The 112,534-nt window shown below is 67.2% G+C and carries 97 protein-coding genes and 1 tRNA gene; 46 read left to right on the top strand and 52 right to left on the bottom strand.

Features of this window, described 5'->3' with window-relative positions; translation table 11 throughout:
- Window positions 1-6: 6 nt before the first annotated feature.
- The 6 genes from ATO4_RS14370 to ATO4_RS27745 form a co-directional block, all read right to left on the bottom strand.
- Window positions 7-288 (bottom strand): hypothetical protein, encoded by a 282-nt coding sequence (locus ATO4_RS14370; RefSeq protein WP_083592227.1) that lies wholly within the window; start codon window positions 286-288, stop codon window positions 7-9.
- A 389-nt stretch (window positions 289-677) separates the two neighbouring features.
- Window positions 678-2,150: a calcium-binding protein gene (locus ATO4_RS28705; protein WP_083592228.1), complete on the bottom strand. Its 1,473-nt coding sequence runs from the start codon at window positions 2,148-2,150 to the stop codon at window positions 678-680.
- 194 nt (window positions 2,151-2,344) lie between these two features.
- Window positions 2,345-2,776, bottom strand: a complete 432-nt coding sequence (locus ATO4_RS14380; protein WP_083592229.1) for a helix-turn-helix transcriptional regulator — start codon at window positions 2,774-2,776, stop codon at window positions 2,345-2,347.
- Entirely contained in the window at window positions 2,757-3,032 is a 276-nt protein-coding gene (locus ATO4_RS27135; RefSeq protein ID WP_139802454.1) for a hypothetical protein, read from the bottom strand. The genes ATO4_RS14380 and ATO4_RS27135 overlap by 20 nt, the downstream gene beginning before the upstream one ends.
- Window positions 3,033-3,070: 38 nt before the next feature.
- Window positions 3,071-3,316, bottom strand: coding sequence for a hypothetical protein (locus ATO4_RS14385; RefSeq protein ID WP_083592230.1), 246 nt, complete (start codon window positions 3,314-3,316; stop codon window positions 3,071-3,073).
- The gene (locus ATO4_RS27745) at window positions 3,313-3,477 is read right to left on the bottom strand and encodes a hypothetical protein (RefSeq protein WP_176222993.1); all 165 of its coding nucleotides are present in this window, start codon (window positions 3,475-3,477) and stop codon (window positions 3,313-3,315) included. The genes ATO4_RS14385 and ATO4_RS27745 overlap by 4 nt, the downstream gene beginning before the upstream one ends.
- 632 nt (window positions 3,478-4,109) lie before the next feature.
- On the opposite strand from ATO4_RS27745, the gene ATO4_RS14400 reads away from it, so the two are divergent.
- From ATO4_RS14400 to ATO4_RS14440, 9 genes are all read left to right on the top strand, one after another.
- Window positions 4,110-5,945: a PAS domain S-box protein gene (locus tag ATO4_RS14400; protein WP_083592233.1), complete on the top strand. Its 1,836-nt coding sequence runs from the start codon at window positions 4,110-4,112 to the stop codon at window positions 5,943-5,945.
- Window positions 5,932-6,555, top strand: coding sequence for a response regulator FixJ (fixJ, locus tag ATO4_RS14405; protein WP_139802462.1), 624 nt, complete (start codon window positions 5,932-5,934; stop codon window positions 6,553-6,555). Before ATO4_RS14400 ends, fixJ begins: the two co-directional genes overlap by 14 nt.
- A 146-nt stretch (window positions 6,556-6,701) precedes the next feature.
- Window positions 6,702-7,049 carry a response regulator gene (locus ATO4_RS14410; protein WP_245308759.1) on the top strand — a complete coding sequence of 116 codons (348 nt, stop codon included), beginning with the start codon at window positions 6,702-6,704 and terminating at the stop codon, window positions 7,047-7,049.
- Between the two features lie 328 nt (window positions 7,050-7,377).
- Window positions 7,378-8,142, top strand: a complete 765-nt coding sequence (locus tag ATO4_RS14415) for a helix-turn-helix domain-containing protein (protein WP_083592236.1) — start codon at window positions 7,378-7,380, stop codon at window positions 8,140-8,142.
- A gap of 98 nt (window positions 8,143-8,240) precedes the next feature.
- Complete coding sequence (locus ATO4_RS14420) at window positions 8,241-9,944, top strand: HAD-IIB family hydrolase (protein WP_083592312.1); 1,704 nt, start codon at window positions 8,241-8,243, stop codon at window positions 9,942-9,944.
- Between the two features lie 5 nt (window positions 9,945-9,949).
- A complete protein-coding gene (locus tag ATO4_RS14425; protein WP_210191078.1) occupies window positions 9,950-12,781 on the top strand; it encodes an HAD-IC family P-type ATPase in 2,832 nt (943 codons plus the stop codon).
- Complete coding sequence (locus ATO4_RS14430; protein WP_176222994.1) at window positions 12,778-13,845, top strand: AI-2E family transporter; 1,068 nt, start codon at window positions 12,778-12,780, stop codon at window positions 13,843-13,845. Before ATO4_RS14425 ends, ATO4_RS14430 begins: the two co-directional genes overlap by 4 nt.
- Window positions 13,846-13,985: 140 nt before the next feature.
- Window positions 13,986-14,390 carry a host attachment protein gene (locus ATO4_RS14435; protein WP_083592238.1) on the top strand — a complete coding sequence of 135 codons (405 nt, stop codon included), beginning with the start codon at window positions 13,986-13,988 and terminating at the stop codon, window positions 14,388-14,390.
- A 38-nt stretch (window positions 14,391-14,428) separates the two neighbouring features.
- On the top strand, window positions 14,429-14,740 hold the full coding sequence (locus ATO4_RS14440; RefSeq protein WP_083592239.1) for a hypothetical protein: 312 nt from the start codon (window positions 14,429-14,431) through the stop codon (window positions 14,738-14,740).
- 228 nt (window positions 14,741-14,968) lie between these two features.
- Here ATO4_RS14440 and ATO4_RS14445 read toward each other — a convergent pair whose 3' ends face one another.
- Window positions 14,969-15,787, bottom strand: a complete 819-nt coding sequence (locus ATO4_RS14445; protein ID WP_083592240.1) for a tetratricopeptide repeat protein — start codon at window positions 15,785-15,787, stop codon at window positions 14,969-14,971.
- 290 nt (window positions 15,788-16,077) lie between these two features.
- Here ATO4_RS14445 and ATO4_RS14450 point away from each other — a divergent pair, with 290 nt between their 5' ends.
- From ATO4_RS14450 to ATO4_RS14460, 3 genes are all read left to right on the top strand, one after another.
- The gene (locus tag ATO4_RS14450) at window positions 16,078-17,499 is read left to right on the top strand and encodes a leucyl aminopeptidase family protein (RefSeq protein ID WP_083592314.1); all 1,422 of its coding nucleotides are present in this window, start codon (window positions 16,078-16,080) and stop codon (window positions 17,497-17,499) included.
- Window positions 17,500-17,622: 123 nt separating this feature from the next.
- A complete protein-coding gene (locus ATO4_RS14455) occupies window positions 17,623-18,492 on the top strand; it encodes an NlpC/P60 family protein (RefSeq protein WP_083592241.1) in 870 nt (289 codons plus the stop codon).
- Window positions 18,493-18,766: 274 nt separating this feature from the next.
- A complete protein-coding gene (locus tag ATO4_RS14460) occupies window positions 18,767-19,513 on the top strand; it encodes an SDR family oxidoreductase (protein WP_083592242.1) in 747 nt (248 codons plus the stop codon).
- Window positions 19,514-19,592: 79 nt separating this feature from the next.
- Here ATO4_RS14460 and ATO4_RS14465 read toward each other — a convergent pair whose 3' ends face one another.
- Together ATO4_RS14465 and ATO4_RS28710 are read right to left on the bottom strand one after the other, a co-directional pair.
- Window positions 19,593-20,078 (bottom strand): chemotaxis protein CheW, encoded by a 486-nt coding sequence (locus ATO4_RS14465; protein WP_083592243.1) that lies wholly within the window; start codon window positions 20,076-20,078, stop codon window positions 19,593-19,595.
- A complete protein-coding gene (locus ATO4_RS28710) occupies window positions 20,078-21,940 on the bottom strand; it encodes a PAS domain-containing methyl-accepting chemotaxis protein (RefSeq protein WP_083592244.1) in 1,863 nt (620 codons plus the stop codon). Before ATO4_RS28710 ends, ATO4_RS14465 begins: the two co-directional genes overlap by 1 nt.
- Before the next feature lie 356 nt (window positions 21,941-22,296).
- On the opposite strand from ATO4_RS28710, the gene ATO4_RS14475 reads away from it, so the two are divergent.
- Complete coding sequence (locus ATO4_RS14475) at window positions 22,297-23,475, top strand: GNAT family N-acetyltransferase/peptidase C39 family protein (protein WP_083592245.1); 1,179 nt, start codon at window positions 22,297-22,299, stop codon at window positions 23,473-23,475.
- Window positions 23,476-23,484: 9 nt separating this feature from the next.
- On the top strand, window positions 23,485-24,939 hold the full coding sequence (locus ATO4_RS14480) for a RimK family protein (protein ID WP_083592246.1): 1,455 nt from the start codon (window positions 23,485-23,487) through the stop codon (window positions 24,937-24,939).
- A 55-nt stretch (window positions 24,940-24,994) separates the two neighbouring features.
- Here ATO4_RS14480 and ATO4_RS14485 read toward each other — a convergent pair whose 3' ends face one another.
- Window positions 24,995-26,842, bottom strand: coding sequence for a DUF2793 domain-containing protein (locus tag ATO4_RS14485; RefSeq protein WP_083592247.1), 1,848 nt, complete (start codon window positions 26,840-26,842; stop codon window positions 24,995-24,997).
- 664 nt (window positions 26,843-27,506) lie between these two features.
- Here ATO4_RS14485 and ATO4_RS14490 point away from each other — a divergent pair.
- Window positions 27,507-29,384, top strand: coding sequence for a calcium-binding protein (locus ATO4_RS14490; RefSeq protein ID WP_083592248.1), 1,878 nt, complete (start codon window positions 27,507-27,509; stop codon window positions 29,382-29,384).
- A 186-nt stretch (window positions 29,385-29,570) separates the two neighbouring features.
- Here the strand turns inward: ATO4_RS14490 and ATO4_RS14495 are convergent, their stop codons facing one another.
- Window positions 29,571-30,293 (bottom strand): LrgB family protein, encoded by a 723-nt coding sequence (locus tag ATO4_RS14495; RefSeq protein WP_083592249.1) that lies wholly within the window; start codon window positions 30,291-30,293, stop codon window positions 29,571-29,573.
- A gap of 5 nt (window positions 30,294-30,298) precedes the next feature.
- On the bottom strand, window positions 30,299-30,661 hold the full coding sequence (locus ATO4_RS14500) for a CidA/LrgA family protein (RefSeq protein ID WP_083592250.1): 363 nt from the start codon (window positions 30,659-30,661) through the stop codon (window positions 30,299-30,301).
- A gap of 224 nt (window positions 30,662-30,885) precedes the next feature.
- On the opposite strand from ATO4_RS14500, the gene ATO4_RS14505 reads away from it, so the two are divergent.
- The 6 genes from ATO4_RS14505 to ATO4_RS14530 all read left to right on the top strand — a co-directional run bounded on the left by ATO4_RS14505 (window position 30,886) and on the right by ATO4_RS14530 (window position 38,856).
- On the top strand, window positions 30,886-32,106 hold the full coding sequence (locus ATO4_RS14505) for a cation:proton antiporter (RefSeq protein WP_083592251.1): 1,221 nt from the start codon (window positions 30,886-30,888) through the stop codon (window positions 32,104-32,106).
- Between the two features lie 65 nt (window positions 32,107-32,171).
- Window positions 32,172-34,157, top strand: coding sequence for a DNA primase (gene dnaG, locus ATO4_RS14510; protein WP_083592252.1), 1,986 nt, complete (start codon window positions 32,172-32,174; stop codon window positions 34,155-34,157).
- Between the two features lie 334 nt (window positions 34,158-34,491).
- A complete protein-coding gene (rpoD, locus tag ATO4_RS14515) occupies window positions 34,492-36,468 on the top strand; it encodes an RNA polymerase sigma factor RpoD (protein ID WP_083592253.1) in 1,977 nt (658 codons plus the stop codon).
- Window positions 36,469-36,499: 31 nt separating this feature from the next.
- Window positions 36,500-37,138 carry a Uma2 family endonuclease gene (locus ATO4_RS14520; protein WP_083592254.1) on the top strand — a complete coding sequence of 213 codons (639 nt, stop codon included), beginning with the start codon at window positions 36,500-36,502 and terminating at the stop codon, window positions 37,136-37,138.
- A gap of 309 nt (window positions 37,139-37,447) precedes the next feature.
- Window positions 37,448-37,741, top strand: a complete 294-nt coding sequence (locus ATO4_RS14525) for an HlyU family transcriptional regulator (RefSeq protein ID WP_083592255.1) — start codon at window positions 37,448-37,450, stop codon at window positions 37,739-37,741.
- Between the two features lie 707 nt (window positions 37,742-38,448).
- Window positions 38,449-38,856 (top strand): TIGR02300 family protein, encoded by a 408-nt coding sequence (locus ATO4_RS14530; RefSeq protein ID WP_083592315.1) that lies wholly within the window; start codon window positions 38,449-38,451, stop codon window positions 38,854-38,856.
- A 546-nt stretch (window positions 38,857-39,402) separates the two neighbouring features.
- On the opposite strand, the gene ATO4_RS14535 is transcribed toward ATO4_RS14530, so the two are convergent.
- The gene (locus ATO4_RS14535; protein WP_083592256.1) at window positions 39,403-40,641 is read right to left on the bottom strand and encodes an MFS transporter; all 1,239 of its coding nucleotides are present in this window, start codon (window positions 40,639-40,641) and stop codon (window positions 39,403-39,405) included.
- A 68-nt stretch (window positions 40,642-40,709) separates the two neighbouring features.
- Here ATO4_RS14535 and ATO4_RS14540 point away from each other — a divergent pair, with 68 nt between their 5' ends.
- Window positions 40,710-41,135 carry a helix-turn-helix domain-containing protein gene (locus ATO4_RS14540; protein WP_083592316.1) on the top strand — a complete coding sequence of 142 codons (426 nt, stop codon included), beginning with the start codon at window positions 40,710-40,712 and terminating at the stop codon, window positions 41,133-41,135.
- Window positions 41,136-41,290: 155 nt separating this feature from the next.
- Here the strand turns inward: ATO4_RS14540 and ATO4_RS14545 are convergent.
- The 8 genes from ATO4_RS14545 to ATO4_RS14580 form a co-directional block, all read right to left on the bottom strand.
- Window positions 41,291-41,380 (bottom strand) — tRNA-Ser (locus ATO4_RS14545).
- Window positions 41,381-41,469: 89 nt separating this feature from the next.
- Window positions 41,470-42,417: a sugar kinase gene (locus tag ATO4_RS14550; RefSeq protein ID WP_083592257.1), complete on the bottom strand. Its 948-nt coding sequence runs from the start codon at window positions 42,415-42,417 to the stop codon at window positions 41,470-41,472.
- Window positions 42,418-42,428: 11 nt separating this feature from the next.
- Window positions 42,429-43,502: an ABC transporter ATP-binding protein gene (locus ATO4_RS14555; RefSeq protein WP_083592258.1), complete on the bottom strand. Its 1,074-nt coding sequence runs from the start codon at window positions 43,500-43,502 to the stop codon at window positions 42,429-42,431.
- A complete protein-coding gene (locus ATO4_RS14560) occupies window positions 43,495-44,643 on the bottom strand; it encodes an ABC transporter ATP-binding protein (protein WP_083592259.1) in 1,149 nt (382 codons plus the stop codon). The genes ATO4_RS14555 and ATO4_RS14560 overlap by 8 nt, the downstream gene beginning before the upstream one ends.
- A 3-nt stretch (window positions 44,644-44,646) precedes the next feature.
- Window positions 44,647-44,931: a hypothetical protein gene (locus ATO4_RS14565; RefSeq protein ID WP_083592260.1), complete on the bottom strand. Its 285-nt coding sequence runs from the start codon at window positions 44,929-44,931 to the stop codon at window positions 44,647-44,649.
- Window positions 44,932-44,935: 4 nt separating this feature from the next.
- On the bottom strand, window positions 44,936-45,763 hold the full coding sequence (locus ATO4_RS14570; RefSeq protein WP_083592261.1) for a carbohydrate ABC transporter permease: 828 nt from the start codon (window positions 45,761-45,763) through the stop codon (window positions 44,936-44,938).
- Window positions 45,760-46,710, bottom strand: coding sequence for a sugar ABC transporter permease (locus ATO4_RS14575; protein WP_083592262.1), 951 nt, complete (start codon window positions 46,708-46,710; stop codon window positions 45,760-45,762). The genes ATO4_RS14570 and ATO4_RS14575 overlap by 4 nt, the downstream gene beginning before the upstream one ends.
- A gap of 170 nt (window positions 46,711-46,880) precedes the next feature.
- Window positions 46,881-48,368 (bottom strand): extracellular solute-binding protein, encoded by a 1,488-nt coding sequence (locus tag ATO4_RS14580; RefSeq protein ID WP_083592263.1) that lies wholly within the window; start codon window positions 48,366-48,368, stop codon window positions 46,881-46,883.
- Between the two features lie 243 nt (window positions 48,369-48,611).
- Between ATO4_RS14580 and ATO4_RS14585 the strand changes: the two genes are divergently transcribed.
- Together ATO4_RS14585 and dhaL are read left to right on the top strand one after the other, a co-directional pair.
- Window positions 48,612-50,618: a bifunctional sugar-binding transcriptional regulator/dihydroxyacetone kinase subunit DhaK gene (locus ATO4_RS14585; protein ID WP_245308760.1), complete on the top strand. Its 2,007-nt coding sequence runs from the start codon at window positions 48,612-48,614 to the stop codon at window positions 50,616-50,618.
- Between the two features lie 43 nt (window positions 50,619-50,661).
- Window positions 50,662-51,306, top strand: coding sequence for a dihydroxyacetone kinase subunit DhaL (dhaL, locus tag ATO4_RS14590; protein ID WP_083592265.1), 645 nt, complete (start codon window positions 50,662-50,664; stop codon window positions 51,304-51,306).
- A 34-nt stretch (window positions 51,307-51,340) separates the two neighbouring features.
- On the opposite strand, the gene ATO4_RS14595 is transcribed toward dhaL, so the two are convergent.
- Window positions 51,341-52,108: a triose-phosphate isomerase gene (locus ATO4_RS14595; protein ID WP_245308761.1), complete on the bottom strand. Its 768-nt coding sequence runs from the start codon at window positions 52,106-52,108 to the stop codon at window positions 51,341-51,343.
- Between the two features lie 767 nt (window positions 52,109-52,875).
- On the opposite strand from ATO4_RS14595, the gene ATO4_RS14600 reads away from it, so the two are divergent.
- Both ATO4_RS14600 and ATO4_RS14605 read left to right on the top strand, forming a co-directional pair.
- Entirely contained in the window at window positions 52,876-54,426 is a 1,551-nt protein-coding gene (locus tag ATO4_RS14600; RefSeq protein ID WP_083592267.1) for an HWE histidine kinase domain-containing protein, read from the top strand.
- Between the two features lie 64 nt (window positions 54,427-54,490).
- Window positions 54,491-54,802: a response regulator gene (locus tag ATO4_RS14605; protein WP_245308762.1), complete on the top strand. Its 312-nt coding sequence runs from the start codon at window positions 54,491-54,493 to the stop codon at window positions 54,800-54,802.
- Between the two features lie 94 nt (window positions 54,803-54,896).
- Here ATO4_RS14605 and ATO4_RS14610 read toward each other — a convergent pair whose 3' ends face one another.
- Complete coding sequence (locus ATO4_RS14610) at window positions 54,897-55,298, bottom strand: hypothetical protein (protein ID WP_083592269.1); 402 nt, start codon at window positions 55,296-55,298, stop codon at window positions 54,897-54,899.
- A 645-nt stretch (window positions 55,299-55,943) separates the two neighbouring features.
- On the opposite strand from ATO4_RS14610, the gene ATO4_RS27750 reads away from it, so the two are divergent.
- Window positions 55,944-56,303 carry a helix-turn-helix transcriptional regulator gene (locus ATO4_RS27750; protein ID WP_176222995.1) on the top strand — a complete coding sequence of 120 codons (360 nt, stop codon included), beginning with the start codon at window positions 55,944-55,946 and terminating at the stop codon, window positions 56,301-56,303.
- Between the two features lie 324 nt (window positions 56,304-56,627).
- Window positions 56,628-57,635: a tRNA dihydrouridine(20/20a) synthase DusA gene (gene dusA, locus ATO4_RS14620; RefSeq protein ID WP_083592271.1), complete on the top strand. Its 1,008-nt coding sequence runs from the start codon at window positions 56,628-56,630 to the stop codon at window positions 57,633-57,635.
- Window positions 57,636-57,715: 80 nt separating this feature from the next.
- Here dusA and ATO4_RS14625 read toward each other — a convergent pair whose 3' ends face one another.
- Entirely contained in the window at window positions 57,716-57,913 is a 198-nt protein-coding gene (locus ATO4_RS14625; protein WP_083592272.1) for a hypothetical protein, read from the bottom strand.
- Between the two features lie 209 nt (window positions 57,914-58,122).
- A complete protein-coding gene (locus tag ATO4_RS14635; protein WP_083592274.1) occupies window positions 58,123-59,667 on the bottom strand; it encodes an undecaprenyl-phosphate glucose phosphotransferase in 1,545 nt (514 codons plus the stop codon).
- Window positions 59,668-59,964: 297 nt separating this feature from the next.
- Here ATO4_RS14635 and ATO4_RS14640 point away from each other — a divergent pair, with 297 nt between their 5' ends.
- Together ATO4_RS14640 and ATO4_RS14645 are read left to right on the top strand one after the other, a co-directional pair.
- Complete coding sequence (locus ATO4_RS14640) at window positions 59,965-60,528, top strand: FecR domain-containing protein (protein WP_245308763.1); 564 nt, start codon at window positions 59,965-59,967, stop codon at window positions 60,526-60,528.
- 1 nt (window position 60,529) lies between these two features.
- Window positions 60,530-62,431, top strand: coding sequence for an adenylate/guanylate cyclase domain-containing protein (locus ATO4_RS14645; protein ID WP_083592275.1), 1,902 nt, complete (start codon window positions 60,530-60,532; stop codon window positions 62,429-62,431).
- On the opposite strand, the gene ATO4_RS14650 is transcribed toward ATO4_RS14645, so the two are convergent.
- From ATO4_RS14650 to uvrB, 5 genes are all read right to left on the bottom strand, one after another.
- Window positions 62,355-63,002 carry a hypothetical protein gene (locus ATO4_RS14650; protein ID WP_083592276.1) on the bottom strand — a complete coding sequence of 216 codons (648 nt, stop codon included), beginning with the start codon at window positions 63,000-63,002 and terminating at the stop codon, window positions 62,355-62,357. The genes ATO4_RS14645 and ATO4_RS14650 overlap by 77 nt on opposite strands.
- Window positions 63,003-63,792: 790 nt before the next feature.
- Entirely contained in the window at window positions 63,793-64,851 is a 1,059-nt protein-coding gene (locus ATO4_RS27145; RefSeq protein WP_139802456.1) for a hypothetical protein, read from the bottom strand.
- A 107-nt stretch (window positions 64,852-64,958) separates the two neighbouring features.
- Entirely contained in the window at window positions 64,959-65,987 is a 1,029-nt protein-coding gene (locus tag ATO4_RS27150; protein ID WP_139802457.1) for an ATP-binding protein, read from the bottom strand.
- Window positions 65,984-66,607 (bottom strand): NYN domain-containing protein, encoded by a 624-nt coding sequence (locus ATO4_RS27155; RefSeq protein ID WP_139802458.1) that lies wholly within the window; start codon window positions 66,605-66,607, stop codon window positions 65,984-65,986. Before ATO4_RS27155 ends, ATO4_RS27150 begins: the two co-directional genes overlap by 4 nt.
- Window positions 66,608-66,610: 3 nt before the next feature.
- Window positions 66,611-69,967, bottom strand: coding sequence for an excinuclease ABC subunit UvrB (gene uvrB / locus ATO4_RS14655; protein WP_083592277.1), 3,357 nt, complete (start codon window positions 69,965-69,967; stop codon window positions 66,611-66,613).
- A 402-nt stretch (window positions 69,968-70,369) separates the two neighbouring features.
- Here uvrB and ATO4_RS14660 point away from each other — a divergent pair, with 402 nt between their 5' ends.
- Window positions 70,370-70,912 carry a DUF1097 domain-containing protein gene (locus tag ATO4_RS14660; RefSeq protein WP_083592278.1) on the top strand — a complete coding sequence of 181 codons (543 nt, stop codon included), beginning with the start codon at window positions 70,370-70,372 and terminating at the stop codon, window positions 70,910-70,912.
- A gap of 244 nt (window positions 70,913-71,156) precedes the next feature.
- A complete protein-coding gene (locus ATO4_RS14665; RefSeq protein WP_176222996.1) occupies window positions 71,157-72,116 on the top strand; it encodes a CAP domain-containing protein in 960 nt (319 codons plus the stop codon).
- 514 nt (window positions 72,117-72,630) lie between these two features.
- Here the strand turns inward: ATO4_RS14665 and ATO4_RS14675 are convergent.
- The 5 genes from ATO4_RS14675 to ATO4_RS14695 form a co-directional block, all read right to left on the bottom strand.
- Window positions 72,631-72,816, bottom strand: a complete 186-nt coding sequence (locus ATO4_RS14675) for a hypothetical protein (RefSeq protein WP_083592280.1) — start codon at window positions 72,814-72,816, stop codon at window positions 72,631-72,633.
- Between the two features lie 176 nt (window positions 72,817-72,992).
- Window positions 72,993-74,219, bottom strand: coding sequence for an ImmA/IrrE family metallo-endopeptidase (locus ATO4_RS28800; protein WP_176222997.1), 1,227 nt, complete (start codon window positions 74,217-74,219; stop codon window positions 72,993-72,995).
- A gap of 2 nt (window positions 74,220-74,221) precedes the next feature.
- Window positions 74,222-74,515, bottom strand: coding sequence for a type II toxin-antitoxin system HigB family toxin (locus ATO4_RS14685; RefSeq protein ID WP_083592282.1), 294 nt, complete (start codon window positions 74,513-74,515; stop codon window positions 74,222-74,224).
- A 261-nt stretch (window positions 74,516-74,776) separates the two neighbouring features.
- A complete protein-coding gene (locus ATO4_RS14690; RefSeq protein WP_083592283.1) occupies window positions 74,777-76,174 on the bottom strand; it encodes a HAMP domain-containing sensor histidine kinase in 1,398 nt (465 codons plus the stop codon).
- On the bottom strand, window positions 76,171-76,848 hold the full coding sequence (locus ATO4_RS14695) for a response regulator transcription factor (RefSeq protein ID WP_176222998.1): 678 nt from the start codon (window positions 76,846-76,848) through the stop codon (window positions 76,171-76,173). The genes ATO4_RS14690 and ATO4_RS14695 overlap by 4 nt, the downstream gene beginning before the upstream one ends.
- Window positions 76,849-77,100: 252 nt before the next feature.
- On the opposite strand from ATO4_RS14695, the gene ATO4_RS14700 reads away from it, so the two are divergent.
- On the top strand, window positions 77,101-77,826 hold the full coding sequence (locus ATO4_RS14700; RefSeq protein ID WP_176222999.1) for a phosphatase PAP2 family protein: 726 nt from the start codon (window positions 77,101-77,103) through the stop codon (window positions 77,824-77,826).
- Window positions 77,827-77,974: 148 nt separating this feature from the next.
- Here the strand turns inward: ATO4_RS14700 and ATO4_RS14705 are convergent, their stop codons facing one another.
- The gene (locus ATO4_RS14705; RefSeq protein ID WP_083592285.1) at window positions 77,975-78,595 is read right to left on the bottom strand and encodes a TetR/AcrR family transcriptional regulator; all 621 of its coding nucleotides are present in this window, start codon (window positions 78,593-78,595) and stop codon (window positions 77,975-77,977) included.
- Between the two features lie 79 nt (window positions 78,596-78,674).
- Here ATO4_RS14705 and ATO4_RS14710 point away from each other — a divergent pair, with 79 nt between their 5' ends.
- Window positions 78,675-79,781, top strand: coding sequence for an aldo/keto reductase (locus ATO4_RS14710; protein WP_083592286.1), 1,107 nt, complete (start codon window positions 78,675-78,677; stop codon window positions 79,779-79,781).
- 81 nt (window positions 79,782-79,862) lie between these two features.
- Here the strand turns inward: ATO4_RS14710 and ATO4_RS14715 are convergent, their stop codons facing one another.
- Window positions 79,863-82,124, bottom strand: a complete 2,262-nt coding sequence (locus tag ATO4_RS14715; RefSeq protein ID WP_083592287.1) for a pyrroloquinoline quinone-dependent dehydrogenase — start codon at window positions 82,122-82,124, stop codon at window positions 79,863-79,865.
- 40 nt (window positions 82,125-82,164) lie between these two features.
- Window positions 82,165-82,638 (bottom strand): hypothetical protein, encoded by a 474-nt coding sequence (locus ATO4_RS14720; RefSeq protein ID WP_210191079.1) that lies wholly within the window; start codon window positions 82,636-82,638, stop codon window positions 82,165-82,167.
- A 391-nt stretch (window positions 82,639-83,029) separates the two neighbouring features.
- Between ATO4_RS14720 and ATO4_RS14730 the strand changes: the two genes are divergently transcribed.
- Window positions 83,030-84,286, top strand: a complete 1,257-nt coding sequence (locus tag ATO4_RS14730) for an AGE family epimerase/isomerase (protein WP_083592289.1) — start codon at window positions 83,030-83,032, stop codon at window positions 84,284-84,286.
- Window positions 84,287-84,505: 219 nt separating this feature from the next.
- Window positions 84,506-85,573, top strand: a complete 1,068-nt coding sequence (locus ATO4_RS14735; protein ID WP_083592290.1) for an aldo/keto reductase — start codon at window positions 84,506-84,508, stop codon at window positions 85,571-85,573.
- Window positions 85,574-85,712: 139 nt separating this feature from the next.
- Here ATO4_RS14735 and ATO4_RS14740 read toward each other — a convergent pair whose 3' ends face one another.
- Entirely contained in the window at window positions 85,713-86,312 is a 600-nt protein-coding gene (locus ATO4_RS14740) for a hypothetical protein (protein ID WP_139802460.1), read from the bottom strand.
- 354 nt (window positions 86,313-86,666) lie between these two features.
- On the opposite strand from ATO4_RS14740, the gene ATO4_RS14745 reads away from it, so the two are divergent.
- The 3 genes from ATO4_RS14745 (at window position 86,667) to recQ (ending at window position 90,129) form a co-directional block, all read left to right on the top strand.
- Window positions 86,667-87,629 carry a helix-turn-helix domain-containing protein gene (locus ATO4_RS14745; protein ID WP_083592292.1) on the top strand — a complete coding sequence of 321 codons (963 nt, stop codon included), beginning with the start codon at window positions 86,667-86,669 and terminating at the stop codon, window positions 87,627-87,629.
- A gap of 151 nt (window positions 87,630-87,780) precedes the next feature.
- Window positions 87,781-88,242 carry a hypothetical protein gene (locus ATO4_RS14750; RefSeq protein ID WP_083592293.1) on the top strand — a complete coding sequence of 154 codons (462 nt, stop codon included), beginning with the start codon at window positions 87,781-87,783 and terminating at the stop codon, window positions 88,240-88,242.
- A gap of 84 nt (window positions 88,243-88,326) precedes the next feature.
- Window positions 88,327-90,129 (top strand): DNA helicase RecQ, encoded by a 1,803-nt coding sequence (gene recQ, locus ATO4_RS14755; RefSeq protein ID WP_083592319.1) that lies wholly within the window; start codon window positions 88,327-88,329, stop codon window positions 90,127-90,129.
- Between the two features lie 29 nt (window positions 90,130-90,158).
- On the opposite strand, the gene ATO4_RS14760 is transcribed toward recQ, so the two are convergent.
- From ATO4_RS14760 to ATO4_RS14775, 4 genes are all read right to left on the bottom strand, one after another.
- Complete coding sequence (locus tag ATO4_RS14760; protein WP_083592294.1) at window positions 90,159-91,325, bottom strand: MFS transporter; 1,167 nt, start codon at window positions 91,323-91,325, stop codon at window positions 90,159-90,161.
- 240 nt (window positions 91,326-91,565) lie between these two features.
- Window positions 91,566-92,429: a PRC-barrel domain-containing protein gene (locus tag ATO4_RS14765; RefSeq protein WP_176223000.1), complete on the bottom strand. Its 864-nt coding sequence runs from the start codon at window positions 92,427-92,429 to the stop codon at window positions 91,566-91,568.
- Window positions 92,430-92,783: 354 nt separating this feature from the next.
- A complete protein-coding gene (locus tag ATO4_RS14770) occupies window positions 92,784-95,123 on the bottom strand; it encodes a DUF2610 domain-containing protein (protein WP_176223001.1) in 2,340 nt (779 codons plus the stop codon).
- A 168-nt stretch (window positions 95,124-95,291) separates the two neighbouring features.
- The gene (locus tag ATO4_RS14775; protein WP_083592297.1) at window positions 95,292-96,083 is read right to left on the bottom strand and encodes a DUF3108 domain-containing protein; all 792 of its coding nucleotides are present in this window, start codon (window positions 96,081-96,083) and stop codon (window positions 95,292-95,294) included.
- 276 nt (window positions 96,084-96,359) lie between these two features.
- Between ATO4_RS14775 and rpmB the strand changes: the two genes are divergently transcribed.
- From rpmB to ATO4_RS14790, 3 genes are all read left to right on the top strand, one after another.
- On the top strand, window positions 96,360-96,665 hold the full coding sequence (gene rpmB / locus ATO4_RS14780) for a 50S ribosomal protein L28 (RefSeq protein ID WP_083592320.1): 306 nt from the start codon (window positions 96,360-96,362) through the stop codon (window positions 96,663-96,665).
- Between the two features lie 100 nt (window positions 96,666-96,765).
- On the top strand, window positions 96,766-97,203 hold the full coding sequence (locus ATO4_RS14785) for a hypothetical protein (protein WP_083592298.1): 438 nt from the start codon (window positions 96,766-96,768) through the stop codon (window positions 97,201-97,203).
- Window positions 97,204-97,240: 37 nt separating this feature from the next.
- On the top strand, window positions 97,241-97,924 hold the full coding sequence (locus tag ATO4_RS14790; RefSeq protein ID WP_083592299.1) for a queuosine precursor transporter: 684 nt from the start codon (window positions 97,241-97,243) through the stop codon (window positions 97,922-97,924).
- A 587-nt stretch (window positions 97,925-98,511) separates the two neighbouring features.
- Here ATO4_RS14790 and ATO4_RS14795 read toward each other — a convergent pair.
- Entirely contained in the window at window positions 98,512-99,531 is a 1,020-nt protein-coding gene (locus tag ATO4_RS14795; protein ID WP_083592300.1) for a heme-binding protein, read from the bottom strand.
- A 731-nt stretch (window positions 99,532-100,262) separates the two neighbouring features.
- On the opposite strand from ATO4_RS14795, the gene ATO4_RS14800 reads away from it, so the two are divergent.
- Window positions 100,263-100,526 (top strand): hypothetical protein, encoded by a 264-nt coding sequence (locus tag ATO4_RS14800; protein WP_083592301.1) that lies wholly within the window; start codon window positions 100,263-100,265, stop codon window positions 100,524-100,526.
- 206 nt (window positions 100,527-100,732) lie between these two features.
- On the top strand, window positions 100,733-101,218 hold the full coding sequence (locus ATO4_RS14805) for an SRPBCC family protein (RefSeq protein ID WP_083592302.1): 486 nt from the start codon (window positions 100,733-100,735) through the stop codon (window positions 101,216-101,218).
- A gap of 33 nt (window positions 101,219-101,251) precedes the next feature.
- On the opposite strand, the gene ATO4_RS14810 is transcribed toward ATO4_RS14805, so the two are convergent.
- From ATO4_RS14810 to trxB, 3 genes are all read right to left on the bottom strand, one after another.
- Window positions 101,252-102,052: a metallophosphoesterase gene (locus ATO4_RS14810; protein ID WP_176223002.1), complete on the bottom strand. Its 801-nt coding sequence runs from the start codon at window positions 102,050-102,052 to the stop codon at window positions 101,252-101,254.
- A gap of 88 nt (window positions 102,053-102,140) precedes the next feature.
- The gene (locus ATO4_RS14815) at window positions 102,141-103,037 is read right to left on the bottom strand and encodes a LysR family transcriptional regulator (protein WP_083592304.1); all 897 of its coding nucleotides are present in this window, start codon (window positions 103,035-103,037) and stop codon (window positions 102,141-102,143) included.
- A 64-nt stretch (window positions 103,038-103,101) separates the two neighbouring features.
- Window positions 103,102-104,076: a thioredoxin-disulfide reductase gene (gene trxB, locus ATO4_RS14820; RefSeq protein WP_083592305.1), complete on the bottom strand. Its 975-nt coding sequence runs from the start codon at window positions 104,074-104,076 to the stop codon at window positions 103,102-103,104.
- A 264-nt stretch (window positions 104,077-104,340) separates the two neighbouring features.
- Here trxB and ATO4_RS14825 point away from each other — a divergent pair, with 264 nt between their 5' ends.
- Together ATO4_RS14825 and ATO4_RS14830 are read left to right on the top strand one after the other, a co-directional pair.
- The gene (locus ATO4_RS14825; protein WP_083592321.1) at window positions 104,341-105,726 is read left to right on the top strand and encodes a TrkH family potassium uptake protein; all 1,386 of its coding nucleotides are present in this window, start codon (window positions 104,341-104,343) and stop codon (window positions 105,724-105,726) included.
- A 9-nt stretch (window positions 105,727-105,735) separates the two neighbouring features.
- The gene (locus tag ATO4_RS14830) at window positions 105,736-106,605 is read left to right on the top strand and encodes a glycosyltransferase family 25 protein (RefSeq protein ID WP_083592306.1); all 870 of its coding nucleotides are present in this window, start codon (window positions 105,736-105,738) and stop codon (window positions 106,603-106,605) included.
- Here ATO4_RS14830 and ATO4_RS14835 read toward each other — a convergent pair.
- From ATO4_RS14835 to carB, 5 genes are all read right to left on the bottom strand, one after another.
- Complete coding sequence (locus ATO4_RS14835; RefSeq protein WP_083592307.1) at window positions 106,575-107,627, bottom strand: glycosyltransferase family 4 protein; 1,053 nt, start codon at window positions 107,625-107,627, stop codon at window positions 106,575-106,577. The two genes, ATO4_RS14830 and ATO4_RS14835, sit on opposite strands and share 31 nt — an antisense overlap.
- A 10-nt stretch (window positions 107,628-107,637) precedes the next feature.
- Window positions 107,638-107,853: a ribbon-helix-helix protein, CopG family gene (locus ATO4_RS14840; protein ID WP_083592308.1), complete on the bottom strand. Its 216-nt coding sequence runs from the start codon at window positions 107,851-107,853 to the stop codon at window positions 107,638-107,640.
- On the bottom strand, window positions 107,840-108,103 hold the full coding sequence (locus tag ATO4_RS14845) for a BrnT family toxin (RefSeq protein WP_083592309.1): 264 nt from the start codon (window positions 108,101-108,103) through the stop codon (window positions 107,840-107,842). The genes ATO4_RS14840 and ATO4_RS14845 overlap by 14 nt, the downstream gene beginning before the upstream one ends.
- 31 nt (window positions 108,104-108,134) lie before the next feature.
- The gene (gene greA / locus ATO4_RS14850) at window positions 108,135-108,608 is read right to left on the bottom strand and encodes a transcription elongation factor GreA (protein WP_083592310.1); all 474 of its coding nucleotides are present in this window, start codon (window positions 108,606-108,608) and stop codon (window positions 108,135-108,137) included.
- A 212-nt stretch (window positions 108,609-108,820) separates the two neighbouring features.
- Window positions 108,821-112,315 (bottom strand): carbamoyl-phosphate synthase large subunit, encoded by a 3,495-nt coding sequence (gene carB, locus ATO4_RS14855; RefSeq protein WP_083592311.1) that lies wholly within the window; start codon window positions 112,313-112,315, stop codon window positions 108,821-108,823.
- Window positions 112,316-112,534: the final 219 nt, after the last annotated feature.

Raw genomic sequence — 112,534 nt, forward strand, 5'->3', positions numbered from 1 at the left:
CGCTCCTCACGGAGCGGCGGGCTTGTTTGTGTTTGCGCCGGCAGCCGAAAGCAGTCCAACCTGCACTTCGTTCTCTTCGATGAAGGGTGCCCCGCTGCCGAGCTGAAGGTGAGGCCCGATCAGTCTCATCAGCGCCCACAGCTGAATGTCGCACGCGCCGTGTGATTTGGAAGCTTGTGCGATCTGTTCAGAGGCAATCTCCACCGTCTGGGGATCATCCATAGCCCGTTTCAGGAGCCACAGACCGGCGTCGGTCCATCGGACTGTGACTAGTTCGCTGAGGTTCATCTAGATCCCGTTCTGCAGATCACCCCATCGTCGGGCATAGCCGCGAACTTCGGCCCGGGCAATCGCCTGCCTATTGATGAACGCGACCTGCCGCCTGTCTCTTGCCGTCTGCGGTGGCTGGTCTCCGACAGGCGTTCATGAGCATACTGATGAGGGAGCTGCCTCTGCCGGTCGCAGAATTTCGGGCGCGGCGTAAGACAAACACCCGCTACGTCGCGGTTTTCCTGGAAAGAACCACCGCGACGTCGTGCGGGCTGTCTTCGACCTGCTCCGGATGGGAGGGTCCTTGCGCAGTTTTGCGCAGGGGCCCTCCCGCTGGCCACCGACAGGAGCACGGCGCATCACTGCACCACGCCTGGTCCTCCATCCCCCGGGATCAATTCCTCGATTCAGAAGATGAAGTCGTTCACGTCGAGATCGGCGAGGTTGACGTTGAGGAGGGTGATGGTGTTGGCGCCATCGGTGATGACGGCGTTGGCCCCCGCCTGGGTGAGGTGGTTGAGCTGGAGGTCGGTGAAGTCGGTGATGGCGGTGACGCCGGCGAGGCTGATCTTCTCGGAATTGTTGAGCTCGTCGAAGTCGGTCACCGTGTCCTTGCCGAAGCCGTTGGCGAAGATGAAGGTGTCGGCGTTGAAGTCGCCGGTGAGCGTGTCGTCGCCGGCGCCGCCGGTGATCTTGTCGAAGCCGGCAAAGCCGCGGATCACGTCGTCCCCGTCGCCACCGTCGAGCGTGTTGTTGGCAGTGCCGCCGAGCAGCGTGTCGTCGCCGGCGCCGCCATTCAGCCCGATCGTCGTGTCGGAGCCGGTGAGGCTGTCATTGCCGGCGCCGCCGGTGGCGTTCTCGATGTTGAACAGGCGGTCGACGCCGATCTCCGCGCTGAGCGCGTAGTTGAGGGCGAAGTTCAGGCGGATGTCATCCACGGCGAGGAGATAGTTGACGGTGTCACTGCCGTCGCCGCCATTGTAGGTGTCGGCGATGGCGTCGGTATCGGCGAAGAAGCGGTCATTGCCGGCCTCGCCATAGAGGAGGTCGTTGCCGCCGCCGCCATAGAAGGTGTCGTTGTCATCGCCGCCGAGAAAGCGATCGGACAGCGAGCCGCCGCGGAAGGTGTCGTTGCCTGCGCCGCCCGTGATGTCGCCGGTGACGGTGCCGGAGCCCAGCATGGTGAAGCTGTCCGCCTCGCCGCCCAGAACAACGGCGCCGACGATCGTGCCGGAATTGACGATGCTGTCGGCGCCGTCGCCAAGGGTGACGTTGCCGTTTGTCGTGCCAGAATTGGTAAAGGCCAGGGCTTGGGACCCGAAGCCGAAAATTGCGCCGGAAGTCCCGCCGATGAGCGTGCCGCCATTGACGAGGGTCGAAGGGTCGAGGGAAGCGCCGGCCAGCTGGTAGGCATAGTCCGAGCCTTGGAGAATGCCGCCCTCCGTGATGTGGGTGGTGTTGGCGCCACCACCGTCATAGATGCCAGCCTCACCTGAGACATGTCCGCCGATCGTGACGCTGTTGGCCGAGGTGTTGAGCAGGACGCCCGTGAACGTCGCGTCGATGATTCCATCGACGACAAACTGATTTCCTCCATCTGTGGTCGCGTAGAGCCCGTAGTTGCTGAAGATCGAACCTGTGCTGGTGAGGACGACGCGATCGCCGCCGTTGACCTGTACGCCGTCGTCGTCGGCAATCAGCATGCCGGCGACATTGATGACGGCGTTCGCCGCTGTCGCATTGACGCTGATCGCGTCGAAGTTCGAATTCAAATCCGACTGGATGAAGACGTAGGGCAGGACGAAGAACGGGCCGTTTCCGACATTGGCATCATCAATGACAAGGCCGGTGACCGAGTTGGTGGAGATGACGGTGGGCATCGGAATGTTCCTGAAGAGGCGGAGTGGGGGACGTGCCGCAGCCTCCCGAGCGGTCGCGCAAATGGCTTCCAAAAACGTGTCGGAATTGTGAAAACTTCCGTAGAGTAATATTGGATCTCTTACGATTGACGGCCGTTGGACTATCGGTCCCACCGCCTTATCCGACTAGAGGCGTCTAAGTGGTCGCGTGTAGTTCAGGCCTGCTTGGATTCACAGGTGTCCGTGCCTCCTTCGCATACTTGAAGAGTCGTGGCCTCTATGAAGATCGCTCTGACGAGTCGAACGACGCCGCGGCGTACGCTCTGATCGGGGATGGCTACGAAGGCGCTATTCAGCTCGCGCCCCTCCTTTGTGGAGACGAAATATGCCAGTCCGCCACTGTCATAATCTGAGGTCGGGGCGTCCTCAAAGAACGCTTCGACGGATACCCCCAGCACGTTCGCCATTTGATGCAGTCGGCTGGCGCTTACCTCGTTACGCCCCGTCTCGTACTTCTGCACCTGCTGAAAAGTGATCTGCAGCGCATGGGCGAAGTCTCTCTGGCTCATGCCGCGCGTGATCCGGTGCATCCGGATGCGGCCGCCTACCGCCGCATCGAAGGCAGTATCACTGCGTCTCTTCGGCATAAAGCCTCCGGCACTGCTGGATGCTAGTGCGCATCCCAAGGGTGAACTGGATGACCATGGTCGTCTGCTGACAGCCATGGTCGGCGTCGGGCAGCTTCGCTCCGACACCTGGCTGGCGAACGAACCGACTAACGCTGACGGTGATCAGCTTCATAACGGATTGAACTTCGTGGGTGCTTGGTAGGCCCGGCGGATCGAGGAAAAGCTTGATCAGCGGCCAACGGCGCGACAGGGATGACAAATCGATCGACGACAAGCCCGTCGCCCCTCACCGGGCGGCGGGCATTTTGCCTTTCAGCGCCTGGGCATGCCGTAGCCGAAAGGGACCGCCTGAATGACGATGGTCGTATGGCGGCAGCCGCATTCCGAGCACTTGATGCCTTGCGGCTGCCAGCCGACGTAGCGTTGATCAGCGCCAAACAGTTCGATCGCCAGCTCCATGGTCAAGCCGAGCAGCCGGGCGCATTTCGGGTCGGCGCAGTAGAAGCTGATCGACATGTCATGGTCGCGCAGATCGCCGAGGGTTCTGATCGCCGTCATGCCCACTCCACGTCGAGCTCTCGGAACGCCTCGACGACATCAGCCAGACCGTGGGCAATGAGGACGTCCTCGAGGACCGCGACGGCCTCGGACAACTTCGCCTCGCGTGGCGTCGTATCTTTCAGCTGGCGGAGCGCTTCTATGGCTTGGAGACGGGTCATGGCGGCGGTCCTGATCGGTGCGGGGCCCGATCGAAAATACGCAATCAGATCAATGACGTCCAATTCGCCCCGCACCTTTTTCGAAACGCTTGTATTACAAGCGTTTCAGGCGCATTCTGGCTGTCCTGCCGGGGTCACCACCGCGTCACTTTGTGCGATACGCAGACATGGGTCACAGACCGCACCCAAGGCACGGGTGACAACCTCGTGCCGCACCGGGGGCGTCGATCCGTTCCGATCTCTTGCTTCACGGTCTCGACCATCGCGACACGAACGCGCCGCACCGCTTCCCGGCGGCCGCGGTCGTCGACGGCGCCGACGAACCGGCGGATCATGTCGGCGACCCCGCCCCAATTCGAGACGTCTCATGCCTTCGAGCGAAGCGGGCGATTCCGGCGGCGGGTGGCGCCGGCGATGCTGCGTTCCATATTGGCCCGATCGTCGCCGAAGGCGTATTTCATCTCTGGCGGTAACCTGTTGGCGTTCCAGCGCAGAGGGTTGTGATCTCGACCCGCGCGTGTCTAAGGTCGACGAAGTGATCTCCACCGCCGATATGCGTGCCATTTGCTTCTACGCACGGAAAACACCCAGCGTTCATGACCCCAGAGGCCGGCCTTTCCAGTGAAACTGCGATGGATGGCGAGGAGAATGTTCGCCTGGCCGTCGAGGCCGCAGGCGTCGGAACCTGGTGCTGGTCACCGGTCTCGGGCATCGTCTCCCTGTCCGAGCTGGCGGCGACCTGCCTCGGCGGTGCCGCGCCGGCGATCGGCTATGCCGATTTCCTGGCACTGCTTCATCCTGGCGATCATGCGCTGATGAATGGCGCTCTCGGCGGAGCTCTGGAAGCCGACAATTCCCTCGACGTGAACATCCGTGCCGTGACGGGTGAGGGGCGAGAGCGCCGGCTCCGGTTCTGCGGGCGGGGAGTGCGCGGGAGCGACGGCAATTCCACGGTGCGGGGCATCGTCCTCGACGAGGGACACCTGGCGGCCGTCGTCACCTCGGCTGAGATCGCCATCGTCGGCCTGTCGCCCGAGGGGCTCGTGACCGACTGGAATCGGGGCGCCGAAGAGATCTATGGCTTCGGTGCCGGCGAGGTGATCGGCCGGTCCCTCGACACGCTGATCCCGCCCGAACAAAAGCGGGAACTGGATGTCCTCTTGGAGCGGATCGCCCGCGGCGAACGCGTCGAGCACCACGAATCGCGGCGCCGCCGCCGCGACGGCAGCCTTTTCGACGTCTCGCTGACGCTCGCCCCGATCTACGACCAGGCCGGAAGGCTGCTCGGAGCGTCGAAGATCGTCCGCGACATCACGCCGGCCAAGCGCGCGCTGACCGAGCTTGCCGAGCGCGAGGCGAGGCTGCAGTCGGTGCTGGACACCGTGCCGGACGCCATGGTCGTCATCGATGCCGAGGGTGTCATACAGTCCTTCAGCGTCACCGCGGAACGGCTGTTCGGCCATGCGGCCGAGGAGGCGATCGGGCAGAACGTCTCGGTCCTGATGCCGTCGCCCTACCGCGAGCAGCACGACCGTTACTTGTCGCGCTATCTGAAGACCGGGGAGCGACGGATCATCGGCATCGGCCGGGTCGTCGTCGGTGCCCGCAAGGACGGCTCGACCTTCCCGATGGAGCTGTCCGTCGGCGAGATGCACTCGCCGAAGCACCGCCTCTTCACCGGCTTCATCCGCGACCTCACCGAGCGACAGGAAACGCAGCGCCGCCTGCAGGAACTGCAGGCCGAACTCGCCCACATGTCGCGTTTCACGGCCCTCGGAGAAATGGCCTCGGCCCTGGCCCACGAGTTGAACCAGCCGCTGACCGCGGCGACCAGCTATCTCAGCGGGGCCCGGCGGTTGATCGACGGCGGCAGGCCGGACACCCTGCCGATCATCCGGGACGCCGTCGACCGCGCTGCCGCGCAGGCCCTGCGGGCCGGCGAGATCATCCGCCGTTTGCGCGAGTTCGTCGCCCGGGGCGAAAGCCAGCGGCAGGTGGAGAATCTGCCCAAGCTGATCGAGGAGGCGAGCGCATTGGCGCTGCTCGGCGCCAAGGAGACCGGCGTCAGGGTGGGCTTCGCGCTCGACCCGGCGGCCGAGACCGTGATGGCCGACAAGGTCCAGGTGCAGCAGGTGCTGCTCAATCTCATGCGCAACGCTGTCGAGGCGATGCAGGACGGCGAGCGCCGCGACCTCGCCGTGACGAGCCGCCTGAAGGATGACGGCATGGTCGAGATCGCCGTCGCCGACACCGGCACCGGCATCGCGCCGGAGATCGCCGCCCAGCTGTTCCAGCCTTTCGTGACGACCAAGGAGCGGGGCATGGGCGTCGGGCTCTCGATTTCGCGAACCATCATCGAAGCCCACGGCGGACGCCTCTGGACGGAACCCAATTCCGGCGGCGGCACGATCTTCCGCTTCACCCTGCAACATCTGCCGACGGAGAATCTCGATGATGCCGACGAATAGCGGCGTGGTCCATCTCGTCGACGATGACGAGAGCGTGCGGCAGTCGATTGCCTTTCTCCTGGCCACGGCGGGCTTTGCCGTACGCGTTCACGTGTCCGGCTCGGCGCTTCTGGAGGTGGTCGACACGCTGCAGCCCGGCTGCGTCGTGAGCGACGTCCGCATGCCGGGCATCGACGGGCTGGAGCTTCAGCGGCGGCTGAAGGCGAAAGGGGCGTTGCTGCCGGTCATCATCATGACAGGTCATGCCGACGTGCCGCTGGCCGTGCAGGCGATGAAGGACGGGGCGATCGACTTTCTCGAGAAGCCCTTCGACGACGCATCCCTGCTCGCGGCCATCGATACGGCGCTGAGAGGGGTCGAGGTCAGCGGCGAGATGGATGCCGAGATCCAGGCGACCCGGGCAAAGCTCGCCACGCTGTCACCGCGCGAGCACCAGGTTCTCGACGGCCTGCTCTGTGGACATCCCAACAAGACCATTGCCTACGATCTGAAGATCAGCCCCCGGACCGTTGAGGTGCACCGGGCGAACGTCATGACCAAGATGGGCGTGGCGAGCCTGTCCGATCTCGTCCGCACGGTCCTGCGCGCCGATCCGGCGAGCGGCCGGTAGCCCCGGCCAACTTTTTCGCCGACCTTGCGCGAGGTCAAGGATCCAGTTCCGATTGGCTGCCATCTTGCCCCGGCGGGCGCAGCACTCGGCTGCCTCGCGGCCCGCCGGAGCCCGTCGGAATGACAGCAGACACAACTCATATCCTCGTGGTCGACGACGACGAGGCGGTTCGCGAGTCACTCAAGTTCGCGCTCGAACTCGAGGGCCTGCAGGTCAGCCTCTGCCGGGCGGGGGAGGAACTGCTGGTGCACCCTCATCTGTCCGTCGCCAAGTGCCTCGTCATCGACTTCAGGATGCCTGAGATGGACGGCATCGCCGTCATCCAGGCCGTCCGATCACGCGGCTTCGCCTTGCCGGCGATCCTGATTACCGGCCACGCCACCGCAGTCCTTCGGCAGCGTGCCGACGAGGTCGGTGCGCACGCGCTGCTGCAGAAGCCGCTTGCCGGCACAGATCTTCTCGATTGCATCCGACAGGCGATCCGGCTGACGTGATGGCCGCGCCAGCGGCGCCGGCGAGCGAGTGTTCCGTGGCCTTGGCGCTCCTGACCGCGGAGCGCGAACGTTGCGATGCGCATCGGGCGATCGGCCTGCACGGCCGGATCGACATGCCGCAGAGCGAAGGACGAACCCCGTGACCGCGAACGGTCCGTTTGGGCCTGCCTGCCGCCGGACATGGCGGTGCCGCCCAGCGAGGCGGGCCCTTGCCCCTCATGGAAGGGGGGGCACTACGTACAATCCCTTAGGAGCTAACCGAATTTCGCCGATCGTGGCGGTGGCTAAAGCTCAGCCCGTGATCTCAGAGAGACGAAGGGAGCTGACCATGCCGAGCATTGCTTTCGACGAGACCTTCGGCACTGCTGCGCAGACCGACCGGGACCCCGCCTCGAGGGATCCGTTCTCGGCACGCAGCGGCGCCGCCTTCGCCCGCTCGCAGCGAACCGAGCGGCATCCCTCCGGCGAGGGCCGCGGCACCGGCATCGCGCTGGCGGGTCAGGTCCTCAATTTTGCCGAGGGGCGTGAGATCTACGGCGAGGGCCAGCCGGTCCGCTTCTTCTACAAGGTGATGAGCGGGATGGTGCGGACCTGCCGCTTCACCAGCGACGGACGCCGGCAGATCGATGGTTTCCATGCCGAGGGCGAGATCTTCGGGCTGGAGACCGGCGGGGAGCACCGCCTGTCGGCGGAGGCGGTGAACGACTGTTGCGTCGTCGCCTATCGCTGGGCCGGGCTGGAAGCCTTCGACGGCGGCGAGGCCGACACGGCGCGCACGGTGTTCGGGTTTGCGGTGACATGCCTCAAGCGCGCCCAGGAGCACGCGCTGCTTCTCGGACGGCGCAGCGCTGCCCAGAAGCTTGCCACATTCCTGCTCGATCTTGCCAGTCGTGGCTGCGGCGGCCCTGATTCCCCGGACAGCTCCGTCGACCTCGCCATGACCCGCCAGGACATCGCCGACTACCTCGGCCTCACCATCGAGACGGTGTCGCGGACGCTGTCGCAGTTCGAGCGCGATCGACTGATCGCGCTGCCCTCGATCCGTCACGTGGTGTTGCGCAACCGCGCGGCGCTGCAGGACCTGGTCGACTGAGCCGCCGGGAGCGCCGAGAACAGGGCCGACAGATCGATGCGGTGACGACCAAGAACGCGGCAGACAGCCGGCAGATCAATTTCGAAGGTGCGCCCCTCGTGTATTTTCTCGCGCTTGCCACGGACTTCGACGGGACGATCGCCCATGACGGGGTGGTTGCGGCGGAGACCTGCGCGGCCCTTGAGCAACTGAAGACGAGCGGGCGGCGACTGATCCTCGTGACCGGCCGCGAACTGCCGGAACTGCTGCGGATCTTTCCGCAGGCCGCCATGTTCGACCGTGTCGTCGCCGAAAACGGCGCGCTCCTCTTCGATCCCGAGACGGGACGCGAAACGCTGCTGTCCTCGCCGCCTCCCGAAAGCTTCGTGGCGCGGCTGCGGGCCAAGGCGGTCGGCCCGATCTCGGTGGGCCGCGGGATCGTCGCCAGCTGGGAGCCGCATCAGAACGCCGTTCTCGATGCCATCCGCGAAGCGGGGCTGGAACTCCAGATCGTCTTCAACAAGGGCGCGATCATGATCCTGCCGCCGGGCGTCAACAAGGCTTCCGGCCTTGCGGCGGCGCTGCGCGATCTGGAACTCTCGCCGCACAACGTCGTGGCGGTGGGCGACGCGGAGAACGACCACGCGCTTCTGGCCGCCAGCGGCTGCGGGGCAGCCGTCGCCAATGCGGTCCCCGCCGTGAAGGAGATGGCCGATCTCCAGCTGTCGGGCGATCATGGCGCCGGCGTTGCCGAACTCGCCGGCCGGATGATCCGCGAGGATGCCGGGCTGGCGCCATTGCCGCGCCACGGCATTCGCATCGGCGTCGACAGGCAGGGCGCCGATGTCCTGCTGACGCCCTTCGGGGGCAACGTCCTGATCGCCGGTGGTTCGGGCTGCGGCAAGTCGACCCTTGCGACCGCGCTGTCCGAGCGCATGGCGGAGAAGCGCTTCGAATTCTGCATCATCGACCCGGAAGGCGACTATGTGGATCTCGAGCATGCCGTCTTCATCGGCACGCTCCGCAGTCCGCCGCCGGCCGGTGAAGCCCTGAAGCTGCTTCGCGACGACGCGGTCAATCTCGTCGTCAACACGCAGGCGCTCCACCGCCACGACAGGCGCCTGCTCGCGGCGGCGGTGCTTGTCCAGGTTGGCCGGCTCAGACAGCGGACAGGGCGCCCGCACTGGCTGTTGATCGACGAGGCGCACGAGGTTCTTCCGGCGAAAGACGAAGCGTCAGTCGGCTTCGCCGACGAGGGCGGGACGATCCTCGTGACTGCCTATCCGCACGCGGTCGCGGCCGACGCGCTGCGCCGGATCGCGGTCGTCGTCGCGATGGGCCGGGACGCGCATGAGACGCTCGCCTGCGTCGCCAAGGCGACCGGCGCAGCGAGGCCGACCGGGATTCCCGTGCCGGGGCCGGGCGAGGTTCTCGTCTGGAGGGTCGCCTCGCCCGAACCGCCGCTCTGCGTGAAAATCAGTGAGCCGGCTCAGTTTCACCGCCGGCACCGGGGCAAATACGCCCTTGGCGACGTGGGCTCGTTTCGCAGCTTCTATTTTCGCGGTCCGGACAAGGCGATGAACCTGCCGGCCCGGAACCTCTATCGCTTCATCGAGATTGCCGACGAGGTCGACGATCCGACCTTCGAACATCACCTGCGGGCGGGCGATTATGCCGCCTGGTTCCGGCACGTGATCCGGGACGAGGATCTCGCCGACGAGGCCGCCCGGATCGCGCGCGACACGTCGTTGCCACCCCAGGAGAGCCGCCGGCAAATCCGCAAGGCGGTGTGGCGGCGCTATGCGGCGCCGGCGGAAGGATGAGCGGCATGCACTGGCCCATGAAGTCACGTCCGAGCGAAGTCCCGAGAGAGGGGGTGGAACTCTCCGGCGGCGAGTTTGCCGGCGATCCGGCTTTGCGCGGGCGCTGGCACGAAATCTCCTGCGATGACGTCCTCTCGCGCCTCGGCGCGTCGCTGGAGGGGCTCTCTTCCGCGGAGGCCGAACGCCGACTGTCCACCCACGGTCTCAACGTGCTGCCGCAACCCTCGGGCCGCTCGCTTGCCGCGATCGTGCTCGGCCAGTTGAAGAGCCCGCTGATCTACCTGCTTCTGGCCGCGGCGGCGGTCTCGCTCGTCCTTGCCGAATATGACGACGCCGGTTTCATCTTTCTGGTCCTGATCATCAACACGGTGGTCGGGGCGGCGCAGGAGTGGCGCGCCGAGGCCAATACGGCAGCGCTGCGCTCGGCGATCGCGACGCTCGCCCGCGTACTGCGGGACGGCGTGGCTGGACGGGCGGATTCCAAGTTCCTGGTCCCCGGCGACGTCGTACTCCTCGAAAGCGGCGACCGGGTTCCTGCCGATCTGCGCATTCTCGACGCCGCCGAGGCGCAGGCCGACGAATCCTCGCTGACCGGGGAATCGCGTCCTGTCGACAAGGCGGCAGGCGGAGCACTCGCGCCAGGGACACCGCTGGCCGACCGTCTGACCATGCTGTTCGCCGGCTCGACCGTGCAGCGCGGCCGGGTGAGGGCGCTGGTGGTGGCGACCGGCAGCGCGACGGAGTTGGGCGCGATCGCCGGGGCCCTGCAGGCGCCGCCCATGCCGCCGCCGCTGACCCAGCGCCTCGACCGGTTCACCCGCATGCTCGGGCTCGCCTCTCTCGCCGTCGTCGGAGCGGTCATCGCCTTGCAACTCGGCATCGGCGTCCCGGTGCGCGAGACCTTCTTCGTCGCCATCGCCCTTGCCGTTGCGGTGATCCCGGAGGGCCTGCCGGTGGCGGTGACCGTGGCTCTGTCGCTCGCCACCAGGCGCATGGCGCGGCGCAACGTCATCGTCCGGCACCTGCCGGCCGTCGAAGGCCTTGGCGCCTGCACGGTCGTCGCGACCGACAAGACCGGCACGCTGACGATGAACCAGCTGACCGCGAAGCGGCTGTGGCTGCCGGAGCATGGCTTCGTCGAGATCGACGGCGTCGGCTTCGAGGTCGGCGGCAGACTCCATCAGGATGGTGGAGGGCTGACGGATGGGGCGCAGGCAGCGGCTCGCGCCCTGGCTCGTTCGGCGGCACTCTGCAACGACGCGGACTTCGACCCCGACGGCGGCCCGGAACGCCGCAGCGGCGACACGGTGGATCTCGCCTTCCTCGTCCTGGCGATCAAGGAGGGCCTCGATCCAGGCGCGCTCCGCAAGACGGCGCGGCGCCTCGCCGACCGGCCGTTTTCGGCCGAACGCAAATATGCCGCCAGCCTGAATGACCACGGCGATGAGAGGCTCATGCATGTGAAGGGGGCGGCCGAGGTCATCGTGCCGCTCTGCCAGGCTGTCGATGGCGAGACGGTCCTGATGCTGGCCGAGGAGATGGCGAGCCGCGGCTACCGCGTGCTCGCCGTCGCCGTCAAGCAAGTTGCGGCCGCGGGCGATCCCGCCGCGCACCAGGCGTTTGCCGGCGAGCTGACCGGCCTGACGCTGCTCGGCCTCGTCGGCTTCATCGATCCCCTACGGCCGGAGGCGAAAGCGGCGATCGCGGCCTGCCGCCGGGCCGGGGTGTCGGTCAAGATGATCACCGGCGATCACGCGGAGACGGCGCTGGCGATCGCACGAGAGCTCGCCATCGCGGAGCGGCCGGAAGAGGTGGTGACGGGGCCGGAAATCGTTGCGGGCGGCGAGGGGCTCGCCGGCCGGATCGCGGCGGCGAGCGTCTTTGCCAGGGTCGAGCCCGCCCACAAGGTCGAGATCGTCGAGGCACTGCAGCGCGCGGGCCATCTCGTCGCCATGACCGGCGACGGGGTCAACGACGCGCCGGCGCTGCACCGCGCCGATCTCGGCGTCGCCATGGGCCGCGATGGCACCGATGCGGCGCGTGACGCAGCCGATCTCGTTCTGGCGGACGACAACTTCGCGTCCGTCGTCGCCGGAATCGAGGAGGGGCGAGCCGCCTATGCGAACATCCGCAAGGTCATCTACCTGACGATCTCGACCGGTGCCGCGGAAGCCGTCATGTTCCTGCTGTCCCTGGTGATCGGTCTGCCTTTGCCGTTGACGGCGATCCAGCTCCTCTGGCTCAACCTCGTGACGAATGGCGGCCAGGACGTCGCGCTGGCGGCGGAACGGGCGGAACCGGGCCTCCTCGACCGTCCGCCGCGTTCGCCGAGGGAACCGCTGTTCGACGCCCTGATGATCCGCCAGACGCTGCTTTCAGCCGCCGTCATCGGCCTCGTCTCGACGGCCGCCTTCGCATGGATGATGGCTCAGGGCTGGAGCGAGTTCGAAGCCCGCAACACGCTGCTCTTCCTGATGGTGGCCTTCGAAAACGTCCATGTCTTCAATTGCCGGTCCGAAACCCGCTCGGCCTTCCGGATCAGGCTTTCGGCCAACTGGGCGCTGATCGCAGCGGTGGTCGGAGCCCAGGCGATCCACATCGGGGCGGCCTTCACGCCCGGCCTGAGGGATCTGCTCGGCCTCACGCCGCTGCCGCTCTCCGAATGGCTGCTGCTGATCCCCATCGCGCTGTCGGTCCTCGTCGTGATGGAGGCGGACAAGTGGCTGCGGTCGCGGCGAGCGGACAAGGCCCCGGACCGTGTCCTGCCGGGCGCCGCGAACGGGCCGGCCGCCAATGGTCCGGCAGAGACCCGGCTGACGACGAGAGGGCTTCGATGATGCCGTTGTTCGATCGACGGACGCTGTCGTCGCTCGCCCTGATCGCGGCCGTGATCGCCGGCCTCTATCTCTGCTTCCTGATGGCGGCCCCGTTCCTGCCGGCGATCGTCTGGTCCTTCGTCCTGGCCTGCCTCATGCGGCCGCTGCATCGCAGGCTTTGCCAGGCCACCGGAAACGATGCCGTTTCGGCCGGCGTGACGGTCTCCCTCGTCGCGGCCCTGGTGGTCTTTCCCGGTCTGATGCTCGCGAGTGCGCTCCTGAGAGAGGCCGTCCGCAGCGCCGCGAATCTCGAGCCCATGATCGCCGCCAATCCCTGGTCCGCGATCCTCGATGCGCATCCCGTCGTCGCGGCCGCGGCGGACTGGATCGACCAACGGTTCGACATGCGGAGCATCCTCCAGTCCGTCGCCACCTGGCTGGGGCGCTCGAGCGCCACTCTCCTGCAGGGCTCGATCACCGGCTCGATGAACCTGCTTCTGACGTTCTATTTCCTGTTCTATCTGCTGCGCGACGAGACGCGGGCAGTGACGGCGCTGAAGGCGGCGCTTCCGCTGTCGCAGGGGGAATTCGCGCTCCTCGCCGAACGGGTGATCGCCACCGTTCGCGCCAGTGTCCTCGGAACGGCCTTCGTCGCGATGCTGCAGGGGGTTCTGGGTGGCCTGAGCTTCTGGTGGCTCGGTCTGCCCGCGCCGATCTTCTGGGGCGTCGTCATGGGATTTCTGGGCATCGTCCCGTTCCTGGGCGCCTTCGTCATCTGGGTTCCCGCGGCGGCCTATCTGGCACTCAGCGGCGATCTTCGCGCGGCGATGGTCCTCGCCTTATGGGGAACCCTGGTCGTCGGCCTGGTCGACAATCTCGTCTATCCGATCCTGGTCGGGCGACAGCTGATGATCCACAGCGCGGTGACATTCATCGCCGTGGTCGGCGGTCTGCTGGTCTTCGGGACGACGGGGTTGGTCCTCGGCCCGATCATCGTCGCGGCCCTGCTCGCGCTTCTGCAGACCTGGCGCCTGCGGGAGGAAGCCGCACGGCCTCGCGGCGGCCGGGCCGAGCTCGAAGCCTGATTTGGACCAGCGCCACGAGGCGCTGCCGCCGTGCCCGCCGGAAGATGCGCGACTTGATCTCGCGCAATGCGGATCCAAGGGCGCTGTGGCGTCATGGGCGGGTGAGCGGCACGTGCATGTGCCGAAAGGAGCAATGGTTCATGATCCTGCCCAATGGCACCATCGTCGCAGTCGCAGATGGCGCGACGCTGAAACTCTTCCGCAACCGGGGCGCCGAGCCGCATGTCGACCTCGTCGCCTGCGACGACCCCGACATCGTCGCCAAGAACCCCGGCTCTGGCGCGCGCCACCGGCACGGTTCCGCCAATCCGGATTCCGGCCGCGGTTCCGAGGACGGCTTTGCCGCTGCGGTCGCCGACCATCTGAACCATCTGGCGCTCGGCGGGAAGCTCGACCGGCTGTTTCTCATCGCCGATCCGCGGACGCTCGGCGAGATCAGGCGCCACATCCACCCGCAGCTCGCCGGCAGGATCGTCGGGGAATTGGCGAAGGATCTGACCGCCCATCCGGCGGGCGATATTGCCGAAGCCATCCACCGCGCCTGAACGGCTTACCGTCAGCCGAAGCCATCCGGGGGAACGCCATGCAACGTCTCGCTGTCGTGCTGCTCTGCGTCCTGTTCGCGCCAGCCGCCGTTCATGCCCAAATGAAGGGAGACCCGGCGACCGGCCGGGTGATCGCCGAACGCTGGTGTTCGGCCTGCCACCTCGTCTCGCCGCGACAGACGTCGGCAAGTGCCGACGTCCTGACCTTCATGGCCATTGCCGCAAAAACCGGAAGCGACCTGAAGTCGCTTGAAGCCTTCCTCGCTGATCCGCATCCGCTGATGGCCGATCCCGGCCTGACACGGCGCGACATCGGCGATCTCGTCGCCTATATCGCCAGTCTGCGCTGACCGCGCTGCCCGGCGCCGGGATCGGACCGCGCCTCGCTGGCCGCCTCGAAGGAGATCGGGTCGCCTTGCGCGCCGACGCCGGGACGGCGATGTCCACCGCGCCTATGGCGCACAGGCTGGCAACGCTAAAGTGGCACGGAAGCTGTCGAGTCCACCGAAAGGCTGCATCATGCCAGGGCTACCGCTTCGCGGATGCCGACTGCAGGGAGCGCCTCATCCTGACGCCCTTCAGCTGCGCTTGTCCTTGTCCTTCAGCATCGACCAGGTGTTCTGCTGGGCCAGCATCTGCTGCAGATAGGCGACGTTGGCCTTGGCCTGGTCCGGCGCCAGTTCGGCGCTGGCGATCTGCTTGGCTTCGTCGAAGCGTCCCTGGAGGCCGACGACGAGGGCGAGGTTCTGCTTGACCCGGCTGTCGACGCCGGGCTGTTTCGCCGCTTCCCGCAGATACTGTTCCGCCGAGGCGAGATCGTTGGTCAGGACGTAGGACATGCCGAGATTCGACAGGACCGTCGGCTCGTTCGGCTGGATGTCGAGAGCCTTGCGGTAGAGCGCGCGGGCCTGGGTGGAATCACCCATCTGGTCGAGGATCGCCGCCTCCGCCGAGAACAGCCGCCAGTCCGGCTGGTCCGGCGTCTGGGCCCGGCGCACCGTCTCCAGCGCCTTCGGCAGGTTGCCCGCGGCGGCCAGCGCCTTGCCATAGGCCGACAGGACGTCGCGGTCCCTCGGATGGGCGATCGCCACCTGCTGCATCACCGCCAGCGACTGGTCGTTGCGGCCGGCCATCTGGAGCACCGCCGCGTAGGAGAGGCCGGTGCCCTTGTCCTTGGGGTTCTGCTGATAGGCCGAGCCGTAGGATTCCACGGCGCCGTGCAGCTGGGTGTTCGCCATCGCCGCGACGGTGCCGCCCGTGCGATCGGCGCGGCTGATCGAGCCCGTCGTCTCGCCGGAGACCGAGGCGCAGCCCTGGATCGCCAGAAGCGCCAGCGCTGCGGCGCAGACCGCCCCACGCTTGAGCGGCAGCGTCGCGGGAAGGCTACGAAGTGACATCGGACGGTCTCCATCGGGCAGAGAAAGAAGGGGGGCGGACGCTCGCAGAGCCGAGGGCCGTTCTCGTCCATGACAGTATTTCGTTAACCCTAACGCTTGGTTAACCGGCGGCCTCTGAGGGCTTGCCCGCGGCCATGGCGGCCGCGGCCCGGCGTTGGCGAGGCGCCGGAATCGGCATCGCAAGCGGCACCGGCCGGGCGGTGCAAGGAGTGGCCATCCGCCTCGCGGAGTATAAAAAGGGGGCAGTGCCCGAAACGGGCGAAGCCACGCGAATCACGGAGTTCCTCATCATGCCGATCCTGCTGTCGTCCCGACGGGCCGCAAACTCGCGCCCGGTTCGCGTCGTCCGTGCCGGGGCGACCGAGGGGCTTCCCGAACCCGTGAAGGCATGGGCCGCGGCCATGCGGTTTTCCGGCGAGGCGGGCCAGGTGCTGGTGGCACCGGGCGAGGGCGGCGCGACTGCGGCGGCGCTGCTCGGCCTCGGCAAGCCGGCAAGGGGCGCCGTGGGCGAGGCGGCCCTGCCGCTGCTGTTCGGGGCGCTCGCCGGCAAGCTGCCCGCCGGCAGCTGGCACATCGAGGCCGGTGAAGCCGGAGAGACCGGCGCGGCCGCCGGCGATCCGACGCTGCGGGCGCTGGCCATGCGTCTCGGCGGCTACCGCTTCTCGCGCTACAAGGCGGGCGCCGGCGGCAAGGAGGACGAGCCGGCCGAGGTCTTCGCCGGCGAGGGCGCCGACATCGCAGAAGCCGACCGCCTCGCCGAGGCGGTCTTCCTGACCCGCGATCTGATCAACACGCCGACCAACGATCTCGGCCCGGCCGAGCTGGAGGCCGCTGCCCGCAAGCTGGCGGCGGAGTTCTCCGCCGAAATCCGCGTGACCACCGGCGACGACCTCCTCGCCGCCAACTTTCCGATGATCCACGCGGTCGGACGGGCGAGCGCCGATGCGCCGCGGCTGATCGACTTTTCCTGGGGGGCCGCCGACGCGCCGAAGGTCACGCTGGTCGGCAAGGGCGTCTGCTTCGACACCGGCGGCCTCGACATCAAGCCGTCCTCCTCGATGCTCCTGATGAAGAAGGACATGGGCGGTGCCGCCAACGTCCTCGGCCTTGCCCGCCTCGTCATGGCGAGCGGCCTTGCCGTCCGGCTGCGGGTGCTGATCCCGGCGGTGGAGAATTCGATCTCGGCATCCGCCTTCCGCCCCGGTGACGTCCTGACGAGCCGCAAGGGCAAGACGGTCGAGATCGGCAATACCGACGCCGAGGGGCGGCTGGTGCTGGCCGACGCCCTGTCGCTCGCCGACGAGGAGGCGCCGGAGATCCTGATCGACATGGCGACGCTGACCGGCGCGGCGCGGGTCGCCCTCGGGCCGGACGTGCCGCCGTTCTACACGGCCGACGCCGGCTTCGCGGCCAGCCTTGCCGAGACGTCGGTCGCGGTGGCAGATCCCGTCTGGCAGCTGCCGCTCTGGCAGCCCTATGCGGAAAACCTCGCCTCGAAGATCGCCGACATCAACAACGTCACCAGCGACGGCTTCGCCGGCTCGATCACCGCGGCACTGTTCCTCGAGGGCTTCGTGGAACGGGCGCGGACATGGGCGCATTTCGACGTCTATGGCTGGCGCCCCAAGGCCTCGCCCATCGGCCCCGTCGGCGGCGAGGCCCAGGCGATCCGGGCACTCTACGCCATTCTGAAGCAGCGTTTCGCAGGCTGACGGCAGCGCCGGAAAGCCTCGCGCCGACTGCTTTGGCGCCGTATCACCGCGCCGACGCCCCCAAACCCGTCAAGCGGCACAACTGGCCGCGAGGCGGGTCGGATCCGACGAAGGAGCCCATACATGTCCGCCGATCTCGATGCCCGACGCAATGCCTTTCGCCCGGATCTCGCCGATATGCGCCTGAAGGGCCGGGTCGAGGCCGAGCGCTTCGTCGAGGGCGAGCCCCGGCGGATCGCCGCGCCGATCGCGCCGCTGCGGCGCCGGCCCGCCGCGGACGCCCCGCTGGAAACCGAGCTCCTGATGGGCGAGCGCGTCCGCGTCTTCGAGGAGACCGGCGACGGCTGGTGCTGGGCGCAGGCCGAGGCGGACGGTTATGTCGGCTATCTGCCGGCCGCGTGTCTCGGCCCGGACGACGCCCCGCCGCCGACGGCCCGGGTCGCGGTGCCGCGCACGCTGGTCTTTCCCGGTCCCGACATCAAGCGCCCGCCGCTCGGCGCCCTGCCGATGGGGGCGCTCGTGGCGGTGACGGGGACCGCCAGCGACCACAATGCCGATTATGCTGAACTTTCATCGGGCGGCCATGTGGTGCGCCAGCACCTCGCGCCGCTCGATGCGCTTCAGGCCGATTTCGTCGCTGTGGCCGAGCGCTTCGTCGCCGTTCCCTATCTCTGGGGCGGCAAGAGCGCCCTCGGCATCGACTGTTCCGGCCTCGTCCAGCTGGCCCTGCAGATGACCGGCGTCGCCGCGCCGCGCGACACCGACATGCAGGAGCGCGAGCTCGGCACGCGGCTCGCCGGCATCGAAGGCCTGCGGCGGGGGGATCTGGTGTTCTGGAAGGGTCATGTCGGGATCATGCTCGACGGACAGAGGCTGCTGCACGCCAACGCCCATCACATGATGACGGCGATCGAGCCCTTGCAGGCGGCGGTGGACAGGCTCGCCGCGAGAGGCGCGCCCGTCACCAGCATCCGCCGGCTCCGCGCCGTCTGATGAGCCCGGAGACCGCCAAGGGCGACCGCAGCAGGTTGGCCGCGGCAGGTGGCCGCGGCCGCGGCATGTCCGCCGGATCGCCCGGGCGCCGATGCGTTGGCAGGCGAAACGTGATCGTCTAAACCCGGCGGGTGCGGCGCCCCTCGGGAGGCGCGCCGCGGGCATCGGGCGAGCGCCGCGACGAAGCTTCGGCGCGCAAGATGTGCAGGATCAATGAGAGAGCGTCGCCCAGCGTCGCACGAGACGCACGGCGCTCCGAGGGAGGAAAAACGACATGTCGCAGAAGATTGCAGTGGTCACGGGCGGGGGAACCGGGGTCGGCAAGGCCATCACCAAGGCACTCGTCGCGGATGGCTACGAGGTGGTGGTCACCGGGCGCCGCGAGGCGGTGCTTCGCGAGGCGGCAGACGCGATCGATCCGGCCCACGTCCATCCGATCGCCTGCGACGTCGCCGACCGCGCAGCGGTCGCGGCGCTCTTCGCCGCCGTCGAGGACAGGTTCGGCCGTCTCGATCTTCTCGTCAACAATGCCGGCGTCTTCTCGCCTTCGGTGCCGCTCGAGGAGCTGTCCGCCGAGGACTGGAACAACGCCGTTGGCGCCAATCTCTCCGGGTCGTTCTTCTGCCTGCAGGAGGCGTTCCGGATGATGAAGGCGCAGAATCCCCGCGGCGGACGGATCATCAACAACGGCTCGGTGTCGGCCACGACCCCGCGGCCGAACTCGGCGCCCTATACCGCGACGAAGCACGCCATCACCGGCCTCACCAAGGCGGCCTCTCTCGACGGGCGCCGCTTCGACATCGCCGTCGGGCAGATCGACATCGGCAACGCGGCGAGCGACATGACCGCGAAGATGTCCGGCGGCGTGATTCAGGCAGATGGCGAGATGCGGCCGGAACCGACCATCGACGCCGTCCACATCGCCAGGGCGGTCGCCTACATGGCGAGCCTGCCCCTCGACGCCAACGTCCTCACCATGACGGTGATGGCCAATCAGATGCCCTTCGTCGGCCGCGGCTGAGGCCGGCGCGCAGAAGGCTCCGCCCGGAGATGGCTTCCTGGCGGGGCCGACCTGGTACCCGGCGTCCGAAGGCTGGCGGTCAGAAGAACTCCGTCTTGCTGGTCTCCGAGAACATCCGCTCGAGGTTCAGGAAGCAGATCATGTCGCCGTGCTGCGGAATGATTCCCTCGACGAAGCTCCGGTCGAAGCCGGCGCTCATCTCCGGCACCGGCTGGATGATGTCGGGGCTGATGGAGAGAATGTCGGAGACGCGGTCGACCATCAGGCCGAACACCGCGCCGCCGAGTTCGGCGACGACGATGGCGCTGCGCTCGGTCGGCTCGGAGCGGGGGAGGCCGAGCTTGCGGGCGGTGTTGATCACCGGGATCACCGCGCCGCGCAGGTTCATCATGCCCATCACCTCCGGCGGGGCGTGGGGAAGCGGCGTCGACTTCGCCCAGCCCCGAATCTCCCGGATCGAGGTCGTGCGGACGCAGAACTGCTGCTCGCCGAGATAGAAGGCGATGATCTCGATCGGGTCATCCCCCGCGTGGCTCTTCGCAGCGCTACCTTGTGCTGTCGTCATCAGAAATCTTCCCATCGAAATGGTTGCGCCGCCGGCTTGGTACCTGTGGCCCCGAAGGCTTCGGCGACGTCGCGGATCATGGCGCGAGCCGGCGAGACCGTAGCGCGGCTGGCTGTCCCTTGGCTGGAAACCAGTGCGATCCGCGCCTGCCGTGCCTGTGCCTGTGGCCGCGGGCCCACGGCGACCTTGCCGGTGCGGGCGGCTGCACGGCCTTCCGACAGCTGGAAGGCGGCGAGAAGGTCGTTGAGGCGTTGCGTCTCCTGACCGAGATTGTGGCAGGCAGCGGTGGATTCCTCCACCATGGCCGCATTGTGCTGGGTGCTCTTGTCGATCGAGCCGATGGCGTTGCTGATGTCGGCGAGCCCCGCCGCCTGGCTGCGGGCCGCTTCGACAATCGCCTGGACGCGCTGGTCGATCGTCTGGACCTCCGTGACGATCACATCCAGCGCGGTGCCGGTGTCGCCGACGAGAGCGACGCCGTCCGCCACCTGGGCGGAAGAGACGGTGATGAGATCCTTGATCTCGCGTGCCGCGGCGGCCGAGCGCTGCGCCAGCTCCCGCACCTCCTGGGCGACGACGGCGAAGCCCTTGCCGGCTTCGCCCGCACGGGCAGCCTCGACGCCGGCGTTGAGGGCGAGAAGATTGGTCTGGAAGGCGATCTCGTCGATGACGCCGATGATCGACGTGATCTTGTGGGACGACTGCTCGATCTCGCCCATCGATGCGACCGCCTTTCGGACGACCTCGCCGGACTTCTCGGCCCCGGCCTTGGCCCTCTCGACGAGCTTGCCGGCTTCCTCGGCATTCAGGGCCGAGCTGCGCACGGTGCCGTTCAACTCGCCGAGCGCCGCTGCGGTCTCCTCGACGGAGGCTGCCTGGTTCTCCGTCCGCTGGGCAAGCTCGTCCGATGCCGTGCGGATCTCGTCGGTGGCGACACCCACCTTCGATGCGGTCTCTCCGACCCGGGCGAGGGCCTCTTCGAGGGTATCGAGGGAACGGTTGAAGTCCACGCGGATCGGGTCCAGCTCGGCGTTGAAGCGCGTCTCGATGCGGCGGCTGAGATCGCCCTCGGCGAGCCGTCCGAGGCCCCGTCCGATCTCGGCGACGGCCTCGACCCGCTCGGTGACGTCGGTGGCGAACTTGACGATCTTCAGGACCTTGCCGTCGGCGCCGACCACCGGATTGTAGGAGGCCTGCATGTGGACCAGGCGGCCGCCCTTGGCCAGACGGCGGAACTCGCCGGCGACGAACTCGCCCCGGCCGAGCTTGCGCCAGAAGGCGGCGTATTCGTCGCTGGCGGCAAGGGCGGGCTCGACCAACTCGCGGTGATGCCGGCCGACGACGTCCGAGCGGTCGTAGGCGAGCAGCTTCAGGGCATTGTCGTTGGCATCGAGGATGGTCCCGTCGGCGGAGAACTCCAGGACCGCCTGGAAGCGCGAGATCGCCGCAAGCTTGCCTTCCATCTCGACGAACTCCGTCTTTTCGGCCGTGACATCGTGGCAGAGCTCGGTGATCCGCGAGACCCTTCCCAACCGGTTGCGGACCGGATGGCCGCAGACCAGCAGCCAGACATCGTCGCCGGCCGCCCGCCGTCGCTTCAGCTCGGCACGCCGGGGCTCGCCCGCAACGAGGCCCTGCCAGTAGTCTCGATACGCCGCGCTCGCAGAGTGGTCTGCGTGGTGAAAGGCAGCGTGGGTCAGCGCCCGGATCTCCGCCGGTGCGACGCCCAGGCGGTCGAAGAACACGTCGTTGGCGCGGATGGCTCGGCCCTGGAGGTCGTATTCGACGACGATCAGCGTCCTTCCTGCCGGCTCCGTCCTGTCGGTCGCGTTCCGGCCAAAATTCTGGCGGGGGAAATCCATGGTTCTTCCTAAGCAATCATCCTGCGCCGGCCGTCGGGACCTCGCCGATTATTGCCGATGTCGATGATGAAGGGATGGTCGGATTTGCCTAGAAGTTGTCGTCGGCTGCAGTTCAATCTGCATATCGCCTGTTAAGAATCCGTTGATCCCGAATGGCTGTTCAGGCGACCAGTCTGCCCGTTCTGGCAGGCGACGTCCGGCAGGCGGTGCTATCCTTGGCGCAAATCATGCGGGCACCCATGCGGGTGCGGCCCGCGAGCAGCGGCGGCGAGCGAGTTGCCCATCGCTTTTGCCCGGCGGTCGGTGCATAAGGGCGCTGTCGATACTTCCGTCGCATCATGCGGACATACGCAGTCATGCGCTCATCCAGCGCTCCCATTCGCGATCCCCAGTACTCTCTCGAGACGGCCGGGGCTCCCTCGAGAACCCCGATCGTCCTGCGCCCGGCGTCGATCGAGGATGTCGATGCGCTGGTGGCGCTCGAGGATGCGTCCTTCGTCGCGGACCGCATCACCCGGCGCTCGTTCCGCAATCTCATCGGCTCGGCCAGTGCCCTGATTCTGGTGGCGGAGACCGGCGGGCGTCCCGAGATCCTCGGCTATGCGGCGCTCTTGTTCCGGCGCGGGACGGCGCTGGCCCGGCTCTATTCGATCGCCGTGGCCGCCGATGCGGCGGGCCGGGGGATCGGCCGGTCGCTCCTGAAGGCGGCGGAGGCGGCGGCCTTCGACCGCGACCGCATCCTCTTGCGCCTCGAGGTGCGCGAGGACAACGAACGCGCCATCCGCCTCTACCGCTCGGAGGGCTACCGGCCGATCGGCCGCTATCTCGACTACTATGCCGACCACATGCCGGCGCTGCGCTTCGAGAAGATCCTGCGCGGCGAGAAGCTGTTCGACAGCGGCGTGCCCTATTACGAGCAGACCACCGACTTCACCTGCGGCTCCTGCTGCCTGATGATGGCTCTGGCGAGGGACGTTTCCGGTTTCGAGCTCGATCCGGTCATGGAGATCCGGCTCTGGCGCGAGGCGACGACGATCTTCATGATGTCTGGCCCCGGTGGCTGCGATCCCTACGGCCTCGCGGTGACCGCCCATGAATTCGGGCTCGATGCCGAAATCCACGTCTCCCAGGCCGGCGATCTGTTTCTCGAAGGCGTCAGGAGCCTCGAAAAGCAGAAGGTGATGGCGCTCGCCCAGGAAGATTTCCGCCGCCGGGCGATCACCTATGCGATCCCCACTGTGGTCGAGCCGTTCACCCTCGATCTTCTGCGTGCACATCTGGGCAAGGGCGGAACGGCGATCGTTCTCGTCTCGGGCTACCACATGTTCGCCAAGAAGGTGCCGCACTGGGTCCTCGCCCATGGCGACGACGGGCGCCACATCATCGTCCACGACCCCTGGGTCGCCGACGAGCGCGGCGAATCCATCGCCGACGCGGCGCATTTGCCGCTGCCTTATACGACCTTCGACAAGATGGCGCGCTTTGGGAGGGCTGCCCTTCGGGCTGCCGTCTTCCTCTCACCCCGACGGAGCTGACTTTTCTCCATGTCCCAATGGGTCGTCCTCGCGGGCCGGCTGTCCGACCTCGACAACAGCGCCACGCCGCACAAGGTGATGACCAGCCGGGATTATCTCACCCGTCCGGGCCTGTTTCGCGGCCAGCGCCCGAAGATCATCAACCTGTCGCGCACCTACGCGTATCAGACCCGGGGCTACTATGCCTCGCTGCTGGCGGAGGCGCGCGGGCACCGGATCATTCCCTCGGTCGAGACGATGATCGACCTGTCGGAAAAGAAGCTCTACGAAAACGCGCTGCCGGAACTCGACGCAGCGCTTCGCAAAGCCTGCGACAAGGGTGAGGCGGTCGTCTCGCCGGTCCGGATCTACTTCGGCTTCGCCCAGGAGCACCGGCTCGAACGGTTCGGCAAGCTGGTCTTCGACTGGTTCCGGGCACCCGCCCTCGACATTCATCTCGAGCCGAACGCGGCGGTGCCGACGATCCGGCGGATCGGCTTCTCGCCCCTCGGCAAGCTCGACGCCGTCGAGATGACCCGGCTCTACGCCGCGATGGAGCGCTATACGGGGCGCGAATGGCGGGCGGCCAAGACCAAGACGCCGGCAAAATACTCCTTCGCCACCCTCTACGACCCGCGCGAGGACCTGCCGCCGTCTTCCGTGGATACGCTGAAGCACTGGGCCCGCGTCGCCGCGCGGCTCGGCGTCGACGTCGAGCCGATCACCCGCAAGGATCTGCCGCGGCTGGCCAATTTCGACGCGCTGTTCATCCGCGAGACGACGTCGATTTCCAATCACACCTACCGGTTCGCCCGTCGCGCGATGCAGGAGGGCATGCCCGTCATCGACGATCCGATCTCGATGATCCGCTGCACCAACAAGGTCTATCTGAACGAATTGATGGCGGCGAACGGCGTCGCCTGCCCGAAGGGCCTGATGATCGCCGGGCGCGAGGATCTGAAGCGCGCCGCCGACGAACTCGGCTTCCCGATGGTTCTGAAGATCCCCGACGGCTCGTTCTCGCGCGGCGTCAAAAAGGTCGAGGACTTCGCCGGGCTGGAGCGGCTGGCGACCGCCTGGCTCGAAGACAGCGACCTCCTGATCGCCCAGAAGTTCATGCCGACCAATTTCGACTGGCGCATCGGCGTCCTCGGCGGCGAGGCGCTGTTCGCCGTCCAGTATCTGATGGCCAAGAGCCACTGGCAGATCATCAACCACGAGACCGGCGGGCGGCCGATGGAAGGCGGCTTTCGCGCCTTCTCCCTCGGCGAGGCCCCGCCGCACGTCCTCGATGCCGGCCTCAGGGCCGCCCGCTGCATCGGCGACGGGCTCTACGGCGTCGACCTGAAGGAGACCGACGACGGCGTCTTCGTCATCGAGGTCAACGACAATCCCAATCTCGAACATGGGGTCGAGGATTCCATCGAGAAGGACGAAGTGTGGACGCGGCTGACGCGCTGGTTCATCGACCGCATCGAGCGATAGTGGCGGCGGCGCTCGCTTCCAGCCGGGCTCGCCGCGCCAGCATTGCCGTCGCGGCTCAACCCATGCGCTGCCGGCGGAGATAAGCCAGTTCGAGAACGAGGCACTGGTCGTAGCGAAGCCCGAAGCGCGTCTTCCCGGTCTTCACCTCCTCATGGACGATGTCGGTGAGGTCGACCGTCTCCATCTCCGGCACGGGATGGGTAAGCGGCAGGCCGGCATCGTCGAGGACAAGCTCGCCGGTTTCGTCGCGGACCACGGCCTGGCGCATCACCGGCTCGTCCACCGTCTCCTCGACGACGATCAGGACGGGCTCGTCGTCGCGGACCGCGATGTCCTGTCGTCGCCGCACGACCTGGCGGGTGAGCGGCCGGGTGACGCGGCGGCTCTTCTCGACGGCGCGAACTTCAGTGACCTCGTCGACGCAGAAGAGGCCGTAGCGCGCCGGGTCGAGGCCCTCGGCGGCGAAGGCCTCGGCGACCTCCTGGGCGACGTAGCCGGCGTGGAGCCGCGCGCCGTCCTCGCCTTTCGCGGCGATCGCGTCGTTCCACTGGAAGATCTTCGGCCTGACCCGCGACCATGCCCGCATTTCGGCGTCGTCGGGCTCGCCGCGAAGACGCTTCTGTGTGGCGTCGGAGGTGTTGATCGTGCCGGTCGCGGCGTAGACCGCCGCGGCCCGGAGCGAGGCCGAGCCGAAGGCGTGGAGATTGTCGGCGGCGTGGACGATCGCGCCATTCGCCCGGATCGCCTCGCCGGCGGGAGCGGTTCCGATGCCCAGCTTGCCGGCGAAATAGGCCGAGCCGTCTCCCATGACGTAGAAGGTCTCGGCGTCGTTGCCGCGGCCGGAGAACATGCGCTGGCCCGTCGTCGCCGAGACGCTGGAGAGGAAGGTGGCGTAGCTGCCCGGCGACAGGGCCGTGTTGACGCTCTTGATGCCGTTGGCTGCGGCCGCGTTCAGATTGTTGGTGACGGCAGCCAGTGCCCCGTCGTCGGCCAGGCCGCAGAAGCCGATGCGCGGCGCTCCGGCGGAGGTCTTGCGGAATTCGGCGATGGTGCCGCCGGTGCCGAACCCTGCGCCGGCATTGACGAGGCGCAGGTTGTTGGCGCCGGAGACGCCATCGAAGAAGGAGGTGGCGTTCCAGCGGCCGCTCGCCGAGGCGGCGGCCGTGTCTTCGATCGACACGCCGTTGGCACCGCCGGTTCCCGCGATCGACAGGGACGTCATGGGGCTGCCCGTGCCGATGCCGATCCGGCCCGTATCCCCGTCGACGACCAGGGCGTCGTTGAAGGTGCCGCCATCGGGAGAGACCTTGATGCGGAAATCCTCGCTGCCGAAGAGACCGAGAAGCGCCCGCGTGCTCCAGTCGACCTCGAAGCTCAAGCCGGCGTCCGCCTCGCCGGACGCCTTGTTGAATATGCCGAGCACGCTGCCATTGCCGCTGCCCGAGAGGTCGTCGTGGCTGATGAGAACGGCGGAGGTTTTGACTGCCAGGCGGTTGACCTCGTCGGCCGGCGTGTTGATGCCGAGGCGCGCGAGCGAGCCGTCGGCGAGGTCTGCGGCGCTGAGGCCGGCGGGAGTCCAGCCGGTTCCATCGTGAACCAGAAGGACGGCCTCCGCGGCGCACCAGGCGCGCCAGCCGGCCTGCGGCTCCAGAAACATCCAGGCGCCATCCTGCCAGACCGCCACGGAGCCGGCACGCCCGGCCCATGCGCCGGACGCCCCAGCTGCAACGAGGTGCCTGTCGCCGCCCCCGGACTCGGCGGGCGGTTCGCTGCGGTCGCGGTCGGCGACGGCGAGATGGACGAGAGCGTCCAGCCGGACCAGCGCCTCGTTGTGGCTGACGTGCTTCTGCGCCTGCTCGGCGAGGATGTAGGGCAAAGCGAGGCGGTCGGTCGTATCTGGCATGGTGTCGGCTCCTCATCGCGGTTGCGGCGAGGATCGCCGATCGCCGGCTCCCGGGGATATCTTTGCCGCCGATCCGTCTTCGTCCGAGGGCCGACGGCCGGATCCGGGCCGGGTGCGACTGTCCCGGAGATCACGGCAGGGGAGGGGATATCTCCGTGCCGGCTGATGCCGGGGCGCCGGCATCGGCGCTCGACCGGCCCAGGACGACGAGGCCGCGGCCGGATCGCGCCAAGCTTCGCAGTCGCGCATTCCCTTGAGCATTGCTTATCTTGGGATGCCAGGGTAAATTTTTCGTGTTTATTCTGGCGGTGTCCGTTTTTCGAAATGATTTCAACCAATACAGAAGAACAGATGATGGAAAGCCCGATTGACGCTTATGCTGACTTTGCGTAATTGAGGGCCGGGGCTAAGTGGTAACCGGCGCAGCGGTGCGCGGGCAGCGCTGTACTCAGGAATTCGCCAGACATCGTAGCATTCTTCGAAGGTATCCCGACGCATTTGCGCGGGGTGCCATCGCGGCTATGTCCGCAACTCCGGATTGCATGTTCCAGCGACGCCGGCTGCCCCGTCCAGGGTCGGCAGGGGACGTCAATGAGGCATTCGCGGCTTCGAAGTCAGCCCCCGATCGTCCGGCGCCTGATCCAGCCATCGAAAGGCTAGAAAAATGGCAGACGTCCTCATTTCCACCGACTCGTCGACCGCACAGACCCTCGCTGCGGGCGACGACCTCCTCGTAACCCAGGATTCCACCCTCACGACCTTCGCCGCCTCCGCGCCGATCACGACGACGGGCGGCTCCAACCAGATCGCCATTCTCGGCGGTCTCGTCGGCCTCGGCGGCCAGGACGCGCTTTCGGCGCTCGACAATTCGTTCCTGCAGTTCACCATCGGCAGCCTCGGCAATGTGATCAGTACCAACAGCACGGCGCTCGACATCGACGGCCTGACGTCGACCCTCGAGTTCACCAACGCAGGAACGGTCCAAGGCGACGTCGACGGCGTCTCGGTCACCAGTGCCAACGGCAGCGCCGCCTCGACCGAATTCCTCAATACCGGTACGGTCTCGGCCTCGGGTGACGCACTCGACGTCAATTCCGGCGGTTCTGTCTATGCATCGAACGGTTACGGCGCCTCGATCGTCAGTCTGCTGGAGTCGGCCTTCGAGATCTCGGCGACGCAGTTCGAGCTGACCAATTCAGGGTCGATCCAGGCGCGTTCGACCGCGATCTCGCTCACCCCGAACACGAATGTAAGCTCTTCCATTCCCGCCTACATCTTCAACGACGGCTCGATCCAATCGTCGAACTCCAATGCCGTCTTCATCTCGACCGGCAACGGCACGTCGATCGAGAACAACGGGCTGATCTCCGCCTACGCTACCGCCATCCAACTCTCGGACGGCGTCGGCACCTCGAACATCGTGAACACCGGCACGCTTTCCGCAACCGAGGGATACGGCATTTACGCCAGTGGCGTCGCCGTCGACATCAACAATACCGGAACGATCGCCTCGAGCGGCGCCGGCGGCATCTATGTCGTAGAAAACGTCGTGGGTTCGCTGAATACGACCTACATCACCAACTCCGGTACGATCTCGTCACTGAACGATAACCTGTCCATCCAGATACTCGGCGACACCATGGCCGAGATCTCCAATTTCGGCCTCATCACCAATAGCGTCCAGATGTCCGATGCCTTCGACATCGTCGAGAACGGCGGAACCATCGGCGGCGACGTCAATCTGGGCCTCGGTGAAGACCTCTATGACGGCTCCGGCGACAGCCAGGTCGACGGCGCCGTCTATGGTGACGCGGGCAACGACGACCTCTTCGGCGGCGACAATTCCGACACGCTCTATGGCGGCACCGAGAACGACGATCTCGCCGGCGGCCTCGGCAACGACTTCCTCTATGGCGACGAAGGGAACGACCGGATCATCGCTGACAGTGACTCCGCCAACGATTTCTATAGTGGCGGTGCCGGCGTTGATACGGCGACGTATGTCAGTGCGGCTCTGGGTATCCAGGCCAATCTCGGCTACGAATTCGCCTACAGCGCGGAGATCGGTGCCGATCGGCTCGTTGGATTCGAGGTCTTCGTCGGTGGCGCTGGCAATGATTCCATCACGGGAGCCGTCAACACCACCGTCATCGACGGCAGAGGCGGCAATGACACGATCAACGGCGGTACCGGCAACAACACTCTCTCCGGCGACTCCGGCGATGACACGATCCGTGGATTTGCCGGCTTCGACACGATCAACGGCGGTTCGGGCAACGACACCCTGACCGGCGACTTCAACGCCGACACCTTCGTCTTCGTCGACGGTTTCGGCAACGACACGATCACCGACTTCGACGAGTTCAACAATTCCGAGCGGATCAACCTCGCCGGCGTCACCGCCATCGTCAACTTCACCGATCTGCAGCTCAACCACCTGACCCAGGTGGGTGCCAATGCGGTGATCACCGACGGGACCGACACCATCACGCTCCTCAACGTCAACCTCGCCGATCTCGACGTCAACGACTTCATCTTCTGACGAACGGCGCACTGCGCGGAACCAGAGACGAAGCGGATCTGCCGGTGGCAGGTCCGCTTCGCCGTGTCGGGCGCCTGGATGTGGACCTCATACGACGTCCAGTGAGCCACCTTTGGATTTCGAACTTCCAGTCGGCTCGCCTCGGGGGCGCCGCAGATTGTCCGGTCCGGTCGAACGGAGAGTGTCTCAGGAGAGCAGCGACCAGATCAGCGGCAAGAGGATCGCCGTCGCCAGCGCGTTCAGCCCCATGGCGAGGCCGGAAAAGGCCCCGGCGACCTCGCTTTCCTGGAGCGCCCGCGCCGTGCCGATGCCGTGGGATGCGGTGCCGAGGGCAAAGCCGCGGGCTGCCGGATCACCGATCTTCAGCCTGTCGAGCAGCAACGGGCCGAGCGCGCCGCCGAGGATCCCCGTCACGATGACGAAGACCGCCGTCAGCGACGGCAGGCCGCCGAGCTTGTCGGCAATGCCCATGGCGACGGGCGCCGTCACCGATTTCGGGGCCAGCGAAACCAGGCTGACGTGATCGAGCCCCATGACGTAGCCGATCGCCAGCGCCGTCCCCATGGCCGCCAGCGATCCGAGGAGGAGGCTGACGATGAGGGCGAGGGCGCTCCGCCTGACCTTGTCGAACTGCCGGTAGAGCGGGATCGCCAGGGCGACCGTGGCCGGCCCGAGCAGGAAATGGATGAACTGCGCGCCCTCGAAATAAGTCTGGTAGCTGGTGCCCGTCGCCACGAGGATGGCAACGAGGCAGATGACGGCGACGAGCACCGGGTTGAGCAACGCCGGTCGTCCGGCCCGCTGGTAGAGCCATTGTGCGCCCTGATAGACGACGAGGGTCATCGTCAGCGCCAGCAGCGGGCTCGCCGAGAGATAGACCCAGATGTCGGAGATCGTTGCCGGCAGCATGTCGCTCACCCTTCCGCGCCGGAGTTGCCGCGGCGCGCGGGGCCCATCCGATGCATGACGAAAGCCGTCACCGCGATCGTCACGAGGGTCGAGACGACGAGGGCGGCAATGACCGGTAGAGCCTCGTCCTCCAGCCTTGCCGCATGCTGCATGATGCCGACGCCGGCCGGCACGAAGAGCAGCGAGAGATTGGACAGCAGCGTGTCCGCCACCGTGCCGACGTCCTTCGGGACGCCTTTGCGCGCCGCGAGGACGGCGAACAAGATCACCATGCCGATGACCGGGCCGGGCAGCGGCAACCCGCTCGCGGCGGAAATCGCCTCGCCGGCGAGCTGGCAGAGGAGGATGGCGGTGAGGGCTTGAAGCATCGGGATCTCTCGTCAGGGCCGGCATTGTCGGCCGCCGGAAGCACCCAGCGGCCATCGGCGGTTCCTCCACCGCGGCAGGATCGATGCCGCCGACTCCCCGCATGTGGCAAGTCGCGGGATCATAGCTGGCGAAGAGGATTGTGCCCGCCCGCTTATTGCCGCCGCGCCGCGTGCGTCAACATTGTCCCGGGCATGGACAGCCGAGGTTCCTCCGTGATGGCGAGATGACGCCTGCCCTGACGATCATGGTCGGCGGTGTTCTGGTGATTCTGGCGGTCTGGCTCCCGCTGTTTCTTCGCGGCGTGCCGCTCTCTCTGCCGATGATCGCCGTCGGTGCCGGTGTGGCGCTTCCCTCCGTGGGGGGCGACCAGCCGTTGATGCGCTACAGCGACGCGGTGGAGACCATCACCCAGTTCGCCCTGATCGTCGCCGTGATCGGGGCGGGCCTCAAGATCGACCGCCGATTCTCGTTTCGCGGCTGGACGAGCACCTGGCGGCTGCTTCTTCTGGTCATGCCGCTTTCGATCGCGGCCATCGCGTTCTCGGCGATGTGGCTGCTCGGCCTGTCGGCGGGGCTCGCCATATTCCTTGCCAGCGCTCTCGCGCCCACCGATCCGGTCCTCGCGGCAAGCGTCCAGACCGACGAGCCCGGAACGGGAGACGACGACGAGAGCCGGTTCGCATTGACCTCCGAGGCGGGGCTGAACGACGGGCTCGCCTATCCCTTCGTGATCCTCGGCCTCGGTCTTGCCGCGGGGAGCTTCGATGCCGGCGAGTGGACGCGCTGGGCACTGGTCAGCCTCATCTGGAACGTCGCTGGCGGCGCCTTGACGGGGGCCGTCCTCGCTGGCGCGCTGGTGCTGCTCAACGACCAGTTCCCCGAACCGCTCAAGCTGCGCAGCTCGAACAGCGGCATCGCCGCCGTCGGCCTCGGCCTGCTCGCCTACGGCATCGCCGAGCTCGTTTGCGCCAACGGCTTCGTCGCGGTGTTCGCGCTGGCCGTCGCCATTCGCAACCTCGTCCCGAGCTACGCCTACAGCCGGCGCCTGAACCACGCCTCCGAGGAACTCGAGAAGGTGCTGATGGTCATGATCCTCGCCGTGCTCGGTGCGGCGGTCTGGCAGGGTCTCCTGTCCGGCATCGGCTGGCGGGAGTGCGTCTTCGCCGCGATCGCACTCATCGTCGCCCGGCCGCTCGCCACGCTTCTGGGCTTCCTTGGTTCGCGTCATACACTTGCGACGCGCAAGACCGTCGGCTTCTTCGGCATCCGCGGGATCGCTTCGCTCTATTACGCCAGCCTCGCGGTTCCGCTTCTTTCGCCGCAGGAGGCCTCCTACCTCATCAGCGTGATCGGTCTGACCATCCTCTCCTCGGTCTTCTTCTTCGGAATGACCGCGGACATCGCCGTGAAGTACTGCGTCGGGGAACGCCGGGATTCGGCCTGAGCGGCGATCCGTGCAGGGGGGCGGCACCTATAGGATGCGGAGCGCTTTCGGGCTAAGAGGGCGGCATGCGCTTTCCACCTTCCTTCCTCGACGAGATCAGAGACCGCGTGCCGATATCCGAGGTGATCGGCCGCCGGGTGACCTGGGACCGCCGCAAGTCGCAGCCCGGCCGCGGCGACTACTGGGCCTGCTGTCCGTTCCACGGCGAGAAGACGCCGTCCTTCCACTGCGAGGATGCCAAGGGCCGCTATCACTGCTTCGGCTGCGGCGTGTCCGGCGACCACTTCCGCTTCCTGACCGAGCTCGAGGGCCTGTCGTTTCCCGAAGCCGTCGAACGGCTCGCCGGCGAGGCGGGCGTCGCCATGCCGGAGCGCGATCCGGCCGCCGAGGCGCGCGAGGCCAAGCGGGGCACCATCCTCGATGCCCTGGCCGAGGCGGCGGCTTTCTTTCGCCAGCAGTTGCACGAGAGCGACGGGGCGAAGGCGCGGGCCTATCTTCGAGACCGGGGGATGGATCCGCGGACGCAAGCCGCCTTCGGCCTCGGCTATGCGCCGAACTCGCGCAACCGCCTGAAGGAGCATCTCGCCGGCAAGGGGCTCGGCCGGGACGAGATCGAGGGCGCCGGCCTCGTCGTCCATGGCGAGGGGATCGCCGTCTCCTACGACCGGTTTCGCGACCGGATCATGTTTCCGATCCACGATGCCGGCGAGAAGACCGTCGCCTTCGGCGGGCGGGCGATGGCGGCGGACGCCCAGGCGAAGTACCTCAACTCGCCGGAGACCGAGGTCTTCCACAAGGGCGAGATGCTGTTCAACCTCGCCAAGGCGCGGCGGGCGGCGCGCGAGGCGGGGACGCTGATCCTCGTCGAAGGCTACATGGACGTCATCATGCTGGCGCAGGCGGGCTTCGCCCATGCCGTGGCGCCGCTCGGGACGGCGATGACCGAGCGCCAGCTGGAACTCCTCTGGCGCACCGCGGGCGAGCCGCTCCTCTGCTTCGACGGCGACGCGGCGGGGCTGAAGGCGGCGAACCGCGCCGCCGAACTCGCCTTGCCGCTCCTGAAGCCCGGACGTTCGCTGCGGTTCGCCCTCCTGCCGGAGGGCAAGGATCCGGACGATCTCGTCCGCGAGGGTGGTCCGGAGGCGTTCTCGCAGGTCCTGTCCGGCGCCCGGCCGCTCGCCGACCTCGTCTGGATGCGCGAGACCCAGGGCGGCAGTTTCGACACGCCCGAGCGCCGCGCCGAACTCGAGCACCGGCTGAAGGGCCTGTTCCGCACGATCGGCGACGAAGCGGTGCGCCGGCACTATCTCGACGACGCCAAGGCGAGGCTGTCGGCCTTCTTCGGATCCGGCGTCTCGGGCGGCCGCGGCCAGCGCGAGGGATGGCAGGGCAAGCCGGGTGGCTACCGTCAGGGACAGGGACAGGGACAGGGACAGGGCGCGGGCTACGGCAGGCGCGACGGCGGCAAGGGCAGGGGGCAGCCCGGCCGGGCGGCGATCTCCGATCGTCTGGCGCGATCCCGGCTGGCCTCCTCCGCGAACCTGCCGGCGGCATCCCTGCGCGAGATCGCCATCGTCGTCGGCTTCGTCAACCATCCGCTGCTGATGGAGGAGGAGTTCGAGGTCTTCGCCTCGCTCGACCTGCCGAATGGCGATCTCGCCCGGCTGCGCTCCTCCGTCCTCGACGTCCATGCGGCGAATTCCCCCAGGGACCGCGACGCGCTCCTTCTGGAACTCGGCCGGCACGGCACGGCCGATCTGTTCGAGAGCTTCGAAGCAAAGCTGAAGGCCATCCGGCTCTGGCCAGTGCTCGCGGAGGCCGCCTTCGAGGATGCGCGCGAGGCGCTCCGGCAGATGCTGCACCTGCAGCACCGGTTCCTGGCGCTCAGGCGAGAGCTGAAGCTCGCCGAGGAGGCCCTGGGACGGGAACCCACCGAGGCGAGCTATGCCCATGTGATGGAGATCAAGAGCGAAATCGAACGGGTGGACGGGACCGAAGCGCTGATCGAGGGGTTCGGCCTCTTGTCAGGACGCCCCATGAAGGCCATTTGAGGGCCTCATCTGGAACTTTCTCGGATCTTGGAAACCGGCCGTACCCTCGCGCACTGCCGTCAGCCATTGCGCCGGGGAGCTTGACAGAACATATGGGTTCGGTCGAGAGGGCGAACCATCCTGATCCGAAGCTTGAAAGATTTCGCATCTGCGCCTTCTTTAATGCGCCTTCCGGCAATGCCGACGAGGTACGGTGCCGGACGCGGTCGAGTTATGGTTAAGCCGTCTTTAACGGCAGATGCTGCATATGGTGGCCTTGCGGGTCGCAGCGTGGCGCCCGCCCTTGATTTGCAAGGGCCCGCCCGACGGGCATGCGAACTGGAGAATGAAACGTATGGCGACAAAGGCCAAGGAAAGCGAAGCAGCCGTCGAGGAGCGTAACGACAATACGCCGGATGGACCGCTGCTCGACCTTTCGGACGACGCCGTCAAGAAAATGATCAAGGCCGCCAAGAAGCGCGGCTTCGTGACCATGGACAAGCTCAACTCGATGCTCTCCGACGACGTGACGTCGGAGCAGATCGAGGACATGATGGCCATGCTCAACGACATGGGCATCAACGTCGTCGAGGACGACGAAGAGGGCGGCGAGGAAGAGACCGAAGAAAAGGAGCCGACCGAGGTCGCCGAAACCGGCTCGACCCAGGTCGCGACGGCGCCGAAGCGCGAGGCGGGTGACCGCACCGACGATCCGGTGCGCATGTATCTGCGCGAGATGGGATCGGTCGAGCTTCTGTCGCGCGAGGGCGAGATCGCCATCGCCAAGCGCATCGAGGCCGGGCGCGAGACGATGATCGCCGGGCTCTGCGAGAGCCCGCTGACCTTCCAGGCGATCATCATCTGGCGCGACGAGCTGAACGAAGGCAACATCATGTTGCGCGAGATCGTCGATCTCGAGGCGACCTATGCCGGACCGGAGGCGAAGGCCCCGGCCGCTCCCCCCGTCGAGGGCGCCGCCCCCGTGGCCGAGGCGGGCGCCGGTCTCAACGGCGAGGCCCAGCCCGGTGACGACGAAGACGACGAGGACGATCTCGAGAACAGCCTGTCGCTTGCCGCGATGGAAGCCGAGATCAAGCCCCAGGTCATGGAGATGTTCGACCAGATCGCCGAGGGCTACCGGCGGCTGCGCAAGCTGCAGGACCAGCAGGTCGAGAACCGTCTCGCCGCGCAAGGGACGCTGTCGCCGAGCCAGGAGCGATCCTACAAGAAGCTGAAGGAAGACCTCGTCGGCGCGGTGAAGAGCCTGTCGCTCAACCAGAACCGCATCGACGCCCTGGTCGCCCAGCTCTACGACATCAACAAGCGGCTCGTCGGCAACGAGGGCCGGCTGCTGCGCCTCGCCGAATCCCACGGCGTCAAGCGCGAGGAGTTCCTGCGCGAGTATCAGGGCTCGGAGCTCGATCCGAACTGGACCCGCCACGTCGCCAATCTGTCCGGCAAGGGCTGGCTGAAATTCGTCCAGAACGAGAAGGACGGGATCAAGAATCTTCGCCAGGAGATCCAGAATCTGGCCACCGAAACCGGCCTCGAGATCATCGAGTTCCGCCGTATCGTCCAGATGGTCAAGAAGGGCGAGGCCGAGGCGCGCCAGGCCAAGAAGGAGATGGTCGAGGCGAACCTGAGGCTCGTCATCTCGATCGCCAAGAAATACACCAATCGTGGCCTGCAGTTCCTGGATCTCATCCAGGAGGGCAACATCGGCCTGATGAAGGCGGTCGACAAGTTCGAGTATCGCCGCGGCTACAAGTTCTCGACCTATGCGACCTGGTGGATCCGCCAGGCGATCACCCGTTCGATAGCCGATCAGGCCCGCACCATCCGCATCCCGGTGCACATGATCGAGACGATCAACAAGATCGTCCGCACCTCGCGCCAGATGCTCCACGAGATCGGCCGCGAGCCGACGCCGGAGGAGCTGGCCGAGAAGCTGGCGATGCCGCTGGAGAAGGTCCGCAAGGTCCTGAAGATCGCCAAGGAGCCGATCTCCCTCGAAACGCCGGTCGGCGACGAGGAGGATTCCCACCTCGGCGACTTCATCGAGGACAAGAACGCCATCCTGCCGATCGACGCGGCCATCCAGGGCAATCTGCGCGAGACGACGACCCGCGTCCTCGCCTCGCTCACGCCCCGCGAGGAGCGCGTCCTGCGCATGCGCTTCGGCATCGGCATGAACACCGACCACACCCTCGAGGAGGTCGGCCAGCAGTTCTCGGTGACGCGCGAGCGGATCCGCCAGATCGAGGCGAAGGCGCTCCGCAAGCTGAAGCACCCGTCACGCTCGCGCAAGCTGCGCAGCTTCCTCGACAGCTGACCTTCTGGCGCGCTCGTGCTATCTTGATGGCATGAGCGCGCTGAAGGACCATCACCAACACCAAGACCACCACGATCTGCTGGCGCAGACGTTCGACGGCCCCGTCCCCCTGACCACCCAGGCGGCGGAAGGACTGCGCCGCCGGCGGTTCACCGTCGCCGAAATCGAGGCGATGGTCGTTGCCGGGATCATGGAAGAGGACGAGCGCGTCGAACTCATCGGCGGGGAGCTTGTTCCGATGTCGGCCAAGGGGATCCGTCACGAGCGGCTCAAGACGTTTCTCATGATGGAACTGGCGCGCAAGCTGCCGGATCATCTCGCCTTTACCCCCGAGACGACCTTCCGGCTCTCCGAGGACACGTTTCTGGAGCCGGACTTCGCCCTCTACGACAAGGCCGACGGCCTCGAAGGGCTGAACGGCGCGACCTGCCTTCTCGCCATCGAGGTCGGCGATTCCAGCCTCGCCTACGACCGCGGCCGCAAGGCTGCGATCTATGCGGCCTTCGGTCTCCGCGAACTCTGGGTCGTCGACGCCGTCAGGCTGCAGACGCGGGTCTTCCGCGAACCGACGCCGACGGGATACCGCCGCGTGATCGACCAGGACACCGACGCGGCCCTGTCGCCGGACGCCGTCCGCAGCCTCGTTATCCGTCTCGCCGACTTCGCCTGATCGTTTCGCGGGCGACAGCTTCGGCCCGATGAGCGCGGTCGGTCTGCGCCAAGCTCGCTGCGGAGTCCGGGTGCTTCGGACCATCCTGCGCGGGTCCGGTCTGTGAGACGGCGCGCCGCTGCTTGCGAGCGCTATCCGGCCGGGCGCACCGGCCTTCCGCCACGTGCCGGCAGCCCGATCTGCGCCGGGCGCATTGCCGCGAGGGCGGCGCCCATGGCAGGAGATCGTCCAAAGCGGGGCGCCTGCCTGCCGGCGGACCCGTCGCAGGCCGTTGTAGCCTCTGATGCGAGGCCGAGACGAGGAGATCGAATGTCGTTTCTGAAGAAGCTCTTTGGCGGATCGAAGGGCGCTCCCGCCGCCGCCGGCCCGCAGGTCACGGAAACCCTCGACCATGCCGGGTTCACCATCAAGGCGACCCCGATGCAGGAAGGCGGCCAGTTCCGCCTTGCAGCGCTGATCGAGAAGGAGGTCGGCGGCACGGTGAGGACCCACCGGATGATCCGCGCCGACATGTTCTCATCCAGGGAGGAGGCGACGCAGTTCGCGCTCCGCAAGGCCCGCCAGGTCATCGACGAGCAGGGCGAGGCGCTCTTCACCGATTGAGCCCCGGCGGGGTGCGTCCCCCCTGGCTGCATCCGGCAGGGCAGGTCTCATCGACCTCCGACGGACAACCGGGAGATGTCTGACCCGCAAGCCGCATCACGCGAGGCGCAGGCTCGCTGAACGATCCGGGCTCGTTGACGGGGCATTGTCGCAGCCATGGCTGCGTCAAACGTCTGGCCCGTGTCTCCGCGCCGGACAGGGACGAAATGGTGGATCAAGCAGGATACGTCAGCGAACCCTGGAACTCATTGGAAAATCGATATAAACTCAGACGACTATCGGCCTGTCAGCCGACAAGCGGCGGCTGTAGAGGAGGTTTCCCGGCTTAAAGATGCCGGACCGACGCAATCCCAGATCTCGAAGCGCATGGGAATGGGCAAAGCTTCCGTCGACAGAATACGATAAAGGCTTGTACGGCCGCCCGGAGAACATCGAGCCCTCCACCGTCAGAGATGAAGGGACGTGTTGACAAGGCGAATTATAGGGACCTGGCTGGAGGAACCGTCTGGCAGGTCGCGGAGGCGGTGGCCGGCCGAGCGGCAGGCAGGCCTTGCGCCTCCTGCCGCGAGAGCAGGGCCCACCACGCCCAGGCTCACGACTCCCAGGGCCAGGACGCCCAGGGCCACGATGCCAGAGGGTCGGGCGGACCCTTCCACACGATCGAACCAACACACCATCGGGCCATGCAAGCGCCCCGGGAGATCACCATGACAAGAAGCGAACTCGGCACCAAGCGCGTCGACCCGGAGAGCGGACGCAAGTTCTACGACCTCGGAAAGGATCCGATCGTGTCCCCCTATTCGGGCATCTCCTATCCCCTGTCGTATTTCGAACCGCCGGCGAGCGAATCGTCCCGGCGGGCGGCTCCGCGACGCCCGGTGCATCGCGAGGAAGCCGTCGGCGCCGAGGCGCGCGACGACGAGACGGTCTCGCTGGCCGAAGTCGAGGACGATGAGGACGGCAAGTCCGAGCTCTTGGCGACCGACATCGACGGCGACGAGGACGACGAGAGCGAGAACGACGAGAGCGAGAACGACGACCGGATCCTGGCGCCCGACGACGAGGACGGCGATGATCTCAGCGACATCGTCGATCCGCGATCGGACAACGACTGACGCTCTTCGTCGGCGAACGGCAAGGGACGAGACGGGGCGGTGCGGACCGGCAGGTCGCCGCCTCCGTCGGCGGGCTCGCCTGCTGCGCGCGGCTCGAGCCCTGCCGGTCGCCGCGCAGGCTTCAGCCGCAGTCCGGGGCGGGCCCGCGCGCCGCACCTGCCGGGCTTCATCGTCCTCCCGTCAATCGTCAGCGCACACTGACCCCGCCAGCCATAAAGCGGTCAACGACTTATCGCGCCGATCGGCGTCGAAACACTGCGCCGATACACAGCCGACCTCGGTTGCCTGACGGGCTGTGCACCGCTCGTGGCGGCCAATGAGGAAACAGCGCCAAAGCGTCCCTATCGCCCATCTTGCTTCTGATCTCGGTGGGGACGCGCGGAAGCCGACGATCTCATCAGTGAATCAAGGCAAATCGGCAAGTTCTGGCGGGCACGCCCGACGAGGACGAGTACTACAAGATCGTCACAGGCCCATGGTTCAAAATAATGATCATCGACTTTCCGCGGGAATCGGTGTCGGAGGCAATTCTGCAGATGATGGCGGTCAGAGCGCGCGTTTGGCGGGGGTGCGATAGCCAAAGCCAACCCAGATTGCGAAAAGCATCATTCCGCCGGCCAGCAGGAAGGTCAGTCGCATCCCTGTGGCGATGGCCGAGACGGTTGCAGTGGTGAACTCATCGGTCCCGACGCCGAAGGCGAAGACGGTGCCCATGAGCGATGCGCCGGCGATCAGGCCGAGATTGCGCGACAGGTTGAGCAGTCCCGAAACCGTGCCCTGGCGATCCCTGGGGACGTCTGACAATGCCGTCGTGTTGTTGGCGGCCTGGGAGAGTTGATAGCCGGGCGTCAGGACAATGATGGACAGCCCATAACCGACGACGCCCGTCATATTCGGCACAAGCGCGAGGAGGAAGGCTCCGGCCGCCAGCAGGACAAGCCCGATGGCGAGTACGCGCCCACTTCCCCAGGAATCGACGAGCCGACCGGATGGAGCGCCGCTGAAGATGGAAATCACAGGACCGAGCGCCATGATCAAGCCGACATGGCTTGCCTTCAGGCCGAGACCGAGGCTGAGATAGAAGGGCCCGACCACCAGTGTCGTCATCATAACGGCGGCGACCAACATATTGACGAGAAGACTGGGCGCGAGGCCCCGATCCATCACCGACCAGAGGCTTACGGACGGTGCCATTCCCTTTCTTGGTTCGCTCGGCAGCGTTGTGAGAGCGAGGATCAGGGCAAGAATCGTCAGTGGGATTTGGACCCAGAAGATGCCGCGCCATCCCGTCAGCGGGATCAGCAGGCCGCCGAGGGACGGGCCGAGCGCAGTTCCGAGGGCCGATATCGTGCCGAGCAGACCCATGGCCCGCCCGATGCGCGCTTCGTTCGCTGTCCGACGCATCAGCGCCATGGCGAGTGTCATGAGAAAAGCGGCGCCGACGCCCTGCAGCGCGCGCGCGCCAATCAGCAGCCACAGGTTCGGCGCAACCGCGCATAGCACCGACGCCGCGGCGAAGGCGCACAGACCCGCGACGAGCGTTGCTTTCAGCCCATAGTCGTCGCCGAGCCTGCCGGCGACGACGACCGAGATCGTGAGAGCGGCAAGATAGGCGACGACGACCGCCTGCACCTGCGCGAACGGTGCCGAGAATGCCTCGGCCAGTGTTGGAAGCGCGATATTGGCGATGCTGGTGCCGAGCGAGGCCAGCAGCATCGCCAAAGCCAGTGTGATCGTGATGCCTGATTGTGCCGTCGTCGATGCGCTCGGTTCCGCCTGTTCCATCTCTTGCCCTCTTGCCTGAATTCTGGTTCGAGAGCAGGCTGCCACTTCAAGCCAACTTGAGGTCAAGCGTGAAGTTTCTGGATATTGGAGAGGTTGCGGCACGAAGTGGGATGAAACCCTCGGCGCTGCGCTTTTACGAGGAAGCCGGGCTGATTTCCTCGGTTGCACGGCGTGGTTTGCGCAGGCAGTTCCCGCCCGAGGTGTTGTTACAGCTCAAGCTCGTTTCCATGGGCAAATCGGCGGGGTTCTCGCTCGACGAGATTGCCGGTATGTTTGGCCGGAACGGGATGCCGGACCTGCCACGTGACGTGCTCCATCGGAAAGCCGACGAGATCGACCAGCAAATCCGCGAGTTGACCGCTTTGCGCGACACGCTCCGCCACGTCGCCAACTGCCCCGCGCCGTCGCATATGGAATGCCCGACGTTTCGGCGCCTAGCGAATTCGACGGGTAACCGCGAACGGAAGCGCAAGAACGCCGCACACCTGAAATGATGGCCGGTGCCGGTCACAGGGCTCATCCGATCTCAGGGGCTCCGCATCGACCCGCTGACATCGTGCCCCTTGCGCCACTTCAGGCACCAGGTTCCAGGGCGAGGACGGCGGCATTAGGCTGTAAGCCGCTCGCTGAAATGCCATTTTGACCAAGATGGCGGATGGGGTGGGATTCGAACCCACGGTACGGTCTCCCGCACGCCGGTTTTCAAGACCGGTTCCTTAAACCACTCGGACACCCATCCGTCTCGTCTGCCATAGCCGGCCCGGCACCCCTCGTGCAAGATGGAGCATGGCGGCTGTGGGTGGGTGGCACATGGCCCGCCACTCTTGCTCAGATGGACTTGGTGCGAAAGCCGCGCATCTTTTCCAGCGTGTCGTCGAAGGAGATCACCCCGGCGTCCGAGCCGAGGCCGCTCGCCACCAGGGCGGCGACGGCCTGGGCGAAGAGGATCCGGCGTTCCTCGTCCATGCCGTGCTTGAGGGCGGTGATGTAGCCGGCGTCGAAGGCGTCGCCGCAGCCGGTCGTGTCGACGACGGCGATGTCGTAGGCGGGAACCCTCAGCCGGTCGCCATTGGCGCCGGCATAAAAGGCGCCGTCGCCGCCGAGGGTGAAGACGCAGTGCTCGGCGCCGCGGTCGAGGAAGAACTGCGCGCAGTCCTCCACGCTGGACTGGCCGGACATGTCCCGCGCTTCTTCGATCGACGGCATGAAATAGTCGATGAAGGGCAGCAGCGGCTCGACCAGGTGGAAGGTCTCGGCCGAGGCGGCGATGAGGTCGAAGGTGACGGTCGCGTGGCGCTTCCGCGCCTCTTCCAGCAAGACGCGGCTGCGCTCGCCGTCGAGGCGCTTCAACAGGCCGGTGCCGCCGAGATGCACGATCGGCGCGTCGAAGACCTGGTCGTAAGCCTCTGGTTCGACGTCGAAATGATCCGAGGCGCCACGAACGTGCAGCGCCGGGCGCTCGCCGTTCGGCCGGACGTTGAGGATCGTCGCCGAGGTCGGCACGTCGTCGAGGCGCTGCATCGCCGAGGTGTCGATGCCGAGGCGCTCCATGGCGCCGATGACGAAATCGGCCTTCTCGTCGCGGCCGACGGCGCCGACGGCGAGGCTCTTCAGCCCGAGCTTGGCGGTGTTGACGACGACGCCGCCCGCGGTGCCGGCGACGGTCAGCCGGATCTCGTCGATGAATTCGACATTGCCCCGATCGGGGATGCGGGAGACCGGCCGACCGAGAATGTCGAGGATGTAGAGGCCGATGACGGAGACGTCGTAGCGCATCGCGGAAGTCCTCAGCCGAACTGCGCCGGAATGCGGGCGCCATCCTGAAACAGCATCAGGCGCTCGCGCGGCACCGACAGGTGGATCGTCTCGCCGAGCCTTGCGGGCGGGCGGCCTTGCGTGTTGACCTTGACGACGGTGTCGCCGATCCGCGCCTTGGTCAGGTAGCGGCCGGCGATGCCGATCGCCTGGTCGACGAGCTTTGCCGGCACGCTGTCCTCGCCGGGCGCCCCCGTCATGCGCACCAGCTCGGGCCGGATGCCGACGGTGATCTTGTCGCCGCGAAGGTCGGCCGGGGCGTTCAGCGGCCGGGCGAGGATCGGCGCCGAGATCTGGCCGTTCACGACCGTCGCGGGGACGAAGTTCATGCCGGGATTGCCGAGGAACCAGCCGCCGAATTCGGTGGTCGGCTGGCCGTAGAGCACCTGCGGCCTGTCGTATTGCACGATGCGGCCGGACTTCATCAGGGCGATGCGGTCGGCAAGCGTCATCGCCTCGGTCTGGTCGTGGGTGACGTAGACGATGGTCTGCTTCAGGCGGCTGGTCACCGTCTTGAAGGCGCGGATGAGCTGCAGCTTGGCATTGACCTCGACATTGGTGGTCGGCTCGTCGAACAGCACGATCTCCGACTGGCGCACCACCGCCCGCCCGACCGCCACCTTCTGCCGGGTGCCTGCGTCGAGCTCCTCGATATAGGCGCGCGCCAGATGGCGGATGTCGAGGACGTCGAGGATCTCGTCCACCCGGCGCCGGCGCTCGTCCTTGGAGACCGAGCGGTCGTAGCGCATCGGCAGTTCGAGATTCTCGAATACCGAGAGCGTCGGGTACATCACCGGATACTGGAACACCATCCCGACGTTGCGCTTCCTCGGCGGCAGGCGGGTGACGTCCTTGCCGCCGAAGATCACCCGGCCCCGGGTCGGTGTCTCGAGGCCGGCGAGCATCCGCATCAGCGTCGTCTTGCCGCAGCCGGAGGGGCCGAGCAGGCAGGTGACCTCGCCGTCGGCGAAGGTCATGGCGATGTCGTCGACGGCGGTGAAGCTGCCGAAGGTCTTGGTGACATGGTCGATGACGATCTCAGCCATGGGTGCCGAAGCTCCTCTCGCGTGTCGCCTTGGCGGAGCCGAGCGACGTCGGTGCCGGCCCGCGCAGGCGCTCGCCGGTCCCGGCGCCGAACAGCAGCACCTTGTCCGGATCGACCGTCGCGGCGAGATCCGTGTCGATCCGCGGCGGCGGGGCGTCATAGAGCGGCATCGCGGCGGTGAGCGAGTGGCCGGCGCAATCGAGATACACCACCGCCTCGCCGCCGAGATTCTCGACGAGGCTCACCCTGGCCTGCAGGGTCAGCAAGCGCGCCTCTGCCGGCGCGCCGGTGAAAGCGCCCGCGTCGAGGCGGACATCCTCGGGGCGAAGGCCGGCCTTGATCGGCCCCTCCGCCGCGCCTGGCGGTGCCGGAAAGCGCAAGGGGCCGGCGACGACGTTGCCCTTTTCGATCCGGCCGTCGAAGAGATTGGCATGGGGAAAGCCGACGAGGTCCAGCGAGCGGTAGTGGCTCGGCTGGTGGTAGACGTCGTCCGCCTCGCCATGCTGGACGATGCGGCCGGCATCGATGACGGCGAGATTCTGGGCCATGGTGAGGGCTTCGAGACTGTCCGAGGTCGCATAGACGAAGGTGGCGTCGAGCTCGTCGCGCAGGCCCTTCAATTCGTCCATCAGGCGCTCGCGAAGCTTGTAGTCGAGGCCGACCAGCGGGTCGTCGAGGACGAAGATCGAGGCGTCCTTGAGGAGGCCGCGGGCGACGGCGACGCGCTGCTTCTCGCCGCCCGAAAGCTGGTCCGGGGTCTTCTTCAGGAGATGGGTGATCGACAGGATGCCCGCCGTGCGGTCGACGCGCCTGGCGATCTCGGCCTTGTCGAACTTCGCCAGGGTCAGCGGGTAGCCCATGTTCTGGGCGACCGTCTGGTGCGGATAGAGGGCGAAGTTCTGCGGCACGTAGCCGACCGGCCGGTCCGCCGGGGCATCGGTGGAGATGTCCCGCCCGTCCAGCATGATCCGGCCGCTGTCGGGGTTCTCGAGGCCGACCAGCAGCCGGAACAGCACCGACTTGCCCGACTTCGGCGGCCCGGAGATGACGGTGAAGCTCTTCGGCGCGACGTCGAGGGAGAGGCCGTCGAGGGCGGTGGTGCCGCCATATCGCTTGGTGACGTCCTGGAATGAGAGTGCCATCGCTCAGCGCCCCAGTTGCGCGAAGGTCGGCACCAGGAGGATGCCCGCGGAGAACACGGCGACGATGACGAGGAGCACTTTGGCGATGAAGAACAGCCCGCCGAGGGGCGTTGCATCCTTGCGCATGTTGCCGACGGCGATCTGCAGCAGCGTCGAGGCGACGAGGACGCTGAGGCCGACCTTGTAAAGCATCAGGTTGTAGCGCTGGGTGATCAGCGCGATGCCGAGAAGCAGGCCGACGATCAGCGTCGCTTCGAGGCGTTCGGTGAAGACGTGCTTGTTCTGCATGGGATCAGACCTCGCCGCGCACGGTTCCGAAGGTCATGCCGACGAGCAGATACTTCTGGAAGATGTAGATGAAGACGACCGGGACGACGAGATAGAGCGACGTCATGGTCGAGATGAAGGTCCAGGCGACGCCGCCATCGGCATAGGTGCCGACCATCAGGGCATAGGGGATGTTCTGGGTGTTCACCCCGCCGATGATGAAATTGAACAGATATTCGTTCCACACGAAGATCAGGTTGAAGATGAAGGCGGCGATCAGGCCGGGCCGGACCTGCGGCATCACCACCTTGAAGATGATGTGGGCCCAGGAGCCGCCATTCACCCGGCCGGTCTCGTCGAACCTCGTCGAGACGCCGTCGAGGAAGCCCTTCAGGATCCACACCGAGAAGGGGATCGAGAACATCGCGTAGAACAGCATCAGCCAGAGATGCGAATCCTTCCAGCCGAAGCCGACATACATCAGGAACACCGGCAGGATGACCGCCGGGCCGGGCAGCATGCGGATCGACAGCAGCAGGAACATCAGGAAGTCGGTGCCCTTCGGCTTGAAGCGCGAGAAGCAGAAGGCGGCGAGGAAGGAGACCACGACGGCGATGATCACCGCGCCGAGCGAAAGGAGGATCGAATTGCCGATCTGCTGGAAGATCTCGCTGCGCGAGAACAGCGCCTCGTAGTTCTCCAGCGTCGGCGAGAAGACCAGCTTCGGCGGCACCGCCAGGATGTCGCTGCGGGTCTTGAAGGACGACATGACGATCCAGGCGATCGGCGCGAAGAAGACCAGCGCGATCAACCAGAGCGCGGCGTAATAGGCGTATTCCTTGATCCGGCTCATGATCCGCTCTCCCGGCGGCGGCGCAGGTTGAGGACGAAGATGAAGACGCTGGTCATGGCGATGGAGATCAAAAGGAGCAGCACCGCATAGGCCGACGACCAGCCCATGTTGAAGCTCTCGAAGGCCTGCTTGTTGAGCTCCAGCGCGACGAGGCGGGTGTTCTGGCCGGGGCCGCCCTTGGTCATCGGGATGATCAGGTCGAGGGTCTTGAAGCTGTCGATGGTGCGCAGGAGGATGCCGAGCATCAGGATGAACTTGCCGTGGTGCCAGATCACCAGCGGCAGCCGCCGCCACATCGGCACCCGGTCGATCTCGGCGGCCTCCAGCTCGGCCGTCGGCACCGAGCCCAGCGCCGCCAGCGTCATCAGCGTCATGAACGGCGTCCACATCCAGCAGTCGACCGCCAGCACTGCCCAGAAGGCGAGGTTCGGATCGCCGAGGAAGTCGATCGACCCGGCGCCGAAGCCGGTTCGGGCGATGTAGTTGAGGATGCCGAAGGTCGGGTCGTAGATGAAGCGGAAGAAGGTGCCGGTGGCGACCGGCGTCAGCACCATCGGCGCGAACAGCATGGTCAGCGCGATGCGCCGGCCCGGCATGTTCTTCGATCCCCAGAACAGGAAGCCGAGGAGCCCCCCGAGGATCGTCTGCAGGGTCACCCCGCACAGGACGAAGGTGAAGGTGCGCGACAGGTCGAACCAGATGGCGTTCTTCGAGGCGAGAATGGCGAAAAAGTTGCGGAAGCCGACGAATTCCGGCGGCATGCCGCTGGTCAGCGAATAGTTGTAGAAGGACAGGCCGAGCAGCCAGAGCGTCGGGATCGTGTTGAAGACGATGAAGAAGCTCAGCACCGGCGCGAGCAGGACGAGGACCAGCATCGCGCGGTTCTCGAACAGGCGTGGCCTGGCGCTCCGTCGCGGGATGCGTCCAACCGAACTATCAGCAGTCATCGGTTTTCCCAGTTTGCGGCCGCGTCGTCGACTCCCTGCCGGGACCCGGCGCGTCCATGGAACGGGCAGGGCTCTCGGCGAAGTCGAGCGGGGCGTCGGTCATGGCCCGCGCTACGGCAAGAATGGCCCGGCTCGCCGAGGCGCGCCGGGCCGGTATCGTCCTCAGTCGATCAGAGCGAGGTCATCGCGCATCGGTCGGACGGCGCTTCCGTCGCGGTGCCCGAGTCGTAGAGGATCTGCTGCTGGGCGCAGGCGATGTAGTCCATCACCGCCTGGGCATCGGTCGACTGTCCGGTGACGAAGGACGAGTAGCCCTCCTGCTGGATCGACAGCATCTCCGAATATTTCGGGTCGTGCCAGAAATCCTGCGAGCGCCCGTCCTCCAGCATGAACTTGTAGGTCTGGTTCCACGGATTGATGTCGTTGAAGTCGTCGCGCGACAGCGTGGCCTTGTCGCAGGGATTGCCGCCGCGCCGGGCGAATTCCAGCGCCGTTTCCGGCTGGTACCACCAGTTCATGAAGTCGATGGCGACGCGCATCTTCTCTTCGTCGTTGAAGGCGTTGATCACCCAGGGCTGGCCGCCCATGGAGTAGATCCGCTTGGCCTCGCCGCTCGGCCCGGTGTGCTTGGGCGGCGGGACCACCAGCACCTTGCCCTTCAGCTCCTCGGTGATCATCGCCGGGCCGACGGCCGCCCACTGGATGGTCGAGAACACCTTGCCCTGGGTGAAGACGTCGATGCCTTCGGCGATGCCGATGTTTGTGGAGCCCGGAGGGCCGTATTTCAGCCAGCGCTTGTACTCCTCCAGCGACTTTGCGTTCTCCGGCGTGTTGAGGACGCCCTCGACCTGACCGGTCTCAGGATTCCACAGCTCGCCGCCGCGGCTCCACAGGAAGTTGTTGAAGGCGCAGGTCGCGAAGTCGTAGACGCGGCTGTACTGCTGGGCGAAGCCCCAGCGCTGCTCGTCCGGGCGGGTGAAGAAGTCGGCGACCTTCTCGAACTCGTCCATGGTGAGGTTCTCGAAGTCCTCGAAGGTGCGCGGCATCTCGGCGTTGTACTTCGCCTTGAACGCCTCGCGCTCCTTCTCGTCCTCGAGCCAGTCCTTGCGCACGAACAGCGCCTCGACGTCGCCTTCCTGGGGCAGGCCCCAGATGTCGCCGCTGCCGTCGGGATAGGTCATGTAGGTGTCGACGACGGTCTTCGAGTACCAGTCGATGTTCAGCGCCGGGTTCTTGTCGATGACGTCGTTGAGCTGCAGGATCCAGCCCGGCTTGGCGAGGGCGCCCAGCCACTGGCTGTCCGAGATGATGATGTTGAATTCCTGGCTGCGGGTGACCAGCGACGTCGCGGCCTTCTGGAAGAGATCGGCGAAGGGCGCTTCCTGGAACTGGAAGGAAACGTCGTAGCCGTACTTCTCCTTGACGTAGTCGGCGAAGAGCGGCGACATCTTCACGCCGAGCGAGGACGGCACCCAGCCGGCGATGCCGAGGATGTTCATCTCGATCGACTTGCCGGCGAGGGGATGGCTTTCCTGGGCGGCGAGCCGGTTGATGAACGGCATGCCCAGCGTGCTGCCGAGGGCGAGCGCGGCGCCGCCCTTCAGAAGCGTTCGACGCGGAACGAGGATCGAGGATCCGGTGTGACGTGAATTCGGCATGTTGCGAGTTCCTCCCATGAACTGCCCCGAGAGCTGCCGGGCGACCTTTCGCGGCGCCCGCCACCCCCTTGCCTTTCTTGTGCAGCGCAACCTCCCAGAAGCGGTGCAGCAAGGGATACAGCCCTATTGGCGACAATATTCAAATGCGCTAAGACAATTGTCAAGATGGTATCCGCAGCCGCAGCCACGACCCGCAAGTCCCGATCGCAGCCCCGCGCCCAGCCGAGCGCGAAGCAGGCGCCCATGCGCTTTCGTGACGACCCGCTTTTGTGGGCCGGCTGGCTCTATGCCCATGACGGACTGACCCAGAACCAGATCGCCAAGGCGATGGGCGTCTCGCGGGCGACGGTGAACAACTACATCTCCGAGGCGCGGGCGCGCGGCATCGTCAATCTGACGATGGAGACCTCGCGGCTTTCCGAATTCATGATCGCCGAGGCGCTGGTCGAGCGGTTCCAGCTGTCGGACTGCATCGTCCTGCCGAGCGTGCGGGAAGGGCGGTCGCTGCCCGAGCGGCTGGGGGAGACCGGGGCGAGGGTGCTGGAGCGCCTGATTCGGCCGGGCGACGCCATCGGCATGTCCTGGGGGCGGACGATGCTGGCGCTCGCCGCCAGCGTCGGGCCGACGCGGCTCGCCGATCTTTCGGTGGTGCAGGTGACCGGCGGCAGCGGCGGCGAGGCGGAGTTCTCGCCCGAGGTCTGCGTCGCGCGGCTGGCGACGGCGCTGGGCGCGCGATCGGTCAACATCAGCGCGCCGGCGCTGGTCTCGAGCCCCGAGATCCGCGACGTCCTGATGCGCGAGCCGCTCCTGAAGACGCAGTTCGACTGCGCCCGGCGGCTCGACAAGATCGTCTTCGGCATCTCCTCGTCGCGCCTCGGCGCCACGATCCACCGCAGCGGCCTGTTCGGGCGCGACGACCTCGCCGATCCCTCGCTGCAGCGGGCGGTGGCGGTCGTCGCCGGACGCTTCATCGACGATCGCGGCATCCCCGTGCATGGGCGGGTGGATGAGCGTACGATCGGGCTGACGCTGGACGAGATCGCCCGCGTCAGGTTCCGCATCGCCGTGGCGGGAGGCCCGGAGAAGACGACTGCGATCCTCGCTGCGCTGCGGGGACGCCATGCCAACGTGCTGATCACCGACGCCGACACCGGCCATGCCGTTCTGCAGGCCGAAGGCGTGCCGGAATCCCTCGGGGCACTGAGGGGATCGCGACGAACACAGGTTCAGGGAGGAAACCGCGTGAAGACCAAGAAGCTCATCAACGACCCCGCCAACATCATCGAGGAGATGCTGGCGGGAATGATCAAGGCGCATCCGAACCACTTGCGCCAGCTCGAGCACTCGCCCCGCTCGGTCGTCGCGGTCGACGGCCCGCGCGCGGGCAAGGTCGGCATCGTCGTCGGCGGCGGTTCCGGCCACGAGCCGACCTTCGTCGGCTATGTCGGCAAGGGGCTCGCCGACGCCTGCCCGATCGGCAACGTCTTCGCCTCGCCGCCGCCGGATCCGATCCTCGAATGCACCAAGGCCGTCAATAACGGCGCCGGCGTCCTCTATGTCTACGGCAACTACGCCGGCGACGTGATGAATTTCGACATGGCGGCCGAGATGGCGGCGATGGAGGACATCGAGGTGCGCACGGTGCTGTCCACCGACGACGTCGCCTCCGCCCCGCCGGACCAGAAGGAGAAGCGCCGGGGCGTCGCCGGCAATTTCTTCATCTTCAAGGTGACGGGCGCCGCCGCCGACAAGATGATGTCCCTCGACGAATGCGAGCGGATCGCCCGCAAGGCCAACGAGCGCACCTTCACCGTCGGCGTCGCTCTCGCGCCCTGTTCGCTGCCGCAGACGCTGAGGCACAATTTCGAGATCGGCCCGGGCGAGATGGAAATCGGCATGGGCATCCATGGCGAGCCGGGCGTCGCCCGCGAGCCGCTGCGCAGCGCCGACGACGTCACCGACGACATACTGGAGCGTATCTTCACCGAGATGGACGCGCCGGCGGGCTCGAAGGTCGCGGTCCTCGTCAATTCGCTCGGCTCGACGCCGCTGATGGAGCTCTACGTCGTCAACCGCCGGGTCGCCGAGCGGCTGGAGCGCAAGGGGATCTCCGTCCATGCCACATGGGTCGGCACCTACTGCTCCTCGCTGGAGATGGCCGGCATGTCGATCACGCTGATCCATCTCGACGACGAGTTGACGGAGCTTCTCGACCATCCGTGCGACTGCGCGATGTTCCGTGCCGGCTGACCGCCCGCGATCCCACACTCGTCACAGGACACCGGACGCAATCATGAGCACGATCACCAGCCAGAATCTCATCGACATGTTCCTCGCCATCGCCGTGGCGATCGAGGGGGACAAGGACCGGCTCTCCGAACTCGACGGCGTGATCGGCGACGCCGACCACGGCGTGACCATGAGCATCGGCTTTTCCGCCGTCAGGAACGCGCTGTCGGCGCTCGACCCCGCCGAGGCGGATCCGGCCAGCGTCTTCAACGGGGCGGCGAAGTCGTTCCTCAATGCCGTCGGCGCCTCGTCCGGCCCGCTCTACGCCACCGCCTTCATGCGGGCGGGGGCGGCGGTGAAAGGCAAGGCCGAGCTCGACCGCGACGCGATGGTCGAGGCGTTCCAGGCTATGGCCAAGGGCATCCAGGACCGGGGCAAGGCCGAGCGCGGCGACAAGACGATGGTCGATGCCTGGCTGCCGGCATCCGAGGCGATCGGCGAGGCCGCGGCCACGGGCGCGACGCTGGGCGAATGTCTCGATGCCGCGGCCAAGGCTGCCGGCGAGGGGGCGGAAGCGACGAAGGCGATGCTCGCCGCCAAGGGCCGCGCCTCGCGGCTCGGCGAGCGTTCCCTCGGCCACATGGATCCCGGCGCCGCCTCGACAGCGCTGATCGTGCGGACCATGGCCGACGAACTCGCCAAGGCCTGATGCTGCCAGGGTCGGCCGAGCCGTCGGTGCCGTGTCAGGCCATCGCGTCGATGACCTGCCGGACGATGCCGAGATAGCCGGCCGCATCCCAGGCGGAGCGGCCGATGAACAGGCCGTCGATGTGGGGCCTGGTGGCGAGAGCGACGCAGTTTTCGGGATTGACGCTGCCGCCATAGAGGACGGGGAGGGGGCGGCCGATGGCCGCCTCGATCACCGCCTTCACCGCCGCCTGCTTCTCGTCGGCGAAGGCCGGATCGGCGGGGGTGCCGCCCTCGCCGATCGACCAGACCGGCTCATAGGCGAAGATCACCCGCGTATCCTCCTGCCATTCGACTTTCGACAGCGCCGCCTCCGTCTGGCGCCGCAGCGCCGCGTCGGTCTCGCCTGCCTCGTATTCCTCCCGGGTGTCGCCGATGCACACCAGCGCGGCGAGGCCGTGGCGGACGACGGCGGCCGTCTTCAGCGCCACAGCCTGGTCGGTCTCGTTGAAGAACGTCCGCCGCTCGCTGTGGCCGATCTCGACCAGCGTCGCCCCGGCATCTTTCACCTGCAGCGGCGAGATCTCCCCGGTCCAGGCGCCGGCATCGGCCCAATGGGCGTTCTGGGCGCCGACGAGCACCTTCGTCCCGGCCAGAGCACCGGCCACCTCGACGAGAGCGGTGAAGGGCGGGATGACGAACAGCTGCGCCGCCTCGCAATCGGCCAGCCGCGAGGCTGCCACCGTGGCGCAGAAGGCGGCCGCCTCGGCCCGTGTCTTGTTCATTTTCCAGCTGGTGCCGATGAAGGGGCGTTTGGCAGTCACGATGTCCTCGTTTCCGGTTGGGTCAGTGGTCTGTCGCCAAGACGGCCCGTCAGCTCGCCGGCCTCGCCGGCCCAGCATCGACCTCTCCTGCACCAAAGGCCACCGATTCGGCGCGTGCGGCAACCATGCGTGCGCCGGTGAGCGCCTTGACCCGAAGTCGCCTCGGTCGCCGCGGCTCTCGGCGTCCGGCACTGCCGCCGGCCTGGCCGCGTCGCGAAGCGCTCGGCGCAGTCGCCGCGAACGCTCGCGCCGGGATGGCAGAAGCGATCCGGTCTCCCATATGGTCCGCTCATCATCGGCGTCATCGATACGCAACATTGACGGTCGTGCGGCCGCGAGCCGAGCGATCGGCGGCGGCGGATCGGCTGGCCAGGAAGGGATCAGGAACGGATGGGGCGAATGCTTCCGGCCAGTGGCCGGCATCCTGCGCGGCCACGGCGACGATGGGTCGAACGGCGGCGCCAGGCTGGACGGGTTCAATCCGGTCTGATCGGGATCATGAACCGAATGTGAAGTCCAAAAGGCTTTCCTTGCCGCTCGCTTTGCGGCCACTCAGGTCTGGTGCGAGAGCTTCACGACAAGACCGGAAGGAGACAGGCCACGTGTGGATTACCCGACCGACGTTTCTGGCCGGTTGAACAGCATTCACCGAGCGCGGATTTCTTGAGCCGCGCTCGCCAAAGTTCCAGTGTCCTACGCAGATTCCTCCAGTCGCCTCGGCGGGCCGGCGGCCAGTCGACTGGGGACGATATGAATAGAGCTCCTGAATGAGTGAAACGCACGAGTCGACCTTTCCGGAAGGGAAGATAGACCGCCGCCTCGTCGGAAACGGCCCATCCCCTGCAGCTGATCTCGATTTCTTCACCGTCTTCGATCTCGGCACCAGCCCGCACATGATCCTCGACCGCGAGCTGCGGTTCGTCGCGGTGAACAGGTCCTACGAGGCGGCGACCATGCGCAGCCGCGAGGAACTCATCGGGAACCGGCTGTTCGACGTCTTCCCGGAGAGCGGCGAGTCCGAGCAGCGGCTTCGCCTGTCGCTCGAGACCGCCTTCGAGACCGGCCAGCCGGATACCATCGCCATCATTCCCTACGAGATCCGCCGGCCGGAGCACCGCGGCGGCGGCAGGGAGATCCGCTACTGGAGCGCGACCCACATCCCGATCCTCGGCCCGGACGGGAAGGCGATCTACGTGATCCAGAACACCAACGACGTCACCGCCATCGCGCAGATGAAGCAGTCCGGCTCGTCGAGCGCGCAGATCGCGACGGCGGAACTGGCCCTGTGGCGCAATGCCGAGACGATCGAGACGGCCTATCAGCAGACCCTGGCCGAGAACGACGAGTTCCATCGTCTGTTCAGTCAGGCGCCGGGCATGATCGCGGTGTTCGAGGGCGAGGATCTCCATGCGACCTTCGTCAGCGACAGCTTCTCGCGTTTCATCGGCGACCGCCCCGTCATCGCCCAGCCTCTGGCCGAAGCCATTCCCGAACTGGAGGACCAGGAGTTCACCGACGTCCTGCGCCAGGCGATCGAGCGCGGCGAGAGCGTCATCCGCGAAGGCATGCCGATCCGGTTGCGCTATCCGTCCGGAGAGTTCGAGACGATCTCGTTCGTCGACATCTTCTGCAATCCCGTGCGCGATGGCGACGGCGAGGTCTATGGCATCTTCGTGCAGGGGGTCGATCGGACCGAGGCGATGCGGGCGGCGCACCACCAGCGGATGCTGATGGACGAGCTCAATCATCGGGTCAAGAACACGCTGGCGACCATCCAGTCGATGGCGCGTCAGACCTTCCGCGATCCGGTCGATCTCGATGGAGCCCGCTACGCCTTCGAGGCCCGTATCATGGCGCTCAGCCGGGTCCACAACATCCTCGCCGAGCGGCGTTGGGAGGCGGTTCCCCTGACGGCCCTGTTTTCCGAAAAGTCACAAGCCGTCGACGTCTCCCGGATCAGACACAGCGGCGAGGAATGGCTGCTGTCGCCGCGCACTGGCGTCGCCCTCGCCATCGTCGTCCACGAACTCTTCGCCAATGCCCGCCAGCATGGCGCGTTCAGCCACCCCGGCGGGCGGGTGGACGTCTCCTGGCAGACCGATCGGCGGCATGGTCCCCGATTGGCGCTGACATGGCGTGAGAATCTGCCGTCGCAGGAGGGCGTCGGCAGCGAACTGCGACCGGGTTTCGGCCTGCGTATCCTGCGAAGCATCGTCGAAGGCGAACTCGGCGGCAGCGTGTCGCTTGACCTGACGCCGGCCGGGTTCATTTGCAGTTTCGAAATCGAGTTGGCCGAGGGGGCGAGTGGTGAATTGTGAAGTGTCGCGATCTTCGGGCGGGATCGAAGGTCTCCGCGTCCTGGTCGTCGAAGACGAGAGCCTGGTGGCGCTTCAACTCGAGGACATGCTGCACGATCTCGGCTGCCACGTGGTCGGCCCCGCCATGCGGCTCCGGGCGGCAGGCGAACTTCTCGATGCCGGGGTCGGGATCGACTGTGCCGTACTCGACGTGAATGTCTGCGGCGAGATGGTCTATCCGATTGCCGAAAGGCTGTCTCTGCTCGGCATCCCCTTCGTCTTCGCGACCGGCTACGGACGTGACGGGGTGGACGTCCGCTGGACCAACGTCCCGATCCTGCAGAAGCCCTACACCTGCGAGGAGATCGGCGCGTCGCTGGTGCTCTGTCTGCAGTAGCGACGGCGGGTGTGGATCCGGGGTCCTGCAAGCGCCTGATGGGGTCCGGGCTCGCACTGTGGGTTCGCAGCGGAGCCGTGTCCGGACGCGGCTCCTATTCGTCGGCGGTCTTGACGAGGAACAGCACGAGGTCGCGGTCAGAAATCCGGCGCGCGGCGACGGCCGCCTCCGGAACCGCGCTGCGCAGGGCGTCGTGGCGCTCCTCGGAGGCAAGCAGGACGAGCCGCGTGCCATCCTCGGCGAGCTTCCGGCGCAGCGGCGCGGCGGGCTCGGCCCCCTCGTCCAGCGTCAGAACCACGATGGCGTAGGCCCGCCGCAGGGCACGGTCCAAGGCGATCTCCTGATCCTGCGCGATCGTCGCTCTCGCACCCGCCGCTTCGAGGCCGTCGGCGAGCCTGAGGGCTTCCGCATGGCGGGGCGCGCAGACGAGGATCTCCATGGCCTGTAGCAGGCTGCGCCAGGAATAGGCGTCGAAGCTGTCGAGACCGCGACCCATGGGGCTGTCCGCACGTCGTTTCGTCCTCGTCTCGTATCACGGCGGAGGAAGACGGGCGAGCCACGCAATGCTCGCCGGCCTCAGGAAGATCGTGCCGGGGGTGCCGGACAGTTCGGAGCCTGTCGCCATCGTCGGCTGATGCTGCCCTGACATCGTGGCGGTGGCGATCCCGACGCCGTTCACCCAGCGCTGGCGGAGCGAGATCACCCGGTCAATGCCGAACGTCGACCCGCCGTCTGCTCCATCCGTTGGAGCTGCATCGTGGCAGGAGCCACGACGCGGGGCTTGAAGACAGACGGCCTCGTGATCAGCTGGGAGCTGGATCCGGATTCCGTCGCATTCGCCCCGATGTCGTCCCATTGCGGTGATTGACCAAAGTCACGTCCGTCTGGCAAAGGTTTCGATCGCAACTATTTGCGATATATGCATGCAATCCTTGCCCTCGGGCTCGGGCCACTAAGGCCGCTTCGGCGGTTGCGGAGACGATCTGATCGGGCGTTGCCGCCGGCGCCGGGTGAGCGAGCGTGGGTGGCGGTTTCGGATGGGCGTGGGCCATGCCGTGATCGGGCGCGGCGTCCACGCAAGGCGGGATGGGCCGGCAGTCGGCCTGCCGCATCGCGCGAAGTGTCCAGGAGGAACGATCGGATGCCGGCTTTCAGCGAGCACAGCATCGACGAGGCAGTCGGTGAACGTCTGCGCGAACTGCGCCTCGCCGCGGGCCTCAGTCAGGCGGATGTCGCCCGGTTCCTGCATGCGACGGTCCGCCAGATCGATCTCTACGAGCGGGGCAAGGCGAGGATCGGGCCCGGCCGGCTCTCCGAGCTCTCCGAGCGCTTCGGCGTGTCCGTCCTGTCGTTTTTCGACAAGGTCGGTGCATCGCTCCAGACCGGCGACGCCGATGCCCACCAGACCGGTTCCGACGACTGCCCGGGCAGCCGCGATGAACGGGTCCGGGCCCTCGTTCGCAGCGTCCTGCAGCAGGCGTCCGCGCGCCTTCGCCACTGATCGCCCCATGGCCGCGCCGAGGAGCCCTTCGATCACCGCTGACGGCCGACGGCCCGTCGGCGCGTCACGTCGGCGTGGGCGCGGGGATCGCCACCCTGGCACCGCAGGCGGTCGCCGTCGGCGGATGTCTGTCCAGACGGTCGATCTCATGCTATCACTTAGCATCCCGCAACATCCGCACACCTGCCCCGCAGCTGGTTCTGCCAGGCCCGGATTCGCCTGAGGCAGCCATGCAACGATCGTTCCTCACCGGATCGACAAGGTTTCGCCGCGGGCTTGGATGAGATGAACCGAACGGAGAAGAAATTGGTTCAAGAGACGGTTATGAATGCGAAAAACGGCGTTGGCTCGCCCGTTTTCGCCGTCGCGCCGATGATCGACTGGACCGACAGGCACTGCCGCTTCTTCCACCGCCAGCTGAGCCGGAGGGCCAGGCTCTTCACCGAGATGATCGTGGACGAGGCGATCCTTCACGGTGATGTCGAACGTCTTCTCGGATTCGACGCCGCGGAGCATCCGGTCGTGCTGCAGATCGGCGGCTCCAGCCCCGAGAAGCTCGCGCGGGCAACCGGGATTGCCCGCGGATTCGGCTATGACGAATTCAACCTCAATGTCGGCTGCCCCTCGGACCGGGTGCAGTCCGGCACCTTCGGGGCCTGCCTGATGCGCGAGCCTTCGCTCGTCGGCGAATGCCTCGCCGCGATGGTGGAGGCGGCGGGCGGCGTCCCGGTGACGGTGAAGTGCCGGCTCGGCGTGGACGAGCAGGACATCGAGGCAGCGCTCGACCACCTCGCCGATGCCGCCGTCGCGGCGGGTGTGGCCGGTATCTGGGTGCATGCGCGAAAGGCCTGGCTGCAGGGCCTCAGCCCGAAGGAAAACCGCGACATCCCGCCGCTCGACTATGACCGGGTTCGTCGCCTGAAGGGGCGGCTCGGAGAGATGTTCGTCGGGCTGAATGGCGGGTTGAAGACGCTGGACCAGGCGCTCGCGGAGACCGGCGCGCTCGACGGCGCGATGCTCGGACGTGCGGCCTATCAGACGCCGGATGTCCTCATCGGCGTCGATGCGGCCTTCTACAGGGAACCGCGGGACGCATTCGACTACGAGGCGTTGATCGATACGATGACGGAATATGCGGCTCGCCACGTCGCGGCCGGCGGCAAGCTGAACCATGTCACCCGGCACATGACGGGTCTGTTTTCGGGCCGGCCAGGCGCACGCCGGTGGCGCCAGCTCATCTCGGAGGGCTCGACACGGCCCGGCGCGACCCCTGCGCTCATCGGCGAAGCCTATCGCGAGGTCCAGGTCGAACCGCGCAGCGCGGCAGCCTGAATGGCAGCCTTCCCATCGGGACGAGTCGCAACGAGGCCGGCGGCGGCGGCAATGGCAGCGTCAGGGCCGGAACGGCCTGTTCAGGCGAGGTCCGCGTCGCTGTCGCCGAATGCGGCTGCGACGCCCTGCGTCGGCGGGATCAGGGCCGTCGATTTCTGGCCGGAAAGGATCTCCACGGCGCGGCGCGTGCCGCTCATTTCCTCGCCGTTGAAGCCGCAGACCTGAACCAGCAGCAGGACCAGGAGGAAAGAGCGGTGAAAGCGGATGCGATGGTCCATGGCTTGAGCCTCCCCGTCCTCGCCGGGGCCCGCCTGGCCGCCGTTGTCGTCGAAGACATGGGAGAAGTGGAACCACGAGACCTCGATCCGGCGCTGTACCGCGCGTCACGGTCGGGCGCGATGTGCCAGACCAAGCAGGCCAGACGAAGCAGGCCAGACGGAGAGGCCGGCATGCGTGCAACGGGCCGGCAGACCTTGGCCGTCACGCTTCAGTAGGCCGCCTTCGTGCGGAACAGGCTGAGGGGCGTCATGGCGAGGATGTAGACATCCAGCAGCAGCGACCAGTTCTCGATGTAGAAGAGGTCGAATTCGAACCGTTTGACGAGTTTCTCCGGCTCGTCGATCTCGCCGCGCCAGCCATGGATCTGCGCCCAGCCGGTGATGCCCGGCTTGACCTTGTGGCGGCCGAAATAGCCGTCGACGATCTCGGTGAAGGTCTCGTCGCGGCTCGACTTCGCATGGACGGCGTGCGGGCGGGGCCCGACCAGCGAGAGGTCGCCGCGCAAGACGTTGAAGAGCTGCGGCAGTTCGTCGATCGAGGTCTTGCGGATGAACGCGCCGACGCGGGTGACGCGCCTGTCGTTCTTGGTGACGATCTGCTTGGCGTCCGGGTCGCTCATCTCGTGATAGAGCGAGCGGAATTTGAAGATCTGGACCACCTGATTGTTGAAGCCGTGGCGCTTCTGCCGAAAGATGACGGGTCCCGGGGAATCGAGCTTCACGGCGATCGCCGCGGCCGCCATCACCGGCGACAGCAGCAGGATCGCAAAGAGCGCCGCGGTGACATCGAGCGCGCGCTTCGCAATCGCGTCCCAGTCGGCGAGCGGGCGGTCGACCACGTCGATCAGCGGCAGGGATCCGACATAGGAATAGGTGCGCGGTCGGAACTTCAACTCGCCCGCATGGGCCGCGAGACGGATGTCGAGGGGCAGCACCCAGAGCTGCTTCAGGAGGACGAGCAGCCTTTGCTCCGCCGACAGCGGCAGGGTGACGATCAGCATGTCGATGCGGGTGCGCCTGGCGAACTCGACGAGTTCGGCGATGGTGCCGAGCTTCGGGTAGCCGGCGACCAGCGGTGGCGAACGGCGGTCGTTCCGGTCGTCGAAGATGCCGCAGATCCGGATGTCGTTGCCGGGCTGCATCTCCAGGCCGCGGATCAGCGTCTCGGCGTTCTTGCCGCCGCCGACGATCAGCGCGCGGCGCTCCATGCGGCCGTTGCGCGCCCAGCGGCGCAGATTGTAGCCGAGGATCAGTCGCGCCGGAACGATCACGCCGAGGATCGCCAGGGACCAGGCGACGAACGGAAACGCGCTGAAGGTCGCCGAGGTGAGCACATAGAGGGCCGCGGCCACCAGGCCGACGGCAAGGCCGAGTCCCACTGCGACGCGCCACAGCCTTACAGCGGACGCCTTGAGGAAGGACAGCTCATAGGTGTGGGCCGAGGTGAGGATCGCCGCCCCGAGTGCGGCTCCGGCCGCTGCCGCGCCGATACCCGTCAGGACGCCGGTTTCCGGAGGCTGCGGCTGCAGGCTCCACAGCACCGCGCCGAGAGCGAAGACTGTTGCCGCTTCGCCGAGCCGCCAGAGGCTGCACAGCATGCGCGGGCTGATGAAGTCGTTGTCGAGATGGGTCAGCGCCTGCAGGGCCTGCGCGTTCAGGACCACCGGCCCCGTGCCGGTCGCGCTCGCGGTCGCTCTGCCTGGCAGATTGTCGGCGTCGTGGAACAAGGGACGGTTCGCCTTGGGGTCTCTCATCGATCCTGCCCGCCCGTTACCGTCGTGCCGCTGGCCGGCCCCCGGCCATCGGAGCCGGTTTTCCATCGGCCCCGTCGATCTTTTGTCTGGAGCAGCCTGCGCATTGTCATGGAAAGCCGCTAAGAAAGCGTTGCATACTTTCCACCGCCGGCCGATGCGGCGCGGCCTGTGCCAATGGTCACACCGGTCGCATTGGCAAGCATGCGATCGAGACCAGCGAAAGAGGTGTCGCCGCGGCCCCGAGCGGCAGGCGGTACCGGGCCGGCGGTCTGACCAGGCGAGCAAACGGAGAGCGACATGCATCAGGTGCCAATGCGCGGCGGGGCGACGTCCCGCAGGACGAGGAGGACCGGCGGAGGCGGGCGGCTCGCTTTGGTCCTCCTGCCGATCCTCATGGCGGCCATGACGATGGCGATGACGGGGGCAGCGCAGGCCCAGACCCTGCCCGGTTGCAGCGCCACCACCCTCGAGAACCCCGCGCGCCAGGTGCTCGATTGCGGCAATGGTCTCGTCATCGACAAGGAGGCCGCCGCGGCGCTTGCCAGCCAGACGCCGCAGCGTTCGCTCGAGCTGGATGAACGCGCGGTGCTCATCCAGGTCTCGCCGCGCGACTCCTTCCAGGTGTTGACCCCCCACGCCATCGCGACGGTGCGCGGAACGACCTTCGCCGTGGACGTGGAGACCGGCCTGACGTCGGTGTTCGTCGTCGAGGGCAGCGTCGCGGTGGAGCAGCGGACCGGGTCGGACGCCGTGCTGCTCGGGCCGGGAGACGGGGTGGACGTGCGCCCGGGCGAGCCGCTGGTGGTGCGCCAGTGGCCGCAGCTGCGGGCCGACGCGCTGCTCGCCCGCCTCGGGCGATGACGTGACGCCGGCGACGAGGCAGGCGGCCGGGCTCCGGACCTCCCGCCGGACCTCCCGCCTGTCCTGGCCGCTGACGGCCTTGCTGCTCCTCGTCGCCATCGTCTGGAGCGGCTGGCTGGCGCGGACGCAGCTTCGCGGCGAGGCCAGCGTCATCGACCGGCTGGAGACCGCGACCCTCGACTGGCGGCTTCAGATCGCCGGGCCGCTGGCGCCGCCCGGCACCGTCGCCATCGTCGCCATCGACGATCGGACGGTGACCGCCGAGGGCGGCTATCCGCTGGCCCGCGGGCGGGTGGCGGCGATCGTCGCGGCGATCGAGCGGAGCGGGGCGAAGGGGCTGGCGATCGACATCCTGTTCGCCGGATCCGGCGGTTCGACCTCGGGCGAAACAGGCGGGGGCGAAACAGGCGGGGGCGAAGCGGCGGCCGGCGACGTGGCGCTGGCCGCGGCCCTCGCCAGAATTCCCTCGGCCATCGCCGCCGCGGCGACCTTCGACAAGGCGGCGTCGAGCCTCGTGCCGATGGCCGAGGACGTCCTCTCTCCCGCCGCCCTCTTCGCCGATGCCGCCAGGGTCGGGCTGGTCAACGTCTCCACCGATGCCGGCGGCACGCCGCGGCTGATGCCGATGCTGGTGCTGACGCCGAAGGGGCCGATGCCCTCGATCCTCCTCGCCGCGGCCGGCCTCGGCACCGGCGGCGAGGCGGCGCTTTCCGGCGATGCGGTGCGGCTGGGCGCTGCGAGCCGCCGGCTCGACCTCGGCTGGCACCTGCCGCTGCGCTTCCACGGGCCGGCGGGCACCATCGCGACGGTGAGCGTCGAGCAGCTCCTCACCAAGGGCTCCGACCCGAAGCTGGCCGGCAAGCTGGTCTTCCTCGGCGTCACCGCGACGGCGATCGGCGACAACTTCTCCACCCCCTTCGACCCCCAGATGCCCGGCGTCGAGGTGCTGGCGACGGGCGCCGCCAACCTGATCGACGGAACCGCCCTCGTCCGCGACGCCGCGGTCCGGCGCATCGACGCGGGCGCCGCGATCGCCCTGACGCTCGCCGCCGTCGGCCTGATCGCTTTGGTGCCGCTGCCGATCGCGCTCGCCGTCGCGGCGGCGACGCTGCTCGCCTGGCTCGGCGCCACGACGATCGGCGTCGCGAGCGGCGTCTGGCTCGCCAGCGTCCTGCCGCTCGCCGCCATGCTGCCGCCGGCGGCGCTGGCGGGCTCGATCCGGCTTTACCAGGACCGCCGGCTCGCCCGCACGCTGGCCGCCGCCGAGGCGGCGCTGCGGCGTTTCCAGCCCCGGGCGCTCGCGCTCCATCTCGCCGGCCACCCGGACTTCCTGATGGTGCCGCAGGAGCGCAGCGTCGCCATCCTCTTCGTCGACCTCGCCGGCTTCACCGGCATGAGCGAGCGGCTCGGCGCGTCGCGGACGCGGGACGTCCTGAAGGAGTTCCACACCCTCGTCGTCGAGGAGCTGGTGCCGCGCGGCGGCGTCGTCCTCAACTTCATGGGCGACGGCGCCATGGTGGTGTTCGGCCTGCCCGAGGAGGGCGACGGCGACGCCACCCACGCGCTCGCCGCCAGCCTCGCCATGATCGCCGCGGTGCGCGGCTGGATCGCCCGCACCGGCGCCGAGACAAGGCTCGGCGGCGTGCGCCTCGGCGCCCATTACGGGCCGGTGATCCTGTCGCGCCTCGGGCATGACGAGGAGCAGCACATCACCGCCACCGGCGACAGCGTCAACGTCGCCAGCCGCTTGATGGAGGTGGCCAAATCCCACGGTGCCGGCATCGCGGTGTCGAAGGCCCTGTGGGACGCCGCCGACGTCGCCGGCCTCACCCCGCCCGAAAGCTGGGAGGTGGTGGCGATCCGCGGCCGCGCGGAGGCGATGACGGTGGGCCTCTGGCGGTGAGGGCGCCGGCAGGGCCGGCCGCGCCGATCTCGCCGGCCGCGCCGCCGCCGCCGACGCCCGCATCTTCGACCCGGCGCCCGCCGGTCATGCCGCTCGTGCCACTGTCGCCGCGCCGGCGGATCGCCGCCGTCTCCAGCGCCCGCAGCCGGGCGTCGCGAAACGCTTCCGGCTGGCGCATGCGCAGCGCCGCCAGCCGCAGCGCCATCAGCGCCTCCTTCGGCAAGGCGTCGAGGCAGGGCGGAACGCCCGCCTCGCCGGGCCGGGCGCCGAAGCGGCAGGTGAAGTCGCGCCGGCAGTCGCCCCGCCGGCAGTGCCGCACCAGCCCCTGGGCGATCGCCGCCAGCGCCCGTTCGTCCTCGCCCGGATCCCCGGCCGCGCCATCCTCGGCCGCGCCATCCTCCGCGGGCCGAACCTTGCAATGCCTGCGCCGGGGCGGCCGCGAGCGCCAACCGGCGGCGATCAGCGCCGCCCGGCAGGCGCTCGCATGGGCCCGCGCCAGGGCGCGGCTCTCGGCCCGCTCCTCCGGGCTTGCGGGCGGCTTCGGCATCGCCGGGCCCGGGGTCTTCGGCATGGCATCCTCCGCCCATGGCTGATCGGCCCCGCGCCGCGTTTTCCGCGGCCGGGCTGATGCGATTTCGATCTGCCGCCCCTCGTGCCTCCGGCAGTCGGGCGGCGGTGCACCGGAGGCAAGCCCTCCGAGTTTAGTCTCATCAATCGGCTCGCCTCCGGCGCACCGCGCGGCTCTTGAGCGACCTCCCATGGACCATCACCCGCCGGATCGACGGGGTCTGGCGGCGGCTGGCGCTTCACCCGCCGCGCCTTTTCAGCGCGGCGACTTCAAGCGGACCGATCCGCACCCGCGCCGTATTACGCGAGGGGCCAGCGGCGCCGGGAGGCCGTCCGGGACGCCCGCCCTCCGGAAGGGCGAACGGCGCGGAGACCGCATCGCCGGCCCGCGAGCGCTCCCGGCGAGCGCCCGTGCCCGGTTCCCGTCGACTTGGAGGGGGTGGACCGGCGATGGGGGGAGTATGGCGAGCGGGGGTAGGGCGGGGATGGGAATATTTGCGGGGTGAGGGGAATCAGGGGGTTGGGGGGAAACCGGTCCCGAGATATCTGCGGGGGACAGGATGGGGCGCCCTCTCTCCCCTTGAGGGAGCGGAAAAGAGGGGTAGAGATACCATATTGCCGGGCTCGCAGATCGAGCGATTTGGGTTCGAAACAGGGCGTCCAGAAAACCGCCCTAACGTTCCTCACGCGTCGGAATAGATACGGGGCCGATGATTTAGGGTGGTCAACCACGCCACACTCTCTAGAGGTTTCGTGACAAGCCAAATCGTTGCATTGGCGATCACAAGCGATCACTAACTGCCGCCACCTTCCCTCCACAAACTTCTAACGTCATCCCTCAAACGGATGTCATCGCTTCGAAGACTCTCAAACTTGAGAAGGCTCTCGGGTCTGCGCATGTGGATAAAGCGCGCCGGAGTCCCTCCTGCTCCTATGTTCGGATCTTCGATTATACGTTCATGAGATTCAAGGACGCGTAATAGATCATCAAACAGAGGATCCCTCATAAAAGACTTTGCCGCGTGATCGTCTGGATCCAGTTTGAGCCAATACTGTCTCATGAAAAGTCTGCAAAGCCGTTCGAGTAATTTTACAGCCGGAGAGCGTGAGTCCGAATCGTTTTCCAACGAAGAATGAGTAAAGAATTTCGCAATTTCATCCGGATCACGAGTGCTCGTAATGCTGTTTGCCCTATGGAATTCCACGTGATTTATATTGGCGTGGAACGGAAAAGTAGTTGCTTCATCCAGGATTAGGGTTTCGATCGCGCAGTCACTGTCGAGCGATAAGGCGCTGCAATTTGAGCCTCGAACATCCAGTCGCAAAAAAAAGATATTCTGCAGTTGACAGTCCAAAACTTCATCCGGCAAACATGCCTCTTCGATACTCGCGTCTTTATAAACACGGTTCCCGTCGCCGACACTTCTTCCAAGCGTTGTCAAGCACAAGCCGAAAACATTCTGACCGAATCTCCCAAAAGCGCCTTTTTCGAGCTCCCTGTGCGCTGCGCTGTGAAAGCGGGAGAATTGATCCTCATCTAGAGTGCGCAGTATATCGCAAATGATTCCTTGCACCTCCAACCCAACTACTCCGCGGCGGGCCGCTCCTGAAAAATGCCCTAATGTTACCTCACTCACGAGCCCTCGCGCAAGATAGTAGTAAAATATCTCAGAGTGAGAGAATTTGCGCATTTTCGAATACGCTTCGTCCCGCTCTAGCATTGCTAGAGAACCTATTTTTGTGACGAAGCGCCCCAGATCGCGATCTGCCAGGACAGGTTTAAGTTGATTTTCGGCGATTAACTCAAGATACGGGATATCAAGTGACAAAGTTTCGTTCGCAGACATTTCCAAGGCGAACTCACTAAGTAATTTATCTAGCAAATCTGCATAGTCGATGTCACGGGTTTCCCGTATCGTATCGCTTAATAGAGCGCTCTCACGATTTACAATCGCATCAATCAGGAAATATTTCGGACCATTTTATTGCTAGAAATAAAACGCCAAGACTTATTGGGGAGTTTTGCGAGAACCGACAAGAAATACGGCCGAAGGGAGTAGCTCCCAGCTTCAAGAAAATCGAACCGCCGCAGCATTTCAATTTCATCATTTGGCCAACCTGAGGAGGATAAATAATCCGACGCAGTTTGCGGGCTAGTAGTACTTAATCTCGCCCGCTTTGTCGAGATATTGATCTCGCTCGATTTGACGCTGTCAGAGAATGATTGCGCATCAAAAAATGTGTCGCGGCCGGCAAGTATTATTGGGCCGCCCGACTTAGTCTTTTCGAGGAACTGCCGCAATGCCTCCCAAGCGTCCACGTAACCGGCTGGGTCAGCTAGTTCATCAAAACCGTCTATACAGACCTGTAAAAGACCCATCCGAATAAGGATTGGAACTTGAGCATAGGTGAATTTCGAACCAGAGGACTGAGTCGCCCTGGCTAGAAAATCGTCTAGTGTCGCAAGTCCGCGACCGCGGTTCACTACATGCAAAATCGGAGGTACATATATCCCATGACTTTTTTGTTGGCAGCGCTCCCACATCAAACGTCGCACAAGAGACGTTTTTCCTACGCCCGCAGGGCCGTCTAGCAGAATGATATCTAAGCGCTCAGGATCTTTTTTTGGTTGAGCGGCATGTAGGAAGCTTGCTAAACTCAGATCGCTGCCATCAATGTCGCCGACCGGTTCGATAAGCGACTCAGGATCAAATTGGTCCTGATCTCGATGAAATATGCGATTCTGCGCGGCAAACAGCGCGTCAATATCCGCAAAAGTCTCCGAACCAATCAGTGATGCAAGGGAGGAAAATTTCTTGGATTGATTGTTCAAAAACAAATCTACTGCATTCGATTGGTGATGTGATACAATTCGAATTTCCTCCCCATTTCTTATTAAGCAAACACTTTCTCTCAGATTGTTGCTGGTGCTTTCGATATCAGTTGCAACATCTGCAAACGGTTGAACAGATTCAAATAGCGATGTCATACTAAAATTGACCTCGTATCTAGGTGAGAGTTTTTGTTCTGGCGCGTTATACGCATGAGTTTCGTTTTGCCGCCCCACTGAATAGAGGTCACAATAGCAGGCCAAATATCGTCATCGTCGCAGATTACGATGTTGTGTTCAGCCATTCCCAATCGAGTTGCAAATAGTAGGTCAGCTCCAAGGCACATATCCACCATTTTCTGTTCCTTGTTTCGTGTGGGCGCGCGAGATTTCATCGGCCGCCCGAGAGTATCCCAAACCGTCGCTCTTGGACCTCCGCAAAGCAACTGATTTCCCCAACCAAATTCGCCATCGAAGGAAATTTCGCCATGCCGAACAGGTTCGCTGAGGAAGCGTTGTTCAATCCGCTCGAACGCGACGCGGACACTCGTTTTAGTCTTTCCTTGGTGCCAACCGTTGTAGATCCGGAGCTTCACTCTTACGGCTGATGAGCTTTTTACCCGGCGCAAATAATCAGAAACTTTGTTATCGAGAGACAAAATCGCTTCTTCTGCAATCTGCTCTTCGCTTCGCGATCGATAGCGAAAACTGTGTGTCGCAATTCGCTGCGCTGCTCCCCAGTCAATATATACAATAGCATTCTCCACTTTTCCCATCATATTTTACCGTCCCGGTCGCCCGGTCTTGCTCGGGCGGCGTTTGCGCTTTGCGTCGCCGGGGTCCTCGTAGGAGCCGCGGCCGATGCGTTCGCGGCGGATGGGGGCGGGGCCATCCTCCGGCGTCGAGCCCTTGGCGCCCCCCTCTGTCCTGCCGGACATCTCCCCCACAGGGGGGGAGATCGGCTGGTTTGAGGGCGCCGGTTTTTTCGGCGGGGCCTTGCCGGTGGGCTTTTCGGTGCGGCCGACGGTCATTTCGTCGAGGGTGTTCTTGCGGAAGTAGGAGCGGGAGCCTTCCCCTCGTGGTTCGCCCTTCGACGGAAGCTCAGGAGGCTCACCATGAGGGGAAGGGGGCGTGCCCTTCCCCGCCGGCACCGCCGTGTCGGTGCCGGGGCCCATGTCGTCGAGCGACGGCTTGCGGAACAGCGAGGCGGGGGCGGCGACGGTGCCCGAGCCGGGGGCCTTGAGGACTTCGCCGCGGGGGCCGAAGCGTTCGTCGCCGATGGTCGCGCGGTCGCGCTTGGCCTTGCGGCCGTGCTTGGTGCGGCCGGTGGAGGGGCCCATGACGGACTCTTCCAGGTCGACGGCGTGGGCGAGGGGGTCACTCATCCCCTCATCCTGAGCGGCGGCGCCGCGCCTGGTTGGGCGAGCGGACGCGTCGGCGCGTCGCCCTCGCCCTTCGACAGGCTCAGGATGAGGGCTCACGCCTGAGGCGTCGGTGCCGGCTGCCACGGCGGCATTGGAGCCGAGACCGGACCCGGTCCCGAATTCCAGCTCCTTGGCGTTGAGTTTCTTGATCTCGTCGCGGAGGCGCGCGGCGCGTTCGAAGTCGAGGTCGGCGGCGGATTCGCGCATCTGTTTTTCGAGGTGCTCGATATGGGCGCGCAGATTGTTGCCGACCAGCTCGCCTTCCCTGGTGCCGCCGCCGACGTCGACGCGGACGTGGTCCTTCTCGTAGTAGCTGTCGAGAATGTCGGCGATCTTCGCCTTCACCGAGGCCGGCGTGATGCCGTGCTCGGCATTGTAGGCCTCCTGCTTCTCGCGGCGGCGGGCGGTCTCGGCCATCGCCCGCTCCATCGAGCCGGTGACGTGGTCGGCATAGAGGATCACCTTGCCGTCGACGTTTCTCGCCGCGCGGCCGATGGTCTGCACCAGCGAGGTCTCGGAGCGCAGGAAGCCCTCCTTGTCGGCGTCGAGAATGGCGACGAGGCCGCATTCGGGGATGTCGAGGCCCTCGCGCAGGAGGTTGATGCCGACCAGCACGTCGAAGGCGCCGAGGCGCAGGTCGCGGATGATCTCGATGCGCTCCAGCGTGTCGATGTCGGAATGCATGTAGCGGACCCGGATGGCCTGCTCGTGCAGATATTCGGTGAGGTCCTCGGCCATGCGCTTGGTCAGCACCGTGACGAGGACGCGGTAGCCCTTGTCGACGGTCTCGCGGATTTCGCCCAGAAGGTCGTCGACCTGGGACCGGGCGGGGCGCACCTCGACCGGGGGATCGGTGAGGCCGGTCGGGCGGATCACCTGCTCGGCGAAGACGCCGCCGGCTTCCTCGAGCTCCCAGGTGGAGGGGGTGGCGGAGACCGCCACGGTCTGCGGGCGCATCGCGTCCCACTCCTCGAAGCGGAGCGGCCGGTTGTCCATGCAGGAGGGCAGCCGGAAGCCGTATTCGGCGAGCGTCGCCTTGCGCCGGAAGTCGCCGCGATACATGGCGCCGATCTGCGGCACGGTGACGTGGCTCTCGTCGATGAAGACGAGGGCGTTGTCGGGGAGATATTCGAACAGGGTCGGTGGCGGGTGGCCGGGCTGGCGGCCGGTGAGATAGCGCGAATAGTTCTCGATACCGGCGCAGGAGCCGGTGGCCTCGATCATCTCGATGTCGAAGCGGGTGCGCTGTTCGAGGCGCTGGGCCTCCAGCAGGCGGCCGGCCTTTTCCAGCTCGACGAGGCGGTGCTTCAGCTCCTCGCGGATCTGGCGGACCGCCTGGTTCAGCGTCGGGCGGGGGGTGACGTAGTGGGAATTGGCGTAGATCTTCACCGACTTCAGGTCGTCGGTCTTGGAGCCGGTGAGGGGATCGAACTCCTGGATCGACTCGATCTCGTCGCCGAAGAGGGAAATGCGCCAGGCGCGGTCTTCCAGATGGGCGGGGAAGATCTCGATGGTGTCGCCGCGCACCCGGAACGAGCCGCGCTGGAAATCCATGTCGCGGCGCTTGTATTGCTGGGCGACGAGGTCGGCGAGGAGCTGGCGCTGGTCGAGGCGGTCGCCGACGCTCATCTGGAAGGTCATCGCCGTATAGGTCTCGACCGAGCCGATGCCGTAGATGCAGGAAACGGAGGCGACGATGATGACGTCGTCGCGCTCGAGCAGGGCCCGGGTGGCGGCGTGGCGCATCCGGTCGATCTGCTCGTTGATCGAGGATTCCTTCTCGATGAAGGTGTCGGAGCGGGGAACGTAGGCCTCGGGCTGGTAGTAGTCGTAATAGGAGACGAAGTACTCGACGGCGTTGTCCGGGAAGAACGCCTTGAACTCGCCATAGAGCTGGGCCGCCAGCGTCTTGTTGGGGGCGAGGATCAGCGCCGGCCGCTGGGTCCGCTCGATGACGTTGGCGACGGTGAAGGTCTTGCCGGAGCCGGTGACGCCGAGGAGGACCTGGGTCTTGTCGTGGTCGGAAATGCCGGCGACGAGGTCGGCGATGGCGGTCGGCTGGTCGCCCTTCGGCGTGTAGTCCGAGGCGATGCGGAAGGGCACGCCGCCTTCCGACTTGTCCGGCCGCGCCGGGCGGTGGGGCAGCCAGACCTCGCCGTTCTTGATCAGCGGGTTGCCCTCGGAGATCAGCCGGGTCAGCGCCTCGACCGTGGCGGTGACGCCGCCCTCGGGCAGGGATTTCGCGTCCTCCAGCGAGACGTCCATGCCGGCGACGGGATTGAGGCCGGCGGCGGCGCGCTGCCTCGGATCGCTGGTGCCGCCCATGGAGGTGCCGCGGGAGGTCCTGCCGGGCTTCTGGCCGGACGACGGCTTGGGATCGCGGGCGGCCTTGGACTTCTTGCCCGCCGCCTTCTCGGGCGCTTCGCCGGCATCGGCGCTGCGCTCGGCCTGCGTCTCGGTGCCGCGGGCGATCTCGTCGGCCCAGCCGGAGATCGGGCCGGACAGGGGCGCGCCGGCATCGAAGCCGGCCTGGGGCGCCTCGCCGAAGCCGGGCGCGCCGTCGGCGCGCTCGGAGGCGTCGGAGAAGTCCTGCAGCGGCCCGCGGCGGGCGGGGGCGGAGGGATCGAAGACGTCGGCAGCCTCGGCAGCCGCCTCGGATGCGGCGTTGCGGGAGGCGGCGGGGCGGCGGGGCGCTTTGCGGGGTATGGAAGCCATGGCGGAACATATAGAGACCGCGGCGGGCGGATGGAAGGTGGCGCGGCAGCTTCGGGCGCGGTGCGGGAGCCGCTTCCACGGTTCCCCGCAGGCGGAGGCCGGCGAGCGCTCCGGGGCTGCAACGGCCCGCCGCGTGGCGCAGGCCCTGGCGGGCGCCCCTGCGGCGCGCCGTCGAGCGCCGACGGCAAGATCAGCATCCGATGCCGTGTCGCATCTTCCGCAGGGGTATTGCGATGCAGCAGAGGAATATTTGCAGACGGCAAGAATCCGTTTTCCTCTGTCTTGAAACTTTGCTAAAATTCTAGGCACCCCCGAAAGGAAGAGAATGTCCTGCCGCGAGACAAGCGGCGGGAGCGGGCACCTGTTTGCTTCCGGCTCCTGGGGTGCTTGGGAGGACATGACATGCCACTTCTGACTGCTCTCGCCATCAGCATCGGCGCCCTCGGCGGCGTCGCGACATGGATCTTCGTCGGGCCGGCGGCCGGCGTCGGCCTGCAGATCTGGGCCGCCTTCGTCGCCTGGGCGGCGTTCTACCACTCCGGCGGCAAGATGGCGGCGCTGCGCGCCAACGTCCCCGCCCATATCCTCGGCGCCGTCGTCGGCTGGCTGGCGCTGGTCGGCACCACCAGCCTCGCCGGCAGCCTCGGCGTGCCGGTGGCGGCGGGAATCTGCGTCGGCATCGGCGCCGCGGCCATGGTGTTGGCGGCGAACCTGCCGATCTTCGGCTCGATCCCGTCGACCGTCTACGGCTTCGCCTGCGTCGCCGCCTATGCGCTGCTCGCGGGCAAGCTCGGCACGCTCTATGCCGGCACCATCGTCGACAACCCGCTGATCAACATCGTCGCCTCGATGGTGATCGGTTCGGTGCTCGGATACCTGTCGGAGGCGATCGGCGTCGCCATCAGCAAGGGCCCCGCCGCCCCGAAGGCGCCTGCGCGGGCCTGAAGACCGGCGCCTGAAGACCGGGGCCTGAAGATCGGAGCCTGAAGACTCGGGCCTGAAGATCGGGGGCCCGAGACGCACCCGACGGACGGTTTCCGCGGCCCGTGAGGCCTTCACGGGTCGCGGGACGTATGGGACGGACCGACGCCGCCTTCGGCGACTGTCGGGCCGGCCCGGCGGACCTATGTCCCCGAACGAGCCAGAACCGGACGTTCGGGAGTTGCCGACGATGACGATCCCTTGCCGCATGCAGGACACAGGCCGCGCGCCGCCGGAACGGGCGAGACGGGCGGCCGCGAGCGCCGCGTCGCTCGGCCTGGCGCTCTTCCTCGCCATGCCCGCCGTCGCCGCCGAGACCGGCGATCTCGAGGCGCTGCGCCAGCGGGCGCTCGAACTCGCCAACCAGGATCGCGCCGCCCACGACCTGCCGGCGCTGACGCTGCAGCCGGCGCTGAACGAGGCGGCGCAGGCCCATGCCGAGGACATGGTCGAGGACGGCTATTTCGCCCATGTGGCTCCGGACGGCACCGGCCCGCAGGATCGCTATCTCGCGGCTGGCGGCAGCCGGGCCAAGGTGGTCCGGGAAAACATCGCCCGCTGTTCCGGCTGCCCGGTGCCGCCGACGCTGGAGCGGGTCGAGGCCTTCGAGACCGGCTGGATGAACAGCCCGGAACACCGCCGCAACCTCCTGAGCGAGGGGCTGGCCGGCTTCGGCTATGGCATCGCCGGCGCGGACGGGCGGGTCTATGGCGTCCAGCTCTTCGCCGGGCCGGGGACGTCGCCAAGTGTCGGGCCGGACCAGGCGGCCGCGCCGATCCCGCCCGGCGAGCGCTCGGCGGCGATGGTGCGGCTGCTGGGCAGCGCGCGCGAGGGGCAGCCGGCGCTCGCGGCCGACGACGCCCTCGCCACGGCGGCCGCGGATCTCCTCGACCAGATGGCCTCGGGCGGCGAAACCCGGCTGTTCGAGGCGCTGCCGTCCGGCGAGAGGCGCGACTGGCGCTCCCTGAAGGTGCTGACCGCCGGCTGCGGCGGCTGCGGCACGGCCATCACCGACGCGGATCTGCGCTTCTTCCGCGACCAGTGGATGCAGGACCCGCAATTCTCCGCCGCCCTGACGAGCGACCGCTTCGAGGCGGCCGGCGCCGCGTTCGAGGCCGACGGCGAGGGCGGCAAGCAGGCGCTGGTGGTGCTGGGCGAGCGGCGGTAGGTGGGGACGCGGCCGAGCGGAGCGGATCGATGGGAGGGCGGCGAGCGGGGCCGAAGGAGGGAGGGCCGTACGTTGCCGCTACTGGGAGGGCGCTGGCTGTACGGCAGCTCGGCGCCCAATTTGGCCGTTGGATTGACAAGGAATACTTGTTTGGAGCGGACATATGTTATTATGACGACTAAAGTTTTTCATCTTAGTTGAAAGACGTTTGACGGCACAGAAATGCACGTCCAGAGCGCCGCAATGTTTTTCCGCAATCTGAAGTATACGCGGCAGATCTACTGGCAGTGGGTTTGTGCGCACGGCCCAGAAAATGCCAGGCCGTGCGATTTTTTTAGGGTTTACGCCGATGCTGGGTCGGATCGACGAGGCGGTACCGCTGGCCCTTCTGTTGGGGGGGAGGGAGCGGTTCGCTTCGCGTAACAGTGCGTTCGACGCCGGTTCCACCACCTCGGGGGCCGGTGATCTCGTACTGGCCAGATTTCGGTGCCTTCTGCCCGGCTTGAGGAGCTTGTCAGGCATGCGCCACCTCCATGGAACCCGGCGAGACGTCCGCAAAGCGCTTCCCAGTCGCAATCTCGCTGATCCGTCCCTGATTCAGATCGAAATCTGCAGCGATCCGGTGCTGAAAGTCTCCCCGGGCAAGCCGGGCCTTGATGATCGACACCTCCTGCGGTGTCAGCTTGGTGATGGTAGCCATTGAGGCATACTCCTAGGCGCGGATGAAAAGATTTGCCCCGGAGTCCCCAACCGTCTATCTCTTGGGTGCCACCACGAGAGTGCTTCGGTCTCCGGAGCCACAACGGTTGAGCGCGCCTAAGCCCTTCCGCCGTGTCGTGAAAAGCGGGGTGCCTTGCCGGGCGCCCCGCTTAGTGTTTATGCGGCATCCTCCATCAGCAGCGGTCTCACTTCGTTCGTGCCGACGAATTGCGAAAGAAGCCGATAGTTGTGCATCTCATGACGGATGCGCCCGGCGACGATAGCAGGGTGCACATCAGCCTTCCGCGCCAGTGAGAGGACATTCTGAACGCTCGGACTGAAACGAGCCGGATGCTCTTCCCAGAGCTTTGACGGAATCAACGCCTCCTGCGCCCACTCGTCAGCTTCGCGTTCGCGCTCATCATCGCGCTCATGGTTGCGCTCGCGAAGCTGAAGATCGTCAATGAAAATCTCGCCGTTTTCGTCTGAGAAATGACGACCAATGTGCGCAAGTTCATGCAGGAGGCAGAACCAAAAGTTATCGAGGCGGTCGTAACGGATTGTCATTCCGACGACGGGCACCTTGTCGACTGTCCACATTGCCGCGCCGTCGAGATAGGTCTTTGGCAGGTGCGCTGCGACGACAAGGGCGATCCCGTGCTTTGCGAGTTTCTCTTGTGCGAGTTTCGGGCCTTCGTCGAAAGTACTTAGCCGAGCGATCTCTCGCATGAAATCGCGGTCGATAGTCGAGGTCTTGTAGACCCCCGCAAGCCCTGCACGGCGTGCCACGCAGAGGATATGGAGGCACCACGCTTGCAAGGCATGCACGTCCGACTTCGCGTTCGCGCGAGCGCCGCCACCTTGGCGAAAAAGTGCCTTTGGTAGAGCGCTCGGTCCACCGGCGCACGCAATCAGCTCACGCACGATTTCCTCCGTGCGATCCTTGAAGTCTGCCTTCGTCTTGATCCAACCTCGCTTCACCATTTCCGCGATCGGGAAGTGATTGAGATCAATACCGGTTGGAGCCTTTGGCAGGCTTCCCCCATCCCGGATCAGCACTTCAGCGGGGATGCCCAGATGCTCATGCAGTGCGCGGATCATCTTCAGAGTCAGATCACGCTTGCCGCTCAAAATCTCCGAAGTCTTGGCTCGGCTTCCGAAGATCGGAGCAAGGTCACTTTGGCTCATCCCAAGCTGCTGCATGCGGAATTTGATTGCTTCTAAGGGATCGGGCGCATCCATTGTAAAATGCCGATCTTCGTACACCTCGACGAGAGTCGCGAGCACGTCGAGTTCGTCATCCTCCGCGGGAGACCGCCCCATATCCATGAGAGCTTCAACGCGGGCGAGAGCGGCTGCGTAGTCCTGCTCAGAATGAATTGGACGAATACGATGTTCGCTCATCATTACACTTCCTCCGCGTTAATCTTGTCATACTCCTTGTGTGTCCCTAGAAAACGGACAAGCCCTATTCCCTTCTCATAATCGAACCTCAAGATCAGGCGATATTTGTTGCCGCAGATGTTGAAGACCACACGCCCACCTTTAAGAATGCTCGCGTTGCGGTATTGGGCCTTGATGTCCGCTGGCGTTTTCCATTTTGCCCGCCTTGCCTCTGCCCACCAAACGTCGAGCTGCACTTTCGCATCTGGAAAGCGCTCCCCGAAAGCAATCAGCTTGGGCCGGGCGATGATTTTCATGCCACAGACTTATACAGCGATCTCTCGACGTGTCAACGCTAAACGGTCCCTGATAGGGATCATTTAGCATCTGACGGCCTCTCGCAGTCCCACGGTTGCGATCGCATAATCGGGAGGTTCGTAGGGCGCCGAGAAACTTAGCTTCCGGTTGGCGGCAATGATGTCGGACTCTCGCAGCCACTGGATCACTGTTGCTAGTTGATTCACGATCATCAACTTTCTGTTGGCTACAGCTCCAAAGCTGCTAGTCCCCTTTCGCCCCTAATGCGCCCTCTCCGGGTCTGGTTCGCTCAAACTGAAGATCATCCGGAACGCCGCGCCGCCGCCGCCGGGCTCCACGCGAAACGTTCCTCGCATGCGTCGCATGGCGGTTTCGCAGATCGAGAGGCCCAGCCCGCTTCCGGAGCGCGTGTCGTCGTTGCCCCGGACGAAGCGGGCGAAGTTCGAGCGGGGAAAGCCGTGGGGCAGGCCCGGACCGGTATCGGCGACCAGAAGCGTTCCGTCGTCGGAGAGGGACACGGTGACGGTGCTGCCGATCGGCGTGTGCTTGCGGACGTTTTCCAGGAGGTTGCGCAGGATCAGGGCGATGAGTGTCGGGTCGCCGACGATCCGGACGGTCGAGTCGAGGCCGTCTGCCTCGATCGACCAGCCGGCGGAGACCAGCCGCGGGGCCGCCTCCTGCAGGATCTGGGCGACGGTTTCTCCGAGCTGGAGCGACTGAAGGGAGAACACCGTGCTGCCATCCAGCCGGGCGATCTGCAGCAGCTGCTCGATGAGGCGGGCCATGGCATCGATGTCTCGCATGGCCGCATCCCGGTCGGGATCGGAGGCGAGGCTTTCCAGTCGTAATTTCAGGTCGGCCAGCGGCGTCCGCAGCTCATGGGCGGCATGGATGGAGAAATCGCGTTGCGCGACGGCACCGGTCCTGATGCTGTCCAGGGCATGGTTGACGGCGGCAATCAGCGGCTGCACCTCCGCAGGGGCCGATGAGCCGGCCAGCCGCTGATGCCCCAGATTGTCGAAGGTGATCCGTTCCGCCTGCGCCGCCACGCGTCTCAGTCCGCGGAGGCTGACGCGAACGATGGTCACTGCCGTGATCACCATGACGACGAGCATGGCCAGCGCCGCCCAGCCCAGCTCTTCGAGAGACTGGGCAAAGAACGTGTTGGTCAAGGCGGTGACATCCGAGCGCGGTCGCGCCAGCCGGAGCCATACCCCGAACTCCGGCACGTAGAGTTCGGCGATCAGGACAGGGCCGGCGCCGTCGAGCGTCGGTCCGCTGGAAAGGACGGGGTCCGGGCCTGCTGGTCCGGGGCGGCCGGCGGGAGCGTTGGCGTTCGAGCGATCCAGCACCGTCCCTGCCGCATCCGTGACGGCGTAGCCGTAGACGGGGCGTGGGCCCGACAGGAGCCCGGTATAAGGCGGGTCGATCTCCAGGGACGACTCGGCCGGGCGGTCGAGGACGACCGTGCCGCCCGGATCGCGCCGCAGCAATCGCGCCCATTCCTCGACCTGCGAGGACAAGCCGCGCTCTTCGATCGCGAACTGGCCGCGGGTGAATTCCATGGAGAGGATCGTGCCGGCACCGATGAGGGTCAGCGCGGACATCACGGTCACGACGACCGCGAGCCTCACATCGAGGCGATAGACCCGTCTCACGGTCGGGTCTCGCTCAGAATGTAGCCGAGGCCCCGCAGCGCCTTGAGCTCGACCGTCGCCCCGGCGTCGACAAGCTTTTTGCGAAGCCGGTGCACCAGCGTCTCGACCGCATTGTCCGACCAGTCCTGGTGAAGCGCATAGACATGCTCGCCGAGCATCCGCTTCGGCGTCACGCGGTCGCCGGCCCGGATCAGCTTGTCGAGGGCGGCATGTTCCTGGGCGGTCAGCCTGACGTCCCGATCGGCCACGGTCAGGCTCGTGCCGTGAGGGGCGTAGAGGAGATTGCCGATCCGGAACTCGGCCGCCGTGATGTCCGCGGAGCGGCGTCGCAGCGCCCGCAGCCGTGCCAGCAGCTCTTCGGTCGCGAACGGCTTCACCAGATAATCGTCGGCCCCCGCATCCAGTCCGGCCACCCGGTCCCCGATCTCGTCCCGGGCGGTGAGCATCAATGTCGGCGTCCGCAGGCCGGCGGCACGGGCCGACCTGACGAGCGCCCGCCCGTCGCCATCGTCGAGCATGACGTCGACGATGCAGAGGTCGTAGGCCGTCATCTTCCAGGCCGCCTCGGCGTCCGCGACGGTCGCGAAGACATCGACCGCATGGCCGGCCTCGGTCAGCCGTCGCCCCAGGGCCTCGCACAGCAGGCGATCATTCTCGACGACCAGAATCCGCACCGCGTGTCTCCATACGCTTCCGTTGGCTGGTCGACGGGACGCTCTCACCGTGCTGACGGGCCGTGCGCGATCCGACGAAGTCGCCCGGGCTTCCGGGATGATGTCGCTCGTCCGTTCGAGCGCCGCGAGCCTCCCAATTTCCTGTCAGCCGGAGCCTGCCCGGTCAATCTTTCTCCGCGGGCTCTCTCCACGGGTTCACGGCGCGTTCGGCTGCAAGTGTTCTGCAAGTTACCCCGCGCATGCGCCGGGGCCATGAGCGAATCCCAGTCCATCCCCGTTTCATCTGGCGCGCAATCGGACCGTCTGATCGTCGCGTTCCTGATCGGCATCGTGGCGACCAGCCTGTTCTTCTGGTTCTTCCCGCAAGTCGATCTGGTTGTCAGCCGCTGGTTTTACAGCTCCGGTGACGGCTTCGGCTTGTCCGGAAATCCAACCCTGCAATGGCTCCGTGGCAGTTCTCCCTGGGTTTTGGCCGGGGTTGTTCTGGTTCTCCTGGCGCGCATTCTCCGGGATGCCATCCGCGGTGCCTCGACCTGGCCCCGGCTGCGCAAGCCGATCTGGCTGCTGTCCGGACTGGCTCTTGGTCCGGGCCTCGTGGTGAACGGCCTCCTGAAGGAGTTCTGGGGCCGGCCGAGGCCAGTCCAGGTCGACGTCTTCGGAGGGGACGCAGTTTATCAATCCGTCTGGGTCGTCAGCAATTGGTGCGATCGAAACTGTTCGTTCGTGAGCGGAGAGGCTTCCTCGTCAGCCTGGCTGGTCGCTGCGGCGCTCGTGACGCCTCCGCCCGTCAGGCTGGCTGCGACAGCAACGGCTCTTCTCTATGCGGGGTCCTTATCGCTGAACCGGATCGTCTTCGGCGGACATTTCCTTTCGGACGTCATCCTCGCCTGGCTGATCTGCGGATTGATCTTCGCCATCCTCTATCGCCTCATTCCAGAGACTGCTGAGCGGTTTCGCTCGCGCCGTGACAGGGCCTGAGCACAGCCGTCAGGGGCGAGCCGATCTGCCGGGTTCCTCCGATCCCCCGTCGACAGATCGCGAACATGCCGCTCGCCTGTGGGAGGCGTCCCGCAGGCCGCACTCGCCGTCGTTTCGAGACGTCTCGGAAGGGGCCGGGGCCGGCCCGTCACGGGGTCTTCGGCCAGCCCGCCATCGCGGCCTCGGCGATCCCCATCAGCTTGGCGCGTCCCGCGCCGTCCTTGGCGAGGGTCGACATGCCCTGGACCACGGCAAACACATGGCCTGCCAGCATCTCGGCGTCCGAGCCGGACGGCAGAAGGCCCTCGCTTATGTCTCGCGCGATCCGGGCGCTGAGCGCCGCCTCGATGCCCCGGCGGATCCCGGCCAGCGCCTCGCGCACGGCGTCGGCCTCCGCGGAACTGGTGACCAGGGAACTGGCGAGGAGGCAGCCGGGCGGCGTGTCGGTGCCGGTGTCGCCGAGCGCTGCGGCCACCAGCAGGTCGCGTGCCGCATCATGGGCGCTCACGGCGTCCGCGATGCTCCGTTCGACGGCTTCGAGGCCCCCGAGATAGCGATGGACCGCCTCCAGGAACAGGCGCCGCTTGTCGCCGAAGGCGGCGTAGAGGCTGGGCGGCGTGATGCCCATCGCCCGTGTCAGGTCGGCGACGGAGGTCGCCTCGTAGCCGTGGCGCCAGAACAAATGCATGGCGGTGACGAGAGCCGCGTCCCGGTCGAAGGAGAGCGGCCGTCCCGTGCGGCGTGCGGGCGGGGCGGGCGAGGGTTTCATAGCGTTCGATATAGAACGCTTGACCCTGCCGATCAAGCCGACTAGACCGCTTCCATAGCGATCACTAGGAAACGATTTCATGTCGATGAGCACCTACCGCACGCTCGGCCGATCCGGCCTTGTCGTCAGTCCGCTGTCTCTCGGGACGATGACCTTCGGCGTCGGTCGGTGGGGCATGGAGCGCCCCGATGCGGAGGCGGTCTTCGACGCCTATGTCGAGGCCGGCGGCAATCTCGTCGACACGGCCGACGTCTATGCGGGAGGCCGCAGCGAGGAGATGCTCGGCGCCATCATCGCCGATCGCGGGCTCCGCGACAGCCTCGTCGTTGCGACCAAGTGCGGCTTTTCCGCCGGTAAGGGCCCGCATGCCGGCGGCAACGGCGCCAAGCATGTGCATGCCGCGCTGGAAGGCTCGCTGCGCCGGCTCGGCACCGATTACGTCGACCTCTACTGGGTGCATGTGTGGGACACGGTGACGCCTGCCGAGGAACTGCTGGAGACGATGGCGGGTCTCGTGAGGGCGGGCAGGATCCGCTATTGGGGGCTCTCCAATGCGCCGGCCTGGTATGTGGCGAAGATCGCGACGCTCGCCTCGGTCCACGCGATGCCGGGGCCGATCGCTCTCCAGTATTTCTACTCGCTCGTCAGCCGCGAGGTGGAGGCCGAGCACCTGCCGCTCGCATGCGACATGGGCCTCGGGATGATGCCCTGGAGCCCGCTGGCTTACGGCCTGCTGACGGGCAAATACGACCGCGCCACGGTGGAAGCGGGCGCGCCGCGCGCCGGCGGCCTTCCGAGCGACGCCGGGACCGGCGAGTCCCGCCCGGAGGGCGACAAGCGTCTCGACGGCAACAATCCCTTCGGCGACACGCTCTTCACGGAGCGCAACTGGCGGATCGTCGATGCGCTTCGCGGCGTCGCCGACGCGATCGGCGAGACGCCGGCGCGGGTGGCGCTGGCCTGGGTGCTCTCGAGGCCCGGCGTCGACACGGCCCTGATGGGTGTCAGCCGTGTCTCGCAGGTCCATGACAATGTCGCGGCGAGCGAGCTTCGCCTGCCGCAAGAGCAGATCGCGGTGCTCGACGCGGCCAGCAGCCCGGAAAGGGCGATGATGTACGGCCTCTTCACGCCGCCCGCCCGCCAGAGCCTCGTCTTTGGCGGGGCGGCCGTCGCCGACCGCAGATAGGGCTGTCCGGACGCGTCTGCGCAGGGAAGACGTCCCGGCGCCATCCGGTTCCGGTCTGCACCCCCGCCCGACGAAGGTTCGTCAGTCCTCCGGCAGCGCGTAGGCGATGTAATAGTCGCCGACCGGCGTCTCCATGAAATGATGCCCGCCGGCCTGGATGACGAGGTACTGGCGCCCGTCCGCTTCGTAGACGATCGGGTTGGCCTGGCCACCGGCGGGCAGGACGTCGGACCAGAGCGTCTCGCCGGTTTCCTCGTCGATGGCGCGGATGAGGTTGTCGGTGGCGGCGGCGATGAAGATCACGCCGCCCCTGGTGACCACCGAGCCGCCATTGTTGGGGGTGCCGATGGTCAGCGGCAGGTAGGAGGGGATGCCGAAGGGGCCGTTGCGGCGGGCGGTGCCGAGCGGGCGGTCCCAGAGGGTCTCGCCGGTGGCAAGGTCGATCGCCCGGATGCCGCCCAGCGGCGGCTGCTTGCAGGGGATGCCGGTGAAGGGCGCCCGCCAGCCGGCATTGACGTCGATGGCGTAGGGCGCGCCCGCCTGGGCGTCGCCGGCGCCCTCGGCATTCGAGCCGGAATCCTCGCCCGACTGCTTCTCGTCGATGGGCTTGAGGTTGCGCTCGTTCGCCTCCTCGCGGGGGATCAGCCGGTTGTAGTTGGGCACGTCGTTGTAGTTGGCGACGATGATGCCCTTCTCGGTATCCACGGCGACGCTGCCCCAGTCCGAGCCGCCATTGTAGCCGGGATATTGGATCCAGCGGCGGTCGGCCGTCGGATGGGTGTAGACGCCGTTATAGGCCGCCTTGCGGAAGGCGATGCGGCAGAACAGCTGGTCGAGGGGCGTGACGCCCCACATGTCGGCCTCGGTGAGATCGGGCATCAGCAGCGAGTGGTAGCCGGAGGTCGGCTGCGTCTGCGCATAGGCATCGCCCTCGACGCCGCCCTCCGGCGTGTCGATCGCCTCGATCGGGACCAGCGGCTCGCCGGTGGCGCGGTCGAGGATGTAGATGTCGCCCTGTTTCGACGGCAGGAGGATCGCCGGGGTGGTGCCGTCGCCATCGGCGTTCGGGAAGTCGATCAGCGTCGCCTGGCTGCCGAGGTCGTAGTCCCAGACGTCGTAGCGCACGGTCTGGAAGTGCCAGACGGGCTTGCCGGTGGTGACGTCGATGGCGACCAGCGAGGTCGCCCACTCGTTCTCGGCCGCCGACCGGTTGCCGCCGTAATAATCGACGGAGGAGTTGCCCATCGGCAGGTAGACGTAGCCGAGCTCCTCGTCGCCGGTCGCCTGAGTCCACATGTTGGGGGTGCCGCGGGTGTAGGTCTCGCCCTCGGGGGGCAGGCCGGTGAGGTCCGGATTGCCGAGATCCCACGCGAAGGCGAGCTCGCCGGTCTCGGCGTCGTAGCCGCGGATGACGCCGGAGGGTGCGTCCTCGGCCTGGCCGTCCTTGACCTGCGCCCCGGTGACGGCGATGCCGCGCACGATCGTCGGCGGCGCGGTGACGGCGTACCAGCCGGGCACCTTCTCGCCGATGCCCTGCCAGAGATCGACCTGGCCGTTCTCGCCGAAATCGGCGCAGGGCTCGCCGGTCGCAGCGTCGACAGCGATCAGCCGGGCGTCGAGGGTGCCCTCGATGATGCGGGCGGCGCAGGCCTGCCCCTCCGGGGCGTCCGGCACCTCGTAATAGGCGACGCCGCGGCAGGACGCGCCATAGGGGATCGCGTCGGCGGAGACATTGGGATCGTAGCGCCAGCGCTCCTCGCCGGTGGCGGCGTCGACCGCGGAGAGGATGTTCATCGCCGAGCAGATGTAGAGGCTGTCGCCGATCTTCAGGGGCGTGCCCTCGGGGGAATACTTGTTCTTGGTCGCCTCGGTCGGCATGTCGCCGGTGCGGTAGGTCCAGACTTTTTCCATCTCGCCGACATTCGCGGGGGTGATCTGGTCGAGGGGCGAGAAGCGGGTGGCGTTCGGGCCGCCGCCCCAGAACGGCCAGTCGGAGCCCAGCTGGCGCTGCTCGGCGGGTTCGGAATCGGCAAGGGAGGGGGCGGCGCCTCGGGTTTCGGCGGCAGCTTCGGCGGGCTGGCCGGCGGCGGGGGCTGTCGGCGTCGCCGCCGGGGCTTGCGCGTTACTGCCGCCGGGCGCCTCGCTGCCGCCGGGCGCTTCGGCATCGCCGGCAGGCGCTTCGGCATCGCCGGCAGGCGCCGGCAGGATGGTGGTGCCGTCGTCGGCGGGCGTGTCCTGCGTCGCCGGGGCCTGCTGCGCCCAGGCGCTCGAGGGCGCTGCGGCAAGCGACAGGATCGCGGCAAGGGCGGTCGCCGAACCGGAACGGGGGAAGCGTCGGGTCATGGTCGTCTCCTGCAGGGGCGTTTCCGGGACGTCGGGCCGTTCAGCGGGCGGTCGGGATGATGGTCTCGCCGGAACCGCGCCTCGCGGCCGGGGTCCGGTCGGGCGATCTGGTGGTGCGGTCGGGATGGCGGGGGCCGGAGGGGGCGGCGTGGCGCCTTCCGCCGTTCCGCAGGACCGGGATCGTGGCGAGGACGAGGACGAGGATGACGGTCGGCGCCACCAGCCGCGGCACCTGCGCCCACCAGTCGAAGCCCTTTTCCCAGAAGGCCCAGACCAGCGTGAAGACGAAGGTCGCCAGATAGACCCAGACCGCCGCCATCGAGGCTTTGACGAGGAACCAGGCGGTCACGAGAAGGCCGATGCCGGCGAAGAGATAGTACCAGGAGCCGCCGAGCCAGATGAGATAGGCGCCGCCGCCGAAGATCGGCAGTCCGAAGAGGACGAGGACGATGGCGAGGACCACCACCGCCCAGTAGCCCCAGCTGCGACTGTTCGTGCCTGCGGTGTCGGTCATGGCGCCGTCCCTCCGGGTCGCGATCGATATCGCGTTGAATTTGCTTGCCTGCCCCTCGACATAGGCCCGAGGCCGAGGCCAGCAACCCGATCCATCACGTCTTCGGGAGGAGGTCCGTTGGCTGGCTGACGAATTCCGGCGGCTCGATCCGGCGGGCGGTGCGTCACATCGCCGGCGGGTGACGCGGACCGATCGGCTTGTCGGCCGCGAAGGGCGGCCGAGAGTCCAGGCGGGACCGGGTACGCCGAATGATTGCGGCAGCGGCAGGCTGGCGGGGAAGCTCCGGATCGGCCAGCCGGGCGAGGCGGCGCCGGCCGATGTCCCTCCCGCAAACGCCGACGGCTCCTATGTCACCGGCCAGACGATCCATGGGAACGGGGGATGATCATCAATGGCTGAGGCGGACACAGCGGTGGCGACGATCGACATGCCGGCGCACCGGCACTGGCTGGTGGCCGAGGGCCAGAGGCTCCTCGACTTCTCCAAGGCCTCGCGGCTGCCGTCCGGCGGGTTCTGCGGCCTCGATGCCACCGGCGAGCGGCCGGAGGGGGCGGTGGCCGACACCATCATCACCGCCCGCATGACCTATTCCTACGCGCTCGCCGCCATGCAGGGCCTGCCGGGATCGGTGCCGCTGGTCGACCACGGGCTGGCGGCGCTGTCCGGCCTGCTCTGCGACGATGCCCATGGCGGCTGGCACGAACAGGACCCGGGCTCGCCCTCCGGCGGCGGGCGCAAGAAGGCCTATGTGCAGGCCTTCGTGGCGCTGGCGGCGTCGGCGGCGACGATGCTTGGCCGGCCCGACGCCGGCGAATTGTTGAAATCGGTCGAGGCGGTGATCGTGGACCGCTTCTGGGCCGAGGACGAAGGTGCAATGCGCGAGAGCTTCGCGGCCGACTGGAGCGACGCGGAGGACTATCGCGGCGCCAATGCCAACATGCATGCGCTGGAGGCCTTCCTGGCGGTGTTCGACGCGACGGGCGACGCGGTCTGGCTCGACCGGTCGGTGCGCATCGCCGATCGCTTCGCCAACCGGCTGGCGCGCGAGCGCCGCTTCGTCATCCCCGAACATTTCACCAGCGACTGGACGCTGCTTGCGGACTTCCACCGCGACCAGCCGGACCACGCCTTCCGCCCCTATGGGACGACCCCCGGCCATTCGCTGGAATGGTCGCATCTCTGCCTGAAGCTCGAGGCCGGTCTGACCGCCGCCGGTCGCTCGGCGCCGGCATGGCTGGTCGAATGCGCCCGGGAGCTCTTTGCCGGCGGAGTGCGCGACGGCTGGAACCGGGACGGGGCGAGCGGGCTCGTCTACACCATCGGCTGGGCGGGCGAGGTGTCGGTGCCCAATACCGCGCACTGGACGCTGGCCGAGGGCATCACCGCGGCGGCGCTATTGTTCCGGCGGACCGGCGAGGCGGACTATGCCGACTGGTACGCGCGCTTGTGGGACTACGTCGATCTCGCCCTCATCGACCGGCGGGGTGGCAGCTGGTGGAACGAGGTGGACCGCGACAACCGGCCCTCGGAACGCATCTACACCGGCAAGCCGGATCTCTATCATGCCTACCAGCCGACGCTGACGCCGCGCCTGCCGATCGCCGCCTCGATTCCCGGCGCCCTGGCGCGGGGCGAACTTCAGGGGTGAGGCGCGTTCTCGCCGAGGTTCCGGCCCCGGCAAGTTCGGCCCCGGCGAGCCGGCGGGCCGCGGCGGCGGCCGGTTGAAACGGATGCGCGCCCCATCCGTTGGCCATCCGAGACGAGCGGCCCCCCAGGCGGGCCGACCACAGATCAGTCACCGGCCCTTCGGACAGGCCTCGAAGGCAGAGCCTTCCCGGCATGTCCGACCGGCAAGAGGAGCAATCCCATGCAATACGCCCGCTTCGGCAATTCCGGCATGATGGTCTCGACCTTCGTGCTCGGCACCGTGACCTTCGGCGGCACCAACGGCTTCGAGAAGACCGGCAATGTCGGCGTTAAGGACGCGAAGCGCTTCATCGACATCGCCCGGGAGGCCGGGGTCAACGCCATCGACACGGCCAACATCTATTCGAAGGGCGACAGCGAGAAGGTCGTCGGCGAGGCGGTGAAGGGCCGGCGGAACGAGCTTCTGATCTTCTCGAAGGTCCGCACGACGATGGGCGAGGGCCCCAACATGGCCGGCGCCTCGCGGGCCCACATCATGGGCCAGATCGACGACAGCCTGAAGCGGCTGCAGACCGACTGGATCGACCATTACTGGATCCACCAGTGGGACGGCGTCACCCCGGTGGAGGAGACCGTCGCGGTGATGGACGACCTGATCCGGGCGGGCAAGATCCGCTCCTGGGGCGTCTCCAACTATGGCGGCTGGCAGGTGGCCAAGACCGTGATGACGGCAAAGCTCCTCGGCGCGACGCCGCCGGTCGCCCACCAGCTGAACTATACGCCGGAGGCCCGCGAGGTCGAATACGAGATCATTCCGGCCGGCCGCGACCTCGGCGTCGCGACGCAGGTCTGGAGCCCGCTCGGGGAGGGGCTCCTCACCGGCAAGATCGACCGGAACAACGGCCCGCAACCGGGCACCCGCCAGGGCAACGACTGGCCGGAGCCGCACATCGTCGACACCGAGCGGCTCTACCGGGTGATCGACGTCCTGAAGGAGGTCTCGAACGAGGTCGGCCGCAGCGTGCCGCAGGTGGTGCTGGCCTGGCTGCGCGAGCGGCCGGGCGTCCACTCCATCGCGGTCGGCGCGCGGACGGAGGACCATCTTCGCGACAATCTCGGCTCGATCGACCTCACCTTGTCCGAAGAGCAGGCGAAGCGCATCGAGCGGGCCGGCCGGCCGCCGGCGATCGTGCCGCTGTGGCACCGGGCGATGAACGGCATGGACCGGGTCAGCGAGGCCGAGCGGGAGTATCTGGAGGGTTACCGCGAGACGATGGGGCTCGGGTGAGGCGACAAGCTGCGATCGAGGCGGTGGGTTGCGGCGCTGGCCGCCACTCAGGCCGCCTCGATCGTGCTTCGACCCCTCGCGGCTTCGTGGGGCGATTCGGCCGCGAGGGCGAAGATGGGCGCCGAAGGCGACGTCGCGCCTACTTCAGGATCTCGCCGCAGCGCGACAGGCTGAGAAACGCGCCTTCGGTGTCGCGCTTCACGCTGAGGGCGGTGATGACGCCTTCGGGATCGGCCGTGATCGACAGTTCGCAGACGATCGTGCGCGTCGCGGGTTTCGGCGCCGCCGAGGGGCCCGCCGCGGCGCCGAGGAGCGAGCCGACCAGCTTGGTCGTGTCGACATTGACACTGGCGCTGGTGGTTCGGCTTCGGGTTTCCGTCACCTTGGTGCCGTCGGCGCGGACCCAGGAATTGGACGTGGTGCGGGACGTCGTGTCGCCGAAGAGCGGTGCCGGAGTGGGCTGGCCCGCCGGCGTGGTGCCGAAGGGAGACGGAGGGAAGGCCGGCGGGCGCGGCGCGGTGTTGACCGCCAGGGTCTGTTCGCCGCCGCGCCAGGAATAGATCGCGCCGCCATCCTGGCGGGGGGAGGTCGAGTAGGGCGCGCCATAGCGCGAGAAGAAGTCGTCCGCCGGGCGTCCGACCCAGGTGGCGTTGACGGTACTCACCGCCTCCGCGCTCGTCTGGCAGCCTGCCGCCGCGAGAAGCAGGGGCAGCACGATGGGCCAGTATCTGCGAATCATGTCGATCAACTCTTGTGTGGATTGATTTCTGCGGCAGGCCGGCGACCGGCGGCGTGCCGTGGAGCAGCGCGCTCGGCCGGCGTTCCGGATGACCGCCCGGGTCTCGCGCGCCGCCTCCCGCCAGACCCCGTCGCGGCAGGCGCAAGATTAGATGATCCGTCGCCGCGGGGGATATTCACGGCGTCTCGCGCCAGGCTATCATTCTTGGCGTCCTGTCTCATTCCGCGCGGACAGGCGCGTGCGCCGCCGTCGCAGGGGGGCGGCGGGTGGATCGCGGCCTCTGCGATTCGGCATCGAAGCGTGGCGGCGAGACGGCGGAACGGGCGACGACGGGATGAAGAGGACCAGCCGGGAATGAGCAAGGCCGTTGCGAGCCGACTGCTGCGGTCGACGGACCGGGGCATCTGGAGCGAACGCGTCGGTGTCATGTTCGAAGCGCAGTTCGGCGACGAGGCACCGTTCGACATCAGCGTCGAGAGCACGCATCTCGGCCGCGTCATCGTCAGCGACATGCGGACCAGCCCGTTCTTCTTCGCCCGGCGCAAGAAGAAGCTGCGCACCGACATGCTCGACCATTTCATGCTGCGGGTGGATGCGACAGCGTCGGAGACGGTGCTCAACGTCGTGGATTTCGGCCAGGAGCTCGCCGACTTCGCGCCGATCGCGCCGCACAACGTCTCCATCATCCTGCCGCGCGACGTCATGACCGATGCGGTGCCCGACGCCGAGACGCTGCACGGGCGGGTCGTGCCCGACGCCGGGACGGAGCTTCTGAAGGATTTCATCCGGCTTCTCAGCCAGCACGCCCCGACCCTGCGGCAGGACCAGGCCGACGGGACCGCCACCGCGCTGGTCGACCTGATCGGCGCGACCCTGTCCCGGCGGCCCCTGGCGCTCGACCGGGGCCGGGCCGCCGTGGCGAGAGCGGTGACCCTGCGGGCGCAGCAGTTCATCCGCCGGAACCTGCATGATCCGCGTCTCGGACCCGACCTCATCGTCGCGCGGATCGGCGTCTCCCGCTCGACGCTCTACCGGCTCTTCGAACCCTTCGGCGGGGTTGCCGCCTATATCCTCGAGCGGCGTCTGGAGCAGGCCTACCGGGCGCTCGGCGACAGCCGCGACCTGCGGCTCATCGGCACCATCGCCCATGGCCTCGGCTTTGCCAGCGAGTCGCAGTTCTCCCGCAGCTTCCGCCAGCGCTTCGGCCGCACGCCGAGCGAGGTCCGCCGGCTTGCCCGCGACGGCGCGGACGCCGGCGAGCGCGGGGAGTCGCCGTTGAACGAGCGCCCGTTCGCGGCCTGGCTGCAGGGGCTGTAGGCCGGGACGGACGGAGAGACCGCGCACCGGCCGCGACGCCAGAGCGGAATGGAACGTGCGGCACAATCCGGCCGGTTCTCGGTGGGACGCCCCGACTAACTCCGGCGGGCCAGCAACGGCTACGATCGTCGCTCCGTATGGGAGGGCGACGATGCTTCACGGACGCTTCCACGATTATCAGGTGCTGCGGTCGGGCAGGCCTTCGACGGCCGTCCTCGTCCCTGCCATCGTCATGGCGATCTGCGTGGCCGCCTCGCCCTTCGCCGGCGCGCTTCCCGAAGATCGCCGGGCCGCACTGGCCGTCGATCCCGAAGAACTCCCTGGGCGCGCACCCGCTCATGGCGAGGGCGCCGCTCTGCCCATTCCGGTTTTTGGCGAAGACACGCGGGGATCGAGGGCGAGGCCGGACCCGTCGGTCATCGACCGCATCCTGACGGCGGGGGGAGCCATGCTCGGCGCCGTGCCGGCGACGGCTGTCGCCAATATCGGCCTGCGCCTCTGCGCCTCTGCGCCTCTGCGCCTCTGCGACCCAAGCCCGACCGGCGTCGCCGCATCGCTCGGCGTATCGCCTCGAGCCGGTGGTCGTCCGTCCCATCCTGCCAAGGGATCGTGAAGTCGCAGGCGGCGAACCCCCGTCACCGCCGGCGCGGCGAATCTGCTATGGAGAGCGTTCCCGTGACCTGCCATGCGACTGCCGATGACTGCCGAAGCTCTCGAAATTCTCAAGACCGTCTATGGCTATGACGCGTTCCGCGGCCCGCAGGCGCGGATCGTCGAGCATGTGATCGCCGGCCGCAACGCCTTCGTCCTGATGCCGACGGGGGGCGGCAAGTCGCTGTGCTACCAGATCCCGGCCATCGCCCGGCCCGGCATGGGGCTGATCGTCTCGCCGCTCCTGGCGCTGATGGCCGACCAGGTGGCGGCGCTGCGCCAGGCGGGGGTGCGGGCGGCGGCGCTGAACTCCGACCTTCCGCCGGAAGAGCGGCGCGATCTGTGGAGCGCCATCGAGACGGGCGAGCTCGACCTTCTCTATGTCGCGCCGGAGACGCTTCTGCGTGGCGGCGTGCTGGAGCGGCTGTCCCGGGCGCGGCTGTCGCTGATCGCCATCGACGAGGCGCACTGCCTGTCCCAATGGGGCCACGACTTCCGCCCGTCCTACCGCCAGCTCGACGTTCTGGCGGAGCAGTTTCCTAACACGCCCCGCATGGCGCTGACGGCGACGGCGGACGAGCCGACGCGGGCCGAGATCCTGGCGCATCTGCAGATCGCGGACGAGGACGCCTTCATCGCCGGCTTCGACCGGCCGAACATCCGCTATGCCATCGAGGAGAAGGACAATCCGCGGGCGCAGCTGAAGGATTTCCTGAGGCGCCACGAGGGCGAGAGCGGCATCGTCTACTGCCTGTCGAAGCGCAAGACGGAGGAGACTGCCGCCTGGCTGCGCACCGAGGGCTACGACGCGCTGACCTATCACGCCGGCATGGACAAGGCCGACCGCGAGGCCAACCAGCAGCGCTTCCAGCATGGCGAGGCGGTGGTCATGGTCGCGACCATCGCCTTCGGCATGGGCATCGACAAGCCGGACGTGCGCTTCGTCGCCCATCTCGACCTGCCGGGCAGCATGGAGGCCTACTATCAGGAGACCGGCCGGGCCGGGCGCGACGGGCTGCCCTCCGACACGCTGATGCTCTACGGCCACGAGGACATCGCGCTGCGCACCCGCTTCATCGAGGAGTCCGATGCGCCGGAGCAGCGCAAGCGGACCGAGCGCGGCAAGCTCGACGCGCTTCTCGGCCTCGCCGAGACGGCCGGCTGCCGGCGGCAGGTGCTCCTGTCCTATTTCGGCGACCATTGCGAGCCCTGCGGCAACTGCGACACCTGCGCCGAGCCGCCGAAGCTGTTCGACGGCACGATCGCGGCCCAGAAGGCGCTGTCCTGCATCTACCGCACCGGCGAGCGCTTCGGGCAGGCCTATGTCGTCGACGTCCTGCTCGGGGTCGAGAACGAGCGCATCGCCCAGTTCGGCCACGACAAGATCTCCACCTTCGGCATCGGCAAGGAGCATGACAGCCGGATGTGGCGGGGGATCCTGCGCCAGCTGATCGCGCTGCGCCTCGTCGCCGTCGATCTCGCCGGCCATGGCGGCCTGTCGATCGCCGAGGCCGGCCGGGACTTCCTGCGCGAGAAGCCGGTGCTGATGCTGCGCGTGCCGCCGGCGCCGCGCGCCCGGCGCGGCAAGGCCGCGTCGGGCCCGGGGCCCGCCGCCGTCGTTCCCGAGGCAGACCGGGACCTCTTCCAGCTGTTGCGCCAGAAGCGGATGGAGATCGCCCGCCTGCAGAACGTGCCGCCCTATGTGATCTTCCACGACAAGACGCTGATCGAGCTCGCGGCGGCGCGGCCGACATCGAGGGCCGAGATGGCCAATGTGCCGGGTGTCGGCGCCGCCAAGCTCGACCGCTACGGGCCGGCCTTCCTGCTGGTGATCGCCGAGCACGCCTGACGCCGGGCAGGTCGGCGTCCGGCGACCGATCAGACGTTCTTCACGCGCGGCACCATGAGGAGGGAGGCGAGCGACAGGCCGCCGAAGGCGGCGAGCGTCATGCCAAGGCCCAACCCGCCGCTCATCAGGCCGGCGAGCGGCGGCGCGACGACGTTGCCGGTGGCGTAGAGCATCAGGACGGCGGTGAAGCTGGCGGAGGCGATGTCCGGGAACAGGCGCTCGCTCCAGAAGGAATAGACGGCGCTGAGCGCCATCACGCAGAGGCCCTGCAGGGCGGCCGAGGCGACGACGCCGCTCCAGCTGCCGGGCAGGAAGGCCAGCAGCAGCAGGGAGGCGGCCGAGGCGGTGAACAGACCCGAGAGCAAAGCGCGAAGGCCGATCCTCTCCTCGACGTCGCCGGTCAGGAGGCCGAGGCAGCCGGCAAGGCCGAAGGCGACGAAGAGGACGGGCCCGATCATTTCGGCGGGAAGACCCGAGAGGCCGCCCGCCTGTGAGATGTGGTCGATCCAGTAGGAGAGATAGGTGCCGTTGCTGGCGCCGAAGGAGAGCGCGAAGCCATAGAGGGGCAGGGCCTCGCGGCACCGGAGCCGGCGCATGACGCCGCCGATGTCGAGGCGGCCGCCCCGCTCGAACCCGTCCTTGCGCGAAAGAAGGAACATGGGGGCGAGGACGACGGCAAGGCCCGTGGCGGCGAACGCGCCCCAGGCGATGCGCCAGGACTGGCCGAAATAGGCCAGGCCCGAGGCCAGGAGCCCGGCGCCGATGATGCCGAAGGCGGTGCCAGTGCTGACGATCGACAGGACGCGCTTCTGGCGGTCTTCGGCGACGGCCTGTTCGGCCATCGTGTTGAACGGCGTCCAGGCAAAGCCGGCGCTGGCCGCGGCCAGAGCGACGCCGATGCTCATCAGGACGACATCGGGTGCCACCGCGGTGAGGGCGCAGCCGAGCACCGCGAAGAGGCCGCCGACGAGAACCGGCAGCCGCGGCCCAAGGCGCGGCGTCAGCCAGCCGGTGGCGAAGAGGCCGCAGAAGAAGGCGGCGAAGGCACTGCCGGCGATGGCTCCGGCAGCGCCCGTGCCGATGCCGAAGGCCTCTCGCAGCTGGGGAAGGAACATCCCATAGGCCATCCGCCCGGGACCGAAGGTGACGGCGGTCGCGACGAAGCCCGTTGCGGCGATCCGTGTCTGGAGCTTCATGATCGGGCCTCCGATCCTCGCGGCAGCCGTGCCGCCGACGGACGTGGAATCTTTCGGGGGACAAGGGCGGGGAGCCGGGTCTCCGCCGGAGCGGTCACGGCCCGCTTTCGCGATCGTCGACTGCGCCCGGGCGGCCAACTGCGCGGGGCGACCGGCAACGGGTGACCGGCGGGCCGGCAAAAGGCCGGGCTCGCGAGGAGCCCGGCCTTCCGTTCGACATTCGGCGGGTCGGATTTCTCCTCAGCCGGCCGAGTCGGTGGTGCGGTTCGCCGCGTTACCGACGACGCCTTCCATCGGCTCGCGCGCATCGAGGGTCGACCGGTCATAGGGAAGATCGTAGTTCGCAAGGCCCGGCGACCAGCCATAATCGTAGCCGTAGAAGGGATAGGCGAAGAGGCCGTTGTTGCCCCCGTAGCTGCGGTCCGGCCGCACGACGACGGCGGAGATCGACCCGTTGTCGACGAGGATGTCGTCGACATAGCCGTAGTTGTTCCAGCGGCTGTCGTCCTGATAGCGGGCATAGTCGTCGATGAGCTCGGCGGCGCGCCAGACGCGCGGGCCGGTGTCGACGTCGGAGAACCAGCCGCCTTCGAGCTCGGTGACCTGGCTCGCAGCGGTATCCGCCCCGAGGGTCTCGGTCTCGAACAGCGAGAACTCGTCGATCGTATCCTCGGTGACCGGCACGATCACGCCGTTGCCGGAGAATTCGAGATCGCTCCAGGGGATGCTGACGTGGGTGTCGCCGATGTCCCAGACGCCGCCCACTTCGGCGACGATCGAGACGGCCTTGCCCTCGGCATCGAACATGACGTTCTCGACGTCGCCGATGTCCTCGCCATTGGCGTCGATGACGTCCTCGTCGATCAGCGCCTCGATGCTCTGGACGTTGGCGCCGGTGACGTCGGGATGCCAGTCGGGCAGGGAGACGACCTCACGGTTCCGGCTCGAGGCCATGGGCGAGTTCGAAGCATTCCCGCTGGTGGTCTGGGCGGCATCGGGCTGCGTCGCATTCGTCTGAATCTGGTCGTTCGTGTCCTGCGCCATGACCGGCGAGGCGGCAAATCCCATGGCGGTGACGAGAGTGATGGCGGTTGCGGTGCGCATCGTCAGTTCCTCCGTGTTGCGTGGCATTGTTTTGCGGGGCGCCGCCGGCGCCGGCGGGTCGGGGCGGTCGCCGGACGGCACTCGCGAGGTCAACGGACGCATCCGGGGAGAGTTTCATGGCGAGTCGTTGTGCGGCGAAACGTCAAGCGGGGTGACGGCTCGCTGCCTCACCGTTCAGGAGCGCCGCCGCCGGCGCCCGTTGGACGCTCCCCGGCAGGTCGGGCCAAGGCATTGGCGGGCGGCGAGATGCGGAGGGCTGTCCGCCCGAAGCAGGGCGCCAGCTCGCCGCCACCGTCATCGCCGCGCGGAGCCCGGCTGCCGACGGCGGCGACGACGTCCGGCGCCGCCAGGGGCTCAGGGCGTGTCGCGCGCCATGTCGACGGTGTCGCCGGCGGGCGCCTTGCGGGCCTCGCGCAGGGTATCGGCGATGAGTTCGCCATAGCCGAGGTTGCGCTCGCGGGCGAGTTCGAACGCCTTGCGGAAGCTGGTGGCGATCCCGTCGGGGACGCTGCAGCTCCTGGCCTTCTCCAGCCATTCCAGCTGTGGCGTCACCATGTCGGTGTCGCGGGACCAGTCCCAGGCATAGACGGAAAAGGCGATCCGCGTGCCGGCGCAGGTGGCCGGGACCGTGAAGCGCCGGAAGCCGGCGCCGGCGAAGTCCTTGCGGAACGTCTCGTATTCGCGGTGGGAGCGCGGCAGCGTCCGGGCCTGGCGCACCACCTTGACGATCAGCGAGGCGGACAGGAATTGCAGCGGCGGCCAGCCGTTCTCGGTGGCGATGTCCGCCTCGGACGCGATGTCGTAGGCGCGATAGGCGAGATCGAGCGCATCGCGGAAATGGCGTCGGTCGAGGTGCATCTCGGCGAGGGCGAGGAGGGCGTCGGCGCGGCCGGTGCGCGCCGCGGCGTCGAAGCTCTCCATCATCTCCTCGCCCGAGCGCGGCGCGACCTGGCCGTCCCTGATCGCGACGGCGAGCTTCAGGGCGGCATCGGTGTCGCCGGCCGCGGCCGCCGCGCGCCAGTGGTCGGCGGCCCGGGCAAAGTGGGTAGTCTTGCCGAAGACGTTGCCGGTGAGGATGCGGGCGGCGTTGCCATGGGCGGCGAGGTGCCCGTTGGCGGCGGCGCGCTCGTACCAGATGAGCGCCGCGGTGACGTCGGGCGGCACGCCGAGGCCCCTCTCATACATGCCGGCCAGAGCGTTCTCGGCGGCCGGCAGCTCGTGCTCGGCGGCCTTGCGGAACAGCGTCACGGCCTCGGCATAGTCCCGGGGCACGCCTTTGCCGGCGGCATGGAGGCTGCCGAGACTGAATTGCGCCAGCGCGAAGCCGAGATCGGCGGACCTGCGGTAGGCGGCGGCGACGTCGCCCGGCCGCGTGCCGGAGGCTTCGAGGGCCCGGCCGAACTGGAACTGCAGCCGCGCGTCGTCCGGGCGCGCCGCGACGGCGGCCTCGCAGGCGGGAATCGCCCGGGCGGTATCGATCGCCGCGAAGGCGACGCCGCGGATGCCGCGGCGGCGGTCGGCGTCGCTGGCGGCGAGACGATCGCAATCGGCGACGGCCTGCCGGGCGCGGGCCACCCGGGCGGCGCCCTCGACCTCCGGCGGTGCGGCGAGGAGAGCCTGGGGCGCCGCAACGGTCCCCAGCCCTTCGAGCAGGCTCTGGGCGAAGGGCGCGTAGGGGCACGCTCCGTAGAAGCCGAGATGCGCCTCCAGCGCGGCGCGCGTCCCGAGCTTCTGGGCGACGGCGAAATGGGCGGATGCGCCGGTGCAGGGAAGCGCGGGCGGCTCGGGCCGGGTTGCCGTCGCTGGCGGAGCGACGGGCGCTGCGGGAGCGACCGGAACTTCCTGGGGTGGCGGGGCTGGCAGGACTGGCGGGGCCAGCAAGGTCGGTGCCGGCTGCACGGTGGCCACGACCGCTTCGGCGCGGCCGGCGAGATAGACGTCGTTGGCGAACCCGCCGTCGTAATAGGCGGGGCTCTGGCGGCCGCCGGAGAGATCCAGCACCCGGCCCTTCACCGCATAGGTGAGGTCGATCAGGCTCTGCTCCGGCTTCACCAGTTCGCCGAGCAGCACCCGCGTGAACAGCGAATTGGGATCGTCGTCGCCGGTGCCGAGGGTCTCGATGGCGACCTGGCCGGTGCCGGCCGAAAACATCTTGAAGATGCCCGGCGTCTCTCTGGAAGAGGCAAGGCCGCGCGACCGGCCGATCGAGCGCGCCGTCGGGGGGAACGGGTTGTTCCGGCAGGCGTCGAGAATCAGGATGCCGGTCCGGGCGCCGGCCTCGAGCAGATCCTGCTCGATGCGGGTTTCCGGAATCGCCGCCTCGGCGATGCGGCTTTCGGTCGAGGGGCGGATGTCGGTGGGCAGCAGATAGTTGGTGCCCTCGATGGCGACGCCGTGGCCGGCATAGAAGACCAGCGCGATGTCGCCGGGCCGCACCGCCTCGCGCAGCCGGCGGATCATCTGCAGCATCTCGCGGCGGGCGAGGTTGTGGCCGCGCAGGACCTCAAAGCCGATGCTCTCCAGCGCGTTGCCGACCGCAGCGGCGTCGGTGCCCGCCCGCTCGAGCTGGTTGTCCGCCCGCAGATGCAGATAGGCATCGTTGCCGATGACGAGGGCGATCCGGTTTGCCGCAAAGGAAGACGAAGAGCTGAGGACGGTGAAGACCAGTGCGACGAGCGCCAGAACGAGCTTCATTGCAGACGGCATCCGTGGCTGGGAAGCAACGCAGCCGGAACCATGGATGAAAAGCCGCAGTCTGTCACCTTCGATGAAGGGGAGAATCACCGCCCGCCATCGAACATCACGTGATCTGCCGGCGGCGAGGCGCCGCGGTCGGCGCTTCGACCGGCCGCTTCGGGCGAACTACTTGACCGTGACGGAGGTCGCCTGCAGCGTCAGCGGACCGATGGTGGTCGGGATCTTGGCATAGACCGGGACGTAGACATCCGGCCGGGCGATCGGCGCGAACCACAGTTCGATGGTCTGGCCCTGCAGGAACTTCAGGCCCTTGGAATTGCGGTCGTAGCCGCTGACCGGGGCGATCCGGACCCGGCAGACCTGCGCGTCGCCCCTGTAGCCGGTGAGCGACACGCGGTTGCTGCCGCCCGGCGACAGGCGCAGGTCGAGACGCGACCAGCCGTCATAGAGGGGGAGGGTGCGCCGGCAGACGCTGGCGGCATCGCCGGTGCGGATCATCAGGCCGGACAGCGGATCGACGACGGAGGCGAGCTGCGAGCGCTGGACCGGCACATAGGAGGGCTTCTCGTTGCGCGAGCGCTTCGGGCTGACGTCGGAGGCCGCCACCCGGCCGGAGCGGAAGCGCACGTCGCTCTTCCAGCGCTTGCCGTCGGAGGTGTAGTCGAGGCCGTAGCGCGTCGCCGCGAAGCCGCGGGGGGTGACGCTGCCGGAGACCTCGCTGGTGCCGCCGGTGCGCGAGACCAGCGAGCCGAGGCCGGCCGAGGACATCCGGCCCTTCACGGAGAAGGAGCGCTCGTCGATGACCGTGTCGAAGGACGCCTTGCCGATGATCAGGCCGATCAGCGCCATGCCGTATTCGGTGGTCACGGTCTGGCGGGGGGCGGCGCCCGCCTGCTGGAGGGACAGGGTCAGGCCGCAGAGAGCGGCGAGGGTGGTCGCGAATCGCGCAAGGCGCATGGGGAAGGCCGCATCCGTTGAGAGGTCGGAACGTCTGCCGGAACACTTCCGGCAGATGATGGTTGCGGCGAGTCTATAGCGATGCCGGCGGCCTTGGCGAGGTGGACCGGGCCACAGTCGCGTGTTCATCCGGAAGCTTCGCGAAAACTTGACGCTTCCAGCGATCACGACTATGAAGCGCGGGATTTTCCCGATCATGCCCATCAAGCGATGATCGCGCCGTTCATACGGCGGCGCGCTCTCGAATGGTTTGGCGATATCCTGAAAGGTGATCCGATGTCACGCGCTTGCGAACTGACCGGCAAGGCCGTCCTGACCGGCAACAACGTGTCCCACGCGAACAACAAGACGCGTCGGCGCTTCCTGCCCAACCTGTGCAACGTCACGCTGATCTCCGACGCGCTCGGCCAGCGTTTCCGGCTGCGCGTTTCGGCCCATGCGCTGCGCACGGTCGAGCACCGCGGCGGCCTCGACGCCTTCCTGATGAAGGCGAGCGAGACGGATCTGTCCCAGCGGGCCCGCCTGCTGAAGCGCCAGATCGCCAAGAAGGTCGGCGACACCACCACCACCGTCGCCGCCTGATCGGCCGCAAGGCCGCGACACGACGCGTCTGCGGGGCGCGGGACCAGATCGGTCCCGTCGCCCCTCCGTGTCGTGGCGACGCTGCAGGAGCCATAAGCCGATGCTCGAAGGTCGCCGCCGGCGCATTCGCCCCCTGCCGATCCCGGGCCGCCTGCGCTCCGGCGCCGTCGTCTTGCTGACCCTGCTGGTCGCGGGCTGCGCGGGACCGCGCGACTTCGTGCGGCCCGGCGTCAGCTGGGCGGAGACCCAGGAAATCGCCGGCGCCTGCTGGGACGTCGCCCAGGACCAGGTCCGCAGCGGACGCAGCTCCGACGGCGCGATTTCCGGGGGCGCGGTCGCCAATCTCGGCGCGGGCGCGATTCGCGGCGTCGCGAGGTCCAAGGCGAAGAATCGCCTCGCCATCGCCTGCATGCGCGAGCGGGGCTTCGTCGGCACCACCGTCTCCTCGCAGGAGCGCGAGATCCTCCGCGGCCCCGACAGCCCGGAACGCCAGGCGCTCGTCGAGGCGATTCATGCACGTGGCGACAGCGACGACTAGCTGATCTGCCGCTGGTTCCATTACCCAGGATAAAAAAATGTCGTTCTCGAAGATCTACGCCCTGCCAATCGCCGCGATGGCGGCCATCGTGCTCGCCTCCAACGTCGCGGTGCAGTATCCGGTGTTCGCCGAAGTCGGGGGGCTGCAGCTCGCCGACCTTCTGACCTACGGCTCGTTCACCTATCCCTTCGCATTCCTCGTCACCGACCTCACCAACCGCCGGCACGGGCCGAAGGTGGCGCGTCGCGTGGTGTTCGCCGGCTTTGCCGCAGCGGTGCTCTGCTCGCTGCTGGTGCCGCCGCTGCTCCACGACATGGGGCTCTTGGGATTTGCGACCACGGCCGACCGGCTGTTCCGCATCGCCGTCGCCTCGGGCGGCGCCTTCCTTCTGGCGCAACTCCTCGACGTCGCGGTGTTCACCCGGATGCGCCAGGACAGCTGGTGGCGGGCGCCGGCCTTCTCGTCGCTGAGCGGCTCGGTGCTGGACACGCTGACCTTCTTCACCATCGCCTTCGCGCCGCTTTTCGTCTTCATCGGCGCCAGCGACGATTTCGCCCTCGAGAGCGCGCCGCTGCTCGGGATGTTCTCGCAGGAGGCGCCGCGCTGGGTGTCCTGGGCGATCGGCGACTTCACGGTGAAGCTGGCGGTCTCCGCCATCGCGCTGATTCCCTACCGGGTGATCATGCAGCGCTTCATGCCCTACCGGCCGCACGCGGCCTGAGGGCGGGCATCAGACCAAGCGCATTGCGCCTGGAACGTCAGAGCAGGATGAGATCGGCTTCGATCGGCATCCCGCTCCATCCTCCGGGTGCCGCTCGTCCGGTTCTTCGTCGGCGGCTCGTGCTGGCGGCATCGGCGCCGGATAAAGGTTGCGACGATCGAAGCTTCGTCATTCCGGGCTTGACCCGGGATCCATTCCTCTGCCCTGGAACCAGCCAATCACTCCAGAAGATTCAACGACTTCGGATTGCTCTGTCGCTGCGGTGTCGATGATTTGGAATGGATCCCGGGTCAAGCCCGGGATGACGAAGCTTCGTGTGCTTTGACCGGTTCTGCGACGTCGAACCGGAGAACAGGCGGCCGCTCGTTCGTGTCCGACAGGAGACGTGTGCATCTTGCAGGGCCTGACCCGGGCTCCAGTCCAGATCGCCGATGCCGCCTTGTGTCGCGGCCCTTGGGTGCCTCTGCCATCGGCTGCCTCCTTTGGCACGACAGGACGCCGGATCGCCTTCACACAGCAGCCGAACAAAAAAAGGCGGCGCTGGCGCCACCTTTTCCACGTCGTGTCTTCGGCCAATCAGCCTCAGCTCAGCGCTCGACCTCGATGAGGATCTCGTTGCGCTTCAGGAAGCCCGGCGTCCAGGGCGGGTTGTAGAAGGCATATTCCGGATCGCCGTGCTGCTTGAGATTGTTGTCGGCCAGATAATTGTACAGCGTCATCAGGTGCTTGGAGGCAAGCGTTGCGGTGAAGTTGCCGGAGAAGCGGATGGCGGCGACGCGGCGCGCCGAGACTTCCTTCAGGCGCACGTCGGGACCGGCCGGCTCGGGGAGGCTGGCGAGGGTGAACTTCTTCGGCATGACGAAGCGGACCGCCCAGCCCTTTGAGCGGCCTTCGCCCTCGGCGAGCTGCTGCAGCACCGGGGTGGTCATCTTGATCTTCTTGCCGGGGCGGTTCTTGGCGAAGATGTAGTCGGCGAGCGTCATGAAGCCCAGCCGCCGCGCCTTCTCGTGATAGCCGCTCTTGACCGTCTCGGCGACGATCATGGCGTCATAGTCGCGGATCTCGATCGGCCCGTCGGAGCGGACGGTGTCGTAGTCCGGCTCCTCGGAATGTTCGTTGACCTTCTTGGTGATGTAGTAGGCGGCACCCACGGCGACGACCGCGCCGCCGACGACCAGAAGCGCCGTCAGCTCGCGGTTGCGGTCGGCGGCCTTCGGCTGGTAGCGCGCCGGCAGATGGCTGCGCAGCGAGGCCAGCGCCGGGGCGGACCAGCCGGCGACCTGCCGCCGGGCGCTGCCGAAATAGTCCTCGGCGCCATGGGCGAGGTCGCCGCCGGCGTCCTGCAGCGCGCGAACCTGGCGGCGCGCCCGCCTGCCGGCGTCGTCCGGCCAGTAGTCGGACAGATGCGGGAGGTAGCGGGAGAGACCCGTCGGCTCCGGAGTGACGCCGGGAATCACCCGGCCGATCGCCCGGCGGGCGCGTTCGCTGGCGGAGGGCGTCGGGTCGAGCCGCTCGGCGAGCTGCCCTTCCAGTTCCCCGATCCGCTCGCCCAGCGTGGCAAGGGCGTTGGCGACCTGATCATAGGTGCTCGGTCTGTCCCGAAACATATGCGAAACTCCTGACGTGTCCGGCTTGTTCGATGCTGGTTCTGCGATGGCGCCCGATAAGGGACGGCGCGTCGGCGTGATACGCCGACCCTTTGGCGACAACGTCACCGCGGCGCATTGGTTGCGCTGCGAGACCGAAGAACCAGCGGCTCCGCCCATCCTGCCCCACCGCGGTGAAAACGTATCCGTGATCGGGAAAATAGCGCCAGCAAGAAATTTGTCGATTCAGCGTTGCCCAAGTGCAACCATGTTTGGGGAGTAGCGTTATGGGCATATCGGGTTTTTCGACCTGATACTCCAGCCAAACTTCGGGCGGCCACTGGCCGCCCTTTTTTTGTTCTGCCCCAGGAATTGCCGCGCTGTGGCCGCCGCGAGCGCTGTCGCAGACCGGCGGTGACGGTTGCCGCCACGCGGCGACCTCGACGCTTCGCCTTCGGCGTCCGCCCCTGGGGCAGCGTCCGGCGGGCTGGGCACAGGTTCGCCCGCGGCATGCCATCGCCGCCCGGCGCTCGTTCCGCAGGGCCTACTGGCCCGCCTGCCCAAGCTGCGAAGTGCAAGAGCTTCCGAGAGCGCGCGCAACGCTCGGCCGGCAGCGCGACAGCGGTGGCTGCAAGAGTTCATTCTACACCGTGAATGTTGCGTAGCGAAACCATTCAGGGGCCGTTCAGCTCCAAAACCATAACTTTGACTTATCGTCTTCACCGCCTCCGGGCACATCGAAAGGCACTTCCATGCGCAAGTTCATCCTCGCTTCCGCTCTCGCTCTCGCGGCGACTTTCGGGGCCGGCGCTTCGGCCGAGGCGGCGAGCGTCAAGATCGTCATCGGCGATCATCAGGCGCCGCGTCATCACGCCGCCCCCCGCCGGCACCACGACGATCGCCGGCCGGTGGTGGTCGAGAGGATCCGCCCGCATCAGCGGGACTGCGTCGTCAAGAAGACGGTGAAGTACCGCCACGGCGAGCGCATCGTCCGCAAGGTGCGCGTCTGCCGCTGACGGGCGATCGGACGGGGCCACGATGCAAGGGCGGTGCCGCTGACGCGGCATCGCCTTTTTTCGCTCGCCGCGATTCTCGCCGGAGGGCTCCGGCCATTCGTCGGCGCGATTGCCAGCGGCCCGAAATTCGCTAGCTTGGCGGCGGGCATCGAGGAGGACGCCGGGTTCGGGCATTGGCCAGAATCGGCGCTCGGGAGGAAAAGCAGATGAAAATTCGTTCGAAGGTCGCGGGTCTCGCCGCCATGGGAGCGCTCGCCGCGACGCCGGCACTGGCCGTCGAGGTGTCGAAATCCGTCGAGGTCGCCGCCAAGCCCGACGCCGTCTGGAAGATGATCGGCAGCTTCTGCGACATTCAGACCTGGCATCCGGCCGCCACGAAGTGCGAGCTGAAGGAAGAGGGCGGCAAGAGCGTCCGCACCATCACCCTGCCCGACGGGGCGGCGCTGGTCGAAGAGCAGACCGCCCGCGACGACGACCAGATGAGCTACAGCTACACGATCCTCGACGGGCCGCTGCCGGTGGCGAACTACCAGTCGACGATCAGCGTCTCCGGCTCGGGCGACGGGTCGACGATCTCGTGGTCCGGCACGTTCGAGGCCAAGGGCGCCAGCGACGAGGCGGCGTCCGGGGTGATCGGCGGGATCTACGACGCCGGGCTCGCCTCGCTCAAGGAAAAGGCCGGCGCCATGTAGGACGGGCGACAAGCCGCGCCACGCCGTCTCGCCTCAGGGGCAGGGCGCCGCGTCCATCGCGGTGCCGAGGCCGCGGTCGAGGCGGTGCGGCGCGACGCGGTGGAGGTCCTCGTCGAGGCTCGCCCGCAGACAGGCGATGGTGCCCGTCCCGACGTCCACCCAGGCGCCGGCGAGATGTCCGGTGAAGACCGCGCCGGTATCGAGCGACAGGCGGTTTTCCGTGACCGTCGGCACGCCGGACTTCTGCGGCGTGTGGCCGTGCAGGACGAGGTGGCTGAGGCGCCCGACATGGTTCATGAACGGCGCGCGGATCCAGACGCAGTCGTGCGGGTCCTGGCGGTCGAGGGGACGGTCCGGGTCGACGCCGGCGTGGACGAAGGCGAAGCCGCCGGCAAATTCGATCGGCGAGGCCTCGGCGAGCATTCTCAGATGGCCCGGCCAGCGCGCGTTGATCGCGCGGCGGATTTCGGCGGGCGGCGTGTCGGCGAGCCGGAAGCCGTAGGAGGCGAGGGTCTCCGCGCCGCCCTGGTCGAGCCAGTGGAAGATCTCCTCCAGCGACAGGGCGTTCTCGAGGAACCGCAGGAGCCATTCGTCGTGATTGCCGAGGAGCAGCTTCGAGCCCGGCCGCTCCGACAGCACCCGTTCGGCGATTTCCATGGCGCCGCAGCTGTCCTCGCCGCGATCGACGAGATCGCCGAGGATGTAGATGGCCGGCTGGACGCCGCGCTCTTCGGCGAGCCGGTCGACGCCGTCGAGGAAGCGCCGGAACAGGCCGCTCTCGCCGTGGACGTCGCCGATCGCCACGATGGCGTTCGGGTGCGATTGGCTGGACACTGTCTTCTGCCTCTCGTGCCTCTGGCTTCGGATCGATCTCGAATGCGGCCGCAGCGACCGCATCCCCAGCGTGCGAGACAGGCCGCGCTCAATAGGCCCAGGTGCGGGCCTTCGAGATGAGGAAGTCGCGGAACACCTTCAGCTTGGCGGCGCTTCGCATCTGCTCGGTGTAGCAGAGATAGGTGTCGAAGGTCGGCATTTCCATTTCCGGAAGCACCTGGACGAGCTTGGAGCGCTTGTCGATCATGTAGTCGGGCAACAAGGCGAGGCCGGTCCCGCTCTCGATCGCCGAGCGGATCGCCATCAGATTGTTGATCTGCAGGATCGGGCTGCGGAACTTGCCCTCCGGCAGTCCGACGGTCTCCAGCGTGTTGAGATTGCGCAGGTAGTTGGGCGCCGGCTCGCCGAAGGTGATGATGCGGTGATGGTCGAGGTCCTCCACCGTCTCGGGCGTGCCGAAGCGGGTGAGATAGCTCGGCGCCGCATAGACGTGGAGATGCACGGTGAACAGCCGGCGCTGGATGAGGTCGGGCTGCTGCGGCTGGCGCAGGCGGATCGCCGCGTCCGCCTTGCGCATGGTGAGGTCGATCTCCTCGTTGTCGAAGACCAGCTGCAGCTCGAGGTCGGGATAGAGTTCGAGGAACTCCCGGGCCCGCTCGGTCAGCCAGCCGGAGCCGAGGCCGACGGTGGTCGTCACCCGCAGCTTGCCGGTCGGCTTCTCCTTGGTCTCGGTGAGCTGCATGCGCACCGTCTCGAGCCGCTTCAGGACGTCGTTCGCCGTCTGGAACAGGAGTTCGCCCTGCTCGGACAGGACGAGGCCCCGCGCGTGCCGGTGAAACAGCGGCACGCCGATCTCGTTCTCGAGGGCCGCCACCTGGCGGCTGATCGCCGACTGGCTGAGATTGAGGGCGTCGGCCGCGTGGGTGAACGAGCCTGCCTCGGCTGCTGCGTGGAAGATCCGCAGCTTGTCCCAGTCGAGGGCCATGTCGGGTGGTCCTTCAAGCGATCCGGCAGGAGCGCCGGAAGGGGAATGTCCGGGCGGAACGCCCCTATTCGGCGGCTGCTGCGCGCGGTTCGTTCAACGCCTGCTCGGCGAGGAACTTCTCCGCTTCCAGCGCCGCCATGCAGCCCATGCCGGCGGCGGTGACGGCCTGGCGGTAGACGTCGTCGGCGACGTCGCCGGCGGCAAATACCCCTTCGAGCGACGTGCGCGTCGTGCCGGGCTCGACCCAGAGATAGCCCGACGGCTTCTGCTTCAGCTGGCCGACGAACAGCTCGACCGCCGGCGCATGGCCGATGGCGACGAAGACGCCGTCGACGGTCTTTTCGGTGACCTCGCCGGTCTTCATGTTCTTCAGCCGGATGCCGTTCACCGACTTCAGCGGCTTCTCGACGCCGACGATCTCCTCGACCGCCGTGTCCCACAGGACCTCGACATTCTCGGACTTGAACAGCCGTTCCTGTAGGATGCGCTCGGCGCGCAGCTCGTCGCGGCGATGGACCAGCGTCACCTTTTTGGCGATGTGCGACAGGTAGAGCGCCTCCTCGACCGCGGTGTTGCCGCCGCCGACGACGACGACCTCGCGGCCGCGATAGAAGAAGCCGTCGCAGGTGGCGCAGGCCGAGACGCCGAAGCCCTGGAACAGGTCCTCGCTTGGCAGCCCCAGCCACTTGGCCTGGGCGCCCGTGGCGATGACCAGCGCGTCGCAGGTGTAGACCGTGCCGCTGTCGCCGGTAAGGCGGAAGGGGCGCTGGCCGAGCTCGGCGGAGACGATGATGTCGTTGGCGATCTCGGCGCCGACATTCAGCGCCTGCGCCTTCATCTGCTCCATCATCCAGGGACCCTGGACCGGCTCGGCAAAGCCGGGATAATTCTCGACATCCGTCGTGATCGTCAGCTGGCCACCTTCCTGGAGGCCCGCGACGATCAGCGGCTTCATCATGGCGCGCGCGGCGTAGATCGCGGCGGTGTAGCCCGCGGGCCCGGAGCCGAGAATGATGATATTGGCGTGACGGTTAGACATGGCAGCCTCGCAAGCAATGCGTCTGGCAAATGGCATCGGGGATTGCCTCGTTCAATAGACGAGGGGATGCCGTGCTGCAACATGCCGGCCAAAGGGCGAAGGAAGGCGGCTTTCGGACGCGCTGGCGAATTGCCGTAGCCGGCGCAAGGCACTAGAACCGCGGGTCGGCGGACACATCATCGTCCCCATCAGCCCGGAGAACCCGACATTTTCAGGACGATCGCCCATGTGACGTCGATCTTCGGCCTCGGGCTCGCATTCGCCATGCTCCTGCCGGCACTGACCGACTTCGCCGACGAGAACGACGATTTCCGGGTCTTCGTCGGCACCGGCTTCCTCGTCGGGATGATCTGCGCCCTGGTGGCGGTGGCGACGCGCGGCGAGCGGCCGCAATTCACCCAGAAGCTCGGCTTCCTGCTGGTCACCACCGTCTGGATCGCCGCCTGCGTGATCGGCGCCTTGCCTTTGTATTTCTCGTCGGTGAACGTGACCTTCGCCGGCGCCTTCTTCGAATCGATGTCAGGGCTGACGACGACCGGATCCACGGTGATCTCCGGCCTCGATTCGCTGCCGCGGGGCATCCTGCTCTGGCGCTCGCTGCTGCAGTGGCTGGGCGGCATCGGAATCATCGGCATGGTGCTCCTGATCCTGCCGTCGCTGCAGGCCGGCGGTCTCGCGCTGTTCCACATGGAAAGCTCCGACAAGTCGGACAAGGTGCTGCCGCGGGTGAACCAGCTGACCGGCGGGCTGATCGCCGCCTATGTCGTGCTGACGCTGCTCTGCGCCATCGCCTACACCTCGCTCGGCATGTCGTTCTTCGACGCGACCAACCACGCGATGACCACCATGGCGACGGGCGGCTACTCGACCCACGACGCCTCGATGGGCTTCTTCGACGACAACCGCATCCTGATCACCTCGACCATCTTCATGATCCTCGCGGCGCTGCCCTTCGTCGTCTATGTGCGGGCCTTCCTGCCGCGGCGCTTCCAGCTGTGGCGCGACCCGCAGATCCTGGTGTTCCTGGTGATCTGCCTGGTGCTCAGCTTCGCCATCGCGGTGACGCGCCGGATCATCAACGACACGCCCTTCGGCGAGGCGCTGGTCTCCTCCACCTTCAACCTCGTCTCGGTGATCACCACGACGGGCTATGCGTCGGAGGACTATACGCTGTGGTCGAACGCGGCGATCGGCATCTTCTTCCTCGCCTCGTTCCTCGGCGGCTGCGCCGGCTCGACCGCCGGCGGCATCAAGGCGAACCGCCTGGTCGTCCTGTTCCTCGTGGTGCGGGCGAGCTTCCGCAAGCTGGTGCGGCCGCATGCGATCGTCCGGCTGAAATACGGCAATGACGACATCAGCGCCCAGACCATCCAGACCGTGACGATCTTCTTCTTCCTGTTCTTCGGGACGCTGCTGATGGGCACGGTGCTGTTGACGGCCTTCGGTCTCGACCTGATCACCGCCTTTTCCGGCACGCTGACGGCGCTGTCCAACGTCGGTCCGGGCTTCGGCCAGATCATCGGGCCGGCCGGCAACTTCTCGACCATCCCCGACCCGGCGCTGTGGGTGCTGTCGGCGGCGATGCTGCTCGGCCGGCTGGAACTGGTGACGGTGCTGATCCTGTTCTTCCCGTCGGTCTGGGCGGACTGAGCCGCGTCGATGGGCAGGGCGACGCCGGAGATCTGGTTCATCAACCTTCAACGGGCGCGCGAGCGGCGCGCCCTGATGGAGGTGCAGGCCGCAAGCCACGGGATCGCGCTGAACCGGTTTGCCGCCGTCGAGGCGGCTGGCATCGACGCGGCGGCGTTCCGGCGCCTGTCGAGGCAATGGGAGCGGCCGATGACGCGGCCGGAGCTCGCCGCCTTCCTGTCCCACCGGGCGCTCTGGGAGAAGGCGGCGGAGCGACCGGAGGGGCTGATCGTCCTCGAGGACGACACGGTGTTCTCGGCGCATTTCGCGGAGGCGGCGGGAAAGGCCGCGGCGGGTGGTGCCGAACTGGTCAATCTGGAGAGTTTCGGCCGGCGGAAGTTCTTTCGCAGGGGCCGGATCCAGACGATGGGCCGGTTCCGGCTCGCCGAACTCCTGCGCGACAAGGCCGGTGCGGGCGCCTACTGGCTGTCCCCCCGGGGCGCGCGGCTTCTGCTCGACCGGGCGGAGAGCCATGCGGCGCCGGCCGACGCCTTTATCTTCGGGGTCTGTCGGCCGAAGAGCGCGCAGCTGGAGCCGGCGGTGACCATGCAGGTGCATCTGCTCGCCGCCCGCGGCTTCGACGTCGGTCTGACCACCGAGACGTCGATCCAGCTGCCGCGCCAGCACCTGCCGCTGGCGCCGGGCAACCTTGGCTACATCGCCCGCCGGCTGGGGACGCAGATGCGGCTGGGTCTGGTGCAGATGCGGCGGCTGGCGGACGCGGAATTCCGGCCGGCCCTCGTCGACGAGGAAGCGTTTCGCGCGGTGCTGCCGATCTCCCGCAAAGCGCTCGACGCCCGGCTGGCGGCCTATGCGGCCGAGGACCAGAGCGTCTCGTAGACGGCGGCGAGCTCGCCCGCCTCCCGTTGCAGCGGAAAGTGTTCGCGCACATGGGCGAGCCCGGCCTCGGCGGCCCGCTCCCGCAGGCCTGCGTCGCCGAAATAGGGTGCGATGGCGGCCGCCAGCGCCGTGGCGCTGCCCGGCGGGACGACGCGGCCGGTGACCCCCTCGACGATCTGCTCGGCGAAGGCCCCGGCATCGCTGGCGACGACGGGCGTCCGGCTCGCCATGGCTTCGAGCGGCGTCAGGCCGAAGCCTTCGTTGCGCGGCGGCGCCACATAGAGATCGAAGCGGCGGAACCAGGCGGCGATGTCGTGGACCTCGCCGACGAGGAGGATGCGGTCCTCGAGTCCGGCCTCTGCGATCTGCCGGTGCAGCGTTTCCGCGAAGGCCCGGTTCTCGGCGGTGACGCGCCCGGTGACGACGGCCGTCCAGTCCGGATGGTCGGGAAGAAGGGCGATCATCGCCGCGACGAAGAGGTCGGTGCCCTTCTGGTGGCGGATGCGGCCGGAGCAGCCGACGATGCTGCGTCCGTCGAGAGACGCCGCGAGTTCGCCAGCCGGCATCGGCCCGTCCGGGGAGAAGCGGTCGAGATCGATGCCGTGCATGACGACCCGTGCGGGGACCGTCAGATAGGCGCGGCTGCGTTCGCTGGTGGCGACGACGGCGTCCATCCGGCCGATGAGGAAGCGCGTCCAGCCGGTGTGGTGGCGCTGGGCGGCGGAGGTGAAGAGCAGCTTCAGCGGCATGCGCAGGAGATCGCGCAGGACGACGCCGGCCAGCATCTCGGTGTTGCGCCGCGCGTGCCAGATGCGGAACGGCCGGCCCTTCGGCCGGCGCCAGAGCTTCGGCAGATCGCGCCAGGACAATTTCGGCAGGGTGTCCGGCAGGCCCGGGCCGAGGGTCGCGATGGGTAGCGAGCGGGCCTGGAGCGGGACGAGCTGGATGATCGTCGAGGTGACGCCGGACAGGCGGCGCTTGAAGTTCGGCGCGACGACGGTGATTTCGGACGGACGGGGCAATGGGGTCGGGTCAGGCGAGGTGATCCGAGATCAACGTCCGTATGACGTCCTCTCGCGACAGCTCCCGCCGTCTCGCCTCGCGATCGACGGCTTCGATCAGGCGCGGCGGCAGTTGCACGGCGACCGTTGTCGCGGGCTGATTGATCCGGCGTCCCCTGGACCAGTCGACGATGCCGTCGAGCGAGCCACCGTCGTCGAAAATCCTGTCGATTTCATGCGCCTTCATAGATCCGGACCTCGTTGCCTCGTGCCCGTCGCACGGAGATGAGTCGGATGGCACCGCCTCTTCGCGTGAAGATGGCCGCCCAGTGTTTTCCGCCGAGTTTTCCGACGGCAACATATCGTGCTTCGCTTTGCGACGGCGCATCGAATTCCAGAAGCCTCGGGTCATCGAAGAGAGCCTTGGCTTCCTCGAAATCGATTCCATGCTTGCGCTTGTTGGACGTGCTCTTCTCTGGATCGTATTCGAAACCCATCGAGAGCACGCCCGAATGACGGCGTCGCCGCCTACTGCCAGCTGACCTCGAGGATCTCGTAGGACCTTGCGCCGCCGGGGGCGGCGACCTCGACGGTGTCGCCTTCGGTCTTGCCGATCAGCGCGCGGGCGATGGGCGAGGAGATCGAGATCTTGCCCTCCTTCACGTCGGCTTCCTGGTCGCCGACGATCTGGTAGCGCCGCTCTTCCTCGGTGTCCTCGTCGACGAGCTTGACGGTGGCGCCGAACTTGATCCGGTCGCCGGACATCTTCGACAGGTCGATCACCTCGGCGCGGGCCGTCAGGTCTTCCAGCTCCGAGATGCGGCCCTCGTTGAGGCTCTGGGCTTCCTTGGCCGCGTGATATTCGGCGTTCTCGGAGAGGTCGCCGTGAGCGCGCGCCTCGGAGATCGCCGCGATGATCCTCGGGCGCTCTTCCTGCTGGCGACGGCGCAGCTCTTCCCGCAGCGCCTCGAAACCGCGACTCGTCATCGGGACCTTTTCCATGGCCTCCACCTTTCCGGACCTCGCGTGATACGCGAGGTCGACCTCTCAAGGACTTCGCGCAACTGGCGAAGTCGGTCTACACACACTGTGCCGAGAACCCTGCCGCGACACAATAAGAAACCGGCCCAGAACGGCGTTTCCGCTCCGGACCAGCAGCACCATCAGACTGGCTGGACGTGGCGTCGGCGCCCGCTTTACGGGCGCCGACGCAGTCAGGCGCCCGTAAAGTACGACTGGAGCGTCCGAACTTCAAGATTGCCGTTCTTCAACGCCGCAATCGCCTCGGCCGCCGCCACCATGCCCGCCAGCGTGGTGTAGTAGGGCACCTTGTGGATCAGCGCGGCGCGGCGCAGCGAGCGCGAATCGGACAGCGCCTTGGCGCCCTCCGTGGTGTTGAGCACGAGCTGGACCTGGCGGTTGCGGATCGCGTCCTCGATGTGCGGACGGCCTTCCAGCACCTTGTTGATCTTCGTCGCCGGGATGTCGTTGGCGACGAGGAAGCGCTGGGTGCCGCCGGTCGCCAGCACCTGGAAGCCGAGCTCGGCGAGGCGCCGCACCGCCGGCAGGCAGCGCTGCTTGTCGGAATCCTTCACCGAGACGAACACCGTGCCGTCGCGGGGCAGGTCGACGCCGGCGCCGAGCTGGGCCTTGGCGAAGGCCACGGCATAGTCGGTATCGAGGCCCATCACCTCGCCGGTGGACCGCATCTCCGGGCCGAGCAGCGTGTCGACGCCGGGGAAGCGGGCGAAGGGGAAGACCGCTTCCTTCACCGCGATGTGGCGGATGTTGTGGGTGTCCGGCTTGCCGCCATAGTGGGAGAAGGCCGATGTCAGGCTCTCGCCGGCCATGATCCGCGCCGCGACCTTGGCGATCGGGCAGCCGATCGTCTTGGCGACGAAGGGCACCGTGCGCGAGGCGCGCGGATTGACCTCCAGCACGTAGATCTCGCCGTCCTTGATGGCGAACTGGACGTTCATCAGGCCGCCGACATGGAGCGAGCGGGCCAGCGCTTCCGTCTGGCGGGCGAGCTCGTCCGTCGTCTCCTTCGACAGGGAGTGGACCGGGAGCGAGCAGGCCGAATCGCCGGAATGGATGCCGGCCTCCTCGATGTGCTCCATGATGCCGGCGACGAAGCTCTCGCTGCCGTCGGAGAGGCAGTCGACATCCACTTCGATCGCATCGGTCAGGTAGCTGTCGAAGAGCAGCGGGTTCTTGCCGAGCAGCGTGTTGATCTGGCCGGTCTTGTCGTTCGGATAGCGCTGCTTGATGTCCTCCGGAACGAGACCCGGCACGGTGTCGAGGAGGTAGCTCTGCAGCATCTGTTCCGAATGGATGATCTGCATCGCCCGGCCGCCGAGGACGTAGGACGGGCGCACCACCAGCGGGAAGCCGATCTCGGAGGCGACGAGCCGCGCCTGCTCGACCGAAAAGGCGATGCCGTTGTTCGGCTGCTTCAGGTCGAGCCGGGTGAGGAGCTTCTGGAAGCGGTCCCGGTCCTCGGCGAGGTCGATCATGTCCGGCGCCGTTCCGAGGATCGGGATGCCGTTCTTCTCGAGCGCCTCGGCGAGCTTCAGCGGCGTCTGGCCGCCATACTGGACGATGACGCCGACGAGTTCGCCGCGCTCCTGCTCGACCTTCATGATCTCGATCACGTCCTCGGCGGTCAGCGGCTCGAAATAGAGCCGGTCGGAGGTGTCGTAGTCGGTCGAGACGGTCTCGGGGTTGCAGTTGATCATGATCGCCTCGAAGCCCGCGTCCTTGAGGGCGAAGGCGGCGTGGCAGCAGCAATAGTCGAACTCGATGCCCTGGCCGATGCGGTTCGGGCCGCCGCCGAGGATGACGACCTTCTTGCGGTCTGAGACCTCGGCCTCGGAGCGGAGCGCGCCGGCAAAGGGCCGCTCGTAGGTCGAATACATGTAGGGGGTCGGCGAGGCGAATTCGGCGGCGCAGGTGTCGATGCGCTTGAACACCGGCCTGACGCCCAGCCGGTTGCGCAGCTCGGCGATCTCCTTCGGCCGCTTCTTCGTCAGGGACGCGAGGCGCGCATCGGAAAAGCCCATGGATTTCAGAAGCCGCAGATTGGCGGCATCCTCGGGCAGGCCGATCTCCGTGATCTTCTTCTCGGTGTCGACGATGGCCTTCAACTGGGCGAGGAACCAGCGATCGATCTTGCAGGCGGCATGCACGTCCTCGATGGTGAGGCCGAGCCGCATCGCCTGGACCACCATGCGCAGCCGGTCCGGCGTCGGCGTGCCGATGGCGGCGCGGATGGCGTTCTTGTCGTCGCCCTGGCCGAGACCCGGGATCTCGATCTCGTCGAGGCCGGTCAGCCCGGTCTCGAGGCCGCGCAGCGCCTTCTGCAGCGATTCGGCGAAGGTGCGGCCGATCGCCATGACCTCGCCGACGGACTTCATCGCCGTGGTCAGGATCGGCTCGGCGCCGGGGAACTTCTCGAAGGCGAAGCGCGGGATCTTGGTGACGACGTAGTCGATCGACGGCTCGAAGGAGGCCGGCGTCGCACCGCCGGTGATGTCGTTCTGGATCTCGTCCAGCGTGTAGCCCACGGCGAGCTTGGCCGCGACCTTGGCGATCGGGAAGCCCGTGGCCTTGGAGGCCAGCGCGGAGGAACGCGACACCCGCGGGTTCATCTCGATGACCACGAGGCGGCCGGTCTCGGGATTGACGGCGAACTGGACGTTGGAGCCGCCGGTCTCGACGCCGATCTCGCGCAAGACCGCAATCGAGGCGTTGCGCATCACCTGGTATTCCTTGTCGGTGAGCGTCAGGGCCGGGGCGACGGTGATCGAATCGCCGGTATGCACGCCCATCGGATCGACGTTCTCGATGGAGCAGACGATGATGCAGTTGTCCGCCTTGTCGCGGACGACCTCCATCTCGTACTCCTTCCAGCCGAGCACCGATTCCTCGACCAGCACCTCGGTGGTCGGCGAGGCGTCGAGGCCGGTCTCGACGATCTCGAAGAATTCCGAGCGGTTGTAGGCGATGCCGCCGCCGGTGCCGCCGAGGGTGAAGGACGGGCGGATGATCGCCGGCAGGCCGATCTCCTCCAGCGCCTGCGCCGCCGTCGCCAGCGCCCGGCCCATGTAGCGCTGCTTGCGCTCGGCCTCGCCGTGCTGCCACTCGACTTCCAGCGCCGCGAGCGCGGCGTCGCGCGCCTGCGGATCGGCGATGTCGCGGACGAGCGCCGCCTTCTTCTCGTCATGGACGGCGCGGTCGGCGGCCTTCGCCTCGCTGGCATTGGCGAGGCGCGACTTCGGCGTCTCGAGGCCGATGCGGGCCATCGCCTCGCGGAACAGCGAGCGGTCCTCGGCCATGTCGATGGCGTCGGCATCGGCGCCGATCATCTCGACATTGTACTTTTCGAGGACCCCCATGCGGCGCAGCGACAGCGCCGTGTTCAGCGCCGTCTGGCCGCCCATGGTCGGCAGGATCGCGTCCGGCCGCTCCTTGGCGATGATCTTGGCGACGACCTCCGGGGTGATCGGCTCGATATAGGTGGCGTCGGCGAGATCGGGATCGGTCATGATCGTCGCCGGGTTCGAGTTCACCAGGATGATCCGGTAGCCTTCCTCGCGCAGGGCCTTGCAGGCCTGAGTGCCCGAATAGTCGAATTCGCAGGCCTGGCCGATGATGATCGGGCCGGCGCCGACGATGAGGATCGATTTCAGGTCGGTGCGTTTGGGCATGGTGCGGCTCGTCCGATTTGTCTTTTTCGCGCGCGCGACAATCCCGGCCGCGCGGAGCGGCCAGGTCGGCGTCGAATGATGAGGCTGAGGCCGGCTTATAGGGAAGGCCGGCGCCGGGCGAAAGGGGCGGCGGGACGATTCCGGTGGAGCCTTGCCTGCCGAGGGTGCCGGCCGGGACTGTGAAGCGGCGCCCGCCGAGAACTCCACCCGGGCGGGCCG

This window comes from Aurantimonas sp. 22II-16-19i (assembly GCF_002088275.1).
Lineage (GTDB): Bacteria > Pseudomonadota > Alphaproteobacteria > Rhizobiales > Rhizobiaceae > Jiella.

Bases quoted from the DNA above. Each gene is read 5' to 3' on its own strand.
- ATO4_RS14520 (WP_083592254.1), top strand. From the start codon at position 36,500: ATGAGCGCGCTGAAGGACCATCACCAACACCAAGACCACCACGATCTG.
- ATO4_RS14640 (WP_245308763.1), top strand. From the start codon at position 59,965: ATGCATCAGGTGCCAATGCGCGGCGGGGCGACGTCCCGCAGGACGAGG.
- ATO4_RS14425 (WP_210191078.1), top strand. From the start codon at position 9,950: ATGCACTGGCCCATGAAGTCACGTCCGAGCGAAGTCCCGAGAGAGGGG.
- ATO4_RS14660 (WP_083592278.1), top strand. From the start codon at position 70,370: ATGCCACTTCTGACTGCTCTCGCCATCAGCATCGGCGCCCTCGGCGGC.
- ATO4_RS14385 (WP_083592230.1), bottom strand. From the start codon at position 3,316: ATGACGGCGATCAGAACCCTCGGCGATCTGCGCGACCATGACATGTCG.
- ATO4_RS14465 (WP_083592243.1), bottom strand. From the start codon at position 20,078: ATGACGACAGCACAAGGTAGCGCTGCGAAGAGCCACGCGGGGGATGAC.
- ATO4_RS14830 (WP_083592306.1), top strand. From the start codon at position 105,736: ATGGGCAGGGCGACGCCGGAGATCTGGTTCATCAACCTTCAACGGGCG.
- ATO4_RS14795 (WP_083592300.1), bottom strand. From the start codon at position 99,531: ATGTTTCGGGACAGACCGAGCACCTATGATCAGGTCGCCAACGCCCTT.
- ATO4_RS14745 (WP_083592292.1), top strand. From the start codon at position 86,667: ATGAGCAAGGCCGTTGCGAGCCGACTGCTGCGGTCGACGGACCGGGGC.
- ATO4_RS14650 (WP_083592276.1), bottom strand. From the start codon at position 63,002: ATGCCGAAGACCCCGGGCCCGGCGATGCCGAAGCCGCCCGCAAGCCCG.
- ATO4_RS14805 (WP_083592302.1), top strand. From the start codon at position 100,733: ATGAAAATTCGTTCGAAGGTCGCGGGTCTCGCCGCCATGGGAGCGCTC.
- ATO4_RS14550 (WP_083592257.1), bottom strand. From the start codon at position 42,417: ATGCGCTACGACGTCTCCGTCATCGGCCTCTACATCCTCGACATTCTC.
- ATO4_RS14400 (WP_083592233.1), top strand. From the start codon at position 4,110: ATGGATGGCGAGGAGAATGTTCGCCTGGCCGTCGAGGCCGCAGGCGTC.
- ATO4_RS14370 (WP_083592227.1), bottom strand. From the start codon at position 288: ATGAACCTCAGCGAACTAGTCACAGTCCGATGGACCGACGCCGGTCTG.
- ATO4_RS28800 (WP_176222997.1), bottom strand. From the start codon at position 74,219: ATGAGCGAACATCGTATTCGTCCAATTCATTCTGAGCAGGACTACGCA.
- ATO4_RS14495 (WP_083592249.1), bottom strand. From the start codon at position 30,293: ATGCTGCCGGCAACGATCTCCGACATCTGGGTCTATCTCTCGGCGAGC.
- ATO4_RS14710 (WP_083592286.1), top strand. From the start codon at position 78,675: ATGTCGATGAGCACCTACCGCACGCTCGGCCGATCCGGCCTTGTCGTC.
- dnaG (WP_083592252.1), top strand. From the start codon at position 32,172: ATGCGCTTTCCACCTTCCTTCCTCGACGAGATCAGAGACCGCGTGCCG.
- ATO4_RS14735 (WP_083592290.1), top strand. From the start codon at position 84,506: ATGCAATACGCCCGCTTCGGCAATTCCGGCATGATGGTCTCGACCTTC.
- ATO4_RS14825 (WP_083592321.1), top strand. From the start codon at position 104,341: ATGCTCCTGCCGGCACTGACCGACTTCGCCGACGAGAACGACGATTTC.
- ATO4_RS14570 (WP_083592261.1), bottom strand. From the start codon at position 45,763: ATGAGCCGGATCAAGGAATACGCCTATTACGCCGCGCTCTGGTTGATC.
- ATO4_RS14765 (WP_176223000.1), bottom strand. From the start codon at position 92,429: ATGCGCACCGCAACCGCCATCACTCTCGTCACCGCCATGGGATTTGCC.
- dusA (WP_083592271.1), top strand. From the start codon at position 56,628: ATGAATGCGAAAAACGGCGTTGGCTCGCCCGTTTTCGCCGTCGCGCCG.
- ATO4_RS14815 (WP_083592304.1), bottom strand. From the start codon at position 103,037: ATGGCCCTCGACTGGGACAAGCTGCGGATCTTCCACGCAGCAGCCGAG.
- ATO4_RS14445 (WP_083592240.1), bottom strand. From the start codon at position 15,787: ATGTCACTTCGTAGCCTTCCCGCGACGCTGCCGCTCAAGCGTGGGGCG.
- ATO4_RS28710 (WP_083592244.1), bottom strand. From the start codon at position 21,940: ATGGATTTCCCCCGCCAGAATTTTGGCCGGAACGCGACCGACAGGACG.
- ATO4_RS14430 (WP_176222994.1), top strand. From the start codon at position 12,778: ATGATGCCGTTGTTCGATCGACGGACGCTGTCGTCGCTCGCCCTGATC.
- ATO4_RS14575 (WP_083592262.1), bottom strand. From the start codon at position 46,710: ATGACTGCTGATAGTTCGGTTGGACGCATCCCGCGACGGAGCGCCAGG.
- fixJ (WP_139802462.1), top strand. From the start codon at position 5,932: ATGCCGACGAATAGCGGCGTGGTCCATCTCGTCGACGATGACGAGAGC.
- trxB (WP_083592305.1), bottom strand. From the start codon at position 104,076: ATGTCTAACCGTCACGCCAATATCATCATTCTCGGCTCCGGGCCCGCG.
- ATO4_RS14760 (WP_083592294.1), bottom strand. From the start codon at position 91,325: ATGAAGCTCCAGACACGGATCGCCGCAACGGGCTTCGTCGCGACCGCC.
- ATO4_RS14700 (WP_176222999.1), top strand. From the start codon at position 77,101: ATGAGCGAATCCCAGTCCATCCCCGTTTCATCTGGCGCGCAATCGGAC.
- ATO4_RS14380 (WP_083592229.1), bottom strand. From the start codon at position 2,776: ATGCCGAAGAGACGCAGTGATACTGCCTTCGATGCGGCGGTAGGCGGC.
- ATO4_RS14610 (WP_083592269.1), bottom strand. From the start codon at position 55,298: ATGGGTCGCGGTCTCGACAGCTTCGACGCCTATTCCTGGCGCAGCCTG.
- ATO4_RS14500 (WP_083592250.1), bottom strand. From the start codon at position 30,661: ATGCTTCAAGCCCTCACCGCCATCCTCCTCTGCCAGCTCGCCGGCGAG.
- ATO4_RS14845 (WP_083592309.1), bottom strand. From the start codon at position 108,103: ATGGGTTTCGAATACGATCCAGAGAAGAGCACGTCCAACAAGCGCAAG.
- ATO4_RS14675 (WP_083592280.1), bottom strand. From the start codon at position 72,816: ATGGCTACCATCACCAAGCTGACACCGCAGGAGGTGTCGATCATCAAG.
- ATO4_RS14435 (WP_083592238.1), top strand. From the start codon at position 13,986: ATGATCCTGCCCAATGGCACCATCGTCGCAGTCGCAGATGGCGCGACG.
- ATO4_RS14490 (WP_083592248.1), top strand. From the start codon at position 27,507: ATGGCAGACGTCCTCATTTCCACCGACTCGTCGACCGCACAGACCCTC.
- ATO4_RS14505 (WP_083592251.1), top strand. From the start codon at position 30,886: ATGACGCCTGCCCTGACGATCATGGTCGGCGGTGTTCTGGTGATTCTG.
- ATO4_RS14535 (WP_083592256.1), bottom strand. From the start codon at position 40,641: ATGGAACAGGCGGAACCGAGCGCATCGACGACGGCACAATCAGGCATC.
- ATO4_RS14440 (WP_083592239.1), top strand. From the start codon at position 14,429: ATGCAACGTCTCGCTGTCGTGCTGCTCTGCGTCCTGTTCGCGCCAGCC.
- ATO4_RS14685 (WP_083592282.1), bottom strand. From the start codon at position 74,515: ATGAAAATCATCGCCCGGCCCAAGCTGATTGCTTTCGGGGAGCGCTTT.
- dhaL (WP_083592265.1), top strand. From the start codon at position 50,662: ATGAGCACGATCACCAGCCAGAATCTCATCGACATGTTCCTCGCCATC.
- ATO4_RS14840 (WP_083592308.1), bottom strand. From the start codon at position 107,853: ATGAAGGCGCATGAAATCGACAGGATTTTCGACGACGGTGGCTCGCTC.
- ATO4_RS14715 (WP_083592287.1), bottom strand. From the start codon at position 82,124: ATGACCCGACGCTTCCCCCGTTCCGGTTCGGCGACCGCCCTTGCCGCG.
- ATO4_RS14480 (WP_083592246.1), top strand. From the start codon at position 23,485: ATGTCCCAATGGGTCGTCCTCGCGGGCCGGCTGTCCGACCTCGACAAC.
- ATO4_RS14730 (WP_083592289.1), top strand. From the start codon at position 83,030: ATGGCTGAGGCGGACACAGCGGTGGCGACGATCGACATGCCGGCGCAC.
- ATO4_RS14665 (WP_176222996.1), top strand. From the start codon at position 71,157: ATGCAGGACACAGGCCGCGCGCCGCCGGAACGGGCGAGACGGGCGGCC.
- ATO4_RS14475 (WP_083592245.1), top strand. From the start codon at position 22,297: ATGCGCTCATCCAGCGCTCCCATTCGCGATCCCCAGTACTCTCTCGAG.
- carB (WP_083592311.1), bottom strand. From the start codon at position 112,315: ATGCCCAAACGCACCGACCTGAAATCGATCCTCATCGTCGGCGCCGGC.
- rpmB (WP_083592320.1), top strand. From the start codon at position 96,360: ATGTCACGCGCTTGCGAACTGACCGGCAAGGCCGTCCTGACCGGCAAC.
- ATO4_RS14720 (WP_210191079.1), bottom strand. From the start codon at position 82,638: ATGACCGACACCGCAGGCACGAACAGTCGCAGCTGGGGCTACTGGGCG.
- ATO4_RS27745 (WP_176222993.1), bottom strand. From the start codon at position 3,477: ATGACCCGTCTCCAAGCCATAGAAGCGCTCCGCCAGCTGAAAGATACG.
- recQ (WP_083592319.1), top strand. From the start codon at position 88,327: ATGACTGCCGAAGCTCTCGAAATTCTCAAGACCGTCTATGGCTATGAC.
- ATO4_RS14800 (WP_083592301.1), top strand. From the start codon at position 100,263: ATGCGCAAGTTCATCCTCGCTTCCGCTCTCGCTCTCGCGGCGACTTTC.
- ATO4_RS14600 (WP_083592267.1), top strand. From the start codon at position 52,876: ATGAGTGAAACGCACGAGTCGACCTTTCCGGAAGGGAAGATAGACCGC.
- ATO4_RS14450 (WP_083592314.1), top strand. From the start codon at position 16,078: ATGCCGATCCTGCTGTCGTCCCGACGGGCCGCAAACTCGCGCCCGGTT.
- ATO4_RS14635 (WP_083592274.1), bottom strand. From the start codon at position 59,667: ATGAGAGACCCCAAGGCGAACCGTCCCTTGTTCCACGACGCCGACAAT.
- ATO4_RS14485 (WP_083592247.1), bottom strand. From the start codon at position 26,842: ATGCCAGATACGACCGACCGCCTCGCTTTGCCCTACATCCTCGCCGAG.
- ATO4_RS14565 (WP_083592260.1), bottom strand. From the start codon at position 44,931: ATGCAGAACAAGCACGTCTTCACCGAACGCCTCGAAGCGACGCTGATC.
- ATO4_RS14455 (WP_083592241.1), top strand. From the start codon at position 17,623: ATGTCCGCCGATCTCGATGCCCGACGCAATGCCTTTCGCCCGGATCTC.
- ATO4_RS14460 (WP_083592242.1), top strand. From the start codon at position 18,767: ATGTCGCAGAAGATTGCAGTGGTCACGGGCGGGGGAACCGGGGTCGGC.
- ATO4_RS14790 (WP_083592299.1), top strand. From the start codon at position 97,241: ATGTCGTTCTCGAAGATCTACGCCCTGCCAATCGCCGCGATGGCGGCC.
- ATO4_RS14705 (WP_083592285.1), bottom strand. From the start codon at position 78,595: ATGAAACCCTCGCCCGCCCCGCCCGCACGCCGCACGGGACGGCCGCTC.
- ATO4_RS27155 (WP_139802458.1), bottom strand. From the start codon at position 66,607: ATGATGGGAAAAGTGGAGAATGCTATTGTATATATTGACTGGGGAGCA.
- ATO4_RS14415 (WP_083592236.1), top strand. From the start codon at position 7,378: ATGCCGAGCATTGCTTTCGACGAGACCTTCGGCACTGCTGCGCAGACC.
- ATO4_RS14625 (WP_083592272.1), bottom strand. From the start codon at position 57,913: ATGGACCATCGCATCCGCTTTCACCGCTCTTTCCTCCTGGTCCTGCTG.
- ATO4_RS14785 (WP_083592298.1), top strand. From the start codon at position 96,766: ATGCTCGAAGGTCGCCGCCGGCGCATTCGCCCCCTGCCGATCCCGGGC.
- ATO4_RS27150 (WP_139802457.1), bottom strand. From the start codon at position 65,987: ATGACATCGCTATTTGAATCTGTTCAACCGTTTGCAGATGTTGCAACT.
- rpoD (WP_083592253.1), top strand. From the start codon at position 34,492: ATGGCGACAAAGGCCAAGGAAAGCGAAGCAGCCGTCGAGGAGCGTAAC.
- greA (WP_083592310.1), bottom strand. From the start codon at position 108,608: ATGGAAAAGGTCCCGATGACGAGTCGCGGTTTCGAGGCGCTGCGGGAA.
- ATO4_RS27750 (WP_176222995.1), top strand. From the start codon at position 55,944: ATGCCGGCTTTCAGCGAGCACAGCATCGACGAGGCAGTCGGTGAACGT.
- uvrB (WP_083592277.1), bottom strand. From the start codon at position 69,967: ATGGCTTCCATACCCCGCAAAGCGCCCCGCCGCCCCGCCGCCTCCCGC.
- ATO4_RS14580 (WP_083592263.1), bottom strand. From the start codon at position 48,368: ATGCCGAATTCACGTCACACCGGATCCTCGATCCTCGTTCCGCGTCGA.
- ATO4_RS14775 (WP_083592297.1), bottom strand. From the start codon at position 96,083: ATGCGCCTTGCGCGATTCGCGACCACCCTCGCCGCTCTCTGCGGCCTG.
- ATO4_RS14530 (WP_083592315.1), top strand. From the start codon at position 38,449: ATGACAAGAAGCGAACTCGGCACCAAGCGCGTCGACCCGGAGAGCGGA.
- ATO4_RS14740 (WP_139802460.1), bottom strand. From the start codon at position 86,312: ATGATTCGCAGATACTGGCCCATCGTGCTGCCCCTGCTTCTCGCGGCG.
- ATO4_RS14560 (WP_083592259.1), bottom strand. From the start codon at position 44,643: ATGGCACTCTCATTCCAGGACGTCACCAAGCGATATGGCGGCACCACC.
- ATO4_RS14770 (WP_176223001.1), bottom strand. From the start codon at position 95,123: ATGAAGCTCGTTCTGGCGCTCGTCGCACTGGTCTTCACCGTCCTCAGC.
- ATO4_RS14585 (WP_245308760.1), top strand. From the start codon at position 48,612: ATGCGCTTTCGTGACGACCCGCTTTTGTGGGCCGGCTGGCTCTATGCC.
- ATO4_RS14750 (WP_083592293.1), top strand. From the start codon at position 87,781: ATGCTTCACGGACGCTTCCACGATTATCAGGTGCTGCGGTCGGGCAGG.
- ATO4_RS14525 (WP_083592255.1), top strand. From the start codon at position 37,448: ATGTCGTTTCTGAAGAAGCTCTTTGGCGGATCGAAGGGCGCTCCCGCC.
- ATO4_RS14555 (WP_083592258.1), bottom strand. From the start codon at position 43,502: ATGGCTGAGATCGTCATCGACCATGTCACCAAGACCTTCGGCAGCTTC.
- ATO4_RS28705 (WP_083592228.1), bottom strand. From the start codon at position 2,150: ATGCCCACCGTCATCTCCACCAACTCGGTCACCGGCCTTGTCATTGAT.